Origin of the sequence: Streptomyces sp. SYP-A7185, from assembly GCF_046103685.1 — a bacterium.
In the GTDB taxonomy this organism is placed as follows: Bacteria; Actinomycetota; Actinomycetes; order Streptomycetales; family Streptomycetaceae; genus Streptomyces.
This window is the reverse complement of sequence record NZ_CP122310.1, coordinates 1,717,961-1,829,051: the sequence shown is the minus strand read 5'-3', so window position 1 is coordinate 1,829,051 and position 111,091 is coordinate 1,717,961. Positions and strand designations below refer to the sequence as shown.

Sequence of the window (111,091 nt, the reverse complement as noted above, 5' to 3'; positions counted from 1 at the left end):
GTGCGGCGAGTCCCCGGCCAGGCGCAGGACCAGGTCCAGCTTGGCGGCCAGGACGCCCCGGACGCGCTCGGCGGCGGAGGCGTCCTTCGCCGCCGCCCGCCGGGCCCGCGCGAGCGCCTCGGCGTGGAGGCGCTCGGCGAGCTTGCGGAAGGCGTCGTCCTTGTTGCGTACGTACTGATAGACCGCTGACCGGGACACGCCCATCGAGGAGGCGATGTCGTCCATCGTGGTGCGCCGTACGCCGTACCGCGTGAGGGAGTCGTAGGTGGCGTCGAGGACCTCGTCGAGCCGGTCGGTGCCCATGAGGGTCAGGCCAGCTTCCTGAGCAGCTCGTCCGCCAGCGGGGCGGAGGACGACGGGTTCTGGCCGGTGACCAGGTTGCGGTCGACGACCACCTTGGGGGCCCACGCCTCGCCCTCCTTGAAGTCGGCGCCCGCCGCGACGAGCCGGTCCTGGAGCAGCCACTTGGCCTTCTCCGCGAAGCCGGACTGGGTCTCCTCGGCATTGGTGAAGCCGGTCAGCTCGTACCCCGCGAACGCGTTGGAGCCGTCCTCCTTGGTGGCGGCGAGCAGCGCGGCCGGGCCGTGGCAGACGACGCCGAGCGGCTTGCCGGACTCCAGGGCGGCGATCAGGAGCCTGCCGGAGTCGGCGTCGACGGCGAGGTCCTCCATGGGGCCGTGGCCGCCGGGGTAGAAGACGGCGGCGTAGTCGGCGAGGCCGACCTCCGCCAGCTTGAGCGGCCGCAGGAACTCGCTGATCTCCGCGAGGGTCGTGGCGACCTTGTCGGCGCCCTCCTGGCCGCCGTTGAACTCGGGCGCCAGGCTCGCCTGGTCGACGGTCGGCACGACCCCGCCCGGCGTGGCGACGACGATCTCGTGTCCGGCGGCCTTGAACGCCTCGTACGGCGCGACGGCCTCCTCGGCCCAGAAGCCGGTCGGGTGCTGGGTGCCGTCGGCCAGCGTCCAGTGGTCGGCGCCGGTCACGACGAACAGAATCTTGGCCATGGTGTCTCTCCGAGGGTGGAAGCTCTGACGTTCTGTGCTCAGAGCGTCAGTCGGTGCTGTCCTCGAACGTAGGCGGGCGCACCCCACGAAATCCAATAGGCTGACCCATATGGGAGATAGGAATTCCGATGGGTCGACGGGAATAGCGGCGGGAACACGGCCCGGAATGGACAGCCGGGCGTCAGAGGGGACTGCGGACGGGGCGCCGGACAGGACGGCAGGCGGGGTGGCCTATGGGACGGCCGGGCCGGCCGATGGGGCTGCCCATGGGACGGCCGTGCCGGCGGGCCCGGCTCCGGCCGCCGCCGTCGGCGGCGGCCCGCTCGACCTCAACCTGCTGCGTACGTTCCTCGCCGTGTACCGCTCGGGCTCCTTCACCGCCGCGGCCCGTCTCCTCGGCCTCTCGCAGCCCACCGTCACCACGCAGATCAAGGCCCTGGAGCGGCAGGTCGACCGCGAGCTGTTCGAGCGGCTGCCCCGGGGCGTGGCCCCCGCGCCGTACGCGGACGCGCTCGCCGCCCGTGTCGTCGACCCCCTCGACGCCCTCGCCGCGGTCACCGGGCACGGCGGGCCCCTCGACGGCGCCCCCGCGGAGCCCGTCCATCTGGCGGGCCCGGCGGAGATGCTCTGCCACTGCGCGCTGCCCGCGCTCGCGCCGCTGGTCGAGCAGGGGGTCAGGCTGCGCGTGACGACCGGTCTGACCGACGGCCTCCTGGACGGACTGCGGGCGGGGCGGCACGACCTGGTGATCGCCACGGCCCGCCCCCGCGGGCGCTCCCTGAGTTCCGTGCCGCTGGCCGACGAGGAGTTCGTCCTGGTGGCGGCCCCCTCATGGGCCGAGCGCATCGGCGGCGCGACGCGTATCGCCGCGGACGGGCCCGGGGTGCTGCTCGGCGTCCCCCTCGTGACGTACGCCGAGGACCTGCCGATCGCCCGCCGCTACTGGCGGCACGTCTTCGGCAAGCGGCTGGCCTGCGAGGCCTCCGTGACGGTCCCGGACCTGCGGGGCGTGCTCTCCGCGGTCGTCGCGGGCGCCGGTTTCTCCGTGCTGCCGCGCTATCTCTGCCGCGACACCCTGGCCGCCGGTGCGCTGACCCTCCTGCACGATCCGGTCGACGCCCCGATCAACACCGGCTTCCTGGTGCAGCGCCCGGGCTCCACGGACAACCCGCACGTGGCCCTCGTACGCGACCACCTGGTCAGCTCGGCCCGCGCCTGGTGACCGACGGGTCTGCCGGAGGGGAGGGGGCGAGGGCCGGTCAGGGGAGCGGGGTCAGTTCCCGGAGCCGACGATGGCGGTGACGCGGATCTCCACGCGCATGGCGGCGAGTCCGAGGACCGTGACACCGGTCTCGGTCCAGATCGGCGCGCGGCCGTCCAGGCGGCGGCGGAACTGCTCGGCCATGACCAGGTTGTGGTCGTCGCCGATGGCGTCGTCCCCCGGTGCGACCTTGTGGTACGAGTTGACGTGGATGACGTCCTTCCAGGTCGCGCCGACCGTGGCGAGCGCGCGCTCCACGTTGTCGAAGGCCTGGACGATCTCGTCCTCCAGCGAGTCGGGGATGACCAGATCGTCGTCCACGCCCGCCTGACCGGAGATCTCGACCCGGTCGTCCACGCGGACCGCCCCGCTGTAGCCGAGGGCCGCGTGCAGCTTCTCGCCGTAGCCCGGAACGATGCCGAAAGTGACGGTGCTCATGATGATTCCCTCTTCCGGTTCTGAGGGGCGCGTTTCCCCTGCCATGACTTCACGCGTAAAGTGACAGTAACAGGCGATGACTTCAAGCGCAAAGTGATGGCGTGCTTCGCCGGAACGGCAGGAGGCTTCATGAGCGGCACGGGAGGACCAGTGGGTGGCACGGATGGACGCGAGGACGGCATGAGCGGACACGAGGGCGACGAGGAGCTGCGGTGGCTCGACGAGCAGGAGAAGGCGGCGTGGACGGGGCTGATCTCCCTCGTCCTGCTGCTGCCCGCGAAGCTTGAGGCGCCGCTGCGGCAGGAGCACGGCCTCACCCTGTTCGAGTACCTCGTGCTCAGCCATCTCTCCGAGGCCCCGCGGCGCACGCTGCGGATGGGGGAGCTCGCCTTCCTCGCCAGCGGGTCGCTCTCCCGTCTGTCCAACGTCGTCAAACGCTGTGAGCAGCGCGGCTGGGTCGTACGGATGCCCGACCCGGCCGACGGCCGCTACACCCTCGCCGAACTCACCGACGAGGGTTTCGGTGTCGTGCACCTGGCGGCGCCCACGCATCTGCGCTCCGTGCGCCGCATCGTGCTGGACTCGCTCGGCGCCGCCGACCAGAAGGCGCTCGCCCGCGTGGCGGAGAAGCTCCACATCGTCCCCGACGACTTCGGGTGACGCTCAGGCGCCCGCGGCCTCCTGCGTGATCTGGTCCCACTGGGCGCCCATGGCCGCCGCGAGCGCCTGAGCGGCCGACAGGGGGCGGACCATCACCATGAACTCGTCGATCAGGCCCTCCTCGTCCACGTGCAGGAAGTCGCAGCCGGTGATCTGCCGGTCGCCGACCCTGGCCTCGAAGACGAGCGCGGAATCGCGGCCCCCGGCGTCGTTGATCTCGCGCACGTACCGCAGGTCCTCCAAGACCCGCGTGACGCCGCGCAGGATCGCGGCGGTCGTCGCCTTGCCCGGGTAGGGGCGGAACACGACCGGGCTGGAGAAGACGACGTCCTCGGCCAGGAGTGCCTCCATGGCGGCGTGATCGTTGGCCTCGACGGCCTTGCGGAAAGCCTGCATGCCCGAACCTCACATCATCGATACTCAATTTGTTGAGTAGGTGCGGAGGAGACTAATCACATCGGTGTACGGTGTCCAGATGTCTCTCAAGTACGCGGTGCTGGCGGCGCTCCTGGAGGGCGAGTCGTCCGGCTACGACCTGGCCAAGATCTTCGACGTGTCCGTGTCGAACTTCTGGTCCGCGACGCCCCAGCAGCTCTACCGCGAGCTGGAGCGCCTGGCCGCCGACGGGCTGATCGACGCCCGCGTGGTGCAGCAGGAGCGCAGGCCGAACAAGCGGATGTTCACGCTCACCGACGCGGGCCTGCGCGATCTGCACGCCTTCGCCGCCGAGCCGCCCCGCCCCATCGCCATCCGGGACGAGCTCATGGTCAAGGTGCAGGCCATGGACGGCGCCGACCCGGCCGCCACCCGCGCGCTCGTCGAGGAGCGCATGGCGTGGTCGCGCGGCAAACTCGCCCGGTACGAACGCCTGCGCCTGCACCTCCTCGGCGGCCGCGAGGAAGAGGCGTATCTGCGCGACGCCGAGCGCGTCGGCCCCTACCTCACGCTGATGGCGGGCAGATCCCTGGAAGAGTCGAACCTGCGGTGGGGCGAGCGGATCCTTGAGATCCTCGACCGGCGCAGCAACTACGCGGATCAGAGCGGGACGTGAGGAGACAGCGGTGGACGGAACACGGGACGTACCTGATGCGCCTGGCGCGTCCGGCGCATCCGGCGCGTCTGGCGTGCTCGACACGCCCGATGAGTCCGACGAGTCCGCCGTGCCCGACGTGGCCGAGGTGCTCGACGCCCGGTCGCACGAGCCGCCGCGCGCCGTGCTCACCGACTTCGGCGGGGTGCTGACCACCAGCGTGCTCGACTCGTTCCGCGCCTGGTCCACGGGGGTCGGCGACGATCCGCTGCTGCTGGAGCGGCTGTTCCGCGAGGACACCGAATCGTCCGCGCTCCTGGTGGAGCACGAGTGCGGGCGCCTGGGCGAGGCCGACTTCGAGCGGGGCATCGCCGCGCGGCTGCGCGAGAAGGGCGTGAGCGTGGCACCCGCGGGCCTCGTCGCCGCGATCGGGGCGGGCATGCGACCGGACGAGGCGATGCTCGCGGCCCTGGGCGAACTGCGTGCCCGGGGCGTCCCGGTGGCCATCGTGTCCAACGCGCTCGGCGACGACTGCTACCAGGGATACGACCTGGACGCGCTCGCGGACACCGTCGTCATCTCCAGTGAGATCGGCTCCCGCAAGCCGGGCCGCCGCATCTACCGGACGGCCTGCGACCGCCTCGGCGTCGAACCCTCCGACTGCGTCATGATCGACGACCTGGAGCACAATCTGCGCGGCGCGGAACGGCTCGGCATCCGGGGTCTGCACCACATCCGCAGCGAGGAGACGGTCCGCGCCCTCGGGCAGCTGTTCGGCGTCGACTCGCTCGCCGGACCCGGTGCGCCGGGCCCGGCGTGAGCCGCGCTGCTCTCACACCCGGCCGCGGTTCTCCCTCACCCGGCCGCGCTTCTCCCTAACCGGCCGCGTACACGTCCTCCACGTAGCGCCCCTCCTTGGTCAGCCCGGCCAGCCACCGCTCGGAGTCCGCCTCCGTGGCCCCCGGCGTGCGGTCCCGGTGCACAGTGCGCAGGGCCTCGCGCACGCCCGGTGCCATGCGTGAGCCGTCGCCGCACACGTACACCCGGGCCCCGGCGGCCAGCAGCTGCCACACCTCGTCCGCCTCCGCCGCGATGCGGTGCTGGACGAAGGCCGCTCCGTCGACGGGAGCGGCGCTGAAGGCGGGCCGCAGCGAGATCGCTCCGGCCGACTCCGCGGCGCGCAGCTCCCCGGCGTGCAGGAAGTCGGCGTCCGGGGCGTCGCAGCCGAAGTAGCAGAGGGCCGACGGGAGTTGGGCCCCCGCGGCCACCAGCGCCGCACGGTCCGCGATCGCACCGCGGAACGGAGCGAGACCGGTCCCCGCGGCGACCATGATGACGGGCGCGGTGTCGGCGTGGTCGATGCGGAAGACCTCGCGGCAGGGCTGCACCCGGGCCAGGACCGTGTCGCCCGGCCGCACCCCGTTCAGATGGCCGGAGCCGGTGCCGCGGTAGCGCCGCCCGCTGCCCGAGCGGGCCGGGGCTTCGAGCAGGGACACCATCAGGTCGGCGTGACGGGGGTCCACGCCCGGCGAGGAGGACACCGAGTAGTGCCGGGGCCGCAACGGCGTCAGGACGTCGAGCAGCCGCGCCCACTCCAGGGCGCCGCGCAGGGCGGGGCAGTCCTCGACCAGTTCGAGGAGCGTGCGCCCGTCGGCCGCGCGGGCCTCGGCGTCGGAGGCGAGGGCCGCCAGCGCCCTGTGCTCCGGCGGACAGGGATTGGCGGCGGCGAGCACGGCCAGCTGCTCGGCGGTGGGCCGCTCCTGCAACTCGACGTGCCGGGACAGGAGCAGGCGCACCGTCAGCGGCCGGTCCACGGCGAGGCCGTCACGGCGCGGGCGGCTCGCGCGGATGTCGAGCACGGCCTCCAGGTCCACGCCGAACGCGGCGGCGGCCCGCTCGACCAGCGCCGGGTCGTTGACCGGCAGCACGGCGAAATGGTCGCCGGTGCGATAGGTCACCCCGGCGGGCAGCGCGAGCCGCACGAAGCGCTTCGTGCGGGGGTGGCCGGGAGCGGTGAGGTCACGGGCCTCGCTGACCTCCATCGGTACGAGACCGTGCCGCGCGGCGAGCGCGTCCAGCGGTCCGCCCGTCACCTCACGGACCTCGTAGCCGTCCATGGCGAGGGCGGGGCCCGGGGCCTCCAGCGCGTCGGGATCGCCGTACCGCTCCAGAAGAGCCGTCCGCAGCCGTGCCGTGAACTCCCTTACGGCGCCGCCGAGATCACCCGAGGCGTCGGCCGCCGCGCGCGCCAGGAGCCGGGTGCCGCCCAGCTCCGCGAGCCGCTCGTCGAAGCGCGTCGGGACGTGCTGGTAGGTGGCGGCCCAGTTGCGGTCGCCCACCCCGAGGACCGCGTACGTGAGGTGCTCGGCGCTGCCTTCCGGGGCGCCCTCCAGCCATGCGGCGAAAGCCGCGGCGTCGTCGGTGGGCCGGCCGTTGTAGGAGGCGGCGGTGACGACGACCGGACGGTCGGCGGGCAGCGCGCCGGCGTACTGGTCCAGCGGTGCGACCTCCGTGGCGCAGCCCACTGCGGCGGCCTCGTCGGCGAGTCGGGCGGCGACGTCACGGCAGGTGCCGTAGTTGCTGCCGTGCAGGAAGAGCGCCCGGGTGCCCGGCAGGACGCGCGCGGGCAGGGCGGTGGCGTCGGGCTCCGCGGCCTTCGGTCCCGCCGTCGCGCCCGGCAGCCCGCCGTGCACGCGGTCCGCGGCGGTGCGCGGGCTCAGCGTGAGCGTGAAGCCGTCGGGCTTGAGGGTCAGGGTCTCCTTGACGTGGAGCCGGTAGCCGGCGTGGTCGTGCAGCCGGTAGCGGTGGACGAGCATCCCGAGCAGCATGGTCGCCTCGTGCAGCGCGAACTGCCGCCCGATGCAGGCCCGTTCACCGGTGCCGAACGGCTTGAACGCGTGCGGGGAGCGCGCGGCCTCCGCCTCGGGGGTGAACCGCGCCGGGTCGAAGAGCTCGGGGTTGTCGCCCCACACGGGCTGCCGGTGCAGCATCGGTGCGATGACGGTGACGCCCTGGCCCGCGCGCAGCGGGATGCGGCCGCCGAGCAGCGTGTCCTCGCGGGCGTGCCGGCCGAACGCGGCGGCCGTCGGCCACAGCCGCAGCGCCTCGTTGAGGACCTGCCGGGTGTACGTGAGCCGCCCCACCTCGTCGAACGTCGGCTCGGGGTCGGCCGTGTCGCCCCACAGGGCGTCGACCTCCCGCCGTACGAGGTCGAGGACGGCCGGGTGCTTGGCCAGGTAGTACAGCGCGAACGACATCGCGCCGGACGTCGTCTCGTGCCCCGCGATCAGGAAGGTGATGACCTGGTTGCGGATGTTGGCGGTGTCCAGCTTCGTGCCGTCGGCCGGGTGCGAGGCGCTGAGCATCAGGCCGAGCAGGTCATCGGCGGGCCCGGCGCCGGGCGCGGAGCCCGACCGCGCGTCGATGACCTCGTCGACCACCCGCGCCAGATGGTCGGCGTCCGCCCGGAAGGCCGCGTCCGCCGCCGTGTGGTCGCTGCCCGGCGTGCGGCTCAGCCGCGTCATGCTCCACTCCAGGCAGCGGACCATGGAGCCGATGAAGGGATGCGGCTCGGCCCGCTCGAACGAACCGAAGTCGTAGCCGAACCCGGCGAGCCCGATCGTGTCCAGGGTCATCCGGGTCATGTCGCCCGGCACGTCCACGGGGTGCCCCTCGCGCGCGCCCCGGTCCCACGACGCGATGAGCCGGTGCGCGACGCGCAGCATCACCGGGTGGTACGTCCGCATCGAGCCCATCGCGAAGGCGGGCATCAGGATGTCGTGCGCGCGGGCCCAGTTGGGCTCGTCGTCGTACGCGGTGAACAGGCCGTCGGCGGTGAACTCGCGCACGTTCTGGAGCGCCGGGCCGACGTGCTTGGCGAACCGGGTCTCGTCGGCCAGCTCGGTCACGAGGTCGAGATCGCTCACGAACAGCGCCTCACGGCCGTGCAGCCGCCGCCGCACCACGGGCCCGTGGCGGCGGAGCAGCTCCATGACCCCCTGCACGGGAGCGGGGCCAGGACCGGTGGCGGAGACGTCGATCAGCGGTACGCCGTCGACCTCGGGACCGGCGTCCTGGGGGAGGGGTGCGGTGGTGGTGGGGGGCATGGCGTGACAACTGCCTTTCGCCGTACGGAAGTCACTGCTCACCACTGTGGGCGCCGCTCCCCGCGGCTCCGGGCCCTGTCCCTACATGATTGTGTAGGGGCGCATGCCTCCCCGCTCTTGACTGCGCCCGCCCCGGCTGCCCCGCCCCGCGCCGGACCGCCTCGAAGGAGTCGCCCCGTGAGTTTCTCGGACCCCCCGGACCCTTCCGACTCCGTGGGCCACGTGCTCTGGCGCAACCGCGCCATGAACCTGTTCGCCCGCATCCCGATGCCGATCGCGGTGTGCGACGCGAACGGGGCGATCATCCTGGCCAACCCGGCGATGACGGCCGAATGGGGCGAGACGTCCGGCACCCTGCGCGGCCGCAACGTCCTGGAGCTCTTCCGCCCCGCCGAGCCGACCCAGGTCCTGCGGATCGCCGAGGCGGTACGGCTCGGGCGCCGCTCGCGCTATCCGGTCGCGGTGCGCTGGGCGGCGGCCGACGGGACACGGCGCCACGGCGAGCTGACGGCGGAACCGGTGAGCGACACCTCCGACGAGGTGCCCGGCCTGCTGGTGCTGCTGCGTGTCCTGGGCGAGGAACAGATCCCCGCCGCGCCGCCCGCCGAAGCAGCCACTCCGGCCGAGGCCCGCATCCTGGCGCTGCTCGCGGGTGGCGCCACCACGGCGCAGGCGGCCCGCGACACGGGCCTCACCACGGACGGCGTCACCTACCATCTGCGGCGCCTGACCGAGCGCTGGGGCGCGGCGAACCGGACGGAACTGGTGGCGCGGGCGTATGCGCTGGGGGTTCTCTCCCCGGGGGTGTGGCCGCCGGTCGCGTGACCGGGCCTGCCCGCCGGGGGAGCGGCCCCTCGGGGAGGGGCCGTGCTCAGCTCGGGCTTTCGCTCGACTCTGCCTTGGCGCGGCGGTACTCGGCGTTGATGCGCTGGGCCTCCTCGAGCTGGTCCTCGAGGATGACGATGCGGCAGGCCGCTTCGACGGGCGTCCCCTGGTCCACCAGTTCGCGGGCGCGGGCGGCGATCCGCAGCTGGTAGCGGGAGTACCGCCGGTGTCCGCCTTCCGAGCGGAGCGGCGTGATGAGCCGGGCCTCACCGATGGCCCGCAGGAAACCGGGAGTCGTGCCGAGCATCTCGGCGGCCCGCCCCATGGTGTAGGCGGGGTAGTCGTCGTCGTCCAGACGACCACTGAGCGGGGTATCTGCTGTCATGTCACCTCGATATGCGAACGCGCGTCGAGGGGCCCTGATGCCGTACGGCACCAAGGCCCCGAAGGAAATTCAACACCATCTGTCGGCCTCAGTGCTGCGCCGACCTCTTGTTTCCGCTGTCCTGCCACTCTTCGGGAGGGCGGGAACGCGGGGATCGCTGATGCCTGACCGGGGACCACCTTCCGTTCCGGGGTCGTGCGTACCCGGGCCGAATCGATCTCGGGCCGGGCGATCCTGATGGCGTCTGCTCCTCCGTTCTCCCTCTGATCTACAGCTACGGGAGAAACCCTACTCATGCGATCGCGCAATGTCTACCGTGGCGAGGATAGATTTTGTGCGCTGCCGTACCGCGCACGCATGCGGGCAGCACGAAGAGGGCCCCACCGGTGTGTGCCGGTGGGGCCCTCTTCGTGCTGCGGGTGTCGCGAGGTGCGTCTCCCGTTACACGGGAGCGGGGGCGCCGAGCAGGGCCGACGCCGTTTCGAGCGGGGAGAGGGCGCGCGGGGCGGGCTCCTCCGAGGGGGTCCGGCAGGTGAAGCCGAGCATCCGCATGGCACGGGTGACCTCGGCGCCGCTGAAGTCGCGGCGGTCCTGCCGGGTGATGACCGCGCCCACCTGCTTGATGGGGTAGTGACGGCGGCCGATGATGACCGAGTCACCCGTGACGGGCTCGGGCTTGATGCCCTTCATCGACTCGAGCACCCCAGCCTTGGTGAGGTCGAACGGGAAACGGGCGATGACGCAGCGCATGATGCCTCACAGGTGAGGAGAGGGGCGGCAGACAGGGGTGGGGCGCTCAACGCGTGAGGGCGATGACGTCCCGTAGGCGGACCTGGTCCGTGTAGGCGGGGTCCTCACGGACCTCGATGAGCCGGGCCCGGGTGATCAGGCCCGTGCACTGGTCGTCCTCGTCGCACAGGAACAGATGGCCGGCGCCCGCGCCGGACATGACCGAGAGCGCAAGCTCGACGGTCATGTCGTCGCGGACCTGCGGTCCGCTCACGTCCAGGCCGCCCGCGCACTCGGCGGACCCGGCGCGGTCGGGCGCGGAGACGGCGGCGGAAGCCGCCGGGCGTGGCTGGGTCTGAACCGGTGTCAAAGGTGCCTCCTGCAGGGATGGATGAGCCTGGCGGTCGCGAAGGCCCTGGTACTAGGCAGCCGAACTGGAAGGCGACGGACCCTGCGCGGCGCGGCGCGGGCCGCGGTCCGTGCGGCGGTCCTGGGCGCTGCGGCTGCGGCGGCCACGGGACGAGGCGGCACTGCCGCGCCGGGGGCGCTCCGCGGCCGGCATGGTGATGGTGACCGGGATGCCCGAAGGAGCCTGGGCGCCGGTGATGCGGCTCAGCTCCTCGTCGCCGGAGCGCACCTGGGCGGTCTGCGGGGTGATGCCCGCGGCGGCCATCAGACGGCTCATGTCGCGGCGCTGATTGGGCGTCACCAGGGTGACGACGCTGCCGGACTCACCGGCGCGGGCCGTGCGGCCGCCGCGGTGGAGGTAGTCCTTGTGGTCGGTGGGCGGGTCGACGTTCACGACCAGGTCGAGGTTGTCGACGTGGATGCCGCGAGCGGCGACGTTGGTCGCCACGAGCACCGTCACATGACCCGTCTTGAACTGGGACAGGGTCCGCGTGCGCTGCGGCTGGGACTTCCCGCCGTGCAGGGCCGCGGCGCGGACGCCGCTGTTCAGGAGGTGCTCGGTCAGCCGGTCGACGGCGTGCTTGGTGTCCAGGAACATGATCACGCGGCCGTCGCGGGCCGCGATCTCGGTGGTGGCCTGGTGCTTGTCCGCGCCGTGCACGTGCAGCACGTGGTGCTCCATCGTGGTGACCGCGCCCGCCGAGGGGTCGACGGAGTGGACCACCGGGTCGGAGAGGTAGCGGCGGACCAGCAGGTCGACGTTGCGGTCGAGGGTGGCCGAGAACAGCATCCGCTGGCCCTCGGGGTGCACCTGGTCGAGCAGCGCCGTGACCTGGGGCATGAAGCCCATGTCGGCCATCTGGTCGGCCTCGTCCAAGACGGTGATGCCGACCTGGTTGAGCCGGCAGTCGCCGCGGTCGATGAGGTCCTTGAGGCGGCCGGGCGTGGCGACGACGACCTCGGCGCCGGCGCGCAGCGCACCGGCCTGCTTGCCGATCGACATGCCGCCGACCACGGTGGCGAGCTTCAGGCGCAGGGCGCGGGCGTACGGCGTGAGCGCGTCGGTGACCTGCTGGGCCAGTTCGCGGGTGGGGACGAGGACCAGGGCGAGCGGCTGGCGCGGCTCGGCGCGCTGGCCCTCCGTACGGGCGAGCAGGGCCAGGCCGAAGGCCAGGGTCTTGCCGGAGCCGGTGCGGCCACGGCCCAGGACGTCACGGCCCGCGAGCGAGTTGGGCAGCGTCGCGCCCTGGATCGGGAAGGGCACGCTCATGCCTTCGCGGCCGAGCGCGGCGAGCAGCGGCGCCGGCATGGCGAGATCGGCGAAGGCCTCGACGGCCGGGAGCGCGGGGGTGATCGTCACCGGCAGGGCGAACTCGCCCTGGGGCGCGGAGGGCCGGCGGCCGTGGCCACCGGAGCGGCCGGGAGCGCCGGAGCGGCCGGACGAGGAGCCGTAGCGGCTGCCGCCACCGCTCCTGCCGGAACCGGAGCCGTAACCGGAGCCCGAACCGGAGCCGTAGCCACCGGAGCGGGAGCGGGAAGAGCGGTCGTTCGTGCGTGCGCGGTTCATGCGGAACCTTCCTCGATGCGGCACGTACCAAGGAAATTCCGCAGCAAAAGCGCAGCGCGGCAAATCGCGAGAACGGGCCGGATGAAATGCGTGAAGCGAATCCGGCCGGCGGCAGCGTTCTGCGGGGGCGGATGCGCGGGAACGAGTGACGTTCCGGACAGGGGCACGATGGGCGCGATGCCGACGGAGAGAACCGAAGGGATGATCGCGCGGGAAACGTGGCCCTGGGTGGTGCGGGAATGCACGAGCTGGGGCCCGCACCCAAGGTGCGGGCCCCAGCTACGAAGTACGCGTGAGCGTCAGGCGGGAACGATGTTCTCGGCCGTCGGGCCCTTCTGGCCCTGGGCGATGTCGAAGTTCACCTTCTGGCCTTCCTGGAGCTCACGGAAGCCCTGGGCGGCGATGTTCGAGTAGTGGGCGAAGACGTCGGGGCCGCCGCCGTCCTGCTCGATGAAGCCGAAGCCCTTTTCCGAGTTGAACCACTTCACGGTGCCAATAGCCATGTCATATCTCCTTCGGGTGCAGTGCCCGGAGCCGCATTGTGCTGACTCCGTGTCGCCGCGATGATTGCCCCGCCGGAAATGACCGGAAATACAAAAGTGCTCTCACCGTCCGAAAAGGCGGTGAGGGCACTTGAAGTTTTTTGGGAACCACAACTGCAACTGAGATCGACAGTAGCACGGTGTGGGCGGCTCCGGGCGGTGAAAAATGCCGCTCCGGGCGTCGCGCAAGAAACCCTCAGAGGGCCTGGAACTGATATCTCTCACGGCCGTCACACATATTGCTTCGCTCAAGAGGCAGCGTTTCTGCGGCAGGGGTCCTGGCCCGGGCGCGGGGCGGGGATCACCCCCTGTTCTGCGGGGCGATATGGCCGTGGACCTGGAACCTGCCGACCGCTTCCTCACCGGCCGAGCGCAGGCTCACCGCCACGGGCCCGGCGAACGTGTAGCCCTGCTCCGCGGCGTGTCGGTGCACCTGGGCGGCGAGGTAGCGGCTCAGTTCGGTCCCGGTGGTGACCAGCCGTCGATGGCTTTCCGGCGGCAGGTCGATGACGAACGAATTGGGCACGAGAACGCGCTCACGCCCGAGGATCAGCGCACTGTCGTCGCACTGCCGGCGCAATATGGCGACCACTTCTCCCCGCTTTTGCCGGGCCGGCAGCACAAGGCTCCACAGGGTGGTCGTCCAGCGCTCCATGGTGTGTTCGATCAGGCTGATGACTCGCATGGCGCTTCCGCTGCCCAGGGCGCGCGGGCACACACTCCCCCGAAGGAGTGGCCGATGGGGCAGAGCGGTTTACCGCGCCGCGAGGGTGGGCGGCTGCCCCGCGCCGACGACCAGGGCATAGGAGCCCAGACCGACGAGCCGGCTGCCGGGCAGCTGCTCGCGCCCGACGTACAGATCACCGACGGTTCCGGTCTCCGGGTCGAAGGTGATGTCGGAGAGGGTGCCGATGTCCTCGCCGTACTCGGTCAGGACCCGCAGGCCGAGCAGGCGTTTGAGCGCGCGGGAGTGCGCCTCGCCGTGGCCCGCCTCCGTCGCGGCGGCCGTGGTGTCGATGATCACGGCGTCCGGTCCCATGCCGCGCACCCGCGTCCAGGGCACGCTGTCGCCGCTCTTGGAACCCTTCAGATACAGCTCGGTGATCCGGCGTGTCCGCGCGTCGATGCCGAGCCCGGCCACCTCCCCGGCCGGGCGCGCGTCCTCTGCGCTGATGACCGGATGGCCCAGGACCCGGCTGAGCAGCATCATCGGTCGTCCCCTTTCGTGAAGTCCGTCTCGCCCGCGGCCCGGGTCCGGTTCCAGGCGGCGGCCAGCGCGTCGAGGTCGTCCACCGCCTGCCCGGCGAGCGCGGCCGGGATCACCAGCGTGTCGCCGGTCATCGCCAGTTGCCCGTGGGCGGGCAGGAACGCCTTGCGTTCGTGGCGGCCCATCGCCTCCGTGGTCGTGATCCGGAAGCCGACCACGCGGCCACTGGTGCCGCCCTCGACCACCGCGTCCAGGACGGTGCCCAATTCGAGCCCCGCATCGCTCAGGACGCGCGCGCCGTGCACCTGCCCGGTGCTGGCCTCGCCCCGGTCCACCACGGCGTCCCTGGCCTGGAGGACCTCGGTGGAGGGGATCATCACCGCGTCCGGGCCCAGCGCGTGGACGCCGGACCAGGGCAGGCTCTGCTTGAGCGGGCCGGACAGCAGGCCGCGCCCCGCCAGCGTGAATCCGGTGATCCGCCCGCCCGCCGCGTCGAAGACGGTGTCCTTGACCTGGGCCACCGCCTCCCCGCCCAGCGTGACCACGGGCCGCTTGGTCAGTTCGGCGGCGAGCATCAGAGTGATCATCGGGTCCTCCCGCGCCCGGCGCGGCGACCCCGCCGGACCACGATCGCGCCGCCGCCACGGCGTTTCGCCTGGGTGCCGAGGACCGCACCGGCCAGCAGGAGCAGTGCCGACACCACCACGATCAGCCACATCCACCAGACCACAGACGTCCACCTCCCGTGTCATCCCGCGGTTGCTACGAGTGCCCCCGGCCGGGCTTTTTATACGGAGAGTCAAGTCACGGGAATGTAACGGGAGATGGGGGGTAAGAGCCCGTGCACAGCGCGCTCTCACCCGGAGAGTGCCGTTCGTTCCGGGAGTGACGACGGTGGCCTCGACGACCAGCAGCACAGCACCCACGATGCCGTGCGCCGAACGACCCGCCGTCGGCACCGACATCGTCACGGCCGAGAGCGCGGCCACCGAGGAGACCCTGGCGGAGTCCGGCGCGCACGCCGGAAGCCGGCGCACGGCCGACCTCCGGGCCCTGTCCAAGTCGCTCTTCGCCCGCCTCGACGCCGTGGAGGAGGGCACGCCCGAGCACGCCTACATCCGCAACTCCCTGGTCGAGCTGAACCTCAACCTCGTGCAGTACGCGGCGCACCGCATGCGCCCGCGCGACGAGTCGTTCGAGGACGTCGTGCAGGTGGGCACGATCGGCCTGATCAAGGCGATCAACCGCTTCGACCTCCACCGGGGCGTGGAGTTCACGACCTTCGCGCTCCCGACGATCATGGGCGAGATCAAGCGCTTCTTCCGGGACACCACCTGGGCCGTGCGCGTCCCGCGCCGGCTCCAGGAGCTCCGCCTCGACCTGGTCAAGGCCACCACCGACCTGGAGCAGACGAACGGTCACGCCCCGACCACGGCCGAACTCGCCGAGTACCTGGACCTGGACGAGGCCGACGTCAACGAAGGCCTCACCGCGGCCAACGGCTACACCACGGCCTCCCTGGACTTCCCGGCCGACGGCGTCGACTCCGACGACACGCTGGCCGACCACGTCGGCTACCGCGACCCGGAGCTGGACAAGGTCGAGGACCTGCACTCCCTCAAGCCGCTCATCGCCGAGCTGCCGGAACGCGAACGCAGGATCCTCGCGATGCGCTTCGCCGCCGACATGACGCAGAGTGAGATCGGTGCGGAGCTGGGGGTCTCCCAGATGCACGTCTCGCGCATCCTCAACCGGACCCTCAAGCGGCTGCGGGCCAAGCTCGTCGACAAGAGGTAACCGGTCCCGGGGCGGTGGATCGCGCCGCGCGCGGGCACGGAGCTGTGCCGGGAGAGGCCACTGGGCCGCGCTCGGTACGATGCCTCCTGGGGGTGAGATGTCCACGGAGACCCATCGCCTGACCATCACCGAGCTCGCGAGTTGCTCCGACTCCGCGGTGCTGCGGGTCAGCGGCGAGCTCGACCAGTCGTGCGAGGAGTTCTTCCTGCGTACCCTCGGCGCCTCCGTCGAGGCCGGTCACCGGCATCTCGTCCTGGACGTGACGGCGCTGCTGTTCTGCGACTCGCGCGGGCTCAACTGCCTGCTGGCCGTGCGCTGGCTGCTCGCCCGCCGCGAGGGAAAGCTGCTGCTCGCGGGGGCGGGGCGCCGGCTGTCGGAGATGCTCACCCTGACCGGCAGCACGGATCTGCTCCCCCTGCACCGCACCGTCGGCCAGGCCCTGCAGACCCTCCCGGACGACCAGCGCCCCCTGTGGCCGCCGACGCAGGCCTAGCCGCCCCCGTTCGGGCCCCGGCCACCCGGCGTGGGCGCGGTCACCTGGCGCGGGCACGACCACCGTCCCGCCCGCGCCGCCCCTCCCGGCCCCGCTACTCCGTCCGCAGTGCCGTGGCCGTACGGGTCCTGGCCGCCCAGCCCGCGGGCAGCAGCGCCCCCAGGAGCGCGATGGCGACCCCGGCGAAGCCCACCAGGACCAGCAGCGGAGTCTCGTACACGTCAAGGACCGACGGCGGCAGTTCCGTGCCCACGGCGTGCCCCATCACCGGCAGGACGAAGCCGTGCAGCGCGAGCCCCGCGGGCACGCCCACCAGGCCGCCGATCACGCCGATCCCCGCCACCGAGGCCAGGACGAGCCCCACGGTCTGCCGCGGCGTCATGCCGATCGCCTTGCAGATGCCCAGGTCGTGGACGCGCTCGCGGGTGTCGAGCACGACGGAGTTCAGCACGCCGAGGCCCGCCACGGACACCAGCATCAGGGTGAGCAGGGCCGCCATCGCGTTCAGGACGAGGATCATGCCCTCCTGCTCGGACGGATCGTTCGCCATGGCGTGGCCGCCCAGCGGTTCGAGCGCCGCGGCGAGCTGCTCGGCGTAGGCGGCGGGGGAGACGCCCGCCGCCACGTCGACGTGGAACGTCTGGGGCTCGGCAGAGGGGAAGGCGCCGATGTCCGTGTGCAGGTGCAGGCCGTCGTCGGAGGTGTCGAAGGCCTCACCGACGATCCGCAGGGTCCGCGTCTCCTTTCCGAGGGTCACCCGCACGGTGTCACCGATCCCGGTGCCGGTCGTCTCCAGGAAGCGCGTGGGCACCACGAGCTGCCCCGCGCCGTCGATCCAGTGTCCGTCGATCATCTCGTAGGCGCCCGAACCCGTGTCGCCCTCGTAGAGGCTGGCCCGGACCGGTCCGGAGATCCCGCCGACGGTGACCTCGGTCTCCGTCAGGCCGTAGGACGAGGCGGTGCCCGCCTGTGCCGCGATCGCCGCGCGCACCTTCGCCGGATCGGCCGCCTTCTCCTCCGCCGCGCCGGGAGGCGGCGCCCCCGGACCGGCGTTCCGTCCGCCGCCCGCGATGACGGTCACCGCGGCGCGCTCCTCGGGATCCGCCGCGGCGCCCACCGCGTCCAGCGACGCGGTGAGCCCCACCGCGAACGTCGCGGTCACCGTCCCGAAGGCCACCGCGAGCACCATCGCGGCCGCCCGGACCGGATGCGCGAAAGGACTCGCGAGACCGTAGGTCACCGCCCGGGGCAGCGGCAGCCGCCCCGCGGCCCGGTGCGCCCACCGCCCGCGTCCCGTGCGCGGCGCCCGGCCCACCGCGATGGCCTCGACCGTGCTCAGCCGCCCGGCCCGCAGCGCGGGAATCAGCGCGGCGACGCCGACGACGCACAGCGCGGCGGCCGGCACGACGAGGTCCACCCACCAGGCCACCGACAGCGAAGCCGTGCCGTACGCCTGCTCGGTGCCGTCCAGGAGCGGCATGGCCAGCAGGTTCCCGAGCACGACCCCCAGGGCGATGCCGACGCCCGCCGGGATCAGCGCCTGGGCCACATAGGCGCGCACCACCTCGCGCGGCGTGAAGCCGATCGCCTTGAGGATGCCGATCCTGCGCAGGCTGGTGCCGACCGCGCCGCTGACCACGCTGCCGACGATGATCACGGACATGGCGATGCCGAGCACCCCGAACGCGATCAGGAACGGGATGGTCGGCGCCGCGCCCTGGTCGGCGGCGCGCTTGGTGTCCAGATAGGACCGGCTGCCGAGCAGCGCGCCGGACGGCACGGCCGCGGCGAGCTGCTCGCGGCCCGCGGTGATCTGCTCCTTCGTCTCCGCCGACGCCAGGCGGTAGAGCATCTGGTCCGTGGCCGGGGCGTCCTTCGACGCCAGCGCCCTGACCTGGGCGGGCGTCGCCCAGGCGGCGGCCGATTTGCCGGCCGACACGGCGAGGCCGACGACCTCCAGGGGCGCGGCGTCCGCGGCGTCCGACGTCTTCAGGGTGGAGCCGAGGTCGAAGGCCGGTCCGGCGAAGGTCGCGTCCAGCACGATCTCGCCCGGCTTCGTCGCCCAGCGGCCGGACTTGAGATCCAGGTCGTCCACGGCGGCGTCGGGACCGGACCGTCCGGCCAGGGTGGCGGTCGGCAGGTGGCCGCCGTCCACCGTCACCGGGCGGATCGTCGTGAGCGGGTAGGGGCCCGCGCTCGCCGTGACACCGTCCAGTCCTCCGGTGGCCTTGACCTGCGCCGTGCTCGCCTTGGCCGGGTCGAACTCGGCGGTGAGGTGCGCCCCGTCCTGCCGGGCGAAGGCGTGGTCGAAGGGGGCGTCCGCGGCGACCATCAGGGACCCGGCGACGACGGCCGAGGCCACGGCCATCATCGTGGCCACGGCGATCACCAGGGTCTGGACCCGCCGCCTGCCCACCCCGGAGCGCACGACGCGGCCCAGCGCGCCGGAGCCGAGGCGGTTCACCGGAGCACCCGCGCGGGCGTGTCGAGGGCCACGTGACCGTCGACCAGGTGGATCGTGCGGCTCGCGCAGGCCTCCGCGAGCGCCAGGTCGTGCGTGACGAGCACGATCGTCTGCCCGCCCCGGTGCAGGTCCACCAGCAACTCCCTTACGTCGTGGCCCGATGCGGTGTCGAGCGCGCCGGTCGGCTCGTCGGCCAGGAGCAGCGCGGGCCGGTTGACCAGCGCCCGGGCGACCGCGACCCGCTGGCGTTCGCCGCCCGACAGCCGGCCCGGGTAGGCGTCGGCGTGCTTCTGGATGCCGAGGATCTCCAGGAGTTCGGCGGTGCGGGCCGCCGCCTTCTTCCGTGCCGTCCCCGTCAGTTGGGCGGGCAACTGGATGTTGTCGGCGACGGTGAGGTCGTCGAGCAGGTTGAAGAACTGGAAGACCATGCCGATCTGTTCGCGGCGGAAGCGGGCGAGCGCGTGCTCGCTCAGCCGGTCGATCCGGCGGCCGGCCACCGTCACCTCGCCCTCCGTCGGCTTGTCCAGACCGGCGACGAGGTTCAGGAGGGTGGACTTGCCGCTGCCGGACGGCCCCGTCACCGCGAGGGCCTCGCCCCGGGCGACGCTGAGGTCCAGCGGTCCGAGCGCGGGGGCGCCCCCGCTGTCGTAGCGCTTGGCCACGCCCGCCAGTTCGATCACATGGGTCATGAGAGGTTCCGTCCTTGGGGTCCGGGGTCGAGCGGTGCCGACCCGCCGAACCTAGGAGCGCGGGCCACCGGGGCGCGTCGGCCCCGGCACCGACATCCGGCCCTCCCCGCGAAGGACTGCGCCACGGGGTCATCACAGCGGAGTACTCCTGGGGGAGGGCGCCCCTTGCCGCTCAGGCCGATGCGGGGCGCGGCGGCCAAGCCGCACAATGTGCCGGTGGACAAGGCACCGGACAAGCCACTGGGCGAGGGAGAACGGCGCGGAGCGCGTCAGCTGCTGCGCGATGCCTTCCGGCCGGAGGCGAAACCGGCTCCGCCTTCGCGCCGGGCCGTGCGCCTGGACGTGGCCCTGGCGGTCCTGCTGACGGTCATCGCCCTGATCGTGGCGGCGCGTTACCCCGACAGCGGGCCGGACGTGTACGGGCCGGAACCTCCGGCCAGGCCCGAACCGCCGCCCCCGGGTCCGGGGATCGTGGAGCCCGAGCCCTACGCGGCGCCCTGGCCGCTGGTCGTCCTCTCGGCGCTGCCGCTCGCGGCACGGCGGTGGTATCCGCTGTCCGCCTTCACGGCCGTGCTGTGCGTGGCGCTCGCCATCGGGGAGGACCGGGCCACCTGGATCAACGTGCTGGCCTGCGTCATCGGTGCCTACAGCGCCGTCGTGCACAGCCGCCACCGGATGCGGGCGATCGTCGTCCTGCTGCTCGCCGCCGTCCTCGCGGGCGTCGCGTTCCGGGACACGGCGCCCGTCCTGCCGGGCTGGTCGAGCCCGGCGGTCGTGCTGCTCGGCGCGGGGGTCCTCGCCGCCCTGGTCCGCTTCTGGCGGCGGCAGCTGACGGTGAGCCGGGACCGGTACGCCGAGCTGGAGGAGGCGCAGGGCGAGGCCATGCGCCGGGCGGTGGACGAGGAGAGATCCCGCATCGCCGCCGAACTGCACGACGTGGTGACCCACAATGTGAGCGTGATGGTGATCCAGGCGGGGGCGGCCCGCAAGGTGATGGACGCGGCGCCGGAGCAGTCGAAGCAGGCGCTCTTGGCGGTCGAGGCCGGGGGACGGGCCGCGATGGCCGAACTGCGGCACGTGATGGGCCTGTTGGCGGCCCCGGACACCGGCAGGGCCGACACGCCCGCGGACGGTCTGGAGCCGCAGCCGGGTCTCGCTCAGCTCGACGCCCTGATCGAGCGCGTGCGCGCCGCGGGCACTCCGGTCGACGTCACGGTCGACCTGCCGCCCGACCCGCTGTCACCGGGCGTGGACCTCGCGGCGTACCGCGTCGTCCAGGAGGCGCTGACGAACACGATCAAGCACGCGCCCGGCGCCGACGCCCGCGTGCGCATCGGTCACACGGACGCCCACCACGAGACGGGCCGGCCGGAGACGGCCCGCCTGGAGATAGAGGTCACCGACACGGGCGCGGCCCGGGCCGTGCCGCCGGCGGACGGCAACGGCCGCGGCCTGATCGGACTGCGCGAGCGCCTCGCGGTCTACGGCGGCGAACTCACCGCGGGGACCACCCTCGCGGGCGGATACCGCATCACGGCCCTCATCCCCTGGCGCACGGCATGAGCGGGCCCCCGCTGCGCATCGTGATCGCCGACGACCAGGCCCTCGTGCGCACCGGTTTCGGGATGATCCTGGCCGCCGACGGCATCGAGGTGACGGCCGCGGCCGCCGACGGAGCCGAGGCGGTGGCCGCCGTGCGGCGCACCCGGCCCGACGTCGTCCTCATGGACATCCGGATGCCGCAGATGGACGGGATCGAGGCCACCCGGCGGATCCTGGGCGGTGAGGGCCCGCAGGAGACGCGGGTCATCATCCTCACCACGTATGACCTGGACCACTACGTGTACGCGGCGCTCACCGCCGGTGCGAGCGGCTTCCTGCTCAAGGACGTCACCCCGGAGCATCTGGTGGCCGCCGTACGCCTGGTGCAGTCCGGCGACGCCCTGCTCGCGCCCACGATCACCCGTCGCCTCATCGAACGCTTCGCCGCCCGCGAGGAGAGCGAGCCCGCCGCTCTGCACCGCGATCTGTCCGACCTGACGCCCCGCGAACTGGAAGTGCTCCGGCTGCTCGCGACGGGCCTCAGCAACGCCGAGCTCGCCGACCGCCTCTTCCTGAGCCCGACCACGGTCAAGACCCACGTCGGCCGCATTCTGTCGAAACTGGACCTGCGCGACCGCGTCCAGGCCGTCGTGCTCGCCTACGAGACCGGGCTGATCGCACCGGGAGGCCGGAGCACGGGCCCCTGAGCGGCCCCGGCCGGTGGCGTCAGTGCTGCCGCCCGCGGAACTTGCCGAGCATCCGCTTGGCCTGGGCCCGCTTCCTGGGGTCGGCCGAGGCCTGGCGGACCTGCTGGATCGTGCGTTGGCCCTGAGGGCTGCGGGCGAATTGCTTGATGCGGTTGAGGACTCCGGCCATGTCGACTCCTGAGTAGGGGGAACTGCCCACCTGTGGCGGGGTGCTTGAGCGCGTACCCCCGCCGGCGGCACTTACGCCGAAGGGCGCGGGCACCTCGGATTCCGCCGCGCCGCCCCGAATGATCCGTTGGCCCTCTCGTGGTACCGAATGGAGCGCTGAGACTGTGCCATTGGTCCAGTGGAACGGGTGCGTGTTGAGCCAGTAGGGCTCTGGATGGTGTGATGGGGTCGTCGATGGCGCTGCGGATCCCCGCGGCGCCTTTTTCATGCGCAGTCGGACTGGTCGGGGAAGGGGCGGGAAAGCCGTGCTGAAGAGGGTGTTCGTGGCGCCGGATCCGGGACGGGCGCGCTTGCGGTTCGCCGCGCGGGCCGTCATCGGCATCGCGCTCGCGGTGGCCGTGTGCGGTCTGGCCGGGCACTCGCTCGTCGCGGCGATCACCGGCGGGCTCGCGGCGCTGCTCGCCCTCTTCACCGTGGCCGACGCGACGGTGAAGAAGCAGGCCGTCACCACGGCCCTGCTGCCCGCCGTCGGCTTTCCCGTGCTCGCTCTCGCCGCGGTGCTGCACGACGTGCCCGTGGCGCGGGACGCCGCGTTCCTGGCCGTGATGGGCGCAGGCGTGTACGCGCGGCGGTGGGGTCCGCGCGGGCACTCGCTCGGGGTGTTCGCGTTCATGACCTTCTTCGCGACCCAGTTCCTGCACACGGTGCCGGCGCAGCTGCCCGAGCTGTTCGCCGCCATCCTGCTCTCGCTGTGCGCCTCGTCGGCCGTACGGTTCGGGGCGTGGTGCTACGAGCGCCGCCTGCCGCCCGCGGTCGTGCCCGCCCCGCCGGGGGGCCGGGGCTTCGCCAGGACGACCACCCGGCAGGCCGTCCAGGCCATGCTCGGCGGCGCCTTCGCCCTCGCGGCGGGCCAGGTGCTCTCCCACGAGCGCTGGTACTGGGCCGTGGGCGCCACCTGGTGGGTGTTCGTGAACACCGCCTCCAGCGGGGAGACGCTGGTGCGCAGCTTCCGGCGGGTGCTCGGCACGGTCATCGGCATCGGCGCGGGATTCGTCCTCGCGGTCCCGCTGCACGGCGCGCCGGTGCCGTCGGCGATCGTCGTCGCGGTCAGCGTCTTCGGGATCTTCTACACCGCCGCGGTCTCCTACACCTGGATGATGCTCGCGGTCACCGTGATGGCCGGCGTCCTCTACGGACTGCTCGGCGTCCTGAACCCGGGGCTGCTCGCCCTGCGGGTCGCCGAGACCGGCGTGGGCGCGCTCGGCGCCGTACTCGCCGTGCTCCTCGTCCTGCCCGTCACCACCCACGCCACGACGAACGCCTGGATCGAGCGCGCCCTGCGCTGCGTCCACGCCTGCACGGAGGAGGCCGCCGCCCGGCTCGCCGGCTCCCGCGGCGCCGACCCCGCGCCGCGCGTCGCCGAGCTGGAGCAGCTCCTGGGGAAGGTGCGCTTCTCGCTCGCGCCCCTGGTGCACCCGCTCAGCCCGCTGCGGGCCCGCAAGCGGCGCGCCCGCCAGGTGCTCGCGCTGCTCGACGCCTGCGCCCGCGAGGTGCGCGGACTCGCCTCCATCGCCGCGGACCCCGAGGCCTCGCACGACGACCGGCTCGCCGCGGCCTGCTGGCGCGTCGAAGCGGCGGTCGAGGCGCTCACCGCGCCCGAGGCCGCACCCCGCCCGGCCACCGACACCGCCGCCCTGCCGCACCCCGCCGCGGCCGAGCCCGTCTTCGCCCATCTGCATGATCTGGAGAAGGCCCTCGTCGAGCTCGCCGAGCCGCTGCGCAGCCCGACCCGTACGCCTCTGATCGGGGCCTGAGCACCACCGATCACCCCTCTGTGCACATCCACCCCCCTGGTCGATCAGGGCCGCACCGGTCACACAAATCGCCGTCTCGGAACGAAGAGACATGAGTGGCGCGCTGCGTGGTAGATGAACTTCCGCTCCTCGGGCGGCGGGCCGTCCGCCTCCGTCCGGAGAGCGAAGTCGGACCGTGAAGCGCACGACCGAGAGGGATGATCACCATGCAGGAGGAGTCACCGTCCATCGTGCACGACGTGTCGGTCGCGGCGGCCGTCGGACGGCGCGCGCTGCCCAACCGCCTCTGTACCGCGTTCACTCAGTCGATGGGCGCGCAGCGGGCGGCCCTCTCCTGGCTGCCCCGGCTCGAACACTGGCAGCTGCTGCACGCCACCGACGAACCGGCGCTCCAGGCCGAGGCCGCGCAGTTCACCCGCGCCGACGGCCCTTCGGTCAGCGCGGCCCTGGGGATGCAGCCCGTGTTCGTGCCGGACCTGCGCGACTACCCGTGCCGCACCGGGCCGCCCCTGTCCGAGGAACTGCCGGGCACCCGGCGGGTGCTCGCGCTCCCGCTGCACGACCGCCACACGCCGGTCGGTGTGCTGTGTCTCTACTACACGGAACGCACCGACGTGACGTCCCGGCACATCGTCCACGCGCAACGCGCCGCGTCCCTCGCTCTGGAGGCCCTGCTGCGCTGGCGACCCGTACACGACGCCGGAACCGGTTGCCGGCGCCCTGTGTGGACCACCAGCACACGCGCGGCGCGCTGGGAGCGCATCCACCAGGCGGCCGACTACGTCGCCGCCCGTGAGGACTGCGCCGTCGCCGACGGCCTTGCCTGGCTCCAGGAGGTGAGCGCGCGGGACCGGCTCTCGCTCCTCGACGTCGCCGACACCGTCCTCCAGCCGCCCCGCGCCCACCACGACGACGAGCTCGAAGGAGGGAGCGGCCATGAACGGGCCCGTGGAACCGCTGCTTGACCGCGTGCAGGAGCGCGGTGGCTACGCGGAACGGCAGCAGGCCGCCGGAGCCGTGCACAACGTCCTGGAGGTCCTGGGCGAGCACCTGGTGGGGGACGACCGCACCGATCTCGCCCGTCTGCTGCCCCGGCAGTGCGGCCCGCTGCTCACCGAAGGCCCGCGGGCCGGCGAACCCCTGACGCCGGAGGCGTTCGTCGCGGCCGTGGGCGCCCGCGCCGACGGCGACGAGGCACGGGCCCGCCGTGCCGTCACCGCGGTGCTCGCCACCGTCGCCGAGATCGCCGACGACGCCCTGCTGCGCCGCATCCTCACCCAGCTTCCCCCTGGCCACGCCGGTCTGTTCGGCCGCACGGACCCCACGTGATCCGCGTCGCCCAGGTGACCCACTCGAAGTGGACGCGGATCCCCCGCTCGCGCGGGGGAAGACGCAGACACACAACCCCCTGAACGGAGGCGCGTGATGGCACGGTCAGTCCCCCAGGGCAAGGCCACGAAGACCGCCACGACCACAAAGCCGGCGAAGACCCCCAAGGTCCCGAGGGCCACGAAGACCGCGGACGCCACGGAGTCGACGAAGCGCATGAGGCCCACGAAGACCACGAAGCCCGCGAAGACCGCCAAGAACACGAAGAACACGAAGGCGGCGAGGCCCGCCGGGCCCGCGAAGAAGGAGGGGAGCCGGACCGCCTCCGGCCGCGGCGCCGCCCCCGGTGCGCCCCCGCTCTCCGGCTGGACGCGCGCGATGGCCATGCTGGCGGCCTTCGTGGGCACGGTGGTCTTCGCCGTGCTGCTGGCCCGCCTGACGCTGGAACCCTCCGCCGCGTCGGTGTCCTTGACGCACAGCAATCTGCGCCCGGGCGACTCGATCCGCGACTACCTCTCCCAGCCCGCGTTCCGCGACACGGTGAAGCAGCTCGGCGGCAACATCGTGCTCGGCATGCCGTTCGGCATGCTGCTTCCGGTGCTCGTGCCCCGGGCCCGGGGGCTGATACGCGTCACGTTCGCGACCGCGCTGGTGATGTTCCTGGTCGAGCTGGCCCAGGGCTTCCTGGTCACCGGGCGGGCCTTCGACGTCGACGACGTCCTGCTCAACACCACGGGTGCCGTACTCGGATACCTGCTGATCGGCCGGAGGCTCGGCCGCGCGGTGCATCCTCGCCGCCGGCACTGGTGGCACCGCTTCACCAAGCGGACCACCGCAGCCGAATGACCCCGACGGTGACCGGTCACGTGGTGACCGGTCACCGGTCGCTCACGCGGTGAGGCGCCCGATCTCCTGCGGGTCGAGGCCGGTGAGCCGGGCGATGCGCGGCGCGGGAACACCCGCGGCCAGCGCCCGGTGCACCAGGGCCTCCCAGTCCTGGGTGGTCTCCCGGAACTCCAGCAGTTCGCCCTCCATGTCCGTGACGGACTGGGGGGCGCACTCCTGCTGGACCCGCAGCGCCTCGTCCTCGCTCAACGGAATGAGGAGGCGCTCGGCATCCTCGGGGATGAACGCCTCCGCTTCGACGGGCAGGATCCGGACCAGTTCGGACGAGGCCGAGGCGTCGTGCGCCTGCAACCAGCCGCGCACGGCGGGGGTTTCGGCGCACTCCAGCGCGCCGACGGCGGCCAGCGCCGTGCCCAGGCGGGGGTGGCGTTCGGGGAGGAGGAACAGGTAAGCGTCGTCGGCCATCGCGGGGGGAGTCGCCTTCTCGATCGGCATCAGCGGTGCACCGATGCTAGCGCCCCGCGAGCGGCACGCGTCCCGCCGCTCGCGGCCGTCCCCCCGCGGGGACGTCAGCGTGTGGTGAGCATGCCCTCGCGCAGGCGGGCCAGGGTGCGGGAGAGCAGCCGCGAGACGTGCATCTGGGAGACGCCGAGGCGTTCGCCGATCTCCGACTGGGTGAGTTCGTCGACGAACCGCAGCCGCAGGATCTGCCGGTCGCGCTCGCCGAGCTGGGCGAGCAGCGGGGCGAGGGCGTGGAAGTCCTCCACGAGCTCCATCGCCGGGTCCTCCGCGCCGATGAAGTCGGCCAGGGCCGCCTCGCTGTCGTCGCGGTCGCCGTGGATGGTCGCGTCGAGGGAGGTGGAGTTGTAGCCGTTGGCGGCCGTGCGGGCCTCGATGACCTCGTCCTCGGTGAGCCCCATCAGCTCGGCCAGTTCGCTCACCTTGGGGGAGCGGCCGAGCCGGGTGCTGAGTTCGTCGGTGGCCTTGGCGAGTTCGACGCGGGCCTCCTGAAGGCGGCGCGGAACGTGCACGGCCCAGGAGGTGTCGCGGAAGAAGCGCTTGATCTCACCCACGATGTACGGCACGGCGAACGTGGCGAACTGGACCTCGCGGGAGAGCTCGAAGCGGTCGATGGCCTTGATCAGGCCGATCGTGCCGACCTGGACGATGTCCTCCATGTCGTCGCCGCGGTTGCGGAACCGGGCGGCGGCGTACCGGACCAGGGACATGTTCATCTCGACGAGGGTGTTGCGCGCGTACTGGTACTCGTGCGTGCCCTCTTCGAGGGTGGCGAGCCTGGTGAAGAACAGCTTCGACAGCTCGCGGGCGTCCTTCGGCCCGACGTCCTGAGGAGAGACGATCTCCGGCAGTTCCGCGATGGTGGTGTCCGTGGATGTACCGGTCGCCGCTGTCATGGTTTTCCCTCCCAGTCCGCCGGCCCTCCGTCGTCCCCCGACCGGCCGGTGAGGCGCACGTACCCGCAAGTCGTCGCTTCATGCGTGCCGTCACGCAACAAGATCCGTTTTCTGCCGGGGCGTTATAGGCCCCGCATTGCGGGCAAGTGTGCAACTCGGACAGCGGCCATCCCATATTCGGACAGAGGCCACCCCATACGAGGAGGGCTCATGAAGACGCAAGGGGCGCGACTGGACACCGGCCCGACGGTGCGGGACACCGGGCCCTCGGACGCAGCGGTGTTCGACAAGCGGCCGGAAGCGGTCGCCCACGCGCGGGACTTCGCCCGTGCCTTCGTGGACAGGCTCCACCCGGCCGTCGACCCCCAGGACGTGATGAGCGTCGAACTGACGGTCTCCGAACTCGTCACCAACGTCGTGCGGCACGCGCGCGGGACCTCGTGCTCCCTGCGCCTGCGGGCGTTGTCGGACGGCATCGCGGTGGCGGTCGGTGACGCCGACCCGCGACCGCCGCAGGAGCGGGCGCCCGATCTGGCGGGCGGCACCGGCGGATTCGGCTGGCCCATGGTCCGGCACATGGCCCGGACGGTCACCGTGACCAGGGGCCCGAACGGCAAGACGATCCGGGCCGTACTGCCCCGGTAGCCAAGCTCCCCGCGGCGCTTCCCGGCCGCGCCCCCGACGAGGCGTACGGCATGAGAGCGCGCGGGCGGGGCAGGAGGCATCAATGGACGACCTGTCTCAGCTACTCCAACAGACCATGCGCCGCCGTCATCTGACGCCGCAGGCGATCGCGGACAAGACCGGCATCCGCACCCCACGTATCCGCGCCTTCGCGGAGGACGGCGCCGAGGGGCCCGTACGCCCCACCGACGAGGAACTGGCGGAACTGGCCGGAGCCCTCGCACTGCCCGCCATCAAGGACGCCGCGCTGCCGGCGGCGGCGACCTCGACCTCTCCTTGACCCCCGGGGCGCGCGGCGAGCGCCACGCCCTGGTCCACGACGCCCCCGCGTGCACAGCGTTGGTCTAGACCGACTGCTAGCGTCTGCGGCACGAGTGCCCCTTGGTCACGGTGCTCGGTCGGGAGTCGAGAGGGGAACGCAGTGGTCGGCAGGCACGGCGACAGTCAACGGGCGTACATCGGGTCCTTCACCGCGGCGGGCGGGACCGGGATCCTCACCGCGGCCGTGGACGCGGACAGCGGTGCGCTGACCGTGCTGGGGGCGACGGACGCCCTCGCCGATCCCTCGTACCTCGCGCTGTCGGCGGCGGGCGACACGCTCTACGCGGTCAGCGAGACGTCCGACGGGGCCGTCGCCGCGTACCGCGTGGACGGCGACAAGCCCGAGGCGGCCGGGCCGCCGGTCGCGGTCGGCGGGGACGCGCCCACGCATCTGGTCCTGCACGCCGGGCACGTCCTGACCGCCAACTACGGCTCCGGCAGCGTCAGCGCCGTGCCGGTGCGCTCCGACGGCAGCCTCGCGTCCGCCCCTTCGGGTGTCCTGGCGCACAGCGGCTCCGGGCCCCACCCGCAGCGCCAGCAGCGGCCGCACGCCCATCAGGTGCTGCCCGATCCGAGCGGCCGCTGGGTGGTCAGCGTGGACCTCGGCACTGATTCCGTACGCGTGTGCGAACTCTCGGCGGGCGGCGAGCCGATCCTGCGCCGCGAGATCGCGCTGCGGCCCGGTTCGGGCCCGCGCCACCTGGTGTTCCACCCGCGCGGCGATCGCGCGTACGTCCTGAACGAGCTGGCGCCCACGGTCACCATCTGCGCCTGGGACGCCGCCGAGGGGGCGCTCAAGCCGCTCGGCGAGGCGGCCGTCCTGCCGGGCCCCGCGGACGGCGACGGCGAGGCCCACCCCTCCGCGATCGTCGTCGCCCCCGACGGGCGCTTCCTGTGGACCGCGACCCGCGGGCAGGACGTCATCTCGGTGCTCGCCCTCGACGCGGCCGGGGACCGGCCCCGGCTCACCGCCACGGTGCCGTGCGGCGGCCACTGGCCGCGTGACCTGGCCATCGGCCCCTCGGGGCGGTTCCTGTACGCGGCCAACGAGCGCTCCGGCGACGTCACCTGGTTCGCCGTGGACCCGGAGACGGGCATTCCGCGGCGCGCGGGCTCCATCGAGGCCCCCGCCGCCTCCTGCGTGATCTTCAACTGAGACCGAAGGCCCGCCGCGTCGTGCCGCTGGGCCCGCCCCCTGCATCAGGGGGCGGGCCCAGCGGCACGACGGCATCAGATCTGCCGGCGCGGCGCGGTCAGTGGACCGGCGCGCCCGACGGCTGCTGCGGGGCGATCCCGAGCGCCGAGGTGTACTTGGAGAGGGCGAGCTTGCCGATCGCCGGGTAGGCGCCGAGCGACTCGGCGACCGAGCAGCCGGCCTCCTTGGCGGCGGCGTCGAGAAGAGCCGAGTCGATCTCGGGGCCGATCAGGTACGGGGCGAGCGCCAGCTGCGTGGAGCCGGAGCCGCGCAGCTCGTCGGCCATGTTCGCGATGGCACCCTCCTGGTCGAGGGCCGCGGCCATCACCGGCACCGCGAGACGGGCCGCGAGCAGCATGCCGGTGATCCCGGCGGCCTGCACGGCCTCCTCGCCGCCGACCGTGGCCAGGACGATGCCGTCCGCCGCGGTGGCCACCGTGAAGAGGCGGGCGCGGTCGGCGCGGGCCAGACCGGCCTCCGAGAGGCGCACGTGCAGCCCCTCGGCGAGCAGCGGGTGCGGGCCGAGGACGTCGGTCAGCTCAGCGGGGGCGCGACTGTCCATCACGGCCTGGCGCACGCGCCGCATCAGCGCGTTGTCGGGGCCCGCGAGGAGGGGGACCACGACGGCGACGGGGCCGTCGGGCTCGGCGACGTCCGCACCGGCCTCGCGCGCCTGCTCGAAGCGCGCGGTGCGCTCCTGGGCGGCGCGGGCGAGCACGGAGTGCAGCGAGGGGAACTCCGGGAACGAGGTGACCGTGGCGTCCTCGGTCCCGTCGAGGTACCCGATACGGGCGTCGAGGCCGGGCAGCTCGGAGCGGGCGATGCTCACGACCTCCTCGGCGAGGCTGCGCGTGGCGCTGCTGGGTACGCCCGGTACGGCGAGAACGAGCGCGGGCGCGTTCTCGGGAGCCGCCACGGGCTCCGGGCGGCGGTGCCGCCCGGGCTGGCGGGGTCGCGGCATTCGTACGGGCAGGCCTGATGCGGGCCCTGTGGAGGAGCTCATGGCGCCGCATGCTACTGGTTTCGAGGGCTTCGCTGTTCGGGGAGGGTACAGGTGGGCGGTATAAGTCCGCTTTTGTCTTATGAGTTACGTAGCGGACGACTGTCACCTTACGGAGTGGTCATCCGGGGTGGTCAACTGTCGTATTCGGTGTGCAGCGTGAGCATGCGCGGGTCGAGCGGCAGACGCAGCCGGCCCGCGGCGAGGTCGGCGGCGATGCGCAGGGCGCCGTCCAGCGGATCACCGGCGGCCGGCACGGCTCGCACATGTCCCAGGACGTCCCGCAGCTCCGCGCGCACCGGGCCGAGCAGTGCCTCGCCCATCTTGAACAGGCCTCCGGTCAGGGCGACTTCGGGCTGCTCGCCGCGGCCCACCGCGTGGGGCGCCGGGCAGACGGCGGCCGCGGCGTCCGCGATGTGCCGGGCCGCGTCCCGCAGGATCGCCTCCGCCACCGGGTCGTCGGGGGCGCAGCGCGCCACGTCGGGCGCGAACGAGGCGAGCATCGCGGGCCGGTCCGTACGGGGATAGAGCCGCCCCGGCAGGCCCGGCGCGGGACCGAAGAGCTCCTCGGCACGGGCGAGCAGCGCCTTCGAGCCGCCCCGCCTGCCGTCGAAGGCCCGCATCGCCGCGTCGAGGCCCGCGCGGCCGACCCAGGCGCCGCCGCCGCAGTCGCCCAGGAGATGGCCCCAGCCGTCGGCGCGGTGCCAGGCGGTCAGGTCCGTGCCGATCGCGATCATGCCGGTGCCCGCGGCGACGACCGCCCCGGGGCGGTCGCCGAGCGCGCCCGCGTACGCGGTGACGGCGTCGGCGGCGAGCGCGAGGCGCCGCACGCCCAGCGCCTGGTACAGCGCGGCCGGGAGCTCCGCGCGCAGGTCGTCGCCGAGGGTGGCGAGCCCCGTCGCGCCGATGGCGACGGCGTCCACCCGCTCGACGCCCGCCTGAGCCAGCAGCGCGCGGGCCATGGGCAGCAGTTGCTCGGTGAAGTGGCCCGCGTCGATGCCGCGCGGACCCGTCCGCACCGGCTCCTTCGAGCTCACCGGGGCGGGGTGACCCGACCCGCCCGACCCGTCCGACCCGCCGGGCCCGTCCGGCCCGCTCAGGGCGGCCCGCAGCCCCGAGCCGCCCGAGTCGATCCCGAGGACCCACGCCGAGGAGTCCGTCACGGAAGCCGCCAGTCCACCGGCTGCCCGCCCTGCTGGACCAGCAGGTCGTTGGCCCGGCTGAAGGGACGCGAGCCGAAGAAGCCGCGGTCCGCCGACATCGGCGACGGGTGCGCCGACTCGACCGACGGCAGCGGCCCGAGCAGCGGCCGCAGATTGCGGGCATCACGCCCCCACAGGATGGAGACGAGCGGCCGGCCGCGGGCCGCGAGCGCCCTGATGGCCTGCTCGGTGACCTCCTCCCAGCCCTTGCCCCGGTGCGCGGCGGGACGCCCCGGCGCCGTGGTGAGCGCCTTGTTGAGCAGCAGGACGCCCTGCTGCGTCCAGGGCGTCAGGTCGCCGTTCGACGGCTGCGGAAGGCCCAGGTCGGAACCCAGCTCGCGGTAGATGTTGATGAGGCTGCCGGGCAGCGGGCGCACCTCGGGCGCGACCGAGAACGACAGCCCCACCGCGTGTCCGGGGGTGGGGTAGGGGTCCTGACCGACGATCAGCACCCGCACCTCGTCGAAGGGCTGCTGGAACGCGCGCAGGACGTTCGGCCCGGACGGGAGGTAGGTGCGTCCCGCGGCGATCTCCGAGCGCAGGAAGCCACCCATCTCGGTGATCTTCCCGGCGACGGGTTCGAGGGCCTTGGCCCAGCCGGCTTCGACGATGTCATGCAAGGGTCGTGGTGCCACGGCGTCACCCTACTGCCGTAACGGGGGCGCCGATCAACCGATGGCCGCCGCCCTGACGCACAGTACGTCCGGCAGGTGGGAGGCCAACTCCCGCCAGCTGTCGCCGTCGTCCGCCGAGGCGTACACCTCGCCGTTGCGGTTGCCGAAGTAGATCCCCGCGGGGTCCTGGCCGTCGCTGCACATCGCGTCGCGCAGCACCGTGCCGTAGTGGTCGCCGGCCGGGAGGCCCGCGCTGAGCGGCTCCCAGCTCTTGCCCGCGTCGCTCGTGCGGTAGACCCGACATCGGCGGTCGGCGGGGACACGGTCCATGTCGGCGTTGATCGGGAAGACATAGGCGGTGTCCGCGCGGTGCGGATGGGCGACGGCGGCGAAGCCGAAGTCGGAGGGCAGGCCCTCGCCGATGTCCGTCCAGTGCGCGCCCGCGTCGTCGCTGCGGAACACGCCCCAGTGGTTCTGGAGATACAGGCGGTCCGGATCGGCCGCGTCCCGCGCGACCTTGTGCACGCACTGGCCGAACTCCGGGTTCGGGTCCGGCAGGAAGACCGCGGAGACGCCGTTGTTCGACGGCTCCCAGCTCTTGCCGCCGTCCCGGGTGCGGAAGACCCCGGCGGTGGAGACGGCGACCGTCACCGCGTCCGGGTCGCGCGGATCGGTCAGGATCGTGTGCAGGCCCTCGCCGCCCCCGCCCGGCACCCACCGGTCGCGCGTGGGGTGCTCCCACAGGGGGCGCACCAGCTCGAAGGACTCGCCCCGGTCGTACGACTTGTACAGGGCGGCTGGTTCGGTGCCCGCGTACACCACGTCCGGTTCGGCGGCGGCGGGGTGCAGCTGCCAGACCCGCTCCAGGGACGCCTCGGTGTCCCTGGGGAACTTCACGGCCGCCCTGGGCGGTTCCGTCCACGTCGTGCCGAGGTCGTCGGAGTGGAAGACGGACGGGCCGAAATGGGAGCTGTCGCCGCCCACCAGAAGGCGAGGAGTGCTGCCGCGGGTGTCGATGGCCACCGAGTAGACGGCCTGCGCGTTGAAGTACGGACTGTCGTCGAACCGCCAGGTGTCCGAACCGGCGCGTTTGCGGCCGATGAAGAGGCCCTTGCGCGTGCCTACGGTCAGAATGATCTCGGCCATCGTGGCCACCTCCAGGACGTCGTTGTCTCAGATAGGGCTCAGTGTGCACCCCGGCACTGACAGTCACCCCTGGACACGACGTCCTCCCAGGTCAGGGCGGAAGCGGCGGCCGTACCGACCGCCCGCGGCCCTCACTCCGGGCGGTCGGCCCCCGACAGCTCGGCGGCCACCTGCGCGATCGTTTCCGGCCCCACCCGGCAGCACCCGCCGATCAGCCGCGCCCCCGCGTCCCGCCAGCCCGTGGCCCGGCCCGCGGTGAAGTGCGCCGGACCGCGCCACGCCCGGGTGCCGGCGTCCCAGGTCTCGCCGCTGTTGGGGTAGGCCACCACCGGTTTGCCGGTGATGCGTGCGGCCAGGCGCACCGCCGCGTCCGCGTCCTGGGGGTCGCAGCAGTTGACGCCCACCGCGAGGATCTCCTCGGCGTCGGCGGCGAGCGCGAAGGCCTCCGTCAGGGGCTGGCCCGCCCGGGTGTAGCCGCCGGAGACGGTGTACGAGAGCCAGGCGGGCACCCCCAGGCCGCGCACCGCCCGCAGCAGGGCGCGGGCCTCGTCCGTGTCCGGGACCGTCTCCAGGGCGAGCACGTCCGGCTCCGCGGCGGCCAGGACCTCCAGGCGCGGGCGGTGGAAGCGTTCGAGTTCGGCCACCGTCAGGCCGTACCGGCCCCGGTACTCGGAGCCGTCGGCGAGCATCGCCCCGTACGGTCCCGCGGACGCGGCCACCCACACCTCGCGGCCCGCCCCGGTACCCGCGTCGCGGGCCAGCTCCACGCTCAGGCGCAGCAGTTCGGCGGTGCTCACCGCGTCGACGCCGTGCCGCGCGAAGCCCTCGAACGTCGCCTGGTAGCTCGCCGTGGTGGCGATGTCCGCGCCCGCGGCGAAGTACGCCCGGTGGGCGGCGGTCACGGCCTGCGGAGCGTCGGCCAGCAGCCTCGCCGACCACAGGGCGTCGCTCAGGTCGTGCCCGGCGGCCTCCAGCTGGTTGGAGAGGCCGCCGTCGAGCACGAGCGGGCGCCGGGTGAGTGCTTCCGCGAGTTTCACACTGCCGACGCTAGCCGAGGCGCGGACAGGGGGAAGTGGCACGCGACCTGGTGTCCCGGCCCGTTCGGCGCGCTCACCGGCGGTTCCGTCGTGGCGCAGACGTCCTGGGCCGCCGGGCAGCGGGTGCGGAAGCGGCAGCCCGACGGGGGCTTGGCCGCGGACGGTGTCTCGCCCTCCAAAGGAGTGCGGTCCCGGCCCTGTGCGGCCCCGGGATCCGGCAGGTTGACCGTGTCCAGGAGCCCGCGCGTGTAGGGGTGCAGCGGATGCGCGTACACCTGTTCGGCGGGGCCGCTCTCGACCAGCTTGCCCAGGTACATCACGCCGACCGTGTCCGCGAGGTGGCGCACCACCGCCAGGTCGTGCGAGATGAACAGGTAGGTCAGGCCGCGCTCCCGCTGAAGCTCCCGCATCAGGTTCAGGATCTGGGCCTGGACGGACACGTCGAGCGCGGAGACCGGCTCGTCCGCGACCACCAGGTCGGGCGAGAGCGTCAAGGCCCGTGCCAGCCCCAGGCGTTGGCGCTGGCCGCCGGAGAACTCGTGCGGGTAGCGGTGCACGGCGCCGCGCGGCAGACCCACCGCGTCCAGGAGCCCGTCGATCAGCTTCTCCTGGTCGGCGCGGCTGCCGACGCCCTGGATGACGAGCGGCTCCCGCAGGATCTCGCCGACCCGCATCCGGGGGTCCATGGCGGCCGTGGAGTCCTGGAACATCAGCTGCACGCGCCGCCGGTGCGCCCGCCGCTCGGCCCGCGACATCCGCGCCGGGTCGTGTCCCGCGAAGCGCACCTGACCGGCCGTCGGCTCCTCCAGGCCCGCGACGATCCGCCCGAGGGTCGTCTTGCCGCAGCCGGACTCGCCGACCATGCCGAACGTCTCGCCCTTGCGGACCTCCAGGGACACTCCGCCGACCGCGCTCACCGTGCCCCGGCTGCGCGAGAAGGCGCCGCCCTTGAGCGGGAACTCCTTGACGAGGCAGTCGAGTTCGAGGAGTACGTCACCGGGCGCGCGCGGCGCGGGCACGGCAGGCGGCACGACGACCTCCTCGTTTGACGCGTCGTCCGGAACGGGATGGAAGCAGGCGAACCGGTGCGCGCCGCCCCGCAGTTCGTCGTCCGTCAGCTCCGGCTCGCGCGTACGGCACTCGTCCGTCGCGAAGGTGCAGCGCGGCGCGAACCGGCATCCGGCCGGGCGCGCCGCCAGGTTCGGCGGCAGGCCCGGGATCGTGTGGAGCGCGGTGCCGCTGTCCACGGCCCGCTCGGGGAGCGAGGCGAACAGGGCCTCGGTGTAGCGGTGCCGGGGCCGCGCGAACAGGTCGCGTACGTCCGCCTGCTCGGCGATCTTGCCCGCGTACATCACCGCGACCCGGTCCACCCGGTTGGCGATGACGCCCAGGTCGTGCGTGACCAGGATCATCGCCATGCCCAGCCGTTCGCGCAGGCCGTCGATCAGCTCCAGGATCTGGTGCTGCGTCGTCACGTCGAGGGCGGTCGTCGGCTCGTCGGCGATGAGCAGCTTCGGCTCGCAGACCAGCGCCATGGCGATCGCCACGCGCTGGCGCATGCCGCCCGACAGCTGGTGCGGGTAGGCCTTCATGCGTTCGGCGGGCTGCGGCATGCCGACCAGGCGCAGCATCTCCTCGGCCCGCGCCCGCGCCTCTTTCCGGGTCAGCTCGGGGCGGTGCAGGACGAGCGGTTCGGCGACCTGGGCGCCGATCGTCATCGTCGGGTTCAGCGAGGTCAGCGGGTCCTGGAACACCATGCCGATGGTGTTGCCGCGGACGTCCTGGAGGACCGGCGCCGGGGCCGCCGCCAGGTCCTGGCCGTCGAACAGGACGCGTCCGCCGGTGATCTCGCCGCCGGGCGGCAGCAGTCCGAGGACGCTGAGCGCGGTCATCGTCTTGCCGCAGCCGGACTCGCCCACGATGCCCAGGGCCTCACCCGGGGCGAGTTCGAGACAGACGCCGTCGAGGGCGTGGACGGTGCGCTCGCGTGAGGTGATGTCGACGCGCAGATCGTCGATCTTCAGCAGTGGCCCGGTGCCGGGCAGGGGCTCGGTCATCTCGTCGCTTCTCCCTTGCTTACTTCCGCAGCCGTACTTCGAACGCGTCCCGCAGCCCGTCACCGATGAAGTTGAACGCGGCGACGACCAGGACGATCGCGATGCCCGGCGGGAAGATCAGCCACCAGTAGCCGTTCTGGGTGTAGGTGATGCCGGCCGAGAGCATCGAGCCCCAGTCGGCCGAGGGCGGCGGGATGCTCAGGCCCAGGAAGGCCAGGTAGCTGACGTAGAGGATGGCGTCGGCGATCTGGAAGGTGCAGTTGACGATGACCGTGCCGATCGCGTTCGGCACGATGTGCCGGAAGACGGCCCGCGCGCCGCCGCCGCCCATCATCCGCATCGCCTGCACGTACTCGCGGTCGCGCAGCGAGAGCGCCTCGCCGCGCACCAGGCGGGCGGGGGAGAGCCAGGCGACCGAGGCGATGATGACGATGAGGACGCCCTTGCTGGGCGTGATGATCGCGGCGACCACGACGAGCAGGAACATCGCCGGGATGGCGAGCGCGGCGTCCGTGACGCGCATCATGGCCGCGTCCACCCAGCCGCCGAAGTACCCCGCGACCGCGCCGTACACGGTCCCGAAGAGCGTCGCGAGCAGGCCCGCCGCCAGACCGATCTCCAGCGAGGTCTGCCCGGCGACCATGAGCCGTCCGACCATGTCGTAGCCGAGGTCGGTGGTGCCCAGGAGGTGTCCGGAGCTGCCCGGGGCGAGATTGGCCCGGGACAGGTCGGTGTGCGTCTGCTCGGTGGGGTGGAGCAGCGGCCCGAGATAGCTGAAGGCCAGGAGCAGGACCAGGACGACCACGCCGGTCAGGGCGAGCTTGTTGCCGGTGAAGACCCGCAGGGTGCGGCGGGCGAGCGAGGGTGTGGCCTGGGCCGCCGCCTCGTTCCCCGGCGCGGCCTCGGGGATGGCGTCTGCGGTCGCGGTACTCATGCCACGCTCCGTATCCGGGGGTCGAGGACGGCGTACAGGATGTCGGTCAGCAGCGAGCCGACGACGGTGGCGATGCCGACGACGAGCGTCACGCCGAGGAGCACCGGGAAGTCGGAGCCCTGGGCCGCGTTCCAGAACAGCAGCCCCATGCCGGGGTAGTTGAACATCGACTCGACGACGAGCGCGCCGCTGAAGAGCGTCGGCAGATACAGGCCGAGCAGTGTGGCGAGGGGGATCAGCGCGTTGCGCAGGACATGGCGGACCATGATCCGGCGGCTGGACTGCCCCTTGGCCATCGCGGTGCGGACGTACTCCTCGGTGAGGTTGTCCAGGACCGCCGAGCGCATGTAGCGGCTGAACATCGCCACGATGCCGAACGCCATGGTGACGACCGGAAGCACCAGCCCCGTGAAATCGCCGAGGAGTTCACCGACGCTCTCGCCCTGCGGTGCCTCCGCCGGGAGGATCGGCATCACCTGCGCGAACAGGATGATCATGATGAGGCCGAGGAAGAACACCGGCGTCGCGTAGAGGAGGAAGGCGAGGCCCGTCAGGGCGTAGTCCGAGGCCTTGCCGCGCCGCACGGCTTGCAGCAGGCCCAGGGGGACGGCGATGACCACGGCGAGCGCGGTGGACAGGACCGTCAGGAGCAGGGTCTTGGGCAGGCGCTGCTCGAGCAGGTCGAAGACGGGCGAGTTCAGCTTGAACGACTCGCCGAGGTCGCCGGTGAACAGCCGCTTGAGGTACATCACGTACTGGGCGGGCAGGGAGCGGTCGTAGCCCTGCTGGTGGTTGAAGGTCTCGATCTGCTGCGGGGTGCCCTTCGGGCCCAGGATGGCGCGTGCGGGGCCGCCGGGCAGCATGTGCAGCAGCGTGAACACGATGACCGAGACCAGGAACAGCACGACGAGCGCCTGAAGGAAGCGCTTGACCAGAAAGCCGGTCACTTCTCGGCTCCCTTCTTCTTGACGTAGTACCAGTCCTGCGGCGCGAAGGTGACCGTCGGGTTCTGGCTGACGCCCCGCAAGTCGTTGCGGATCACGGAGACTTGGTAGGCGGGGTTGGGCATCCACATCACCGGCAGCTGCTCGGCCAGGTACGCGCCGTACTCGTGGACGGCCTTCATGTCCGGGGAGTACTGCACGGCGCGGATGATCCGGTCGGCCTTCTTGTCGCTGTAGTTGCCGAAGTTGGCGGACGCTCCGGTGGAGAAGAGCTGCTCGCCGCTGGGGTTGAGCGGGTAGTACCAGCTGCCGGCCGTGCCGAAGAAGGACATGTCCCAGTCGCAGCCGGGGTCCTTGGCCGTGCAGGGGACGGAATTGCCCAGCACCGAGTTGAGCGGCTGCTGGCGCACGGTGAGGTCGATGCCGCCCTTGGAGAGCGAGGACTTCAGCTCCTGCATCATGTTCGTGGTCTCGGTGGAGCCGGACTGGGAGAGCAGGGTGAGTTCCAGCGGGGCGTTCTTCGCGATGCCCTTGCCGCACTCGTCCGGGCCCGTCCCGGGGCGTGCGCAGCGGGCGGTGCCGTCCTGGATCCGCCAGCCGTGCCCGGTGAGCAGCCGCCGGGCCTCGCGCACGTCGAAGGGGTAGCGGTTCTTCTCCATGGCCTTGGACAGGTACTGGCTCTTCGGCGTCACCGGCACCGGGCCGAGCGTGGGTGTGGCGCTGCCCTGCCAGATGACGTCGCTCATCGCCTTCTGGTCGACGAGGTGCTGCATGGCCCGGCGGATGTAGAGCTGGTCCATCATCGGGCCCGCGTGCGTGGAGTTGAAGTTGTAGACGATGTACGTCGCCGCCCAGCCCTCCCACGGATCGACGCGATAGCCCTTCTCCTGGAACTTCTCCTTCTGCGCCATCACCGACGGCGGGATGTAGCCGTAGTCGACGCCCCCTGAACGCAGCACGTTGTACTCGGAGTCGGCCGTGGTGAAGGGCTTGAAGACGACCTTGTCGAGGTGCGGGCGCTGGGAGGCCGGGCCGGTGTACTTCTCGTTGGGGACGATGGTGACCTGGCCGCTGTCGCGCCAGCCCGCCAGCTTCCAGGGCCCGTTGACCGTCTTCCACAGCGGGTCCGAACCGTATGACCCCAGGCTCTTGGCGTGCCGGGTGAGCCGTGCGAAGACGGCCTTGGCGCCGCTCCTGGTGCGGTCCCAGTCGCCGATCTGGCCGCCGTCGGTCTTGGCGTCCCAGGCGTGCCGGGGGAGGGCGCGCATCAGGGTGAGCTGGTTGGCGGTGAACCAGTCGGGGTTGTAGGCGCGGCTCAGGTGCAGGCGCACGGTGTGGTCGTCGACGGTCTCCAGTCGCTTGACGTTGTCGGGCATCGTGCCGACGGAGTAGTTGCCCCAGCTCTTCTTGTTGGCCTTGACGAGGTTGAACCAGAACTCGATGTCGCGCGTGGTGACCGGCTTCCCGTCGGACCACCGCACGCCCTCGCGCAGCCGCACGGTCACCGTCTTGTTGCCGTCGCCGAACGTCGGCTTCAGACCGAGCGTGCTCGGACCGTGCGTGGTGAGCTCTCCCTTGTACTGCACGGCGTCGTAGACGGGCATGTAGAGCAGGGACTGGATGCCGTAGTTGTACGAGGCGCCGTAGCCGGGGGCGCCGATCGGGAAGATCCAGTTGGGTGTCGCGGCGGGCGGCAGGGCCATCGTGGCGGTGCCGCCCTCGACCGGGGTGCCGCCGGTGGGGCCCATGTCGACGCGGCCGCCCTCCTGCGTGCAGCCGGTGACCGCGGTGAGGGCGAGCGCGGCGACGGCCGCCGCCCCAGCGACGAGCGCGCGGTGCCGGACGCGGTGACGAGATCGCCTTGAGCGCATGGCGAAGGGCCTCCAAGGATGCGAGAGCCGGACCGTGCGGAGATCGACGGGCGGCGCCTGAACGCTAGATCTGGCGACAAAATCAAGTCAAGGGCTTCGTTCGGCAAGAAGTCTCAAAATCGGGAGGCTCTGGCCAACTTGGTTCGAGAGGATTTAGTGTTCGTGCCGATGTCGAAAGAACTGATCGAAGCAACTGGGGGCGGCATGGCCGGAACACCGCACGGCGAACCGGGGTCGGCGCAGCACATCCTGCACCTGGTCTCCTCGGGCGCCGCCTCCTCCCGGGCCGATCTCGTACGGGAGCTGGGCCTCGCGCCGTCCACCGTGTCGCTGCGGGTGCAGGAACTCGTCGCCGCCGGTGTGCTCACCGAGTCCGGCGAGGGCGCCTCACGCGGCGGCCGGCGCCCCCGGCTCCTGCGCGTCCACGCGCAGGGCGGCGTCGCCCTCGCGGCCGACCTGGGCAGCCACCACGCGCGCATCGGCGTCGTCGACCTCGGCGGGACCGTCCTGGACGCCGTCGACCTGCCGCACGACATCGCCGCGGGACCCGAGTCCGCCGTCGACTGGCTCTGCGGCCAGGTCGCCGAACTGGGCGCCCGGCAGCGCGCGGCGGGCCGTACCGTACGCGCCCTGGGCGTCGCCTTCCCCGGCCCCGTGCAGCCCGAGCAGGGCCGCGTCCTGAGCCCCTCCCGCATGCCCGGCTGGCACCGCTACCCACTGCGCGACGTCCTGGCCGAGCGCCTCGGCATCCCGGTCACCGTCGACAACGACGCCACGATGATGGCCGTCGGCGAGCACCGCACCGCACGCCCCGGCCTCGACCACCTGGTCGTCGTCAAGGCGGGCCGCGGCATCGGCAGCGGCATCATCGTCGCGGGCCGGCCGCACGACGGCGCGGGCGGCTCCGCGGGCGACATCAGCCACGTCCGCGTCGAGGCGGCGGGCGACCGGCCGTGCAGCTGCGGCAACATCGGCTGCCTGGAGACCGTGGCCAGCGGCGCCGCCCTCATCCGCGAACTCGCCGCCCAGGGCGTCGAGGTGGCGGACACCACCGAGCTCCTGCGGCTCGTCGCCGACGGCGATCCGCAGGCCACCACCCTCGTCCGCACCGCGGGACGGCACATCGGCACGGTCCTGTCCGTCGTCGTGAACTTCTTCAACCCCCAGGCCGTCGCCCTCGGCGGCGTCCTCGCCACCGCCGAGCCGCTCGTCGCCGCCGTCCGCGGTGTCCTCTACGAGCGCTGTCTGCCCCTGGCCACCGCGGACCTGGAGATCACCACCACCGTGACCGGCCGCGACGCGGGCCTCCTCGGCGCCGGGCTCACCGCCCTGCGGCAGAACCTCCCCGTCTCCCCGGCCCCACAGGACCCCACGTCCCAGGAAGAGAGCGTCCAGGCATGACCACCCCCGCGACGGACCAGCGCCGCCTGCGCATCGGCATCGGCGGCATCGGCATCGAGTCGTCCACCTTCTGCCCGCACCGCTCCAGCACGGACGACTTCCGCCAGACCCGCGGCCAGGACCTCCTGGACCGCTACACCTGGACCCGGCCGGACTCCGACCTGGCGGCCACGGTCGAATGGGTGCCGCTGCTGCACGCGACCTCGCTGCCCGGCGGTCCGGTGGAGGCCGATGCGTACCTGACCCTCAAGGACGAACTGGTCACGCGCATACGGGAAGCGGGCCCCCTGGACGGCCTCGTCTACGACATCCACGGCGCGATGAGCGTCATCGGTCTGACCGACGCCGAGGCCGACCTCACGGAAGCCGTCCGCGCCGCCCTCGACGCGGTCGCCGCCCCCGACGGCGGCCGTCCGATGATCTCCGCCGCCATGGACCTGCACGGCAACGTCTCACGCCGGTTCGCCGCACCGCTCGACCTGCTCACCGCCCACCGCCTGGCCCCGCACGAGGACGCCTGGGAGACCCGCGAGCGCGCCGCGCGCAACCTCGTGCGCTGCCTGCGCGAGGGAAGCAGGCCGCACCGCGCCTGGGTGCAGGTGCCCGTCCTGCTGCCCGGCGAGAAGACCAGCACCCGCCTGGAGCCCGCCAAGTCGCTGTACGCCTCGCTCGCCGAGATCGAGCAGCTGCCCGGCATCCTCGACGCCGCGATGTGGGTGGGTTACGCCTGGGCGGACGAGCCGCGCTGCAAGGCCGCGATCGTCGTCACCGGCGACGACGCCGAACGGGCCGCCGCCGAGGCCGAGAAGCTGGCCCGCCGCTACTGGGACGCCCGGCGCGACTTCGTCTTCGTCGGGCCCACGGGCAGCGCCGAGGAGTGCATCGACAAGGCGGTCGCCTCGGCCGAGCGGCCCTTCCTGATCAGCGACTCCGGCGACAACCCCACGGCGGGCGGCGCGGGCGACCTCGCGTACATGCTGGCCAAGCTCCTGGAGAACGACGCGGTCCGCTCGGGGAAGGTCACCGCGGTCCACCCCGGCATCACCGACCCGGTCGCCGTCGCCCGCTGCTTCGCGGCCGGCGTGGGCGCCGAGGTCACCCTGAGCGTCGGCGGCAAGGTCGACACGCACCACGGCGGCCCGTACGAACTCACCGGCACCGTCGTGGCGTTGCAGCGCGCGACCGACCAGAAGGACCGGGCGGAGGGCGGCGCCTACGACCGCGGGGTCGACATGGCGGCGGTGCGGACCGGAGGCCTGACCGTGATCCTGGTCGAACGCCGCAAGCCCTTCCACACCCTCGCGGACTTCATGGGCCCGGCCGACGGCGGCCTCGGCATCGACCCGCGCACCTTCGACCTGGTCGTCGTCAAGATCGGCTACCTGGAGCCCGAACTGCACGACATGGCCGCCGACTGGCTCCTCGCCCTCACCCCGGGCGGCGTCGACCAGGACCTCCTGCGGCTCGGCCACCACCGGGTGGAGCGCCCGCTGTACCCGTTCGACGAGGACGCGTACGAAGGCGCACACGAAGGCCCGCACGAGGACACGCACGAGGACACGCACGAGGGCGCCCCAGGCGACGGGCCGGGCCCCGACCTGACCGCTGCCCTGCTGGCGCCGCTCGCCAGGTGAGCAGGGGCTTCACCTGCGGTGACGCTTCTGCGAGGGTGATCTCCGCGCCCCCCACGGGCGCCCACCGCGCCCCACCCGCGAACCCGCAGAGGAGCCGCCCTCATGAAGCGTGCCGCCACCCTGTCCGCCCTGGTCTGCCTGCTCGCCGTCACCGCCGCCGCCCCCGCGTCGCCCGACGCGGGGCGCGGCACGGACCGCCACCGCACCGGCAGCCTCCTGGACTCCGTGCCCGAGTCGGGCGTCCTGAAGGTGTGCACCACCGGTGACTACCGCCCGTTCACGCACCTCGACCCCGCCGACGGGACCTACAGCGGCGTCGACATCAACATGGCCCAGGACCTGGCCAAGAGCCTCGACGCCAAGCCCTCGTACGTGGCGACCACCTGGGCCGACCTGACCAAGGACGTGGCGGCGGGCCGCTGCGACATCGCGGTCGGCGGCGTCTCCGTCACCCTGCCGCGTGCCCGCCAGGTCTACTTCAGCGAGCCGACCCGCGAGGACGGCAAGACGCCGATCGTGCGCTGCGCCGACAAGGAGAAGTTCGGCGACGGCGCGCTCACGGACATCGACAAGACCGGCACCACCGTCATCGTCAACCCCGGTGGCACGAACGAGCAGTTCGCCCGCGACAACATCAAGCAGGCCACCATCAAGCTGTACCCCGAGAACACCACGATCTTCCGGGAGATCGTCGAGGGCCGCGCGGACGTGATGATGACCGACGCCAGCGAGACCCGCTACCAGGCCAAGATCCACCCCGAGCTCTGCTCCCTGCACCCCGACAAGCCCTTCACGTTCTCGGAGAAGGCGTACGCACTGCCGCGCGGGGACGAGCCGTTCAAGGAATACGTCGACCAGTTCACGCACCTGGCGACGCACGACGGGACCTACGCGCGGTACGAGGCGGAGTGGATGGGGACCCCCTCGGGTTCCTAGTCAGGGGTGGTGGTCAGGGCTTTCCCTGAGCCGGTCCCCGATGCCCGGGACAAAGGACCGCCCTACCGTCCTGGCATGGCTTCCTTCCGTGAGCGGTGCATCCACAGCCGGCAGGGTGGTCGGCTCGCCTCGACCACCACCGCCGACATCGACGAGCTCGTCGCAGGGCTCAAGGACCGGCCGCGCGTGGTGCTCCACTTCCATGGCGGACTCATCGACGACACGCTGGGGTTCGCCACCGCCAAGCGGCTCACGCCCGTGTACGAGGCGGCGGGCGCGGACCCCGTCTTCTTCGTGTGGAGCAGCGGGCTCCTGGAGACGCTGCGGGGCAACCTGCCGCAGATCCTGAACGAGAGCGTCTTTCGGACGCTGCTCAACAGGGTCACCCGGTACGCCACGGGCCTGGTCTTCCAGCAGCCGGGGCGGCGCGCTCTCGGGGCGGTGTCCACCCCCACCCCGAGGGCCGTCCAGGCGGAACTCGCCCAGGTCCGCGCGGGCCAGGAGCCCTACGCCCGGCTGAGCGCGCCGCCGGAGGTGGCACCGATGACCGAGGCCGAGCAGACACGGATCGCCGCCGAACTCTCGGCGGACACCGAACTGGCCGAGCGCACCCGGGAGATCGTCAACTCGGTGCTGCCGCCGGAGACCACGACCACAGAGCCGGCCGCCGCGGCGCGAGACGTCATCGGGGGGCGTGCCGCGGCGGCCACACTGATGTCGCCCGACGTCGTCGCCGACCTCGCCGAGCGGGCGGGCACGGGGGAACGTGCCCTGGTGAGCACCGCGCTGATGGTGCGCAAGACCGTACGGGTGGTGGCGGCCGTCGTCGGCCGCTACCGCCAGCGCACCGACCACGGCCTCTACCCCACGGTCGTCGAGGAGATCCTGCGCGAGTTCTACCTCGCCAACGTGGGCGCCGCGATCTGGGGCGCGATGAAGCGGCAGACCTCCGACACCTTCGCCGCGGCCGACGACGAGATCCGCGCCGGGCGGTACTTCCTCGACCGGTTCGCCGAGCTGCTCGCGTCCGGCACCAGGCCGCAGGTCACCGTGGTCGGCCACAGCGCGGGCGCCGTGTTCATCGGCAACCTCCTCGACGACCTGGTGCGCAGGCGCGCCGCGGACGACGACCCCCTGCCCGCCGACTTCCGGCTGCGGGACGTGGTGTTCCTCGCCCCGGCCTGCACGGTCGGGCACATCGCCCCCGTGATCCGCCGCCAGGCCGAACTCTTCGACCGGTTCCGGATGTTCACCATGACCGACCAGGCGGAGCGGGACGACCACCTGGTGCCGTTCCTGTATCCCAGGTCGCTGCTGTACTTCATCTCCGCGGTCCTGGAGCGCGACGCGGAACAGCGGTCCGTCGTCACGCCGATCGCGGGCATGCAGCACTGGTTCCTCGACGCCGCCGCCACCGGCCCCGACTCCGACGACCTGCGCGGCTTCCTGCGCGGGGATGCCACGCGCACGGTGTGGTCGCCCGTCGACGGCGGCCCCGGCCTGAGCGCGGGCGCCCGCAGCCACATCGCGTTCGACGACGACCGCGAGGTCCTGCGGAGCCTGGCGGCGATGCTCGCGGACTGAGGGGCGGGCCCGAGGGCGCAGGGCCCGACGGCGCGAGGACGGAACAAGGGGGAGAGCCCGATGAACGACCTGCACCACGCCGTGGTCGTCGGCATCAACCGCTACCCGGCCATCGGCGACTTGCAGGGGCCGCGGTCGGACGCGTGCCGGTTCCGCGACTGGCTCGTGGACCCCGCGGGAGGCGCCGTGCCGGCGGCCAACGTGCGGCTCGTGGCCGCCTCCAAGGAGGACGAACGCGTCGCGGACGTCATGCGCGCCGTACCGACCAGGGAGAACGTCAACCAGGCGCTCTACGACGCACTGCGCGCCGTGCGGTCCGCGATCGCGGACCGGCCCGAGGAGGAGCGCTTGGAGGCCTGGCGGCGCAGCAGGCTCTACGTCTTCCTCGCGGGGCACGGGATCGCCCCCTTCGGCGGCGACGCCGCGCTCCTGATGGCCAACGCCGCCATCGACCTGCTGGGCAACCACATCGCCGTACGGCAGTACCTGAACTGGTACGAGTCCGCGTCGCCGTTCCACGAGGTCGTCTTCTTCGCCGACTGCTGCCGCACCCGCTTCGGCGGCGTGGCCGCGTTCGGGCCGCCCTTCACCGACACCACCGAGGCGCCCGAGGAGGTCGACTGCCTCGTCGGGTTCGCCACTTCGCTGGGCGATCCGGCCTACGAGCAGCAGAGCCCCGACCCGGACCTGGCCCGCGGCCACTTCACGACCGCCCTCCTGGAGGGGCTGCGCGGGGCGAGCGCGACGCCGGAGGGCACGGTCACCTCCGACAGCCTCGCCGACTACGTCGTACGCCATGTCGTGGACCGCACCCAGGGGCTGATCCCCCAGGAGGCGCGGTTCATCCGGGGCACCAGCACGCCGATGGTCTTCGCGCGGGGTCTGGAGGCGGGCACGTTCCCCGTGACGCTGCGCTTCCCCGACGGGTTCCGCGGCTGGGTCCAGCTGCGCGGACGCGACTTCGACGCGCCGCGCAGGCTGTACGTCGACGCGGGGGAGAGCGTCGAGAAACTCGCGTGCGGGTTCTACCGCGTCACTCCGGAGAGCGTGAGCGGGGCGGACTTCAGGGACGGCGGATTCTTCGAGGTAGTGACGGGCGGTGGGAATGGTGTCCAGCTCTGAGTCCCCGCAAGGGCGCGGGCGCGCACGGGAGGAGGAGGCGACAGGAGGCGGGCACGCGCGGGAGGAGGAGGAAGCGCGACGGGTGCCGTTCGTCGTCATGCCGGACACCCCGTCGGTCCTCGTCACCGTCACCGACTCCGCGTTCCGTGAAGTGGTGCACGCGATGGGCACGGTCGACACCACGCTGCCGCCGGGCATCTACCGCGTCGAGCAGCGGTTCGGCGGTCAGGTCGAGAGCCGGTTCGTCGAGGTCGGCACGGAGCCGTTCGTCGAACGCCTCGCGCTGCCCGCCCTGCCCACGGCCACCCCGGTGGCGGGCACGCCCACGACCCGGGAGGACCACCGCGCGGCGGCGATGCGCTGGAGCACCGAGGCGACGCACGGCGAGGGCACGCCGACCTTGATGGTCCTGATCCGCAATCTGCGCCGGGGCTGGCAGCTCGACCCGTTCGCGCTCGAGGTCGCGGGCGGGGACGGCGTCCCCGTGGACGGCGGGGCCAAGGGCTGGGAGCCCGCAGGCGGCCAGGAGTGGTCGGCCTGGAGCGGTGAACTGCCGCCCGGCGGCTACCGGTTGAGGCTGCGCAGGCAGCCCGCCGACGGGCTGCCCCTGGCCCAGGCCCTGTACGTGCTCGACGGCTGGACGACCCTGGTGTTCGTGAGCAACGGCCCGCAGGGCCCGCAGCCGCAGTTCGCCTCGGTGCAGATGGTGCGCCACGGCGCCGGCTGGCAGCCCGGGGACCGCACCCTGGACCTGACCATGGAAGCGGCGCTCTCCGGGCTGCGGCAGGGCATCGACCTGGTGTCGACGCGGCAACTGCTGCGCCTGCTCGACGCGAAGAAGGTCAACCCCTTCCTCGGCGTCGTCGGGGCCCATGCCCTGCTGCTGCACAAGGACCCCGACATGGAGCGGGTCGGCAGCATCGTGGAGCGCCTCGTGCGGTGCGCTCCCGGCCACCCGGACATCGCCGCCCTGCGCGCCCTGTTCGGCGGGCCGGTGCCGCCCGTCGCCTCGCCGCCCATGCTGGCCGCCTCGTGTCGGCTGCTCGTACGGGCGGACTCGGCGCGGCCGGGGACCCTCCGGGAGGGTTCGGTGGCCGAGAGCGTGGCGGAGCATCTCGTGGGGCGCGGCGTGTGGACGACCTGGCTGGAGCAGGAGCCCCGGCCGGGCGCGGCGCCGCGCGGCGGTCTCGGCCGGGCGGCGCCGGGGGACGCCGCGCGAGCGGGGCGGGCCAAGGCGGCGGACCCCGTCGACCGGGTCCAGCGCTATGTGCGGGAGATCGCGCACGTCGAGGACAAGAGCGTCGACGACGTACTGAGGAGCATGGAGCCCAAGGACCTGTGCCGCAGGACCGGCATGCCGCACAAGGCGGTCGACAAGGCCATCGAGGAGCTCAGGCACCCGCACGAGCCCAGGCACCCGCATGACGGGGCGCCGGGGAGTCCCGACGCGGGACGATCGGCGCCGTCGGGCCCGGACGCGGAACCGCAGCGCGGATGAGGCCCGCACCCGCACCCGCTGCCGCCCGCGTGGGCCGGGCCGCGGACACAGCAGGCCCCGAGACCGGGGGCCCGGCGCAGAGGGCCCAGTCGTGCCGCGACGGCCGGGAGGCGGTGCCCCCGGCCGTCGCGGTTCCCGACGTCCCAGCTCCCGCTGCCGCGCTCGGCACCCCCGTGACCGTGCGTGGCGGAACGTCGGTGACCTGCCGGCCGCGTCCCCCAACACGGCCGGCAGGGGTGGGTGGGGCGACCTGCGGCCCGTGCGCCCCCGAGCGCGCACGGACAGCCAGGCCTGCGGTGACGTGGTGGCACTGCGTCACCCGTTCTCGTGGAACCCCTGTCGCGGTCCCGTCCACCATGGCTGCCTCGCCTCCCCGGCCGGCCGTTCAGGTCAGCGCGTGGCGCACCATCGTGCGGAACTGCTCGGAGGGTTCGATGCCGAGCTCCGTGCGGAGCAGTCCGCGGAACGCCTTGAAGTGGCGCACCGCCTCCGCGAGGTTGTTCTCGGCGAGGTGCACCGTCACGACCGCGCGGTGCGCGCTCTCGCGCAGCGGGTCGATCCGGATGCTCTCCAGGGCGGCCTCCAGGGCCGGGGCGTACTGCTCGCGTACGACGAGCCGGGCCGAGAGGGCCTCAAGGGCGTGCAGCCGCAGCTGGTGCAGCCGCTCGCGCTCGAACACCACCCAGTCCTGGTGCCAGCCGGGCAGCAGCTCGCCCATGCCCATCAGCGCGGAGCACGCGGCCCCGGTCCCCTCGGCCGGAGCCGCGAGGATGCGGCGCGCCGTGGCGGTGAAGTCCTGGACGTCCATCCGCACGTGCCGGCCGAGGGCGAGCACCCCGGGCCGGGGATCGCAGACGGCGGAACTCGCCGCGTTCAGGCGCCAGATGGCGGTACGGAGGCAGGCCCGCGCGCGCTCCTCGGTGACGTCGGGCCACAGCGTTCCCGCGAGCGCCGAACGCGTCGTGGGGCCGCGGAGCCCCAGGAGGGCGAGCAGCTGCTGCCCGCTGGCGGACACGTCGACCTGGTCCCCGCCGTCCCCTTCGCCGCGGCCGAGATGGAATCCCCCCAGCAGCCGCAGACGCAGGGCCGGTGGCGCGTCGCCGCGTACCGCCGGACGTTCCGTGACAGCCATCTGTGCACCCCCAGTTGTGCATTGCATCCCCTGACCAGCCAAAAAGCTACGCCGGACAGGGGCAGGGGTGCCTCAGGGAACCGCCCAGGGATAACCCCGGTGTGCCGGGGCGCCGGCCAGGGGCGGGCTAGGAGGACGTGCGGCGTTCCTGGGGTGCGAAGTGCTGCACCAGGCCGATGCGCGAGGTGATGCCGAGCTTCGTGTAGGTGTGGCCCAAGTGGTACTCGATGGTCTTGACGCTCAGGGCGAGTGCCGTGGCGATCTGCCGGTTGGTGAAGCCCTGCGAGGCCAGGCGCGCCACGGCAAGCTCCTGCGGGGTGAGTCCCTCGGCGGCGGATTCGGAGTCCACCGTGTCGTGCGCGGGCCGCGGCGGCGCCGCCCGCCCGCAGGCGTCCAACTCCCGCTCGCAGCGCGCGAGATAGGGCCCGGCGTCCAGTTCGCTCATGGTCGTGTACGCCGCCTGGAGCTGGGCCACGGCGACCGAGCGGCGGCCGATCCTGCGCAGGAACGCCCCGTGGTCCAGCTGGACGCGGGCGCGGCCGAACGGGGAGGGCAGCTGCGCCGCCTGGTCGTGCGCGCGCAGGAACGACGCCTGGGCGCGGTCCGTCTCCCGGCGGGCCGCGTGCAGGTTGCCCCGCACCCGGGCCGCGGCGGACAGCGCCCCGTGCTGCCCGCGCGCCTGCGCCCGCTCCTCGTAGGGCAGCAGGACCGCCTCCGCCTCGTCGAACTCGCCGAGCTGGATCAGCGCGTCGACCAGGATCTCGCGCCAGGACACCACGCCCGGTTCGTTCACCCCGTCGTGCGTGGCGAAGTCGAGGAGCGGCCGCAACGCCTCGACCACCCGTTCCGGCTCCGCGCGGGACTCGGCGAAGGCCCCGTGCGCCGACGCCGCGTACGCGTAGGCCAGGGCGCTCTCCTCGCAGCCCGGGGCGTCCAGGGCGAGCCGCAGGTGCACCGAAGCGCGGTCCCAGGCGCCGCGTGCCGAGAGGATCCAGCTGGCGATGGCGTGCAGGACGGGCTTCAGCCACGACTGCTCGGTGTCGTCGGCGATCGACGCGGAGGCCTCGGCGTGGATCAGTGCCTCGTCCCAGTCGCCGAGCCGGTGCAGGGTCTGGGCCAGCGCGGAGGCCGAGAGCAGCCGCAACGGCACCGTGCCCCTGCGGCAGTTGGCCACCGCGCCGAGCAGATCGGCGCGTGCGCCCGGCAGGTCGTCCGACCACAGGCGCAGCTGGCCGCGCGCCAGGAGCAGATCGATGTTGGCGGGTGGCACGAGCAGCGGGTCGGGCAGGTCCCCGGCGAGTTCGATGCCCTTCTTGGCGAACCCGCTGAGGCCCAGCGCGAGGAGGTGGTTGAAGCGCAGCATCCGGCTCGGGCCCTGGACGGTGGAGAGCCGCTGGGCGCGCTCCGCCCACTGCGCGGCGTCGGACGAACGCCCCCGCATCACCGCGGCGTAGCTCAGCTGCTCGGCGGCCCGCGCGGCCAGCGAGGGGTCGCTCTCGTGGTCGCACTGGTTCCAGGCGTCGAGGAGCAGCGTCTGCGCCTGCTCCATCCGGCCCTGGACGCGCGCCACATAGCCGCGGACATAGCCCCGGAGGGCCTGGTCCGCGCCGGCCGGGATGCCCGCCGCGAGTTCGGCGGACTCGTGCACCCGGCCGTCGAGCAGCAGCGCCTCGACCGCTTCGACGGCGAGCCGGTCGCGCTCCAGGTCGGTCGTCGCCACGCGTGAGGCGTGCCGCAGGTGGGTGCCGGCCACCGCCCACTGCCCGGTGGCCGCCTCGCGCCGTGCGCAGGCGGCGAGGGCGGCGGCGAGATGCTCGTCCGGGCCCGTGGCGGCGAGCACGCGGTGGCGCAGGCTCGCGTAGTCGTCCTCGACCAGGGCGGCGGCCCGGGTGTGCAGATCGGCCCGGTGCGCGGGCCCGATGTCCTGGTAGACCGCGGCGTGGACGAGGGGGTGCGGGAAGGTGATCTCGGGCGCGGCGCCCGGGTGAGTCTCCTTCAACAGGCCTGCTTTGACGGCCCGTTCGAGTGCGGGCAGCGGCGCGGTGACACGGGCGAGCGAGGCGGCGGTGCTCAGCGGGCTGGACAGCCCGAGCACGCTGACCGCCTGCACGAGGCGCTGCGCCTGGGGACCGCACTCCGCGAGGTTGGCGAGCACCAGCATGGCGTACGAGCGGGGGGCGGGCAGCGGTGTGGTGACGTCCCGCAGGACGTGCGCGGGCACCTGGTCCAGGAGGGCGCGGGCGTGCAGCGGATTGCCGTGCGTGTGGTCCCGCAGCCGTACGGACGCGGAGTGCGGCAGCCGGTCACTGCCCATCTGCGCGCTGAGGGAGCCCAGTTCCTCCGGGGTGAGTCCGTGCAGCGGGATGCGCCGGGTGCGGACGTCGGCGAGCAGCCTGCGGATGCCTTCCGGCAGCTGGGGGGCCTGGGGGTCCCGCGTGGTCACGATCGCGAGGACCTTGTCGAAGCGCAGCCGCCGCAGCGCGAACGTCAGGGCGTTCAGGGACGCGGAGTCGGCCCAGTGGGCGTCGTCGAGCACCAGGATGACGGGGCCCTTGTCCTGCAACTCGCTCAGCAGGTCGAGCAGTCCGAAGCCCGCCGCGAGCGGCGCCAGGGTGCCGGGCGCCGAGCGGGGTGTCCGCACCAGGGAGCCCAGGCAGTCCGGCAGCGGGATCGGGCTCTGCCCGACGAACTGGGCGAGCACCCCGCAGGGCAGCGCGCTCTCGTTCTCCTCGCCGCTGGCCTGGAGCACACAGGCGTCGCCCGCCGTGTCCAGGAACCTGCGGACCAGCGCCGACTTGCCGATGCCGCCCGGCCCGTCGATCAGGACGAGGCGCGGCGTCCCGTCGCGTACGCGGCGGAACTCCTCCTGGAGCGCCGCGAGTTCACCCGTACGACCGGAGAACGCCTCATGGGGCGCCGGTGCGTGGGCATGGCCGTTCAGAATGTCGCCGGACGTCATCACCGCCCCCACATGTCGGCACCCGGTACGGGCGCCAGGACTGTGACGGTGACCCGTGCCGGGCGCATGGCCCTGAACGTCCACAATGATGCCGAAACCGTTCTCGGTACAAGCGGATTCCGCACTCCCGAGGAGCCGGTTCACACGCGGTGGCCTCAGGCGTCACGAGAGTCGTCCCCCGCCGCGGGGGCGCGTTCCCCCGGCTCCGTGGACGCGACGTCCGGCGGGGGTTCGAGCAGCGAGAGCAGTTCGAGCCAGCCGTGAAACGGCGTGCAGTGGCCCGAGTCCCCCTCCTCGCAGCCCGCGTCCACCACATTGCCGTGCACGCCCCCGGGGGAGCGGAACACTTCGATGACGTAGCGCACAACGCCCTCCCGAGGGCCGGTACAGGCCCCGAACCGTGACACATCGCGACGGAGTCACCGTACGAACCCCGGTCCGCGCCCCGCTTCGGGGAGTCACCTAGGGATGACCCCAGTCCCCGACCCTTGGCCAAGGGTGTGCCGCCCCGAACGGCCGTGCTCAGACCATCCGGTGGTACTGCTGGGGCGTGGCGACGTCTCCGCCGAGTTCGTTCGCGGCGTGCCGGGCCCAGGAGGGGTTGCGCAGCAGCTCGCGGCCCAGGAGCACGGCGTCGGCCTCGTCGTTGGCGAGGATCTTCTCGGCCTGCTCCGGATCGGTGATCATGCCGACGGCCGCCACGGGGAGCGAGGTCTCCGCCTTCACCCGCGCGGCGAACGGGACCTGGTAGCCGGGCCCGGCCTTGATGCGCGCCCGCGGGGCGTTGCCGCCGCTGGAGACGTCCAGGAGGTCCACGCCGTGGGCATGCAGTACCTCGGCGAGCCGGACCGTGTCGTCAGCCGTCCAGCCCTCGCGCTCGTCCTCGGGGTTCTCGGTCAGCCAGTCGGTGGCGGAGATCCGGAAGAACAGGGGCAGTTCCTCGGGCCACACGGCGCGCACGGCGTCGACGACTTCAAGGGCGAGCCGCGTGCGGTTCTCGAAGGAGCCGCCGTACTCGTCCGTGCGGTGGTTGGAGAACGGCGAGAGGAACTCGCCGATGAGATAGCCGTGGGCACCGTGGATCTCGACCACCTGGAAGCCGGCGTCCAGCGCGCGCCGGGCCGCGTCGGCGAACTGGCCGACGACGTCGCGGATCTCCTCCGTGGTGAGTTCGTGCGGCAGGTGGTGGCCCTCGTCGAAGGGGAGCGCGCTGGGCGCGACCGGCTGCCAGCCGTTCTCGTCCTGGCCCACGGGTCCGCCGCCCTTCCAGGGGCGGTCGGTGGAGGCCTTGCGGCCCGCGTGGGCGATCTGGATGCCCGGGGTGGTGCCCTGCGTCTTCAGGAAGCCCGTGATGCGGCGCAGCGCCTCGACCTGGGTGTCGTTCCATATCCCGAGGTCCGCGGGGCTGATGCGGCCCTCGGGGCTCACGGCCGTCGCCTCGACGAGGATCAGGCCCGTGCCGCCGGTGGCGCGTGCCCCGTAGTGGGCGAAGTGCCAGTCGCCCGCCACGCCCGCGTTCGGCCCGGACACCTCGGCCGAGTACTGGCACATCGGCGCCATCCACACACGGTTGGGGACGGTCAGCGATCGCAGGGTGTAGGGCTCGAACAGCGCGCTCACGGCGGACTCCATTCGTCACGGACGTCGGTACGGCTCGTACGATAGACCTCGTAGTACGGCAGATGTCAAACTACGACGACTCTCGTACTATGGAGCCTTAGAGACGACCTGAAGACACCAAGCCCCGGCGTGCAGACGCCCACGCGAAGATCCAGACGTGAAGCCCCGAAGAAGTGGAGCCGTCATGACGACCGCCGCACCGATCAGCAGCCGTGCGCTCGACCATCCGGCATGTGCGGACATCCGTCTCGAAGGCGTGCTCCACGCGCTCTCGGATCCGATGCGCCTGCGGGTCGTGCGGCAGTTGGCCGAGTGCGAGCCCGGACTCGACGGCCTCTCCTGTTCGCAGATCGACCTGCCCGTCACGAAGTCCACGAGCACCCACCACTTCAGGGTGCTGCGCGAGAGCGGCGTCATCCAGCAGATCTACCGGGGCACGGCCAAGCTGAACGGCCTGCGCCGCACCGACCTGGACACCCTCTTCCCGGGCCTCCTGGACAGCGTCCTGGCGGCGGCGAAAACCCAGTCGGAACGCACGGGCGCCTAGGAAGTCGCCTCCGAGTGCTGCGTCCTGAGTGCTGAGTCCTGAGTCCTGAGTGCTGAAAGTTAAGCAGTGCTGAGGGGTCGGTGTTCAGCGCTCGGTGCCACGCGCCGCCGCCAGCAGTCCCGGCCAGTCCGGGATCTTCACGGGCCCGCGCCCCAGCGACCCGCCGAGCTCCGCCTCCGCGCGCTCGATCGCCTGCCAGCCCCGCCACTCGACGGGACGCAGCCCGGCGTCGCGCAGTGCGGGCAGCGGATCCTCGGGCACCCCTTTGCGTACGAGGGCGGGAGCGTCCTCCAGGAGGGAGAGCACCGTCTCCTTGGCGCACGGGCGGTTGGTGCCGATGACGCCCGTCGGCCCCCGCTTGATCCACCCCGCCACGTACTCGCCCGGCGACGCGGTGCCCTCCCGCAGCACCCGTCCCGCCCCGTGCGGCACCGTGCCCGTCCCGGGGTCGAACGGCAGCCCGTCGATCGGCACCCCGCGATAGCCGACCGAGCGCAGGACCAACTGCCCCGCGATGTCCTCGTACCGCCCGGAACCCGTCACCCCGCCGAGGCCGTCCGGCAGCGTCCGCTCGAACCGGACCCCGCCCACGCGCCCGGCCGCCTCCGTCACCGCCACCGGCCGCAGGAAGAAGCGCAGCCGGATGGCGCGCGGCAGATGGCGCGTCGGCCGTTCGGCCCAGCCGCGCATCACCTCGACGTTGCGCCGCCCCGCCGCGGGCAGCCCGGAGGGGTCGGCGTACCCGGGATCGAGCGCCAACTCCTCCGGATCCACGAGCACTTCGGTGTCCGGCAGCGAACCGAGCTCACGCAGCTCCTTGGTGGTGAAGCGCGCCTGGGACGGGCCGCGCCGCCCCACCATGTGGACCTCCCGCACCCGGCTGCCGGCCAGGACGCCGAGGGCCGCCTGCGGCATGTCGGTGGGCCGCAGCTCCGCCACCCCGCGGGCCAGCATCCGGGCGACGTCCACCGCGACGTTCCCGACGCCGATGACCACGGCGGACTCCACGCCGCCGATGAATCCGTCGGCCGTGGCGTCCGGGTGCGCGCTGTACCAGGACACGAACTCCGTGGCCGAATGGCTGCCCGGCAGATCCTCGCCCGGTACGCCCAGCTTGCGGTCGGCCGCCGCGCCCACGCAGTAGACCACCGCGTGGTAGAGGTCGAGCAGCCGCGCGGCGGGGAAGCCGCCGGGGCCGATCTCGATGCCGCCGAGGAAGCGGACGCGGTCGTGTTCGAGGACCGTGCGCAGGGTGCTCTGGAGGGACTTGATCTTCTCGTGGTCCGGCGCGACACCGTAACGGACCAGGCCGTACGGGCAGGGCAGCCGGTCGATGACGTCGACGCGCACCCCCGGCACCTGATCCTGCTGGACGAGTGACTGCGCGGTGTAGACCCCGCTCGGGCCCGATCCGACGACGGCGACCTGCAGCACGGCGGTGCTCCTTCCGCGAGGCGGGCTCGGGGGATGGCTTCAGCATGGCACCCCGGTGCGGGAAGGGGGAGACGCCGTCAGGGGCGCGTTGATCCGGGCGCCCCGCTCCAGGGCCGGGCGCCGCGCGGGCCCTGCGTGCCGTTCGTGACCTAATGCGATCGCACGGCTACCTTTTGATTGTGCTTGAGAGCCCCTTTCTTGGCGTTTCTGATCACTATCGACCGAATGCTGCTGGCTCGCCCGCTTTCCCCGCTTCTCCTGCTTCCCCCGCCTCTCCTTCTTCTCCCGCCTCTCCCTCCTTCCACGTACGGCTGACCTTCGGCGACGGAGCCGCCATCGACGCGCGGGCCGTGGTGTCGGAAGGGCGGATCACACTGGAGGGCCTGCACGCACGGCCGCCGCATCCGGACGGCGCCTTCTCCGCCCCGGACTTCCCTGCCCTGGGCTTCCCCGACCCGGACTTCCCGGGAGCCGCCGAGCCGATCCGCCACGAGGAGCCCTCCGCGACCGCACGCTCGCAGCTGCTGTCTCCTCCGCAAGACCCGCTCCCCGCCCGACGCGCCCGTCCCGCGTGGCCGCGCGGGCGTGAGGGGCGGCTGATGGTGGCCGAGGAGTACCGCGCGGCGCAGGCCGAGGGGCGCGACCCCGTCCTCGCGGTGATGCAGGCCACCGGCCGCAGCCGCCGCAGGTCCCTCAAGCTCATCGCGTCCGCCCGGGACGCGGGCGCGCTGCCCGCACGCCACAACCGCCGCTAGCCGACGCCACGACCCCTGGCCGCCGCGTCGCTCACCACGCCCAGGCCGGCGTCCACGTCTCGGCTTCGCCGTGGCCGGGGCGCGCGGCGGCGAGGTGGTCGCGCAGGGCGGCGAGCGCGGGGTGCCGGTTGTCCCGGTGCCAGATCAGCGAGTGCGGGTAGACCGGCGTGGGGCCGTGCACCGGGATGCGGCGCAGATCGTCCTCGGCGGGCCAGATGAGGCGGGTCCACTCGCCGACGAAGGTCGCAAGGGCCGAGGGTCCGGCGAGCGTGTCGAGCAGCGGCTCGGTGCCGAAATCGGGTCCCGTGGCCTCGATGGTGAGCCCGAACGCGGCGGCGAGCGCCTCGTAGTAGGCCGCCCACTCGGTGCCGGCGACGAGGCCCGGCATCCAGATCCGCTGCCCCACGAGCTGCGCCGGGGTCACCGCGGCGGCGTCCGCGAGGGCGTGGCCGGGCCCGGTCAGGAGCTGTACGCGCTCGTCGAACACCCGCACCGCCTCGATCCCCTCGGGCAGCTGCCGCTCGGGCAGCGTGAGGGCGCGGAAGGACGCGTCGACCGTGCCCGCCCGGACGGCGGTGAGGGCCGCGTCGGCGTCGAAGAGCGTCACGACGTCCAGCTCGGTGCCCGGATGCGCCCGCCGGAAGCCGCTCAGGAGCCCCGCGGGCGCCAGCCGCCGCCCGATCACGTCGACCCGCAGCGCCCGGCGGCCGGGCCGCACCGACGCCGCCGCCCGCTCCTCGGCCCGCAGCAGCGCGCGGGCGTGGGGCAGCAGTGCCTGCCCGTCGACCGTGAGCCGGGCCCCGCGCGCGCCCCGCGTGAACAGCCGCACCCCGAGCTCCTTCTCCAGCGCGGCGACGCGCTTGGAGACGGCCTGCTGGGTCACCGCGAGCGCGGCGGCGGCCGCCTGGAACTGTCCGGCGTCCGCGACGGCGACGAAGGTGCGCACGGCATGAAGATCCACGCCCGCCATCCTAGGAGCACAACCGATGGTTGTGGCCGTCCACGCGATGCGGTTGTTTGACCCGCGGACCCGCCGCCGGATTGGATGCCGCAGGTCAGGTCAGGTCAGGTCAGGTGAGGTCAGGTCGGGTCGAGGCCGGCCAGGTCAGGCCGGTCAGGGCGGGTCCGTTCGAGCGCGAGGCGATGGGTGACACGGGGCATGGAGGTGGCGGCCAGGCGGTCCCTCGGGCGGCGGTTCGGATGGCTGTGGGCGGCCTACGCGGTCAGCACCTTCGGCACGCGCCTCGCGTTCGACGCGTTCCCCCTGATCGCGATCCTGGCCCTGGACGCCGGACCGACGGAGGTGTCGGTCCTCGCGGCGGCGGGCTTCGCGGTGGGCGCGGTGGTGGCGGTGCCGCTCGGGCCGTGGGTGGAGTTCCGCCGCAAACGACCGGTGATGATCGCGATGGACCTGGTGCGGTGCGTGGCGCTGCTCAGCGTCCCCGCCGCGTACGCGCTCGGCCTGCTCGGCTTCGGCCAGCTCCTGCTCGTGGCGGTCGTCGTCGGGGCGGCCGACATCGCCTTCGGCGCGGCGAGCGGGGCGTACCTCAAGGCACTCGTACGGAAGGAGGACCTGCTCGTCGCGAACGGCCGCCTGGAGTCGACGAGTTGGACCGCCCTGATGCTCGGGCCGCCGCTGGGCGGAGCCGCGCTCGGTCTGTTCGGGCCGGTGATGACGGTGGTGGCCGACGCGGTGAGCTATCTGCTCTCGGCCCTGGGGGTCCGCGCGATCGGCGGCACGGAGCCGCACCCCGTGCGCACCGGACAGCCGGCCCGCTTCCGGGCCGGTGATCTGCTCGACGGGTGGCGGTACATCCTGGCGGGCCCGGTGCTGCGCCCGCTGTTCTTCAACACTTTGCTGAACAACGGCCTGATCATGGCGACGTCGCCGCTCCTGATCGTCCTGATGGTCGGCGAACTCGGCTTCGCGCCCTGGCAGTACGGTCTGGCCTTCGCCCTGCCCTGCGTCGGCGGCCTGATCGGCTCCCGGCTTTCCGGGCCGCTCGTCGAGCGGTTCGGGCGGCACCGGGTCCTGCTCACCGCCGGGACGCTGCGGGCGTGCTGGCTGCTCGGCCTCGCCTTCGTCGGCCCCGGGCTCGCCGGGCTCGTGCTCGTCGTGGTCGTCGAGTTCGGTCTGATCGCCTGCTCGGGCGTGTTCAACCCGGTGTTCGCCACCTACCGGCTCGACCACACCCCGGCGGACCGCGTGGCCCGCACTCTGTCCGCGTGGTCGGTCACCAGCAAGCTCTCCATCGCGGCCATGACCGCTCTGTGGGGCCTGCTGGCCGCCGTCACGGGGCCGCGCGCCGCGATCGGGATCGCCGGGGTGCTCATCCTGGCCACCCCGCTGCTGCTGCCGCGCCGCGACCGCGCGCCGCACGACGAGCGGGACGCCGCCGCGCGGAGCGGCGGCTGAGGCTCCCCGCGTTCCGCCTCACATCTTGCGCATCCGCGTGATCTCCACCGTCTGCTGGGCGATCACGTCGTTGGCCATCTCCTCGACCTGGATGTTGTTGCCGTCGGAGAGCACGTCGGTCGCCATCGTGACCGCGCCGTTGTGGTGCGTGATCATCAGCTTCAGGAAGAGCTCGTCGAACGTCTTGCCCTTCGCCGCGCGCAACTGCTTCAGCTGCCCCTCGGTGGCCATGCCCGGCATCGTCCCGTGGTCGTGGCCCCGCTGCTTCTTCGCGCCGCCGTGGTTCTTCAACCAGCCCTTCATGGCGCCGATCTCGGGGCGCTGCGCGGCGGCGATGCGGTCGGCCAGCCGCTTGACCTGGGTGGACTCGGCGCGCTTGGGCGCCAGTTCGGTCATCGTCAGGGCCTGGCCGTGGTGCGTGATCATCATCTGGGTGTAGGTGAAGTCCGCCGAGTTGGGCGAGTCGTCGTCGGCCCTCTTCTTGGCCGCGTCCTCGGCGGACATGGTGGCGGCCGTCTCGCCCGGTTTGCCCGGAGCGATCACCGAAGGGCCGGGCGCGGCCTTCTTCGCCGGTTCCGAACCGGAGTCGGAACCGCCGGAATCGCAGGCGCCGAGCGCCAGAACGGCGGCCGTGACGAATACGGCGACGGCGGGCGTACGACGGTGGTGCACGGCTGCCTCCTGTGGCGCGCGGGGGAGTTGGGGACCGTCCTAGCACGCTTGCGTGCCCTGGTGATCAAAAACTTTCATTACAGATGCGTTGCCATCTGTTGATCTGTGCATGAGGAGCACGATACTGCGGGGTGTCCGTGGTCCGTTCAACTACGAACGGCGACAAGGGAGGACGCAGTGACCCTGTTGAACAATTCCCGAACACGGCGCAGACGCTTCGGTGTCGGCGCGGCCGCGCTCGGTCTGATCGCCGCGCTGTTCAGCGCGGCGCCCGCCGGAGCGACGCCCGACCCGGGCGACTCGCCCGCCGCGCCCAAGAGTGTGTCGAAGAGTGACGCCGCCGATGCCAGGGCGGCCGTCAAGAACGGCGAGATACCCGCGCCCGACGAGATCGTGCACTCGGGCAACATCAAGCACCTCGCCAATATCCCCAAGGACGCGCTGCCGGGGTTCAACACCGACCTCGCCTTCCAGGGGAAGTACGCCTTCGCGGGCAACTACGACGGCTTCCGCATCTACGACATCAGCAACCCGAAGAAGCCGCGGACCGTGTCCCAGGTCCTGTGCCCCGGCTCGCAGAACGACATCTCCGTCTCGGGCAACCTGCTCTTCCTCTCCACCGACTCCTCGCGCAGCGACAACTCCTGCAGCAGCACCACGCAGCCCGCGACCGAGAAGTCCTCGTGGGAGGGCATGAAGGTCTTCGACATCAGCGACAAGTCGAACCCGCGGTACGTCTCCGCCGTCGAGACCGCCTGCGGCTCGCACACGCACACGCTGGTGCCGGAGAAGAAGAACGTCTACGTGTACGTCTCCTCGTACTCCCCGAGCGCCACGTTCCCGGACTGCCAGCCGCCGCACGACGGCATCTCCGTCATCAAGGTGCCGCGCAAGGCCCCGCAGAAGGCGGCGGTCGTCGACTTCCCCGTGCTCTTCCCGGGCGAGGGCCCCGACGGCGGCGGCAACCCGGGCGGTCCCACCAACCCGGGCGTCTCCAAGACCACCGGCTGCCACGACATCACCGTCCTTCCCTCCAAGGACCTCGCGGCCGGCGCCTGCATGGGCGACGGCATCCTCTTCTCCATCAAGGACCCCGAGAAGCCCAAGGTCATCGACCAGGTCCAGGACAACAAGAACTTCGCGTTCTGGCACTCGGCGACCTTCAACCAGAAGGCGAACAAGGTCGTCTTCACCGATGAGCTCGGCGGCGGTGGCGGCGCCACCTGCGACGAGGCCACCGGCCCGGAGCGCGGCGCCAACGGCATCTACGACGTCACCGGCAAGGGCGACCACCGCAAGCTCGTCTTCAAGAGCTACTACAAGATCCCGCGCCACCAGGCCGCGACCGAGAACTGCGTGGCCCACAACGGCTCGCTCATCCCGGTCAAGGGCAAGGACCTGATGGTCCAGGCGTGGTACCAGGGCGGCGTCTCCGTCTGGGACTTCACCAACTCCTCGAAGCCCAAGGAGATCGGCTACTTCGAGCGAGGCCCCCTGTCCACCGACGCCATCCAGGTGGGCGGCTCGTGGTCGGCGTACTACTACAACGGTTACGTCTACTCGAACGACATCGCCAAGGGCTTCGACGTCCTGAAGATCGACGACAAGCGGACGGATCCCGCCGAGCGGGTCCGCGTCCGTGAGCTCAACGTCCAGACCCAGCCGGATTACTTCGACTGAGCGGACCCCCGTGTGACCCCCCGAGCGGGGCGCGTCTCCTGCGCGCCCTGCTCGTCGGCCCGCGCATGGGTCCCGCCGGGCGGCTCGTCGTCCGGCGGGACCCCGAGCTCCCACGCGAGGCCGTACCGCTGGAACAGCTCGGCCCGCAAGGCGCCCTGCGGCATCGGCGCCCCCGGCAGCAGTACCGCGAAGACCGCGCCCATCAGCAGGGCCCGCAGCAGCGGATAGTCGGTGTCCACGTCGGCCGACCCATGGCGTACGACGGTGTCGCGGAGCAGTTCCGCGAGATGCTGCTGCTCCGGGCAGCGCACGAAGCCGTCCGCCTGGAGGATCCCGGCCATGTGCGTGCGCATCAGGAGCGGCTGGTCCCTGGCCAGGCCCAGGATCGCGTCGATGGCACGGGCCAGGCGCTCCTGCCCGTCCGTGGTGCACGGCTCGCGTTCCAGTGCTTCCTCGAGCGTGCGGTGCATCAGGCGGTGCACGGCGGACTGCAGGAGCTGGCGCTTGCCCGGGAAGTAGTACGACACCAGGCCGCGGGCCGAGCCCGCGCGGTCGGCGATGTCGCCGAGGGTCGTCGCCTCGTAGCCCCGCTCGCTGACGAGGTCGACCGTCGCCTGGAGGAGCCGTTCCCGAGAACGCCTTCGCAACTCTTCATTGACCGATGCGCTACGCGGGGACATCCTGTAACTCCTGCGTTGACTGGCTGAGAGCCAGTATACTCAGCGTGGCTCGGGCCAAGACCCTTGGCGGTCGTCTGACGGTCCGGTGTGACCTGGGGCAGGCAACACCGCGGGGGAGTGTTGCCTGCTCACAGGTGCCGATCGGCCGAACCCTCCTTACAGTGGGCCGGGGGGCCGAGGAGGCGTACCGACATGGATCAAGAGCAGATTCTGTCCCGGATCTCGTCGATGGTCGACGACGAGCGGACCCTGCGGGACTCCCTGGCATCGGGAGCGATCGACGAGGCGACGGAGCGCGCGCGGCTCGCGGCGCTCGAACGCGAACTGGACCAGTGCTGGGACCTGCTGCGCCAGCGGCGCGCGAAGGCGGAGTTCGGCGAGAATCCGGACGACGCGCGGGTGCGTCCCGCCGCGGAGGTCGAGGGCTACCGCTCATGAGCGGCCCCGCGTTCCGTCCGCCGTCCGGCTGCCCCGCAAGCCGTCCGCCGTCCGCGTCCTGACCCCATGGGCGCCGAGCGGGGCAAGCCGTACACGGGCCGGGACATCACCGTCACCTTCGACGGGCGGCGGTGCCTGCACGCCGCGGAGTGCGTGCGCGGGCTGCCGCAGGTCTTCGACACCGGGCGCCGCCCCTGGATCTCCCCCGACGCCTCGTCCGCGGACGAGATCGCCGAGGTGGTGCGCCGCTGCCCGTCCGGGGCGTTGCAGTACGAGAGGGCCGAGGGCGGGTCGGAGGAGGCGACCGCCCCCACCACCGTCGGACGGACGGCCGGCGGCACCCTGGTGATCCGCGGCGACCTGCGGATCACGGCGGCGGACGGCGCGGCGGTGCGGGAGACGCGCGTGATGCTGTGCGGCTGCGGCGCGAGCGGGAACCAGCCGTACTGCGACCACGCGGGCCCCTGCGCGACGCCCGGCGACGCCTGACATCCGGCCTCAGCCCCCGTCGACGAGACCGAGGACCGGGCGCAGGCCGTCCGGCCGCCGGTCCACGGGCAGATGGTCCACGAAGTGCACGGCGCAGCCGAGCGCGCCGGCGCCGCTGTCCGCGTGCCGGTCGTCGCCGACCATCAGCGTGTCCGCCGGGTCGACGCCGAGCGCCTCGCAGGCACGAGCGAACAGACGCGGGTCCGGCTTCTGGATCTCGTGCTCGTACGACAGGGTGTACGCGTCGACGTACGGGTCCAGGCCGTGGGCGCGGAAGACGGGGCGCAGATCCCAGCCGATGTTGCTGACCACCGCGACGCGGACGCCCCGCTCCCGCAGTCCGGTGAGCACCTCGGCGGCGTCGGCGTAGGGCAGCCAGGCCTCGGGCCGCATGTGGCGCTCGTACAGGGCGTCGTGCAGGAGCGGATCGGGCAGCGCGACCTCGCGCGACATCCCCGTGAACGCGGCCCGGTGCTGTGCGGCGCTGCGGTCGCGCTGGGCCCAGACCTCGGCGAGGTGCCCGGGGACGGCGTCGGGCCGCGCACCGCCCGGCAGCGCACCGGCCCGCTCAAGTCCGGCCGCCAGCCGCTCGAACTCGTCCGCGGGCAGCGGAAGCCCGGCCTCCGCGAGCACCGCCCGCAGCCAGGACCCGGTCGACTCGACGCGGAACAGGGTCCCGGAGAAGTCGAAGAGCGCACCCTTGATCGTCATGCCGGAATCCTCCGGGACCGCCGGAGCACGGGTCAAGAGGGCTCGGCCGCGGGCGGGCCAGGTGGCCGGGGATGCGCGGGTGGGTGGCCGACGGGCGTAGGTCGAGGGGCTCGCTGCCTGCGTGCCGGGAGCGGCTCGCGAGGGCTCAGAGGGTCTCCGTCGACCGGGCACCCGGGCGGTAGGCGTACGTGGCGACGGCCACGGCGACCGTCAGGGCGCCGAGGAGCCAGCCGCCCAGGACGTCCGACGGCCAGTGGACGCCGTTCCAGATGCGGGTCACGCCGACGCCGACGACCGAGACCGCGGCGATCGTCACGCCCGTGCGCCACACCGCGGGACCGACGTCGTACACCCGCAGCAGCCACAGGAGCAGTCCGCAGACCACGGTCGCCGTCAGCGCGTGGCCCGAGGGGAACGCCGCGAAGTGTGCGGAGTCCACCGGGTCCGGCCACGTCGGGCGCGGCTTGTCGACCGCGGCCTTGAGGCCCTGCTGAAGCAGCGTGCCCACCAGGCAGGTGACCGCCAGCCACAGGGCCAGCCAGCGCGCCCCGCGGGCCAGGAGCCAGACCACGGCCACGGCGATCAGCGCGCGCATCGTCCAGGGATCCCACACCCAGTCCGTCAGGATGCGGCTGGCCTGGGTCAGACCGTCGTGCGCGACGGCCCAGCGGTGCGTGGTGCGCGCGATGTCGCCGTCGACGGTGCCCAGGGGCCCCCACTCCAGCTCGACCAGGACGATCAGCAGGAGCGAGGGGACGCACAGGAACGCGGCGACGAGCGGGGCGCGGGGTCTGCGCGGACGGGGCGTACCGGGCGGCGAGTCGATGGGTGCGGCGGAGTGCATGAACAGATCCTCGCCGACAAGCGGTGTCGAAAACATTCCGGGGCGCGCCGGGGCGGGGCGAGAGCCGGATGCCACGGCCCGCGGAGCGGGACGCTACCCCAGCGCGCGCAGCCCCGGCACGAACGTCACCAGGAGCGGCACCACCGGCACCAGCGCCGCCGCGGCCGTCAGACGCAGCCGCCGCCCCGCGGTGAGCCGGGGCCGCGCGGCCAGCAACCGGTGCACCCGCTGCGGCACGTGGGCCTGCGGGGTGGGGCAGGGGCCGAACACGCCCCGGTCTTCGTTGAGCTCGACCAGGGCGAGGGCGATCGTCAGCCGGCCGAAGCGCCGCGACGCCACGTCGTCCGCGGCCAGCTCGACCAGGCGGTGCATCTCGTCCCGGAACGCGGCGAACACCGGCACCTGCGGGAACCCCGTGGCCAGCGCGCCCGAGCAGTGCAGGAGCCAGTCGTGCCGTGCCTGCGCGTGCCCCTGCTCATGGGCGAGCACCGCATCCAGCTGACGGCCCTTCAAGCGGCGCAACGCGGCCGTGGTGATGACCAGTTGGGGAGCGGACCCCGGCAGCCACCAGGCGTCGGGGCGCTCGCCCTCCAGGACGACGAGACGGTCCGCGCCGGGCTCCTCGCCGGGCAACAGCGGCGCCCGCAGGCGCAGTTCGGCACGCCCCTTGCGGCGCCTGGCCCGGGCCCGGACGATCTCCCGGGTCAGCATCGCGGCGGTCCACACGCCGCCCAGGGCGAGCACCACGGCGGTCGCGGGCGCCCAGGAACCACCGGCTCCGAGGCCGTACGCCTCGACCACACCGTGCGGCGCGGGGGCGAAGACATGACCGCGCACGGCCTGCCACGCGGCGGCGGCGCTCACGGTCATCGACAGGACGCAGCACATGAGCACACCCGCCACGACGCACTGCCACGCCCACAGCGCGACCACCGGTTCGCGCTCCGGCCAGTCGGCGCGTGCCAGGAGGCGCGGGGCGACGACGGCGGTGAGGGCGCCCAGCAGCAACAGTGCGACGGGGAGCAACATGCGTCCAGACTATGAGTGCGGCGCTGTCGGAGGGTATGGCCTATCGCCTCAAGTGACGCACGACACGGCTGAGCGCGGGATATCGCCCCTTACGGCCCGTGGTCCGGGGCCCGTGGCCGCCATCCGGAGCCCCGGCGGCCACCTCGCCCCGTTCCGTCACCGGCCCTACAGCGTCAGCAGCATCGCGATCATGGCGATCCCCATGGAGAGACGGCACACCATCGCCAGCTCCGTGCGGTCGGCCCAGCCCATGACCGCCACGCCGCGGCCACCGCCCCCGTCCGCCGCCGCGACCGTCGACACGGGCAGCAGGCGGGCGCCCGACACCAGCACGTACCCGGCGAAGTACAGCAGGAGGAAACCGGTGAGGAGCGGAGCGCCCCCGCCCCCGCCGCCGTGGCCCGCGTGCGCGGCGGGCGTCGCGGCCATGGCCACCGCCATGTAGACCATGGCGCAGGCGCCGACCAGGTGATGCAGGTGGTGCCGGTCGCTGCGGGCCGCCCAGAGCGCGCGGAGCGCCGCCGCGCCGAACACGGCCGCGTACGCGAGCCAGGCCCACCGCGGCGGGGCGAGGACGGCCGCGGGCAGGGCCATCAGGGCCATCCCGAACCCCATGAGGGCCTCCGAGCCGGCCGTGCGGCGCTGCGCCTCGACCCTGCTGCGCATCCGCAGCAGGCAGTAGGACCCGGTCGCCGCGCACAGCGCGACGAGCAGCCAGCCGGCCTGCGCCGGTCCGTGCACCGCGCACCTCCCCGATCGACGGCGTCGTCGGGTCGATGCCCTCGCACGGGGCGTCGTACGCGAGCGCATGGGTGTACGCGGGGAGCGCGGAGGGAGCGGACGGCGGTCCGGAGGGGGCGGGTGGCGGCGGGAGCGTAAATCGTTTTCGAGTAAAACACTTGCTAACCTTCTTGGTATGAGCAGCGCACCCCCACCCCCGACCGGCACGTCCGCCCCGACCGGTTCCTCCGCCCCGGCCGACTCGTCCGCCCCGACCGGTCCCGCCGCCCGTCCCCGTGTCCGCCGACTTCCGCTCGCCGGTGTGCTGCGCCCGGGCAAGCCGTCCGACATCTGGTTCAAGCCCGCGTCGAGCGTGGTCGTCGCCACCGCGATACCGAACCTGACGCTCCTCGCGCTCGGCCGCCTCGATCTCGTCATGTACACGATGGCCGGATCCTTCTGCGCCCTCTACACCCACAACCTGCCGTACGCCGCGCGGGCCCGCGCCCTCGCGGGAGTGGTCGCCGGCATGCTGGCGAGCGTCGGCATCGCGATGGTCGCCGCCTCGCTCACCACGTCGGCGGTCGTGCTCGTCACCGTCGGGGCGCTGCTCGCCGCCGCGCAGAAGACGCTCTGCGACGCCACCCGCATCGGCCCGCCCGGCCACCTCATCTTCACGTTCATCAGCTCCGCCACGCTGTTCGCGCCGCAGGCCATCGGGCAGGTCCCCGGCCACCTCGCCCTGACGCTCGGCGCGGGCGCGGTGGCCTGGCTGGTCGGCATGGCGCCCGCCCTGGTGCGCCCGCACGGCCCCGAGCGCCGGGCCACCGCACGGGCCCTGCGCGCGGCGGCCGCGTACGCCGAAGCCACGGGCCCCGGCCGTGAGCGGGCCCGCCCCGCCGCGGCAGCCGCCGTCCACGCCGCCTGGCAGTCCCTGCTCGCCTCCGGTGCCCGCACGGCGGCCCGCCGCGCCCTGGAGCGCCTGGTCATCCGCGCCGAGGAGACCCTGGCGGCGCCTTCGGCAGCGGACCCCGCCCAGCTGCGCTCCTGGGCGGCCGGGCTGCGCGGCACGGGCGCCGTGCCGCGCCCCGGCGACGCGGGGCCCGACGCGGACGACGAACTCATGGGAGCGGAAGCGGAAGCCGCGTCGGCCGCAGCGTCGGCGCGCCACTCCCTGTGGCGGCGTCTGGGCCCCGGCTCGCCGCTGCTGCCCATCGCGCTGCGCACGGCCATCGGCTGCGCGCTCGCCGGGTACGCGTCACTGGCCCTCGGCGTCGGCCGCCCCTACTGGGCGCTCGTCACGGCGGCGTCGCTCTACCAGGCGAACGTCACGCTCACCTGGAGCAGGGGAGTGCAGCGCGTGGTCGGCAACCTCGTCGGAGTGCTCGCCTTCGCCGCGATCGCCCCGCTGGCCCACCTCAACCACGCCGCGCTGATCCTCTGCTGTCTGGCGCTGGCCTTCGGGGCCGAGGCGCTCATCGGCCGCAACTACTGGCTCGGCAGTGTCTGCGTCACGCCGATGGCGCTTCTGGTCACCGAGTTCGCGCGGTTCCAGCAGCCCGGAGAGCTGATCCTCGACCGGGTGGTGGACACGCTGGTCGGCGCGCTGCTCGGCGTCGTCGCGGCCATCGCCGTCACCAACCGGCGGGCCGCCGACCACATCGAGCTGGCCATCGACGCCGCGGACCGGGCCCGCGCCCGCGCCGAGCAGGCTCTGGCCGCCCCGCTCCCCACCCCGGGCACCCTGCGCCCGGTGCGACGCGGCCTGACCGCGGCCCTGGTCGACCTGCGCGCCGCCCATGACGCGGCGGCGGGCGAATGGTGGCAGCGCGCCCTGCCGGAACAGCGGGTGATGGCCGCCGAGCAGGCAGGACACCGTACGCTCGCGGCGACGGTACGCGGCATGGAGCACGGCGAGCGCGTACGGGTGTGACGAGCCGGGCCGAGCGGAAGGGCGAGGACAGGGGCGCATGAGCAACGGGAGCGAACGGGACACGGCGGCGAAAGCCGTGACCCGTGCCGGAGACGGTGACGCGGGCGGTGCCGAGGAGGCGGCGGGCGGCGGGACGTCCGCGCCCCGCGACACCGTCGCCGCCGTCGTGCGGCAGTGGCAGGCGGTGCGGCCCGACATCGACACCGGCCCGATGGAGGTCATCGGCCGCATCAACCGCTGTGCGGCCCTCCTGCAACAGGCCGAGGACGCCCCGCTGCGCCGTGTCGGCCTGACCCGCCCCGAGTTCGACCTCCTGGGCGCGCTGCGCCGCACCGGCCATGAGCTGACCCCCGGCGAACTGGCCCGCGAGACCTTCTCCTCGGGCGCCGCCGTCACCAAGCGTCTCAAGCAGCTCCAGGAGCGTGCCCTGGTCGACCGGCGCGCCGACACCCGCGACCGCCGCGTCTCGCACGTCGGCCTGACCGACGCGGGCCGTGATCTGGTCGACTCGCTCCTGCCCGACCAGCTCGCCTACGAGACCGTGGTCCTCGCGGGTCTCGACGAGGCCGGGCAGGCGCAACTCAGCTCACTGCTGGGGGACTTGCTGGGGCAGCTGGAGGGGCGGCTCGGGCTCTCGCCCGGCTTCCGGGGGTGAGGGGCGCGGGACAGGGGGACGGGCTGTCCCGGACCCGTGGGCGTCAATGGTCTTCGACGTCAGTGGTCCTCGACATCAGTGCTCCTCGACCGACGCCGCCAGCAACTCCCGTGTCCCGGACTCCACATGGTCGGCGTAGTACGCGTGCAGAGCCGTGCGGCCCAGGCGGGCGGCGAGGGGGCCGTCGCCCGCCGCGATCGCCGCGAGGACCTCGCGGTGATGGGCTATGGAGCGCTCCATCCAGGCCGTGGTGTCCGTGACGCCCGCGATCTTCTTCTCGATGACCTCCACCACCGCCTCGTGCACCGCGCGTGCGCACAGGCCCAGGAGCGCATTGCCGCTCGCCTCGGCGATCGCGCGGTGGAAGAGCGCGTCCGCTTCGCTGAACGCGTGCAGGGACGCCGGGCCGCCCCGGCTGAGGGCTTCCATGCGGGTGATCTGCTCGCGCATCCGGGCGAGATCGTCCTCGCCGTGCAGCCGGGCCGCCAGGTGGTTGCTCTCGGCGTCCAACACCATGCGGAACTGGACCAGTTCGCCGAGCGTCGCCACGTTGGAGCGGGTCAACCGGCCCAGGGCCTGACTGAGGTTGTCGGGCGAGACGCCGAGGACCTCCGCGCCCAGCGGGTCGCCGGGGCGCGAGCGGATCAGGCCCGCCGACTGAAGGACGCGCAGCGCCTCGCGGACCGTGGAGCGCCCCACGCCAAAGCGGTTGACCAGTTCGCGCTCGGCCGGCAGCCGGGATCCTGGCGGCAGATCACCGCTGAGGATGCGCTCCTCGATCTGCTCGGCCACCCGCTGGTAGGCGCGGACCGGGGTGACCGGCCGGAACAGGTCGGCGTCGTCGGCGGCCATCGGCCCGCCCCCTCCACGGTACGTAGCTGACACGCGATCAGACGCGCGATGACGGCGCGGGAAAACCAAGATCTGGTGGTTGACCCGGCCGTGAACGTGGAGGCAGAGTACGGGAACTCAACTGGTCTGACCAGTCGACTGGCCTCATGGCCGGCCGACTTGGAGGTTCCATGCACACCAGCTCACGCGGCACCGGTGCACGGCCCACCGGCACACCCGACTTCGACGCGGCGGTGGACCCCGCCGCCGTCGTCGCCTTCACCAGGGATCTGGTCCGGCTGCGTACCGTGAATGCGGCCGGAGCCACCGAGGTCGAACGGCCCGCGGCCGAACTCGTCGCCCGCCTCTTCACCGAGTTCGGCTGGCCGTTCGAGGTGACGGAGGTGGCGCCGGGACGGCCCAACACCGTCGCCGTCGTCGAGGGCGGAGGAGGCGACGGGCCGACCCTGATGTTCGAAGGGCACATCGACGTCGTCACGGAGGGGGATCCCGCGGACTGGAGCGTCGATCCCTACGGCGCGGAGATCCGGGACGGCAGACTCTGGGGGCGCGGCTCCGCCGACATGAAGTCCGGCGTCGCGGCGATGATCCACGCGGTGCGGGCCCTCCAGCTCACCGGTCCCTTCCCCGGCCGGGTCGTCCTCGGCGTGCTGTGCGACGAGGAAGGGCTGATGCTCGGCGCGAAGGCGTTCGCCGCGACCCCGCTCGCGCGCGAGGTGGACGGGGTCATCGTCTGCGAACCCGAGGGGTACGAGGTGTGCACCTCCGCCCGCGGCGGCATCCGGCTGCGCCTCGACCTCGACGGGGTGATGGCCCACGGCGCCATGCCGCAGGAGGCCAAGAGCCCCGTCGTCGCCGGGGCGCGCGTCGTCGAGGCCCTCGCCCGCGTGCAGGACTGGGCCCAGGAGCGGTACGGCACCCACCCGCACGCCGGGAGCGTCACGGTCACGCCGACCGTCCTGCTCGGCGGCGACCCGGACCAGCTCAACGTCATCCCCGCCCACGGATTCGTCGGCATCGACCTGCGCACGATCCCCGGCACCGACCACGCCGAACTCATCGAGCGGGTCCGGCGGTGCGCGGCCGAGGCGGCCGGGACCGTGGGGGTGGGCGTCGGGCTCACCGTGGTCGACGACCGGCCGTCCGTCGAGATCCCCGAGGACCACCCCGTGGTCACCGCCCTCGTCGAGGGGCACCGCCACGTGCACGGCACCGCACCGCCGTTCGGGGCCGTGCCGGGCACCACCGACGGGACCATCCTCACCCGCGACGCCGGTCTGCCGACCGTCGTCTACGGCCCCGGCGGGAAGTGGATCGCCCACCAGAAGGACGAGTTCGTCGAGGTCCACGAGATCGTCGAGTACACGCGCGTGTACGCCGCCGCGGCGCACGCCTTCCTGACCGGAGCCACCGGAGGTGCGCGATGACCTGCCCCGAAGGGCTGCCCGTCGGCGAGGGCTGGGTGCCCGCGCCCGCCGCGGGGCCCGTCCTCTTCCCGTACGACGGGACCGAGATCGGCGTGGCGCCGATCGGTGACGCGGACCTCGCGCGGCGCGCGGTCGACCACGCGGCGGCCGTCCGGGTGCGGGTCGGCCGACTGACCGCCGGGGTGCGGCGGCAGGTGCTCGCCGGGGTCGCCGCGACGCTGGCCGACGCGGTTCCCGAGCTGGTGGACCTGCTCGTCCTGGAGACCGGCAAGCCGCGGGTCGACTGCGAGGTCGAGATGCGGCGGGCCGTCGCCACCTGGCGGTCCGCCGCCGACGAGGTGGCCCATCTGCACGGCGAGACCGTGCCGCTGGACCTCGAACCGTCGGGGGAGGGGCTCTTCGGATTCTGGACGCGCAGGCCCGTCGGCGTGGTGGTCGGCATCGCGGGCTTCAACTACCCGGTGCTGCTCGCCTCCCACAAGATCGCACCGGCGCTCGCCGCGGGCTGCCCCGTGATCGTCAAGCCCGCCCCGGCGACCCCGCTCGCCACCCTGCGCCTGGTCCATCTCGTACGGGAGCAGCTCGTGGCGGCGGGCGCGCCCGCCGGAGCGGTGCAGCTCGTCACGGGAGACGCCGAGGTCGGCCGTGCGCTCACCACGCACCCGGAGGTCGCGGCGGTGTCCTTCACCGGGTCGGCCGAGGTCGGGCACCGCATCGCGCGGGACGCGGCCCCCCGCAAGGTGGTCCTCGAACTCGGCTCCAACGCGGCGCTCGTCGTGGCCGCGGACGCCGATCTCGACGCGGCGGCCGACGCGGTGGTGCGCGGCGGGCTCTACGCGTCGGGTCAGGCCTGCATCTCCGTACAGCGGGTCGTCGTGGTGGCCGACGTGGCGGCGGAGTTCGAGAAGCGCCTCACGGAGCGATGGCCCGATGTGGTGGTCGGCGACCCTCGGGAGCCCGCGACCCGCGTCGCGGCGCTCATCGACGGGGCGGCGACGGACCGGGTGCTCGACTGGGTCGGACGGGCGCGGGCCGCGGGGGCCCGGCTGGTGGCCGGGGGCGGGCGGGACGCGAGCGGCCGGTGCGTGGTGCCGACCCTCCTCGCGGAGGTGCCCGACGGGGAACCCGCCTGGGACGAGGAGATCTTCGGCCCGGTCGTCTGCCTGCGCACGGCGCCCGATCTGGACGCCGCGTACGAGCTGGTCAACGCGAGCCGCTACGGCCTGCACGCGGCGGTCTTCACCCGGGACCTGCGGTCCGCTTTTGACGCCGTGGACCGGCTGGAGGCCGGTGGCGTCGTGGTGAACGACGTCCCCGGCTACCGCAGCGACATCGCCCCCTACGGCGGCGTCAAGGACTCGGGCATCGGCCGCGAGGGCCCCAGGTTCGCGATCGAGGAACTGACGGTGACCCGCATGGCCGTGATCCGGCCCTGACGGCCGCCGGGCCCCACCGGACAGTGATCACTCCCCACCGCCCCCGGCACGAGAGGCACCACCATGGACTACGGCAATCTGTTCCGGCTCGACGGGCGTCGTGTCGCCGTCGTGGGCGGAGCGAGCGGCATCGGCCGTGAGGCCGCCCGCGCGCTGGTCGCCCAGGGCGCGCACGTCGTCGTCGCCGACCGCGACCTGGAGGGGGCGGCGCGGACGGCGGCGCTCGCGGTGGAGGAGAGCGAGGCGGGGGCGGCGCCTGCCGGCACGGCGGTGGCCCACTCCCTCGACGTCCTCGACCCCGACGCCGTGCGTGCCGCCGTCGCCGCCTGGGAGCCGCTCGACGGACTCGTCGTCACCGTCGGGGCCAACGTGCGCAAGCGCCTCGCCGACTACGGGCTCGACGAGTTCGACCGCGTCATCGCGCTGAACCTCCGTTCCTACCTCACGCTCGTCCAGGCCGTCGCCCCCGGCATGGCCGAGCGCGGCCGGGGAAGCGTGGTCGGGTTCGCCTCGATGCGGGCCTTCCAGGTGGAGCCGGGGCAGGGGCCCTACGCCGCGTCCAAGGCGGGACTCGTCCAGTTGCTGCGGACCGCGGCCGCGGAGTGGGGGCCTCAGGGCGTGCGGTTCAACGCCGTCGCGCCCGGAGTCGTCCGTACCCCGCTCACCGACCAGATCGCCGCCGACCCCGCGTGGTTCGACGCCTACGCCCAGGCCTCCGCCCTCAAGCGCTGGGCCCGCGCCGACGAACTCGCCGGTGCCGTCGCCTATCTCGTGTCGGACGCGTCCACCTTCGTCACCGGGACCGTGCTCAGCGTCGACGGCGGCTGGACCGCGGTCGACGGCCGGTACGACCCGTCCGTGTGACCCGGGCAACGCCCCCTTCCGTCAGCCCAAATGACCCTCCGTTCCCCCACCCCGGCGCGCCCCTGATGCCGCCCCTCAAGGAGCCCCCCATGCCCCCGACAGCTGACGACGGCGCGCGAGACGACCCCCTCGACGGCCTCCCCACCCTCCGTGGCGTGGCCCGCTCCTCCCTCTGGCTGCTCCTCGTCCCCGTCCTGCTCTACGGCCTCGCCCCGTTCGTCGCCAACCGCATCGAGCCACGCGTCCTCGGCATCCCCTTCCTCCTGGCCTGGGTCATCGCCGCCACGGTGATCAGCCCCCTGGTCATCTGGCTCGCCGCCCGGCTCGACCCGGCCTACCGCGCCAACGCCGTCGAACCGCTCCCGGCCGACGACCTCGCGGGCACCGACACCGAAGGAGGCCGCCGATGAACGGCTCGGCAGCCGTCGCCACCACCGTCTTCGGGCTCGCGATGATCGCGACCATCGGGATCGGCCTCTGGAGCGCCCGCGGCCGGTCCAAGGGCCTGGCCGAGTGGTCCGTCTCCAGCCGCGGCCTCGGCGTCCTGTTCATCTGGCTGCTCATGGCCGGCGAGACGTACACGAGCTTCTCGTTCCTCGGCACCGCGGGGTGGTCCTACTCCTTCGGCGCGCCCATCCTCTACCTGGTCGCCTATCTGACCGTGGGCTTCGCCGTCGCGTACGTCGTGGGCCCCGCCCTGTGGACGTACGCGACCCGGCACGGGCTCATCTCCATCGCGGACATCGCCGAATTCCGCTTCCGGTCGCGGCCGGTGGGGATCCTCGTGGCCGTCGTCGCGACGGTCTTCATCGTTCCCTACATCCAGGTGCAGATCCAGGGCATGGGTGTCGTCGTGAACGCGATGACGTACGGGGGCGTCGACCTCAAGGTCGCCGCCGTCATCTCCTTCGTCGTGGCGGAGGTGTTCATCCTCGTGTCGGGGCTGCGCGGCTCGGCGTGGGTGAGCGCGCTCAAGGACCTGCTGGTGATCGTCGCCGTGGTGTTCCTCGCCGTGTACATCCCGATGCACTACCTCGGCGGCTTCGGCGACTTCATGCAGCGCATGGTCACCGAGAAACCCGAGTGGCTGACCTTCCCCGGACACGAGTCCGGCGGGCGCAACGCCCTGTGGTTCCTGAGCACGGTGGTGCTCAACGCCGTGACGATCACCATCTTCCCGACCACCGTCGCCGGGTACCTCAGCGCGAAGAGCCCGAACGCGCTGCGCCGCAACGCCCTGCTCCTGCCGTGGTACCAACTGCTCCTGTTCGTCCCCATGGTGGTCGGCGCGACGGCCCTGTTCGTGATGCCGACCCTGGGCAACCCGGACCTGGCCCTCTTCAGCCTCGTCACCGATTCGCTGCCCGCACCCGTCGTCGCGGTCATCGGTGTCGCGGGCGCCCTCTCGGCGATCGTGCCGATGAGCGTCTTCATGCTCTCCATCGGCACGCTGTGGGGCCGCACGGTCCTGGGCGGCGGCAACGGCGCCGATCCGCGGGCCCGCCGCCGCGCGCCGGGGACCTCCGGCGACGCGCACGACATGCGCGCCAAACGGCTCTCGCAACTCGTCTGCGTCATCGCCGGGCTGATCGCCCTCGCGGGCAGCCTCTTCTACCCGAACACCCTCGTGGAACTCTCCGTCCTGTCGTACGAAGGTCTGGCGCAGCTGGTGCCGGTCGTGCTCCTGGCGCTGTTCTGGCGGCGGTTGACCGCGCGGGCCGCGGTCGCCGGGATGCTCACCGGGCTCGCGGTGATGACCGTGCTGTGGGCCACGGACCACGATCCGTACCACGGCGTGAACGGTGGCATCATCGCCCTCGGGGCCAACCTCGTCGTGCTTCTCGCGGTCGTCCGGATCGCCCCGGGCCCCGGGCCGGCCGCACCGTCCGCCGCCGATCCGGCCCCGCCGGGCGAGAGCGCGGCACGGACCGCCGTGAAGGAGACCGGATGACGGACGTCTTCGAGGTGCCGGGCCTGCGGGAGTCCGTGGAGATCAAGATCGACCGCTGGGGCGTCCCCCATCTCTACGCCGCCTCCCAGGACGACCTCTTCCTGGCCCAGGGCTTCAACGCCGCCCGCGACCGCCTCTTCCAGCTCGACCTGTGGCGGCGGCGCGGGCTCGGACTGCTCGCCGAGGTGCTGGGGGAGCGGTACGCCGAACACGACCGCGCGGCCCGCCTCTTCCTCTACCGCGGCGACATGGCCGAGGAGTGGCGCGCGTACGGCGACGACACCGAGCGGGTGACGACGGCCTTCGTCGACGGCATCAACGCCTACGTCTCGCTGTGCCGCGCGGACGCGTCGCACCTGCCGCCGGAGTTCGGCCTCCTGGCGTACGAGCCCGCGTACTGGCACCCCTCCGACGTGGCCCGCGTCCGCAGCCACGGGCTCCAGTACAACCTGCGCGACGAGGTCGCCCGCGCGCTCACCCTGCGCGACCACGGCCCGCAGGCCGAGGATCTGCGCCGCCGGCGTGAGCCCGCCCCGCACCGGCTGCGCGTCCCCGAAGGCCTCGACCTGTCCGTGATCCCCGCCGACGTCCTGCGCGTGTACGAGCTGGCCACCACGCCCCCGTGGGCGGCGGGCGCCGCGCCCCGGCAGGGCCTCGACGGCTCCAACAACTGGGTGATCGCGCCGTCCCGCACGGCCACCGGCCGCCCCCTCCTGGCCAACGACCCGCACCGCGGGATCGCCCTGCCCGCGCTGCGCTACCTCGCCCACCTCTCGGCACCGGGCATCGACGCGATCGGAGCGGGCGAACCGGCCCTGCCCGGCATCTCCATCGGCCACAACGGCCACGTCGCCTTCGGCCTGACGATCTTCCCGATCGACCAGGAGGACCTGTACGTCTACCGCACGAACCCGGCCGACCCCCACGCGTACTGGTACGACGGCGGCTGGGAGCGGATGACGCACGTGACGGAGAGGATCCCCGTGCGGGACGGGGAACCGGTCACGGCCGACCTGTGGTTCACCCGGCACGGCCCGGTCATCCGCGAACTGCCCGACCAGAACACCGCGTTCGCGGTCCGCGCGGCCTGGCTCGGCCCCGGCATGGCCCCCTACCTGGGCAGCATGGACTACATGCGGGCGACGAGCCCCGACGCGTTCGTGGCGGCGATGCGCCGCTGGGGCGCGCCCGGCGAGAACCAGGTCTACGCGTCCCCCGACGGCACGATCGGCTGGCGGCCCGCGGGCCGCGTCCCCGTCCGCCCCAACTGGGACGGCACGCTCCCGGTGCCGGGCGACGGCCGCTACGAATGGGACGGCTTCCTGGACGTGGAGGAACTCCCCTCGGTCCGCGACCCCGCCGAGGGCTGGTTCGCCACCGCCAACCAGCTGAACCTGCCGCCCACGTATCCGAACGCCGAGAAGACGGTGACGTACGACTGGTACGCGCCGACCCGCCACGACCGCATCACGGAGGAGCTCGCCTCGCACACGGCCTGGACGGTCGAGGACTGCGTGCGTCTCCAGACGGACTACGTGAGCCTGCCGGCACGCAGGCTGCGGGAACTGCTGGCGGAGCTGGAGCCGGCGGAGGCCGCGGACGCCGACGGCACCGCCCTCGCGCTCCTGCGGGGCTGGGACGCCCGGCTCACCGCCGGCTCACCCGCCGCCGCCCTCTTCGAGGTCTGGTACCGGCGGCATCTGCGCCCTGCCCTCCTGGCGCGGGCCCTCGGCGGCGTCCTGGGCGCGGAGCAGGGCGAGCGGGCCCTGAAGCGGGTCCTCCCCGGGGAGGAGGCGGCCGCGGACGCGCGCATCGATCTGGAGCTGCTCGCGGGGGACCCGGACCCCGGGCTCCTGCTGGGCACGCTCCGCGCGGCCATGGACGAACTCACCGGGCTTCTGGGCGCCGACGCGGCCTCCTGGACCTGGGGCGCACTGCACCACGCTCATCCGCACCACCCCCTCGCCGCCCTGCTCGACGGGCCCGCCCCGAAGTGGGCCTCCGTGGGGCCCGTCCCGCGCGGCGGCAGCGGGGACACCGTGGGGGCCGCGGCGTACGGGCCGGGGTTCCGGCAGAGCGCGGGGGCCACCTTCCGGCTCGTCGTGGACGTCGGTTCCTGGGACGACTCCGTGGCGATGAACTCCCCGGGGCAGTCCGGGGTGCCGGGCAGCCCGCACTACGACGACCTGTTCGCGAGCTGGGCGGCGGACGGCTCCTTCCCGCTGCTCTACTCCCGGGAGGCGGTGGAGCGCCACACGCGGCACACGATCACCCTGCGCCCGCCCGCCGCACGGACTCAGGCGGCCGACCCGAAGGGCAGGTAGTCCACCTCGTACCCGAAGCAGCGGGGCCCGGCGAGCGCGAGGCCGCCCGGAGTGGTCCAGCGCGGATCGCAGCGGGCGGCGAAGGCGCTGACGCGCAGGCCGTAGCGCAGACCCTCCGTGGTCACCGGGTCCCCGGTCTCGCTGTCCAGGACGCAGATCAGGTCGGGCGTGGTCGCCACGGTCACCCCGTCGCGCGTGGCCAGCAAGTGCTCGTTCTGGAAGCCGAGTTCGAGCACCCGGCCGCCGTCGTCCCGCAGCCCTTCGAGGCGGGCGTGGCCGCGCGCGAAGCCGCCCTCCGTACGGCGGACCACGTCGACCACCTTGCCCGTCAGGAGAGGGATGCCGTCCAGGAGGGTGCGCGCCGCCGCCACCGGGTCCCCGTGCGTGGCGCGCGCCTCCCGCACCACCGCCCCGAGCCGTCCGGCGAGCGTCAGGGTCGCGGGCACGAGCCCGTCGGCGAGCTGATCGCCGCGCAGCACGGTGTCCGCGCAGCTGATCTGGCAGCCGAGCTCCACGCACACCGCGCGGGCGATCCGCTCGGCCGCGTGGTTGTCGACGGCCTCGACGACGACGGTGTTGCCCTTGTCGTCGGCCAGCGCCATCGGCGAGTTGCTGATCCCGACGAGACCCGGCAGCACCATCTGTGCCTCGGGGAACGCCCGCCCCATCGCGTCGCCGTCCACGAGCGGGAGCCCGGCCCGTGCGGCGCACACGATGGGCAGCATCGAGTTGACCCCGCCGACCTCCAGCGGCGTCAGATGCGTGGCCCCGCGGCCCAGGTGTCTCTCCAGGGCCCGTAACGCGGCCAGATACTCCCGCCCGTTGGGCACCCGCTCCAGGAGGACCGTGGGCGCGCCCATGCCGGAGATGGGCACGACGGTCGCGTCGGCGGCGACCTCGTCGATCCGGACGAGCCGCACCGGCCCGTGCGCGCGGATCGCCTCCCGGGCGAGCAGCTTGCCGATGTAGGGGTCGCCGCCGCCCCCCGTGCCGAGGATGCCGGCGCCCCGTGCGATGTCGTCGAGGTTGTCCAGGGTGATCTCACGCATGGGCGGTCGCCCCGGCGTCGGGCGCGGTGGCCGCGTCGAGACGCCCCAGGTCCAGATCGCCCACGGCCTTGACGCGGATGCGGGTGGCGCCGCCGGGCAGATAGGCGAGCGGCACCTCCTCGACGTCGACGACGCGTACGCTGCCGGGCCGCGCCCCGGCGTCCAGTGCCCGCCCGACGGCCTCCTCGCGCGCCTGGGCGAGCACCGCGTCCCGGTGTCCTTCGGGGACGCGGAAGACCCGGTCGACCTCGCCGCCGACCTGCGCGATCGCCGCCCCCACCGCGTTGGCCACGCCGAAGTGGCCGGGCCGGCGCACGTCGGCGCAGCCGTGCAGCGCCGCGGGCACCAGGACGGAGCCGCCGCCCACGACGACCACCGGCAGCGCCGCCGCCGAGGTCCGCATCCGGTCCACGCCTTCGGCGAGCCGCTCGGCGACGCGGTCCAGGGCGTGCTCGGTGAACTCCCGTCCCAGATGGGCGACCCGGGAGGGGTCCCCGATGTCGGCGCGGCCCGCGGCCACGGCGAGGTCCGTCGCCGTCAGCCGGGTGCCGCCGAAGACGAGCGCTTCCTCCGTGAGCCGGTAGCCCACCGACCGGGGCCCCGTCTCACCGTCGCGCGACACCAGGGACCCGCCGCCGATGCCGAGCGAAAGGACGTCGGGGATACGGAAGTTGGTGCGGATCCCCGCGGCCTCGCTCTCGCCCCCGGCCTCGCGCGGGAACCCGCCGGTCAGGACGCCGATGTCAGCGGTCGTGCCGCCCACGTCGACGACCGCGCAGTCGCCGAGCCCGGACAGGAGCGCCGCGCCCCGCATCGAGTTGGTCGGCCCCGACGCGAAGGTCGCGACGGGGCAGGAGCGCGCGAAGTCGACGTCCATGAGCGTTCCGTCGTTCTGCGACAGGAAGAACGGTGCCGTGATCGACATCTCGGCCAGCGCCTTGCCGAACGACTCGACGACGACCGTGGCCAGATCCCGCAGTGCCGCGTTGATGATCGTGGCGTTCTCCCGCGCGAGCAGCCCGACCCGGCCGAGGTCGTGCGAGAGCGAGAAGTGCACCCCCTCGCCCAGCTCCTCGCGCAGGATTTCGGCGGCGCGCCACTCGTCGGTCTCGGCGACCGGCGAGAACACCGACGACACGGCGACCGAGGTGAGCCCGCGCGCGGCGATGTCGGCGGCCGTGCGCCGTAACTCGTCCGGGTCGAGCGGTGAGAGCGGCCGCCCGTCGAACTCCCGCCCGCCGTGGCAGAGATAGCCGTGCCCGCCGAGGGCCGTGCGCTGCCGCTCGGGCCAGTCCGCCATGGGCGGCAGGGCGGCCGTGGCGGGCAGTCCCAGACGTACGGCCGCGACGGGAGTGAGCCGTGCGCCCTCGACGAGCGCGTTCAGGAAGTGGGTGGTGCCGATCATCACCGAGGTGAGTGATTCGACGGGCGGCGCGAGGCCCCGGATCGCCGCGATGACACCGGAGGTGACGTCGGGTGTGGTCGGTGACTTGACGGCCGCGAGAACGCGGTCGTCGTGCCCGAGAAGGGCGGCGTCGGTGTTGGTCCCACCGACGTCGATGCCGATACGCATGGTGGTGGAGTCCTTCGTGTGGCGACAGTCGGGTGCTGCGTAGTACGGACCTGACGCGCGCCGTGATCAACCGGGCGGCGAGACGACGGATTCCGGGGCGTCCCGACCGCCGTCCGACGGCGGCATCGAACATCAGACGACGGCCGTGGCGTTCCGGAGCCGCGAACATCGGCCTTTTCGTCGCCAGGCAAGGGCCATGGCCTGCTGGAGCTACGCCTACCCCACCACTGGTAGCCGCAGCACGCCCGCCGGGACAGGTGGCTTCCCGGCGTGCGTCCGGCGTCCGGTCGTGCACCCGCGCAGAAGCCGGCGCTCGCGGGAAGCGAGCACCGGCTCGTGCACACCCTGTCCGCCCCCTACGGGAACAGCGGCTTCTCCGGGGCCATCGAGCGCGCCGCCACATGAGACGTCATCCGCTCGTGGATCTCCTCCGGCGAGAGATAGACGTCCGTCATCTCGAAGTCCTTGAGCGTGGCGGGGCGTTGGGACTGGAATCCGGTGCGTACGTAGTCGTCGCCCGCGAGCGCGTTGAGCCCCCAGTTCGCGGCCGTGCGGAAGCGGGCCGTGACCGTGCGCAGGGCCCCCAAGTGGTAGCCGCGCGCGACGATCTGCGCGGGCAGGCCGGTCAGCTGCACGCCCAGCGGCTTCGACACGGCCTGGATGCCGCCGAGGTCCACGACCAGGCCCATGTCCTTGTGCCGGTAGGGCGTCAGGGGCGTGCCCCGCAGCGCCGCGGTGACGTTCTTCGCGGCGGCCCAGCCCTGGCGCATCGCGTGCTGCGCGGTCGGCGGGCAGATCGCGTCGCCGCCCTTGGCGATGTCCGGGACGGCCGCCGCGTCGCCGAGGGCGAACACCCCGTCCATGCCCGGCACCGTCAGCTCCGGGTCGACGACCAGGCGGCCCCGGTTGGTCTCGGCGCCCAGCGTCGCGATGAGCGGGCTCGGCGCGACACCGGCGGTCCAGATCAGCGTCCGGCAGGGCAGCGTGCGCCCGTCGGTGAGGGTGACGGTGTCCTCGGTCGCCTTCTCCACCGTCACGCCGAGCGACACCTCGACGCCGCGCCGGCGCATGATGGCCAGGGCCTTCTCGCCCAGCCTGTCACCCAGTTCGGGCATCAGCTTCGGGGCCACGTCGACCAGGTGCCACTTGATCTCCGAGGGGTCGAGCCCGGGGTAGCGCTCGGCCGCGGCATTCGTCAGACGGTGCAGATATGCCGCCGTCTCGGTGCCCGCGTACCCGCCGCCGACCACCACGAACTGCAAGCGGGCCTCGCGCTCGGCCCGGTCCGTGCTCGCCGACGCCAGGTCCAGCTGCGAGATCACGTGGTCGCGGATCCAGGCGGCCTCGGCCAGCGTCTTCACGCCGACCGCGTACTGGTCGACACCGGGGATGTCGAACTGCCGGGTCACGCTGCCCGGGGTGAGGACGAGGTAGTCGTAGCGCTCCACGACCTCCTCGCCGTTGATCTTCCGTACGATCACGGCCTTCGCGTTCGGGTCCACGCCGATGGCCCCGCCCGGGACGATCGCCGTACGGCGCAGCATGCGGCGCAGCGGCACCGCGACCGACTGCGGGGTCAGCACGCCCGACGCGACATGGGGAAGCAGGGGCAGATAGAGCTGATGGTCCTGCGGGCTGATGAGCCGCAGTTCGGCGTCCTGCGCCTTGAGCGTTCGCTCCAGCTTGTGCGCGCACTCCATACCGGCGAAGCCACCGCCGATGATCAGAATCCGGGGACGTTGCATAAGAGATCGCTCCAGGGTTGGGCGAGGGGTCCGGTCAATCCTCCGACGAGGGGCCGCCCGCCGCACCTCGGGTGCGCCGGGCGAGGAGTCCGAGTACCCCGGAGCGTCGGACGAATGCTCCCGAACCGTCGAATCAGCCGCCTGCCCCGGGGAGCCGGGGGTAGTCCCGTGGTTTTCGGCCCCTCTTCCCCGGCGGGCGCGGGAGGGTGTCCCTCCCTCAGATCCCGGGTCGGTACCGGATGGGATGGTCCTCCGGCACCTCGACGACGACGATCTTGACGCCGTCCGGATCCGTGATCCACATCTCGACGAGGCCCCAGGGCTCCTTCACCGGCTCCCGCGCCACCTCCACCCCGCGCGCCACCAGCTCGGCGTGCGCCTGGCGCACGTCCGCCACCTGGAGCCACAGCTGGAGGCCCGGCGCGGGCGGGGTCTGCGAGCGGCCGGACACCTCCAGGTGGCCGCCGCCCAGGAAGTAGACCGTGCCGCGCTCGGGGCCCGTACCGAACTCGCGGTGGACGGCGAGGCCCAGCGCCTCGCCGTAGAAGGCCCGCGAGCGCTCGGGGTCGGTGGGCCGGAGAAGGATCCTGCTGCTCAGTACATGCACCATGCAGCCGCACCTTAGTGGGGGGATACGCTCGGCGGTGCCTCGCCCACGCCGCGCCCGACAGCGGTGGGCCAGAGAGATCGGAGAACCCGCCCCATGGACACCGCCCCGCGCCCCGGCACGAGCGACCTCACCTTCCGCGCCGCCACCGAAGCGGACGTCGACGCGCTCGTCTCGCTGATCGAGTCGGCGTACCGAGGGGACTCCAGCCGGGCCGGCTGGACCACGGAGGCGGACATCCTGGAGGGCCGGCGAACCGACCCCCAGGGGGTCCTCGACGTCATCAAGGCGCCCGGGAGCAAGCTGCTCACGGTCGAGCGGGAGGGCGAGATCGTCGCCTGCTGCCAGCTCGAACACCGCGGGGAGCACGCCTACTTCGGGATGTTCGCGGTGAGCCCTTCGCTTCAGGGCGCGGGCCTCGGCAAGGTGATCATGGCGGAGGCCGAGCGGACCGCGCGGGAGACGTGGGGCGTGACGGAGATGCACATGACCGTGATCTCCGTACGCGAGGACCTCATCGCCTGGTACGAGCGGCGCGGCTACCGCCGTACGGGAAAGATGACCCCGTTCCCGTACGGCGACGAGCGGTTCGGCATTCCGCAGCGGGACGACCTGCGGTTCGAGCTGCTGGTCAAGCCCATCGGCTGAGCGCGCGAAGGTGCGGGCGGCCACCGGGGCGGACCCGTGGCCGCACGCGCGGAGGTCTCACGCGGTGAAGCGGCCCGTCCGTTTGATCTCCGGATAGTCCGTGGTGGCGCCGTCCAGCTGGAGCGCCCGAACGAGCCGCAGATCGTCCTGCGTGTTCACGACCCAGCCGATGATCCGCAGGTCGGCCTTCCTGGCCCGCTCGACGATCTCCAGCGTCAGACGCCGGATGTTCAGGACGAGGGTGGTGGCACCGACCGCCGTGGCGCGCTCCACGACGTCGGTGCCGAAGCGGCTCGCGACGAGCGCGGTGCGGACGCCCGGGACGAGGCGGGCGATCTCGGCGATCGCCTCGTCGTGGAAGGAGATCACCTCGACGCGGCCCACCAGGTCGCGCCGGTGCATCACCTCGGCGAGCGCGCGGGCGGCGGCCACGTCCTTGATCTCGGCCTGGAGCGGCGCCTTCACCGCGTCCAGGACCTCTTCGAAGACGGGGACGCGCTCACCGCGCCCCGCGTCCAGCTCACGCAGCTCGGCCAGGGTCTTCTCGGCGATCGGTCCCTTGCCGTCGGTCGTACGGGCCACGTCGGCGTCGTGCATGACGACGAGGGCGCCGTCCTTGCTCAGATGCAGATCGAGCTCGATGAGATCGAGGCCCGCGGCTTGCGCGGCGATGAAGGACCGGAGGGTGTTCTCGGGTTCGACACCCATGACCCCGCGATGACCGATGGTGAGGAAGTTCAAGGTTCACTCGCTTCCGTCGACGGCGGCTCGGTGGCCGCGGGGCGACAGAGGAGGAAGGTCCCGCGGCAATGTCGCAGCCTAACGGCCCGCCCCGGCGAAGGAGCCGCCCGTACGCGGGTGCCCCGATGCGCCGGAGCCGTCCGTTCTGCTTCCCACGATCCCGAGCAGGAGCCCGGTGATGACGGCGGCGACAAGGACGGCACGGGTGGTCACAGGGGCACTGCTCCATACGGCGGGGTCGGCTGACTCCGCCCGTCCTACCGCCTGCGGCCCCCGGGCCGCGAGCCACGTCACCCGTGGGTGGGCGTGTCCGCGGGGCGTTGACCGGGGGCGGACGGCGCGTCCGTGGCGGCGGATCCGGCCGCGGGGCCGGTGGGATCGGCGGGCCTCGGCGAGGGGGTGCGCGGCGCCATCTCCGCGAGGTCGGCGAGCATCGCCTCCGCCAGTTCGATCTCCGCCTCCAGACGCCGCCCGCTCCAGCGCAGCGCGATCTGCGGATGGGTCCAGGCCGCCTCCCCGTCCGCGCGGGCCAGCGCGTCGCGCACCTCCTTCAGCTCGCCCCGTGTGTGCGCGATGTGCTCGGTCACCAGGGCCCGCAGATGCTCCGGCGCCGCCAGGTGTCCGAGCCAGACCCGCAGGAGCAGCGGGTGCTTCAGGACGGCGGGCCCCGCGTCCCCGGCGCCCCCGGCCCATCCGATCAGCGCGGCACGGCCCTCGGCGGTGATGGAGTACGACCGCTTCGCGCGGGGCTCCTCGGGTCCCGAGCGCCGCGACGTGGCGTAGCCGAGCGCTTCGAGGCGGCGCAGCTCGGCGTAGATCTGGCTGATGGCGGGGGACCAGTAGAAGTGCCGCAGCGAGGCGTCGGCCCACTTCTTCAGCTCGTACCCCGTGCGCTCGCCCGGGAAGGAGAGCAGGCCGAGCACGGCCCACGCGGTCGGCGGCAGTTCCGCGGGCCGCCGGGAGGAGGTGGGGTGCCGCGGTGAGGTGGGGCGGGGTGCAGCCATATGACTGATTGAAGTGAACGTCACAGCGCGAGCGCAAGACGTGTGCGGTGCGGAGGGACGGCTGGGGTATAGGAGGTGCATGAGTGATCTTCCGACGCCGCACCTCCGCCGACTGCTCGGGGCCACCGACCGCCTGGCCTTCCACCGCGTGGCGGCCCGCTCCTGGCCTGCGGCGCAGCCCGTCCTGCCCCGGCTGAGCAGGAGCGCCGACCACGGCCTGCTGTGGTTCGGCATCGCGGCGGGGATGTGGGCGTTCGGCGGCGCGCGCGGGCGGCGGGCCGCGGTCCGGGGAGTGGCCTCCCTGGCCCTGGCGTCGGCCACGGTGAACACGCTCGGCAAGAGCGCGGTGCGCCGTGAGCGCCCGGTGCTCGACACGGTGCCGGTGATAAGGCATCTGTCCCGGCAGCCGATCACCAGCTCCTTCCCCTCGGGCCACTCGGCGTCGGCGGCGGCCTTCGCCACGGGCGTGGCCCTGGAGTCGCGCGGGCTGGGCGCGGCCGTGGCCCCGGTCGCCGCCTCCGTGGCCTTCTCCCGCGTGTACACGGGGGTGCACTACCCCAGCGACGTCCTGGTCGGCGCCGCCCTCGGTGTGGGCGCCGCCTACGCGGTGCGCGGCATGGTGCCCTCCCGGTCGCAGCTGCCGCCGCCCGCCCGGCCCCGCACGGACGCGCCCGCGCTGCCCGACGGCGAGGGCCTCGTCGTCGTGGCGAACCCCTCGTCCGGCGCCCAGCCGCAGCTCATGGACCCCCTCCGGCAGTTGAAGACCGCCCTGCCCCGTGCGGAGGTGATCCTGTACGAGCCGGAGGCCGGACCGCTGCCCAAGGTCCTCGACGAGGCGGCCCGCGACGCCGCCCGGCGCGGCGGGGTCTTCGGTGTGTGCGGCGGGGACGGCACGGTGAACGCCGCGGTGAGCGCGGCCCTGCGCTTCGACGTGCCGCTGATGGTGCTGCCCGGCGGCACGTTCAACCACTTCGCCGCGGACCTCGGCGTCGACACGGTCGCCGACGCCTGCGTCGCCCTGGCCCAGGGCAGTGCCGTACGGGCCGACGTGGGCCGGATCAAGCCCCTGGCCGGGGTCGGGCCCGGCGGCAGGACGTCCTCCGAGCCGGTGTACTTCCTGAACACGTTCAGCCTCGGCGCCTACCCCGAACTCGTCCGCATCAGGGAGGAGTGGTCGCCCAAGGTCGGCGGTCCGCCCGCCGCGCTGCTCGGCGTGGCCCAGATCGTGCACACGGGACGGCCGCTGAGCGCGGTGGTGAACGGCAAGGCCCGCTCGATGTGGCTGCTCTTCGCGGGCAACGGCGCCTACCGCAGCTCGGGCATCGCCCCGGTGCGCCGGCACGACCTGGCCGACGGCCTGCTGGACGTGCGCATCGCGCACGCCGGACGCTTCGCGCGCAGCCGTCTGCTGGCCGCCGCGGTGGTCGGCCAGCTCACCAAGACCCGCCTGTACGCGTCCGCCAAGGCCCAGCGCCTGGTCATCTCCGACCTGCCCGAGGGCACACAGATGGCGTACGACGGCGAACTGGCCCCCGCGCCCGCCGCACTGCTCCTCGACAAGCTCCCCGAGGCGCTCACCGTGTACCGGCCGACCCTGGACTGAGCCCGGGGCCGGCCGCCGGGCGGTGGCCGGTGGCGTTACGCCAAGCGGAGCACTCGGCGTGCGCACGGGGCCCGTCGCCGGTGTGCTGGCCTTCATGGGCTACGACATAGACGGCCCGCGTGAAGCGGGCACCACACGACGCGACGTACTGAGCGTCGCCGCGGTCCTTGTGGCCGGCGGCGCCGCCTTCACGGTGGCGGGCCCCGCGCCGCACGCCGCCGCGCAATCCGACGGCGGCTGCGGCCTCGGCTACGACGAGGAGTTCGAAGCAGCCCTCGCGGAAGCGGACGAGGCCACCCCCGAGAACCGCGCACTGGCCCCGGAGGGACCCCGCGGCAAGTTCGCCCTGCCGCTGCGCCGGGGCTTTCGCGTGTCCGCCCGCTACGGCGTACGCGGCAACTGGCTCGCCGGGCACCACACCGGCATCGACCTCGCCGTCCCCTCGGGAACGCCGGTGCACGCGGTCGGCGCGGGCACCGTGGTCCTGGCGCGCTGGTCGGGCGCGTACGGCAAGGCGGTCACGGTGCGGCTGCGGGACGGGCACTACGCCGTGTACGCGCACCTCTCCCGCATCTCCGTGCGCCAAGGGGCCCGCATCGGCACCGGCGACCGGCTCGGCAGCAGCGGGGCCACGGGCCGGGCCACCGGGCCCCACCTCCACCTGGAGATCCGGGCCCGGCGCGGCTACGGATCGGACGTCAACCCGGTGCGCTACCTCGCGCAGCGCGGGGCCCGGCTGCTGTGAGGCGCGTGTGGCGTGCCGCGTGCCGCGCGGGCGCCATGGCGGACCGCCCGGCGACCACGCGCCGGTGACGCGGTACTTACCGTCGAGTAAGGTCTGCCTCCCGTCCCCACCGAAGGAGGCAGCATGCCGCTGACGCCCCGTTCCCCGATGCTCCTGGCCGGCTTGCTCGCCGGGGCCGGGGTGGCGCATCTCGCCGCGCCGAAGCCGTTCGACGCCCTTGTGCCGCGCGTCCTGCCCGGGTCGCCGCGCACCTGGACGTACGCCAGCGCCGCGGTCGAGCTGGCCCTCGCGGCCGGGGTGGCGCTGCCCCGCACCCGGCGCACCGCCGCCCTGGCCACGGCGGCCTTCTTCGTGGGCGTCTTCCCCGCCAACGTGCAGATGGCGGTGGACTGGCGGCGCCGCCCCGCCCCGCTCAGGGCCGCGGCGATCGGCCGCCTGCCGCTCCAGATACCGCTGGTGATGTGGGCGAGGAACGTGGCGAAGGCGGCGCCGGGCACGGCTGCCGGGGCGGAGCCGGGAGCGGCGTCGGGCAACAAGGCCTGACGCCGCCACCCCGCCCGGCCTCAGCCCACGCTGCTCCGGGCCGCCACCGCGGTGGAGGTCGTCGTGGTGTGGGCCAGGCGCGCGGTCCGGGTGGGGACGTCGACCGTGTAGGTGTCCACGGTCATGGCCCGCTGGGAGACCTTCAGGACCATGAACCCCACGTCGGAGAAGTTCTGCCAGGCCGCGGGGTGGTCGAAGTGGGCCTTGCCGTCACCGGACTTCGCGGCGGCCCCGCAGACGATCTGGCGGGTGCCCGCGGTGCGGGCCGTGGGCTCCAGGATCTGGAGGGTGTGGTCGTGCCCGGACAGGATCAGGTCGGCCCGCCCGCACACCACCTGCTCGTACAGCTCCTTGAGGTGGATCCCGCGCGTGTAGTGGCCGATGAGGAAGCCGTCGTACGAACCGGCGCTGCCGTGCTTCCCGTTGTTCAGGTAGGGGTGGTGGCCGAGCACGATCTTCCAGCGGGCCTTGGACGCGGCGAGCGCGGTGTCCAGCCACGCGCGCTGGGCGCGCATGTACGGGCCGTCCCAGCGGTAGTGGGGCGCGGTCTGGGCGACCGTCGACGCGACGGGGTTGGTGTCGAGGGCGAAGAACTCCACCACGGGGTCGCCGTTCCCGGGACCCGCGGCGGACGGCAGGGCGACGGTGTAGTAGCGGCTCGGCATGTACCAGCGCGGTGAGGTGGCCGCGTAGGAGACCTCGCGGTCGCCGCGCGAGGGGTCACCGCCGCTGCCCGGGATCAGACCGGAGCAGTCGTGGTTGCCGAGGACCATGAGCCAGGGGACGTCGATGCCGGTGTTGGGCGTCTCGAACTTGTCCCGGAACTCGGAGTCGTGGTCGGACTCGGGCCCGTTCTCGTAGATGTTGTCGCCGAGCCCGACGGCGAGCGACACCCCCTCGTCCCGGCACACCCGCCGGGCGGCCTCGGTCACGGCGAGCTGCTCCTCGCCGCCGGTGCCGGAGTCCCCGGTCAGCAGGACGGCGAACTCGCCCTCGCGGTTCGGCGCCTGGGGGAAGGGGAACTTGGCGACGCCCTGCGCCGCCGCGGCCCGCTGTGCGCCGAACGGCAGCGCGGCCAGCGCGGCTCCCGCGGCGACGCCGCCCAGCAGCGTGCGGCGGTCCAGCGTGAGGGCCTGCGGGCCCCACTTCCCGGCGAGGTCCCGGGCGAGCGGCGCGTCGGCCTGCAGCCACTGCTTCTCGGTCAAGTCCGCCCGCGGCGGTATCAGTTCGTCATCGCACATCAGAGCGTTCTCCCATACCGGCGCGGACAGGGGAAGACGATCAGACGAATTACCGGTGTCGGCCGGGCGGCCGGCCTCGTCGTAGGGTCACCCCCGTGGAGCTCAGACACCTGTCCGGATTCGTCGCCGTCGCCGAGGAACTGCACTTCGGGCGTGCCGCCGACCGCCTGCACATCGCCCAGTCGCCCCTGAGCCAGCAGATCAAGCTCCTGGAGCGGGACCTCGGGGCCAAGCTGTTCGACCGCACCACCCGCACCGTGCGCCTCACCCCCGCGGGCCAGGCGCTCCTGGAGCCGGCCCGGCGGCTGCTCGCCGACGCCTCGGCGGTCCGGCGCACCGTACGGGCCGCGCACCTGGGCGAGGCCGGCCGGGTCAGCGTCGGCTTCGCCGGGGCCAGCAGCTACTCCGTGCTGCCGCTGCTCACCCGTGCCGTCAACTCCCGGCTGCCCGGGATCGAGCTCGTCCTCGAAGGCCAGACCTACACGGGCGAGGCGCTGCGCCGGGTCGCCGACGGTTCGCTCGACATCGGCTTCGTGGCGCTGCCCGTGCGGCGCGGCATCACGGCCCGCGTGGTGCGCATGGAGCGGCTCGTGCTCGCCCTGCCCGACAGCCATCCGCTGGCGTCACGGCCCGAGGTCCCGGTGAGCGAACTGGCGGACGAGCCCCTCGTGACGTTCCCGCTGTCGCGCGAGTCCGCGGTGCGCGAGGCCATGGTGCAGGCCTGTCACGAGGCCGGTTTCGCGCCCCGGATCGCGCAGGAGGCGCCGGACTCGTACAACATGCTGGCCCTGGTGGGAGCGGGTGTCGGCCTCGCGGTGGTGGTGGAGTCGGCCCGTGACATCCACCTGCCGCACGTGGTGTTCCGGCCGCTGGCCGGCGACGACGTGCCGGTGCTGCCCATCGCCCTCGGCTGGCGCACGGGCAACCGGTCGGCGGCGCTGCACGCGGTCCTGCGCGTGGCCGACGAGGTCCTGCCGGTGCCCGCCGACGCCCCGGATTCCGCCGGATGACGTCTCAATACGGGCTGTCATTGGTCTTGGACACCTCCTAATGGCGGAGGGCAGAGTGATCCACGTCTCGCGACGGTGCGAGGACCGGCGGCCGGCCGCTCGGCCGCCTTCCCCACCTCGTCGCCCTCCGTCGCGGGATCTGCCGCCACGAGAGGACGCTCGTCATGCAGCAAGACGCCCCGCTCCCCGGGGACCCGCTCTCCGCTGACCCGCTCCCCGGGGGCCCGCTCTCCGGGGACCCCCGATCCGGTGCCGATCCCGCCCTGGCCCGCGAGGCGCGCCGCGCGGGCGTCACCGCGTTCGTCGGCACCACCATCGAGTGGTTCGACTTCTACATCTACGGGTCCGCGTCGGCCCTGGTCCTCGGCAAGATCTTCTTCGCCGACGCCTCGCCCGCGGTGGGCACCCTCGCGGCCTTCGCCACCTTCTGGGTCGGCTTCCTCGCCCGCCCCCTCGGCGGCCTGATATTCGGGCACTTCGGCGACAAGTACGGCCGCAAGAAGGCCCTCGTCACCACCCTGACGATGATGGGCGGAGCCACGTTCTGCGTGGGACTGCTGCCGGGATACGCGCAGATCGGCGCCGCCGCGCCAATCCTCCTCGTCCTGCTGCGGATGATCCAGGGCGTGGCGATGGGCGGCGAATGGGGCGGCGCGGTCCTCATCGCCACCGAGTACGCCCCGCCCGGACGCAAGCTGCTGTACGGCTCCTTCGCCCAGCAGGGCTCCCCGGTCGGCAACCTCCTGGCCACCCTGGCCTTCCTCGGGATGGCCCAACTCCCCGACGCGGCCTTCGAGTCCTGGGGCTGGCGCGTGCCGTTCCTGTTCTCGGCCGTGCTCGTGGCCGTCGGGCTCTTCATCCGGCTCCGGCTCGCGGAGACCCCCGAGATGCAGGCCGCGCTGGCCCGCAAGAAGACCATCAAGCTGCCCGTCAAGGAAGTGCTCACGCGCTCCCCGATGCTGGTGTTCCTCGGCGTGCTCGCCGGCACGGCGGGCGTCGCGATCACCTACGTCAAGACGACGTTCGCGCTGTCCTGGGCCACCGCCGACCTGGACTTCGACCGCACGACGTTCCTCACGGTCATCTCGCTCGCGCTCGTCGTGCAGGTGATCGTGCAGCCCTTCGGCGCCGTCCTCGCCACCAAGTGGCCCGTGCGCAAAGCCGTGTTGTGGATGCTCCTCCCGGAGTTCGTGCTGCTGCCGCTCATGTTCGTCCTCGTCGGCACCGGCGACTTCTGGCTCGCCGTCCTCGGCATGGGGCTCGCCACCTTCCCGCACGCCATGTACTACGCGGCGCTCGCCGGGATCCTCGCCCGCGTCTTCCCCGTCGAGGTCCGCTACACCGGCATGTCCCTCTCGTACCAGCTGTGCACGACCCTGTTCGCCGGGACCGCGCCGATCGTCTCGCAGTACCTGCTCACCACCTTCGGCTCGATCTGGCCGGTCGTCGCCCTCGGCCTCCTCTACACCGTGCTCACCCTCGTCGGCGTCCTGCCCCTGCTGGCCCGCACGGGGGAGGAGCCCGCCCCCGATGCCGCCACCTCCCGTGCCGCACAACCCGCCTGATCCGTACCGCACACCCCGCCTGATCCGGAGTCACCCGTGCCCACCGTGCCGCCCATGAACTTCGCCGACCGCGATCCCGCCCTGCGTCCCCTGCTCGACCGCCTCCTGTCCGCCGACGACCGCGCCCGCGTCGAGCCCCTCCTGCGGGAACTCGGCGACCTGGCCGCGGGCGACCTGGACCGGCAGGCCGCCCTCGCCGACGCCCATCCGCCGCGCCTGGTCCCGTACGCCCCCGACGGCACGCGGATCGACGCCATCGAGTACCACCCGGCCCACGACCGCGCCGCCGCGATCGCCTACGAACGCTTCGGGCTCGCCGCGATGTCCCACCGGCCCGGCGTCCACGGCTGGCCCGCCAAGGTCCCGCACACCGTCAAGTACGCCCTCTCCTACCTCTACGTGCAGTCCGAGTTCGGCATGGCCTGCCCGCTGTCGATGACCGACTCGGCCGCCCGCATCCTGCGCCTGTTCGACCCCGACCGGTACGCCGCCGAGATCGCCGCGCTCACCTCCACGGACCCCGGACTCCGGGCCACGGGTGCGATGTTCATGACGGAGCAGCAGGGCGGCACGGACGTCGGCCTGACGCGGACCCTCGCCACCGACCGGGGCACGCACTGGACGCTCACCGGCAAGAAGTGGTTCGCGTCCAACCCCGCCGCCGACGTGATCCTCACCCTCGCGCGCGTGCCCGGTCAGGGGGAGGGCACCCGGGGCCTCGGCATGTTCCTCGTGCCCCGGCTGCGGCCCGACGGGACCCGCAACGCCGTCCGCATCGACCGCCTCAAGGACAAGCTCGGCTCCCGCTCCATCGCCAGCGGCGAGGTCACCCTGGACGAGGCGTACGCGACCCCGGTCGGCCGACTCACCCACGGCTTCCGGCAGATGGCCGAGATGCTGAACGTCTCGCGCCTGTCCAACGCCATGCGGGCCACCGCCCTGATGCGCCGCGCGGTCCGCGAGTCCGTCGACCACACGCGCACCCGGCACGTCTTCGGCAAGCCCCTCTTCGACCAGCCCCTGATGCGCGCCACGCTCCTGCCGCTGATCCTCGACACGGAAGCCGCGCTCGGCCTGGTCCTGGAGGCCGCCGCCCGCCTCACGGCCGCCGACGACGGCGACGGGCACGCCCGGGCCCTGGTCCGCGTCCTGACGCCGCTCGCCAAGCACACCCTGTGCAAGCGCGCCCGCTCCGTCACCGGCGAGGCCATGGAGATCCGCGGCGGCAACGGCTACATCGAGGACTGGGTCAGCCCCCGGCTCGTGCGCGACGCCCACCTCGGATCCATCTGGGAGGGCTCCTCCAACGTCATCGCGCTCGACGTGCTGCGCTGCATGCGCCGCGACGGATCCCACCGGACCCTCGCCGACACCTACGGCGACCGCGCCCCGGTGCGGCACCGCTGGGAACTCCTCCGCGAGCAGGGCGAGGCCCTGCTCGAACTCCCGCCGCAAGAGCAGGAGATGAGGATCGGACGGTACGCCGACCGCCTCACGCACGCCGTCATGGCGACGCTCCTGCACGACCAGGCCGACCACGAGACCGGTACCACGGGCGACGGCCGCGCGCTCCTGGTCGCCCATACCTACACCGCACTCCTCGACGACCCGGACGCGCTGCCCCGCGCCGCGCTGGACCACCTGGCCGAACTGGCCGACGGTGGTCAGGTCCCGCTCACCACGGCCAAGGAGTCCGCCGCACATGCCTGACGCGCCCCGCCCCGCATCCCCCCTGGCCGGCATGAAGGTCGTCGACCTCTCCAAGATCCTCGCCGGCCCGTACGTCACGATGTCCCTCGCCGACCTGGGCGCGGACGTCATCAAGGTCGAGCACCCCGAAGGCGGCGACCCGACCCGCGCCTGGGGACCGCCCTTCAACGGCCCCGACGCCACCTACTACCTGGCGGCCAACCGCAACAAGCGCTCGGTGACCCTGGACCTGAAGTCCCCCGAGGGCCAGGAGGCCGTGCACCGCATGCTCGCGGACGCGGACGTCATGGTGGAGAACTTCCGCCCCGGCAGCTCCCTGGCCACCGTCTTCGACTACCGCGCCCTCAGCGAGCGCTACCCCCGCCTGGTCCTGCTGCACATCTCGGCGTTCGGCGACACGGGACCGCTGCGCGACGAGCCCGGCTACGACATGGTGGCCCAGGCGAGCGCCGGCCTGATGTCCCTCACGGGCGAACCGGACGGCCCGCCCGTCAAGGCCGGTTACGCGATGGGTGACCTCGGCGCCGCCCTCTTCGGCCTGATCGGCGTCACCTCGGCCCTCGTCGAACGCGAGCGCACGGGGCGCGGCCAGTACGTCACGACCTCCCTGTACGAGTCGCAGCTCGCCCTGCACATCAACTGGGCCACCGGCTACTTCGCCACCGGGGAACGCCCCACCCGCCTGGGCTCCGGCCACCCCAGCCTCGTCCCGTACCAGGCCTACGCGGCAGCGGACGGACACTTCGTGATCGCGGTCGGCAGCGACGGCCTGTTCCGCCGCCTGAGCGAGACCCTGGGCCACCCGGAGTGGGCCGACGACCCGCGCTTCGCCACCAACCGCGCCCGCGTCACCCACCGCACGGCCCTCAACGCGAAGCTGGAAGCGGTCCTCGTCGACGAGACGGTGGCCCACTGGTGCGCGCTGCTCAAGCCGCGCGGCGTGCCCGTCGCCCCCATCCGCACCCTCGACGAGGTCTACGCCTGCCCGCAGACCGAGGCGCTCGGCATGGTCCAGAAGGTCGACCACCCCGAGGTGGGCCCCCTCCAGCAGGTCGCCTTCCCCGTCAGCTTCCGCGGCGAGCGCCCCGCCGTACGCACCGCACCGCCCACCCTCGGCCTGCACAGCAGGGACGTCCTCGCCGAACTCGGTTACGCCGAGGCGGACGCCGACCGTCTGCTCGGCCACCCCCGGCGTCAGCCGGACGACCACCCGCAAGGAGCCTGACCATGCCGTTCCCCGCCCTCGACGCCGTCGACCCGCTGAACCTGGAGGCCCTGCTCACCGACGAGGAGCGCGCCGTGCGCGACACGGTCCGCCGGTACCTCGACGCCAAGGTGGAGCCGCACATCGCCGGCTGGTTCGAGTCCGGCGAGCTTCCCGATCTGCCCGCACTGGCCCGGGAGTTCGGCGATCTCGGCCTGCTCGGCATGCATCTGGAGGGCTACGGATGCGCCGGGATGTCCGCCCGCGCGTACGGGATCGCCTGCCGTGAGCTGGAGGCGACCGACTCCGGCCTGCGCTCCTTCGTGTCCGTCCAGGGCTCGCTCGCGATGTTCGCGATCCACCGCTTCGGTTCCGAGGAGCAGAAGCGGGAGTGGCTGCCGCGCATGGCGGAGGGCTCCGCCATCGGCTGCTTCGGCCTGACCGAGCCCGACCACGGCTCCGACCCGGCGTCCATGACCACCCGGGCCCGCCGCGACGGCACGGACTGGATCCTCGACGGCCGCAAGATGTGGATCACGAACGGGTCGGTGGCGGCCGTCGCCGTCGTCTGGGCCCGCACGGAGGACGGCGTACGCGGCTTCGTCGTCCCCACCGACACCCCCGGCTTCTCGGCCCCGGTCATCAAGCACAAGATGTCGCTGCGCGCCTCCGTCACCAGCGAACTCGTCCTGGACGGCGTCCGGTTGCCCGCCTCCGCGCAGCTCCCCGGCGCGAGCGGGGTCGGCGCCCCGCTCACCTGCCTGAACGAGGCGCGCTACGGCATCGTCTGGGGCGTCACGGGCGCGGCGCGCTCGGCCTGGTGCGCGGCGCGCGACTACGCCCTGGAGCGCGAGCAGTTCGGCAAGCCCATCGCGGGCTTCCAGCTGACGCAGCAGAAGCTGGTGGACATGGCCCTGGAACTCCACAAGGCGACGCTGACCGCCCTGCACCTGTCCGCCCTGAAGGACTCACCGGCCGGGGTGCACCCGGCGCAGATCAGCTTCGGCAAGCTGAACAACGTGCGCGAGGCGATCGAGATCTGCCGCACCGCGCGCACGATCCTCGGCGCGAACGGCATCTCGCTGGAGTATCCGGTCATCCGGCACGCCAACAACCTGGAGTCCGTGCTCACCTACGAGGGCACCAGCGAGATGCACACGCTCGCCCTCGGTCAGGCGCTCACGGGCCACGCGGCCTTCCGCTGACGGCTGACGGCTGACCGCCGGGCGCCGGATGCCGGGCGTACGGGCGCCCGGTTCTCAGGCGCCGAGCTTGTGCAGCGCGGCGCCCACCAGCGTCCGTACGCCCGGCAGCAGCACCGAGAGGTCCGGGGCGAACAGGGGACTGTGGTTGCCCGGCACCCCGGTGATCTTGTCGCCGAGCCCTTGCCCCGGGGCGTCGTTCCAGGTGGCCTGCGGTGTCGAGGCCACGAACCAGAAGTCGTAGGGCACCCCGGTGGGCACGAGGAGCGAGAAGTCCTCGCTGCCCATCGCGGGCCCGAAGTCGACCACGCTCTGCGCGCCCAGGAGTTCGCCGTGCAGGGCCGCGATCTCCGCGTCCAGCGCGGCGTCGTTGACCGTGGCCGGGAAGCTCGCGCCGGTGTTCACCTCGGGCGGCGCCGGGCACCCGGCGGCCTCGCACTCTCCCTCGACGATGCGGCGCACGGCGGCCAGGACCCGCTCGCGCACGGTCGCGTCCTGCGTGCGCAGGTTCAGCCCGAGCCGTGCTTCCGAGGGGATGATGTTGGGCCGCTGGCCCGCGTTGAACTGCCCCGTGGTCAGCACCACCGCTTCGGATGCGGCCACCTCGCGGGACACGATCGATTGCAGCCGGGTGACGATGTACGCGCCCGTCACCACCGGGTCGACGGTCGCCTCGGGCCGCGAGCCGTGGCCGCCGAGCCCGTTCACCACGATGTGCAGGTCGTCCGCGGCCGACATGATCAGCCCCGGTGTGTGCGAGACGAAGCCCGCGGGACCGGGGGCGACGTGCTGGCCGAAGACGGCGTCCGGGCGGGGGAAGCGCGTGTGCAGCCCGTCGGAGACCATCGCCGCGGCTCCGCCGCCGCCTTCCTCGGCGGGCTGCCCGATCACCACGAGGGTGCCCGACCAGGTCTCGCGGGCCGCGGCGAGCGCCTCGGCGGCGAAGGCCAGCCACGTGACGTGCATGTCGTGGCCGCAGGCGTGCATCACACCGTCGACGGTGGAGGCATAGGAGAGCCCCGTGGCCTCCGTGACCGGCAGCGCGTCCATGTCGCCGCGCAGCCACACCACGGGCCCGTCGCCGTTCGTCAGGACGCCCACGACGCCGGTGCCGCCGACCGCGGTGGTCACCGCGTACCCGGCGCCCGCCAGCCGCTCGGCGAGGATCCCTGCCGTGCGGTGCTCCTGGAAGGAGAGCTCGGGATGGCGGTGGAGGTCCTGGTACAGCGCCTCGATGTCGTGCGTCTTCAGCCCCGAGGTGAGATCCAGGGCCAGGCTGGCGGCGGTCGGCATGCGGCTCCTTGCGGTCCGGGCAGACGAGGCATACGAGGGACGCGTTCACCCTCCCGGCCACCCTCGCACAGCGCGCGCCGCCCGGCGGCGGTCGGCCCGCGACCCGGCGGTGGCGGCCTCGGCAGGTGGGTGCGGCGACAAGGTGTGAAAATCGGTGGATACCGCCCAGGAGGAGTGTGATCGGCGTGGCCCGGAACCGCCGTCTGATCCTGGCCTCGCCCACCGAGGTCTGGGGCCTGCTGTCCGACGGCCGCCGGTACGGGGAGTGGGTGACGGGAACCCAGGAGGTCACCTCCGTGGACCCGCGCTGGCCCGCGGTGGGCGCCCGCCTGGCGGTCCGGGTCGGCGTGGGCCCGCTGGTGCTCGACGACACCTGCGTCGTGCGCATCAGCGAGCCGGAGAGCCGCCTCCAGCTGGAGGCGAAGGCGGGCCCCTTCGGGGCGGCCCGCATCGCCATGAACCTCACCCCCTGGGGCGAGCACACCCTCCTCACCCTCGACTGGCACCCGCTGCGCGGCCCGGGCACCCGGATGCACGGCCTCCCGGTCGACTACGTCGTCGCGGTCCGCAACGGCATGATGCTGACGAAGCTGGCCCGGATCGCGGTGAAGGAGCACGGCCGCAGCGTCTGAGCCGCCCGCCGGTCGGTGGCGCCCTTGACCCCGTGCCACTTCTTGCGGGGGCGGGTCAGTGGGGCCGTGGTTGTTCCAGGCCGCGCAGGAGCAGGTCGATCATGCGGCGCGGGTCGTAGCGCTCGGGGTCGCTGTCGTGCCCGATGCAGAGGTTGCCGATGCCCCGCATCAGCTCGTAGGCGCGGGTGCCGGGCTTGGTCTCGGCGGCCTCGACGGCCGCGTCCAGCAGTTGCGCGCACACGGGCACCAGGCGGTCGAGGAAGTAGGTGTGCAGCGCCTCGAAGCCGCTGCTGTCCGACTGCATCGCCTGGGCGAGTCCGTGCTTGGTGACCAGGAAGTCGACGAAGAGATCGACCCACCGGTGGAGCGCCACCAGCGGGGAGCCGGCGTCGGCGAGCAGCGTCGGGCCCGCCTCGGCGCACGCCTCGACCTGGTGGCGGTAGACCGCGACGACGAGGTCCGAGCGGCTGGGGAAGTGCCGGTAGATGGTCCCCACCCCGACGCCGGCCCGGGCCGCGATCTCGCGGATCGGCGCGTCGACGCCGGAGACGACGAACACCTCGGCGGCGGCGGAGAGCAGCGTCTGCTCGTTGCGCTGCGCGTCGGCCCGCTTGCTGCGGGCGGGCGCCCCTCCTGAGTTGCTTGCGGCGGGCATCCCGCGCTCCTTCCGGCGTCGTTGACAAAGCGGAACGCTGTTCCGTATCGTAATCGGAACAACGTTCCGCTTCACCTTATCCGAAGCCGGCCGTTTCTGACCGCCCTGCCTCCCCGGCCGCCGCTCGCGGCGGACCGGCGGCGGAGGCCATCGAAAGGGAAACGCGCATCATGAGTGCATCGACCTCCTCGACCTCCTCGAACGCCACGGCTACCGCGGCCGCCGCGACCGGCACGGCCGACGTCCTCGGCCCGCCCAGCCCCGTCCTCTCGGTCGGGCCCGTGGTCCTGCCGGCCCCCGGCCGCCCCGTGGACCTACAGGTGCGGGTCTCCGCGCCCGTGACCGGCAGCGACCTGCCGATCGTCCTCCTCTCGCACGGCCAGGGCTTCTCGAACCACCTCTCCTCACTCAACGGCTACGCCCCGCTCGCCGACTTCTGGGCGGCGCACGGCTTCGTCGTCATCCAGCCCACCCACCTGAGCTCGCGGACGCTGACCCTGGACCCCGGCACTCCGGGCGCACCCCTGTTCTGGCGCTCGCGGGCCGAGGACATGAAGCGCGTCCTCGACGGGCTCGACGTGATCGAGGAGGCCGTCCCGCAGCTCCAAGGGCGCCTGGACCGCGGCAAGGTGGCGGTGGCAGGACACTCCATGGGCGGGCACACCGCGAGCCTGCTGCTCGGCGCCCGGCTCACCGACCCGGACGACGGGACCGAGGTGGACCTGGCCGACCCGCGGATCACGGCGGGCATCCTGCTCGCCGCGCCCGGCCGGGGCGGCGACGCCCTCACCGAGGAGGTGGCCAAGAACTGGCCCTTCTTCGCGACCGCGGACTTCTCCGCGATGACGACGCCGACGCTCGTCGTCGCGGGCGACCGGGACGAGTCCGCCCATCTGACCGTCGCGGGCGCGGACTGGCACACCGATCCGTACGTCCTCTCCCCGGGCCCCAAGTCCCTGCTCACCCTGTTCGGCGCCGAGCACGGGCTCGGCGGGATCTCCGGATACGACGTCGCGGAGACCACGGACGAGAACCCCGCGCGGGTGTCCGCGGTCCAGCGGCTCACCAGTGCCTACCTCCGCGGCCAGTTCCGCCCGGAGGACACCTCCTGGAAGGCGGAGTGCGACGCGCTGGCGGCCGCCCCCGAGCCGCTCGGGCGCGTCACGTCCAGGTAGCGGCCCGCAGGACGGTGCAGGCCTACGTCAACTGGCCTTTCCTGCCGAAAAGTTGATGTATTCCTGGGGTGCGCCAAGTACGCTCCGTGCGACATTGACCACTCGCCGCACAGCGGCCACGCACGGCACGGGGGTACGCCGGATGGGCCGGGAACTGGGCTTCGAGGGGCTCATCGACGACGCGGGCTTCTTCCCCAGACTGCTGGGCCGCAACGCCCGGGGGCGCGACGAGAAACTCCTGTACGAGCCCGACCTGCCCGTCGTGCTGCTCACCGGCGGCCCCGGCATGGGCAAGCAGCGGCTCCTTGAGCTGCTGCGGGACCGGCTCGGACGCAAGGTGCCCGTCGCGCACGTGGACTGCGCGGACAAGCGGTACACGGAAGAGGCCGCCCGGCGCCCCTCCTGCCGTTCGGCGGCGACGGAGACGATGTACGACGTCGCGCTGCGGATGAGCGAGTGGGAGGGGCCGGGAGGCGCGCTGCCCACGCCCCGGTTCTTCGCCGGGATGGCCGCGGTGGCGGCGGGCGCCCGGCTGCGGCGCCGCGAGCTGGAAGAGGAACTGGAGCGCTACCGAGCCCTGTTGCAGCCCAAGAAGGGCCTCGGCCGGTTCTTCCGCAACGTCGTGACCGGCTACCTGTCCGCGCTCGCCGGAGTGGTCGCCCCCGCGGCGGCACCCCTGGTGGGCGCCGCGCTGACGGAGTTCCTGGAGAAACTGGCGCGCACCGGCGCCGAACCGGTGCGCGCCACCTACGGCGACTACCCCGGCGCCGCGGGCAGCGCGGGCACCGGCCTGCGGCTGCTCGCCCACGACTTCCAACAGGGCGGCGAGGAGCGGAAGTTCGCCGAAGGCTTCCTCTTCCGTGCCCTGCGCGAGGATCTGGACGCCGCCTACACCGGCATCGGCGCCGCGCTCACCCGCGTGGGCCGCCCCGCCGTACTGCTGCAACACGCCAACTGGCCGGTGGGCCGCGGGCTGCTGGCCGCGGCGCTCGGCGACCGGGCCGACGGCCACCGCGAGCGGACCGTGCTCGTGGCCAGCGAACGCATGGCGCAGCCCCTTTTCCTGGCCGACGAGCCGCGCACCGAAGAGCTCGCCGCCTACCGGCCGGACCAGGAAGAGCCGCCCGGCTGGCAGCGCCTCCCGGCACGCGGCCGGCTGGGGCAGGGCGTCCTGCTCCTGCGGATGCCGCTGCTCACCACGGAACACCTCCACAAGGAGCTGCAACAGCACACCGGCGGCGCCCCGGAGGCGGCACGCCTGCGCCGGGCGCAGAGCGCGGTGCACCGGCTCTCGGGCCATCGCCCCCGTGTGGTGCAGCGCCTGGTCGAGGCCGCCGGAGAGCTGCCGGAGCTGGACAACGACCGGGAGCTCCTCGACCAGCCCGCGGGGCTCGACGGAGAGCCCCGCGCCGTACGGGACGTGCTGCTGACCGAGCTGGTCCTGCGCCAGCTGCCCGAGCGGCTGCCCGTCGAGCACACCGACCGGTGGCTGGACCTGCTCACCCAGCTGTCGGTCGCGCACACCGGCGACTGCGCCCGCGCCCTGCTGCGCGGCCCCGACCTGGCGCAGCTGGCCGGCGGGCTCAGCGCGGACGAGGTCGGGCGCCACCTCCTGGAGAGCGGCTGGCCCCCCTGCGAACGGCACTTCATCGGCGACTTCGGCCTCCGGCAGCTGCTCATGAGCAGACTCCACGGACCGCCCGGCGCCGGCACCGAATGGCGCCGCAACCACAGCCTCCTGTACACGCACTACCGCAGCCGGGCCGAGTCGCCCGACCGCGCCTTCGGCACCACCGCGGCACACGGCCTCAACCACGACCTGGTCGCCAACGGCCCCGAACGCGCCGTGCACCACCTCGCCGTCACCTTTCCCGTGGACGGCGTGGGCGCCGAGGAGTGGTGCGACCAGCTGCTCGCGCTCGCCCAGGCCCCCTCGCCCGGCGGCCACGACGAACGGCACGCCCGGATGACGGTGGCCCGCGTCGACGGCACCAAACTGCAACGCCAGCTGGACGAGCTGCTGCACGCCGTCTGGCTCTGCGAGGAGCGCACCAGGCCACCGGACATCGCGGCGGCGGACCGGATGGCGCAGCTGCTGCGCGAACTGGCCCGCGACTACGCGGGAGCCGCGCCGGTGCTCGCCGCACGGGCCGGCACATGGGACCGCAGGGCCCGCAACCGCCAGCCGCTCCAGTCCTGTTCCTGCACCGCCCACATCGGAGAGGGGAGCTGAGCCGATGTTCCGGACCACCGCCGACTGGCTGCACGAGCACCTGTGGAACACGCTCCTGAAGAAGATCGTCACCTGTGTCGTGGCGGTCGCTCTCGCCCTGGGTGCCTACGGCGTCGTCTCGAAGCTGACCGAGGAGGCCGACGACTGCGCCCAGGGCGTCACCGAGTCCGGCGGCGAGTGCATCGGCGTCAACGGCTCCGGCTACGACTTCGGGGAGCCGGAGATCGCACCGGTCGCGGCCCGGATCGCCGAGGAGAACCGCCGCATCGACGGCCAACCGCACGTCACCGTGGCGATGATGCTCCCGCTCCAGCCCGAGTCGAAGGCCGAGCGGCGGCAGCTGCGCAGCGAACTCCAGGGGGCCTTCCTGGCCCAGTACCGCGTCAACCGCGAGCCGGGGAAGCCGGTGGTGCGGCTGGTGCTCGCCAACCCCGGCAAGGACTACCTGCGGCAGGACGAGGTGGTGCCCGACCTGGTGCGGATGGCGCGCTCCGGCAGCGACAACCTGCGGGCGGTGACCGGCTTCAACCTCTCCCTGGACGCCACCAGGGACGCGGTGCGCAGCCTCACCCGGCAGCAGGTGCCCGTCCTGGTGGCCCGCGCCTCGGCGAGTTCCCTCGCCAACGAGGAGAGCAAGGACGGGACGTACGACTTCCGGGGGCTCGCCCGCATCATCCCCACCAACGAGGAGCAGGCGCGGGCGCTCGCCGCCTTCAACGGCAGCCGCAAGGACCGCCAGACCGTCCTGGTGCGCGACACGCGCCCCGACCCCTACGTCCGCTCGCTGGCGCGCGCCTTCCAGAAGCTCCCCGAGGACGGCCCGGCGGGCCCCGACGACATGACGTTCTCGTCGCCCGGGGTCGCCGATCCCGGCGACGTCGACAACCAGTTCCGCCCGACGGTCAACACGATCTGCAACTCGGGCGCGGACACCATCTACTTCGCGGGCCGCTCCACGCACCTGCGGCTCTTCCTCAAGCGCCTGGCCCAAGAGGCGTGTGAGGAGCGGAAGTTCACCGTGGTCTCCGGTTCGGACGCGGCCTCGCTGAACAACCGTATGACCGACGCGGACTGGGCAGAGCTCCGCGACGGCTCGGGCAAACCGAAGATGACCGTGCAGTACGCCGCGCCGGCCCACCCCGACGCGTGGTCCACCGAGATAGAACGCTGGCAGGACGAGGAGGAGGAGCGGACCGGCAAGCGGCCGACCGCGGCGAAGGCACCCGGCTCGCTGCGTGATCCGCTGGCCGAGCTGGAACGCCTCAAGCACACCATCGGCGCGCTGAAGTCGGGGGGCCACGACATCGGCGACGTCCAGCTGGGCGACTCACGCACCATGATGGTGCACGACGGGGTGCGGGCCGCGGTCGAGGCGATCCGCGGCGCCAAACCCACCGGAGAGGCGGTCCCCTCCGCCGAGCAGGTGGGCAACCGCTGGGCCACGATGCAGTCCAAGAACCGCGTGAACGGCACGAGCGGCCGGATCTGCCTCACCAAGGCGGGCAACCCCTACGACAAGCCCCTGGCCGTCGTCGCCCTGAAACCCGGCACGAAGGCGGGCCCGGGCGCCCTGGAGTACGTGGACCTGGCCTGGCCCACCGGAAAGCCGCAGCCGGAGGACTGCGTCGTACGCGGCGGCTAGGCGACGGACGGGAAGGCCAGGGGCGTACGAGGGGAGTGGGGGCCGGTGGTGACCCGGCCCCCTCGGCGTGGCGGCCCTCAGTGGACGACGTCGAAGACGTTCTTCTGGAGGCCGTTGGCGTAGGCCTCGTGCTCGACCAGGCGCAGCTTCTGGGCGTCCTTGTCCGTGTCGCTGAACAGGCGCTTGCCCGCGCCGAGCAGCAGGGGGAAGACGAGCAGGTGGTAGCGGTCGATCAGCCCCGCGTCGGAGAGGTCGCGGTTCAGGGTGGCGCTGCCGTGCACGATGATCGGGCCGCCCTCGGTCTTCTTCAGCTCGGCGACCTCGTCCAGCGAGCGCAGGATGGTCGTCGGGCCCCAGTCCGCCACCAGGTCGCCCTCGGCCAGGCTCGTGGAGACGACGTACTTCGGCATGTCCTTGTACTCGGCGAACTCCTCCATGCCCGGCCACACGGGGCTGAACGCCTCGTAGCTCGTCCGGCCCAGGAGCACCGCCGCGGCCTCCTGCTGCTCCCGGCCCTTGATCTCGAACGCTTCCGGGAGGAACTCGACGTCCTTGAAGGTCCAGCCGGAGTTCCGGTAACCGGGCTCGCCGCCCGGGGCCTCCACGACACCGTCGAGCGAGATGAACGCGGTGCTGATCAACGTACGCATCTGAAAGTCTCCTCAAGGAAAGGCGGTCGTCGCCGTTTCATTTTCGCGGTTCCGGGGGTGAAGACCGCGGTCCTCGCGAAAACTCATCGGCCGTGCGCACGGTTGGTGCTGCCGGGGCCCCGGCAGCGGGTTCGCGGAAGGTCGGAAAGGCGTTGTCCGCTTCGGGCCGCTCGCTCTACCCTGGCGCCCAGGCCCGTCCCAAGCCCCCGGACCGGCCCGACTCAGGCTGCCGGGTCCGTTTTCCCCGCAGCGGACGCACGGACACCGGCTCGTCCCGCCGGCCGTCGTGTCCGGGGGCCACTCCCGCGGCCTCCGCGCGCAGGCCGGTGCGGACACCCGCTCCCGGGGCACCAGGGGGAGCCTGCCCCCGGGAGCGCCGCGGCCGCCGCCGCTGAATCCGGCGGCGGCCGCCGGCTCCGACAGCCCCGCCCACAGCCCGAAGCACCCGCCGATTACCCGTCCTCCGGGCCCCGACACCCCCCGCACACAGCCTCTTCCGACAGGGGTTCCGACAGGGGTTCCTTCAGGGGCCGGGGTGAAAGGGTGACCGCCGCTGCGGCTGTCGAGGTGAGCAGCGGATACGGTGCTCTGGTGACTGATGGGGTGGGGACGGTGCCTGGGACCGCGCTGCTGATTGCGGCGGCGCCGGTCGGCAAGGCCCGCATGGTGGACGCGGCTTCCGTGCTGCCCGTGCTCGCGGCGGTGTCTCCGGCGGTGCTCGCCGGGACCGCGACCGCGAGTGTCGTGGAGCTCGCGGACCCGCTGGATCCGCAGACGGTGCTCACGCGGCTGCGCGCGGCCGCGATGGCGCCGGGGCCGTTGACGGTGTACCTGGTCGGGCAGCTGCATCTCGACCGCCGTCAGCGGTTGCAGCACGTGGGTCTTGCGAGGACCACGGCGGCGACGGTGCGCTACACCGGATTTCCGTGGCACTGGATAGCCCAGGAGCTGCGGCTGCGTCCGCCGGGCAGCACGACCGTCATCGCCGATCTGCACGCGGACACGGACAGTTGGCAGCAGCTCGCGCAGCGGCCCCTGGACGTGGGCGCGGGCGTGGCGCTGTACGGGCGGATCGCGCCGCCGCCCGGCCGACGTGCCGTCGCGACGCCCTCGTACATGAAGGCGCTCGCGACGGTCCTGCGCAGCGGGCACCGGCCGCCGCTGCCCGACCTGCACCAGCACGTCGTGGCGCAGACGGCGGACGAGGGCGGCGGCACCGCCATCATGCTGCTGTCCGTCGGCCCGGCCGTTGGTGCCGTCCCCGGCGGCGGACCCGCGGGCCTGCGCCACGGGGCGCCGGCGGCAGCAGCCGCGCAGTCGGTGCCGATCCCCGCCCAACAGCAGGCCCCCACCCTCGACATGCCGCCCTCGTCGGCGCCGCCCACGGCCGGCGCGGACCCGCACGCCGCGATCACCAAAGCGGTGGAGGCGGGCCGGCACGGCGAGGCCGCGGCGATGGCGGCGGCCTGGGAGCAGGAGGCGCTGCGTACGTACGGGCCCTCCTCGCCCGAAGTGGTGCACTGGATGGAGGTCCGCGGGCACTTGGCGATCTTCGCCAAGGACCCCGGACGCAGCTGCGAGATCTGGCTCGCCGTGGTCTCCGCCAGACTCACGGCGGGCCAGGCCCCCGACGCCTCGGACGTCGAGGCCGCCGCGGACCTCGCCCACCACCAGTGGGAGCAGATCCGCGACCCGGCCACGGTCCGCGAACTCGGCCCGGCCCTGGTCGCGTTGCGGCGCCGCGTGCCGGGCCGCCAGCGCGGCACGGCGAACCTCGTCCAGCAGCGGCTCGTGCAGTTCCACATGCAGATGGGCTGAGCACGGGCCACGGGCCACGACCACGGATACGGGTCTGGTCCGGGGCCCGGGGGGCTCACCGCACGAGAGGTCGAGCCCCCTCCCGGAGCCCTACGGGCCGCCGGCCCCGTCCTGCGCTCACGCCGACGGCCGCGTACCCGTGACCGCGTCGCTGCCGTCGTGGCGGGCCGGTGCGCCGAACCACGTCGGAAGGTGGCCGACCAGGTCCTCCTGGTCCTCGCCGACCCACGCCACATGCCCGTCGGGCCGCAGCAGCACGGCGGGCACGTCCAGTTCCTCGCAGTCGTCGACGACGTGGTCGACCCGGTCGCCCCATCCGGCGACCGAGAGCCGCCCGGTCCGGTCGAGCAGCAGACCGCGGCCCTCGTGCATCAGCTCGTAGAGCCGCCCCTTCGTCAGCTCCAGGTCCCGTATCCGCCGGCCGAGCAGTTCATGGCCCTCGCCGAAGTCGTAGCGCACGTCGACCGCGGTGATCATCCCGGTCACGTACCGGTTCACCTCCTCGAAGTCCATCAGCTTGGCGAACAGTTCCCGCAGCGCGGTCGCACCGGGGTCGGTCCCGAGCAGCGTGATCTGCGCGCGCGTGTTGTCGAGCACCCGGGCGCCCACCGGATGCCGTTCGGCGTGGTAGGTGTCCAGGAGGCCCTCCGGTGCCCGGCCGTCGACCGCCGCGGCCAGCTTCCAGCCGAGGTTGAACGCGTCCTGCACACCGAGGTTGAGTCCCTGTCCGCCGGTCGGCGGGTGGATGTGCGCCGCGTCGCCCGCGAGGAACACCCGGCCGACCCGGTAGCGCTCGGCCTGCCGCGTCGCGTCGCCGAACCGGGAGAGCCAGCGCGGCGAGTGCACCCCGAAGTCGGTGCCGGCATGGGACCGCAGCTGCCGCTTGAAGTCGTCGAGGGTCGGCTCGGTCGCCCTGTCTTCCACCATGCCGTCGGCGGGCACCACCACGCGGTACACGCCGTTCTCACCGGGCGTGATGCCGAACCGCAGCTGCGTCTTGCGGACTTCGGCCACGGCGGCGTCGACCGTCGCCTGGTCCGCGGTCAGTTCCACCTCGCCGAGGAGCGTCTCGACCGTGGCGGCCACTCCGGGGAAGCCGACGCCGAGCAGCTTGCGCACGGCACTGCGGCCGCCGTCGCACCCGACGACATAGCGCGAGCGCAGGTGCGTCCCGTCCGCCAGCTCGACGGTCACCCCGTCCTCGTCCTGGCGCAGGCCGACGACTTCGCTGCCGCGCCGGATGTCGGTGCCGAGTTCGACCGCGCGCTCGTGAAGCAGCCGCTCGGTGACCGGCTGCGGGGTGGCCACCCCGTACGGATGGGCCGTGTCCAGTTTCTCCGGCCACGGCTTCATGATGCCGCCGAACAAGCCACCGACCTGGAACTTCTCGTTGACCGCGAGGAACCGGTCCAGGAGACCCCGCTGGGCCATCACCTCGACGCTGCGCGCGTGCAGGCCCTGCCCCCGGGACTGCGCCGTGGGCTGCTCCGCCTTCTCCAGGACGACGGTCCGCACGCCGTGCAGCCGCAGCTCGCTCGCCAGCATCAAGCCGGTCGGTCCGCCGCCAACCACGATCACGTCAGTCATTGTTCTCATTTCGCTGGGGGTTCCGGTTTCGCTGGGATTCCGGCTCAAGGCGATGATTTTGCGCCACGACCCGGCCCTTGCCGCAAGGCCCCCCATGAGCTATAGGTTGAGAGTGGCAAGGAGTGCGGATACTCCTTGCATGGGCACTCTCGGCATGAGCACTCTCGACACCCTGTCGCAGGACGAGCAATTCGCCGTCAGGACGGTACGGGACTTCGTCGACAGGCAAGTGAAGCCCGTCGTCCGGGAGTTGGAGCACGCTGACACCTACCCCGAAGCCCTGATCGAGCGGATGAAGAGCCTCGGCGTGTTCGGTCTCGCCGTCCCCGAGGAATTCGGCGGCACACCGGTCTCCATGCCCTGCTACGTCCTGATCACCGAGGAACTCGCCCGCGGCTGGATGAGCCTGGCCGGTGCGATGGGCGGCCACACGGTGGTGGCGAAACTGCTGCTCCACTTCGGCACGGAGGACCAGAAGCGCCGCTACCTGCCGAAGATGGCCACCGGCGAGATCCGGGCGACGATGGCGCTCACCGAGCCGGGCGGCGGCTCCGACCTCCAGGCGATGCGCACCACCGCCCGCAAGGACACCGGCTCGGGCGGATACGTCGTCAACGGCACCAAGACGTGGATCACCAACTCCCGGCGTTCCCAGCTCATCGCCCTGCTGTGCAAGACCGACCCGGCCGCGACCCCCGCCCACCGAGGCATCTCCGTCCTGCTCGCCGAGCACGGCCCCGGCCTGACGGTCTCGCGCGACCTGCCCAAGCTCGGATACAAGGGCGTGGAGAGCTGCGAACTGTCCTTCGACAACTACCGCGCGTCGCCCGACGCCGTGCTGGGCGGAGCCGAGGGCAAGGGCTTCGCGCAGATGATGAAGGGCCTGGAGACCGGACGGCTCCAGGTCGCGGCGCGCGCCCTGGGGGTCGGCCGCGCCGCGTTCGAGAACTCCCTCGCCTACGCCCGGCAGCGCGAGGCCTTCGGTGAGCCGATCTGGAAGCACCAGTCGATCGGCAACTACCTCGCCGACATGGCCACCTCGCTGACCGCCGCCCGCCAACTCACCCTGTACGCGGCCCGGTCGGCGGACGCGGGCCACCGCGTGGACATGGAAGCCGGAATGGCGAAGCTCTTCGCCTCCGAGACCGCCATGGAGATCACCCTCAACGCCGTGCGCATCCACGGCGGTTACGGCTACTCCACCGAGTTCGACGTCGAGCGCTACTTCCGCGACGCCCCACTGATGATCGTGGGCGAGGGCACCAACGAGATCCAGCGCAACGTCATCGCACGCCAGTTGGTCGAGCGGGGAGGCCTCGACGCGTGACGGTCACGGCCGGGATCACCCCGTGATCACCGGTGGCTCGCCGGGGCCACGGCTTCCCAGGCGAAGCCGTCGGGGTCGGTGAACCCTCCCGCGTCGCCGCCGATCACGAGGCGGTGCGAGCCGGTGCCGTCGGGGGAGACCCCGGCGTCCTTGGCGAGCGCACGACGCCGGTACAGGGCCAGCTTGAGGAGCCCTGTCCCGCCCTCGAACTCGACGTACACGCGGCCGAAGCTCTTCGCCACCGTCAGGCCCTGGTCGACGTAGAACCGCTTGCTCGCGGCCACGTCCGCCACGCCCAGCAGGAGCACCATGGAGTCGATCCGCCGGGTGGCGGGTCCGGTGTCCTTCTTCGCCGAGGTCGCGACCTTCCAGATCGTGCCGTCCGGGGCCCGAACGACCCCTCCGTAGCCCCAGAGGGACTTCGTGACGGGCTTCAGGGACGTGGCGCCGGCGTCGAGTGCGGCGTCGACGAGGGCGTTCACGTCGGCCGGCTGGGCCACCGTGAGCGACAGCGTGAAGCCGCGGAAGCCGGTGGCGGGCTCCTCCGAGGCCCGTAGCCGCGGCTGCGAGTCCAGGCCGAAGGCCGTGGTGTAGAAGTGGCGGGCGGCCGTGGGGTCGGCCACGTCGAGAGTGACGGATGCGATGTTTGCCATGCCCACCACGCTAGGCAGGGCGCGGCTCCCGGGGCTTCTTCATTCCTGACCGGTCTCGGGAGAGTGAGGGGGTGGGGGAGTGGTGTGACCGTTCCGTTTGGTGTGATCGTTTCGCGTCACCCGTTCGTGCGGCCGGAGGCGGAACTCCCCGGAGCGGGGAGGCGTTGCCAGGAGGACGCGTGGAAACCGCGCGGATCGGCTAACAGGCACCGAGGTGGCACGGATGGCGATGTGGGACCGGATCAAGGACCAGGCCAAGGGGCTGCAGCAGCAGTCGCAGGGCGCGCGCGGCTCCGGCGGTCACGGAAGGCCGGGTCAGGGATCGGGGTCGGGGTCCGGCGGGGGTTCGAAGGCGCAGCTCGTGGGGGTGCTCAAGTCCCAGCTCGCCTCTCTCAAGACGGAGCTCAAGAGCGGTGCGTACCGCGACGCGAGCATGGCCATGTGCGCACTGGTCGCCGCCGCCGACGGCTCGGTCGACCCGGCCGAGCGGCAGCACGTCGAGTCGCTCATCCTCCAGAACGACGTCCTGAAGAACTTCCCGCCCGAGCAGCTCCAGACGCGCTTCAACAAGCACGTCGACCAGCTGACGTTCAACTTCCAGCAGGGCAAGACCGAGGCCATGCAGGAGATCGCCAAGGCAGCCAAGAAGCCGATGGAGGCCAAGGCGGTCGTGCAGACCGGTTTCGTCGTCGCGGGCGCGGACGGGTACATCGCCCCGGCCGAGGAGCAGGTCCTGCGGGAGGCCTGCGCGGCGCTCGGGCTCTCCCCGCAGGAGTTCGGCCTCTGAGCACTGTCCGAGCACTCTCTGACAGCCTCTGAGCCGTCGCCGGGCGAGCCCTCGCCGGGCCAGTCGTTGTTCTGAGCCACAGGGCGTACGTCAGTGCGCCGGGCCGGGGCCCGCGCCGCGTGGCGCGGACCCCGGCCCCTCGGCTCCCGGCCAGTCGTCCTCGTCCGGCCACTGCCAGCTCATGCCGTAGATGCCTTGCCTGCACTGCGCCGCGTACAGGTGGGCCGTGCCGGAGGAGTCCACCGTCAGGGGGCGCACCTTGCGCTGCTGGGCGG

Annotated in this window: 107 protein-coding genes (2 of these 107 cut by a window edge); 52 read left to right on the top strand and 55 right to left on the bottom strand. The window is 73.0% G+C overall.

All coding sequences use genetic code 11. The annotated features are described in order from the left end of the window. Window positions 1-303, bottom strand: partial view of a TetR/AcrR family transcriptional regulator gene (locus QBL25_RS07820; protein WP_409056285.1) — the 5' portion only. It extends 270 nt beyond the left edge of the window; the window shows 303 of its 573 coding nt (coding positions 1-303); the start codon lies at window positions 301-303; its stop codon lies beyond the left edge, outside the window. A 5-nt stretch (window positions 304-308) separates the two neighbouring features. Continuing rightward, window positions 309-1,004 (bottom strand): type 1 glutamine amidotransferase domain-containing protein, encoded by a 696-nt coding sequence (locus QBL25_RS07815; RefSeq protein ID WP_409056284.1) that lies wholly within the window; start codon window positions 1,002-1,004, stop codon window positions 309-311. Between the two features lie 277 nt (window positions 1,005-1,281). Here QBL25_RS07815 and QBL25_RS07810 point away from each other — a divergent pair, with 277 nt between their 5' ends. Next, window positions 1,282-2,226 (top strand): LysR family transcriptional regulator, encoded by a 945-nt coding sequence (locus tag QBL25_RS07810; protein ID WP_409056283.1) that lies wholly within the window; start codon window positions 1,282-1,284, stop codon window positions 2,224-2,226. Between the two features lie 51 nt (window positions 2,227-2,277). Here QBL25_RS07810 and QBL25_RS07805 read toward each other — a convergent pair whose 3' ends face one another. Next, complete coding sequence (locus QBL25_RS07805) at window positions 2,278-2,703, bottom strand: Rid family hydrolase (RefSeq protein WP_409056282.1); 426 nt, start codon at window positions 2,701-2,703, stop codon at window positions 2,278-2,280. Between the two features lie 129 nt (window positions 2,704-2,832). Between QBL25_RS07805 and QBL25_RS07800 the strand changes: the two genes are divergently transcribed. Next, on the top strand, window positions 2,833-3,363 hold the full coding sequence (locus tag QBL25_RS07800) for a MarR family winged helix-turn-helix transcriptional regulator (RefSeq protein ID WP_409056281.1): 531 nt from the start codon (window positions 2,833-2,835) through the stop codon (window positions 3,361-3,363). Window positions 3,364-3,366: 3 nt separating this feature from the next. Here the strand turns inward: QBL25_RS07800 and QBL25_RS07795 are convergent, their stop codons facing one another. Beyond that, window positions 3,367-3,759: a nuclear transport factor 2 family protein gene (locus QBL25_RS07795; protein WP_409056280.1), complete on the bottom strand. Its 393-nt coding sequence runs from the start codon at window positions 3,757-3,759 to the stop codon at window positions 3,367-3,369. Window positions 3,760-3,838: 79 nt separating this feature from the next. Here QBL25_RS07795 and QBL25_RS07790 point away from each other — a divergent pair, with 79 nt between their 5' ends. Then, window positions 3,839-4,414 carry a PadR family transcriptional regulator gene (locus QBL25_RS07790; RefSeq protein ID WP_409056279.1) on the top strand — a complete coding sequence of 192 codons (576 nt, stop codon included), beginning with the start codon at window positions 3,839-3,841 and terminating at the stop codon, window positions 4,412-4,414. 10 nt (window positions 4,415-4,424) lie between these two features. Continuing rightward, the gene (locus QBL25_RS07785) at window positions 4,425-5,213 is read left to right on the top strand and encodes an HAD family hydrolase (protein WP_409056278.1); all 789 of its coding nucleotides are present in this window, start codon (window positions 4,425-4,427) and stop codon (window positions 5,211-5,213) included. A gap of 55 nt (window positions 5,214-5,268) precedes the next feature. Here QBL25_RS07785 and QBL25_RS07780 read toward each other — a convergent pair whose 3' ends face one another. Further along, complete coding sequence (locus QBL25_RS07780) at window positions 5,269-8,499, bottom strand: cytochrome P450 (RefSeq protein WP_409056277.1); 3,231 nt, start codon at window positions 8,497-8,499, stop codon at window positions 5,269-5,271. A gap of 243 nt (window positions 8,500-8,742) precedes the next feature. On the opposite strand from QBL25_RS07780, the gene QBL25_RS07775 reads away from it, so the two are divergent. Further along, window positions 8,743-9,324 (top strand): PAS domain-containing protein, encoded by a 582-nt coding sequence (locus QBL25_RS07775; protein ID WP_409062576.1) that lies wholly within the window; start codon window positions 8,743-8,745, stop codon window positions 9,322-9,324. A 46-nt stretch (window positions 9,325-9,370) separates the two neighbouring features. Here QBL25_RS07775 and QBL25_RS07770 read toward each other — a convergent pair whose 3' ends face one another. The 9 genes from QBL25_RS07770 to QBL25_RS07730 all read right to left on the bottom strand — a co-directional run bounded on the left by QBL25_RS07770 (window position 9,371) and on the right by QBL25_RS07730 (window position 14,892). Next, the gene (locus QBL25_RS07770) at window positions 9,371-9,709 is read right to left on the bottom strand and encodes a MerR family transcriptional regulator (protein ID WP_409056276.1); all 339 of its coding nucleotides are present in this window, start codon (window positions 9,707-9,709) and stop codon (window positions 9,371-9,373) included. Window positions 9,710-10,150: 441 nt separating this feature from the next. Then, a complete protein-coding gene (locus tag QBL25_RS07765; protein WP_409056275.1) occupies window positions 10,151-10,459 on the bottom strand; it encodes an SCO5918 family protein in 309 nt (102 codons plus the stop codon). A 46-nt stretch (window positions 10,460-10,505) separates the two neighbouring features. Then, window positions 10,506-10,808, bottom strand: a complete 303-nt coding sequence (locus QBL25_RS07760) for a CBS domain-containing protein (protein ID WP_409056274.1) — start codon at window positions 10,806-10,808, stop codon at window positions 10,506-10,508. 51 nt (window positions 10,809-10,859) lie between these two features. Further along, complete coding sequence (locus QBL25_RS07755; protein ID WP_409056273.1) at window positions 10,860-12,413, bottom strand: DEAD/DEAH box helicase; 1,554 nt, start codon at window positions 12,411-12,413, stop codon at window positions 10,860-10,862. Window positions 12,414-12,712: 299 nt separating this feature from the next. Continuing rightward, window positions 12,713-12,916, bottom strand: a complete 204-nt coding sequence (locus QBL25_RS07750; RefSeq protein WP_361840963.1) for a cold-shock protein — start codon at window positions 12,914-12,916, stop codon at window positions 12,713-12,715. 340 nt (window positions 12,917-13,256) lie between these two features. Beyond that, on the bottom strand, window positions 13,257-13,640 hold the full coding sequence (locus QBL25_RS07745; protein WP_409056272.1) for an FhaA domain-containing protein: 384 nt from the start codon (window positions 13,638-13,640) through the stop codon (window positions 13,257-13,259). A gap of 69 nt (window positions 13,641-13,709) precedes the next feature. After that, window positions 13,710-14,165, bottom strand: a complete 456-nt coding sequence (locus QBL25_RS07740) for a PRC-barrel domain-containing protein (RefSeq protein WP_409056271.1) — start codon at window positions 14,163-14,165, stop codon at window positions 13,710-13,712. Continuing rightward, complete coding sequence (locus QBL25_RS07735) at window positions 14,162-14,749, bottom strand: PRC-barrel domain-containing protein (protein WP_409056270.1); 588 nt, start codon at window positions 14,747-14,749, stop codon at window positions 14,162-14,164. Before QBL25_RS07735 ends, QBL25_RS07740 begins: the two co-directional genes overlap by 4 nt. Then, on the bottom strand, window positions 14,746-14,892 hold the full coding sequence (locus QBL25_RS07730; protein ID WP_409056269.1) for a hypothetical protein: 147 nt from the start codon (window positions 14,890-14,892) through the stop codon (window positions 14,746-14,748). Before QBL25_RS07730 ends, QBL25_RS07735 begins: the two co-directional genes overlap by 4 nt. A gap of 155 nt (window positions 14,893-15,047) precedes the next feature. Between QBL25_RS07730 and QBL25_RS07725 the strand changes: the two genes are divergently transcribed. After that, window positions 15,048-15,959, top strand: a complete 912-nt coding sequence (locus tag QBL25_RS07725; RefSeq protein WP_409056268.1) for an RNA polymerase sigma factor SigF — start codon at window positions 15,048-15,050, stop codon at window positions 15,957-15,959. A gap of 97 nt (window positions 15,960-16,056) precedes the next feature. Continuing rightward, window positions 16,057-16,452 (top strand): STAS domain-containing protein, encoded by a 396-nt coding sequence (locus QBL25_RS07720; protein WP_409056267.1) that lies wholly within the window; start codon window positions 16,057-16,059, stop codon window positions 16,450-16,452. 94 nt (window positions 16,453-16,546) lie between these two features. Here the strand turns inward: QBL25_RS07720 and QBL25_RS07715 are convergent, their stop codons facing one another. Further along, the gene (locus tag QBL25_RS07715) at window positions 16,547-18,916 is read right to left on the bottom strand and encodes an ABC transporter permease (protein ID WP_409056266.1); all 2,370 of its coding nucleotides are present in this window, start codon (window positions 18,914-18,916) and stop codon (window positions 16,547-16,549) included. Next, entirely contained in the window at window positions 18,913-19,605 is a 693-nt protein-coding gene (locus QBL25_RS07710) for an ABC transporter ATP-binding protein (protein ID WP_409056265.1), read from the bottom strand. The genes QBL25_RS07715 and QBL25_RS07710 overlap by 4 nt, the downstream gene beginning before the upstream one ends. Before the next feature lie 216 nt (window positions 19,606-19,821). Between QBL25_RS07710 and QBL25_RS07705 the strand changes: the two genes are divergently transcribed. Further along, window positions 19,822-21,168: a sensor histidine kinase gene (locus QBL25_RS07705; RefSeq protein ID WP_409056264.1), complete on the top strand. Its 1,347-nt coding sequence runs from the start codon at window positions 19,822-19,824 to the stop codon at window positions 21,166-21,168. Then, on the top strand, window positions 21,165-21,854 hold the full coding sequence (locus QBL25_RS07700; protein WP_409056263.1) for a response regulator: 690 nt from the start codon (window positions 21,165-21,167) through the stop codon (window positions 21,852-21,854). The genes QBL25_RS07705 and QBL25_RS07700 overlap by 4 nt, the downstream gene beginning before the upstream one ends. Window positions 21,855-21,873: 19 nt before the next feature. Here the strand turns inward: QBL25_RS07700 and QBL25_RS07695 are convergent, their stop codons facing one another. Beyond that, a complete protein-coding gene (locus QBL25_RS07695; protein ID WP_409056262.1) occupies window positions 21,874-22,023 on the bottom strand; it encodes a hypothetical protein in 150 nt (49 codons plus the stop codon). A gap of 304 nt (window positions 22,024-22,327) precedes the next feature. Between QBL25_RS07695 and QBL25_RS07690 the strand changes: the two genes are divergently transcribed. From QBL25_RS07690 to QBL25_RS07675, 4 genes are all read left to right on the top strand, one after another. Continuing rightward, the gene (locus QBL25_RS07690; RefSeq protein WP_409056261.1) at window positions 22,328-23,836 is read left to right on the top strand and encodes an FUSC family protein; all 1,509 of its coding nucleotides are present in this window, start codon (window positions 22,328-22,330) and stop codon (window positions 23,834-23,836) included. 206 nt (window positions 23,837-24,042) lie between these two features. Next, complete coding sequence (locus tag QBL25_RS07685) at window positions 24,043-24,801, top strand: GAF domain-containing protein (RefSeq protein WP_409056260.1); 759 nt, start codon at window positions 24,043-24,045, stop codon at window positions 24,799-24,801. After that, entirely contained in the window at window positions 24,773-25,165 is a 393-nt protein-coding gene (locus tag QBL25_RS07680; protein ID WP_409056259.1) for a DUF2267 domain-containing protein, read from the top strand. Before QBL25_RS07685 ends, QBL25_RS07680 begins: the two co-directional genes overlap by 29 nt. A 96-nt stretch (window positions 25,166-25,261) precedes the next feature. After that, entirely contained in the window at window positions 25,262-26,011 is a 750-nt protein-coding gene (locus QBL25_RS07675) for a VanZ family protein (protein ID WP_409056258.1), read from the top strand. 42 nt (window positions 26,012-26,053) lie between these two features. On the opposite strand, the gene QBL25_RS07670 is transcribed toward QBL25_RS07675, so the two are convergent. Together QBL25_RS07670 and QBL25_RS07665 are read right to left on the bottom strand one after the other, a co-directional pair. Continuing rightward, window positions 26,054-26,506 (bottom strand): DUF6003 family protein, encoded by a 453-nt coding sequence (locus tag QBL25_RS07670; RefSeq protein ID WP_409056257.1) that lies wholly within the window; start codon window positions 26,504-26,506, stop codon window positions 26,054-26,056. A 74-nt stretch (window positions 26,507-26,580) separates the two neighbouring features. Continuing rightward, entirely contained in the window at window positions 26,581-27,426 is an 846-nt protein-coding gene (locus tag QBL25_RS07665) for an RNA polymerase sigma factor SigF (RefSeq protein WP_409056256.1), read from the bottom strand. A gap of 210 nt (window positions 27,427-27,636) precedes the next feature. Between QBL25_RS07665 and QBL25_RS07660 the strand changes: the two genes are divergently transcribed. The 3 genes from QBL25_RS07660 to QBL25_RS07650 all read left to right on the top strand — a co-directional run bounded on the left by QBL25_RS07660 (window position 27,637) and on the right by QBL25_RS07650 (window position 29,587). Continuing rightward, window positions 27,637-28,071 (top strand): ATP-binding protein, encoded by a 435-nt coding sequence (locus tag QBL25_RS07660; protein ID WP_409056255.1) that lies wholly within the window; start codon window positions 27,637-27,639, stop codon window positions 28,069-28,071. 82 nt (window positions 28,072-28,153) lie between these two features. Continuing rightward, window positions 28,154-28,390: an XRE family transcriptional regulator gene (locus QBL25_RS07655; protein WP_409056254.1), complete on the top strand. Its 237-nt coding sequence runs from the start codon at window positions 28,154-28,156 to the stop codon at window positions 28,388-28,390. Between the two features lie 141 nt (window positions 28,391-28,531). Further along, complete coding sequence (locus QBL25_RS07650; protein ID WP_409056253.1) at window positions 28,532-29,587, top strand: lactonase family protein; 1,056 nt, start codon at window positions 28,532-28,534, stop codon at window positions 29,585-29,587. A gap of 97 nt (window positions 29,588-29,684) precedes the next feature. Here QBL25_RS07650 and QBL25_RS07645 read toward each other — a convergent pair whose 3' ends face one another. The 9 genes from QBL25_RS07645 to QBL25_RS07605 all read right to left on the bottom strand — a co-directional run bounded on the left by QBL25_RS07645 (window position 29,685) and on the right by QBL25_RS07605 (window position 40,431). Next, a complete protein-coding gene (locus QBL25_RS07645; protein WP_409056252.1) occupies window positions 29,685-30,629 on the bottom strand; it encodes a sirohydrochlorin chelatase in 945 nt (314 codons plus the stop codon). A 131-nt stretch (window positions 30,630-30,760) separates the two neighbouring features. Continuing rightward, window positions 30,761-31,789, bottom strand: coding sequence for an N-acetylglucosamine kinase (locus QBL25_RS07640; RefSeq protein ID WP_409056251.1), 1,029 nt, complete (start codon window positions 31,787-31,789; stop codon window positions 30,761-30,763). Continuing rightward, window positions 31,786-32,463 carry a uracil-DNA glycosylase gene (locus QBL25_RS07635; protein ID WP_409056250.1) on the bottom strand — a complete coding sequence of 226 codons (678 nt, stop codon included), beginning with the start codon at window positions 32,461-32,463 and terminating at the stop codon, window positions 31,786-31,788. The genes QBL25_RS07640 and QBL25_RS07635 overlap by 4 nt, the downstream gene beginning before the upstream one ends. Window positions 32,464-32,496: 33 nt before the next feature. Next, window positions 32,497-33,588, bottom strand: coding sequence for a WD40/YVTN/BNR-like repeat-containing protein (locus tag QBL25_RS07630; protein ID WP_409056249.1), 1,092 nt, complete (start codon window positions 33,586-33,588; stop codon window positions 32,497-32,499). A gap of 131 nt (window positions 33,589-33,719) precedes the next feature. Then, window positions 33,720-34,625 (bottom strand): homocysteine S-methyltransferase, encoded by a 906-nt coding sequence (gene mmuM / locus QBL25_RS07625; RefSeq protein ID WP_409056248.1) that lies wholly within the window; start codon window positions 34,623-34,625, stop codon window positions 33,720-33,722. Beyond that, the gene (locus tag QBL25_RS07620) at window positions 34,622-36,682 is read right to left on the bottom strand and encodes a dipeptide ABC transporter ATP-binding protein (RefSeq protein WP_409056247.1); all 2,061 of its coding nucleotides are present in this window, start codon (window positions 36,680-36,682) and stop codon (window positions 34,622-34,624) included. The genes mmuM and QBL25_RS07620 overlap by 4 nt, the downstream gene beginning before the upstream one ends. A 19-nt stretch (window positions 36,683-36,701) precedes the next feature. After that, the gene (locus QBL25_RS07615) at window positions 36,702-37,616 is read right to left on the bottom strand and encodes an ABC transporter permease (RefSeq protein ID WP_409056246.1); all 915 of its coding nucleotides are present in this window, start codon (window positions 37,614-37,616) and stop codon (window positions 36,702-36,704) included. Continuing rightward, window positions 37,613-38,563: an ABC transporter permease gene (locus tag QBL25_RS07610; protein WP_409056245.1), complete on the bottom strand. Its 951-nt coding sequence runs from the start codon at window positions 38,561-38,563 to the stop codon at window positions 37,613-37,615. Before QBL25_RS07610 ends, QBL25_RS07615 begins: the two co-directional genes overlap by 4 nt. Beyond that, entirely contained in the window at window positions 38,560-40,431 is a 1,872-nt protein-coding gene (locus tag QBL25_RS07605) for a peptide ABC transporter substrate-binding protein (RefSeq protein WP_409056244.1), read from the bottom strand. Before QBL25_RS07605 ends, QBL25_RS07610 begins: the two co-directional genes overlap by 4 nt. 168 nt (window positions 40,432-40,599) lie before the next feature. Between QBL25_RS07605 and QBL25_RS07600 the strand changes: the two genes are divergently transcribed. From QBL25_RS07600 to QBL25_RS07575, 6 genes are all read left to right on the top strand, one after another. After that, window positions 40,600-41,832: an ROK family protein gene (locus tag QBL25_RS07600; protein WP_409056243.1), complete on the top strand. Its 1,233-nt coding sequence runs from the start codon at window positions 40,600-40,602 to the stop codon at window positions 41,830-41,832. Continuing rightward, entirely contained in the window at window positions 41,829-43,466 is a 1,638-nt protein-coding gene (locus tag QBL25_RS07595) for a M81 family metallopeptidase (protein WP_409056242.1), read from the top strand. Before QBL25_RS07600 ends, QBL25_RS07595 begins: the two co-directional genes overlap by 4 nt. A 102-nt stretch (window positions 43,467-43,568) precedes the next feature. Beyond that, window positions 43,569-44,402: a transporter substrate-binding domain-containing protein gene (locus tag QBL25_RS07590; protein WP_409056241.1), complete on the top strand. Its 834-nt coding sequence runs from the start codon at window positions 43,569-43,571 to the stop codon at window positions 44,400-44,402. 75 nt (window positions 44,403-44,477) lie between these two features. After that, the gene (locus QBL25_RS07585; protein ID WP_409056240.1) at window positions 44,478-45,986 is read left to right on the top strand and encodes a hypothetical protein; all 1,509 of its coding nucleotides are present in this window, start codon (window positions 44,478-44,480) and stop codon (window positions 45,984-45,986) included. A gap of 60 nt (window positions 45,987-46,046) precedes the next feature. Beyond that, window positions 46,047-47,108: a caspase domain-containing protein gene (locus QBL25_RS07580; RefSeq protein WP_409056239.1), complete on the top strand. Its 1,062-nt coding sequence runs from the start codon at window positions 46,047-46,049 to the stop codon at window positions 47,106-47,108. 82 nt (window positions 47,109-47,190) lie between these two features. Further along, window positions 47,191-48,606, top strand: a complete 1,416-nt coding sequence (locus tag QBL25_RS07575) for a hypothetical protein (RefSeq protein WP_409056238.1) — start codon at window positions 47,191-47,193, stop codon at window positions 48,604-48,606. 385 nt (window positions 48,607-48,991) lie between these two features. Here QBL25_RS07575 and QBL25_RS07570 read toward each other — a convergent pair whose 3' ends face one another. The 4 genes from QBL25_RS07570 to QBL25_RS07555 form a co-directional block, all read right to left on the bottom strand. Then, on the bottom strand, window positions 48,992-49,738 hold the full coding sequence (locus QBL25_RS07570; RefSeq protein WP_409056237.1) for a BTAD domain-containing putative transcriptional regulator: 747 nt from the start codon (window positions 49,736-49,738) through the stop codon (window positions 48,992-48,994). 127 nt (window positions 49,739-49,865) lie between these two features. After that, on the bottom strand, window positions 49,866-52,697 hold the full coding sequence (locus QBL25_RS07565; RefSeq protein ID WP_409056236.1) for an AAA family ATPase: 2,832 nt from the start codon (window positions 52,695-52,697) through the stop codon (window positions 49,866-49,868). A gap of 155 nt (window positions 52,698-52,852) precedes the next feature. Next, complete coding sequence (locus QBL25_RS07560) at window positions 52,853-53,062, bottom strand: hypothetical protein (RefSeq protein ID WP_409056235.1); 210 nt, start codon at window positions 53,060-53,062, stop codon at window positions 52,853-52,855. Window positions 53,063-53,219: 157 nt separating this feature from the next. Continuing rightward, window positions 53,220-54,317, bottom strand: a complete 1,098-nt coding sequence (locus tag QBL25_RS07555) for an NADH:flavin oxidoreductase/NADH oxidase (protein ID WP_409056234.1) — start codon at window positions 54,315-54,317, stop codon at window positions 53,220-53,222. A gap of 184 nt (window positions 54,318-54,501) precedes the next feature. On the opposite strand from QBL25_RS07555, the gene QBL25_RS07550 reads away from it, so the two are divergent. Further along, window positions 54,502-54,864, top strand: a complete 363-nt coding sequence (locus tag QBL25_RS07550) for an ArsR/SmtB family transcription factor (RefSeq protein ID WP_409056233.1) — start codon at window positions 54,502-54,504, stop codon at window positions 54,862-54,864. A gap of 84 nt (window positions 54,865-54,948) precedes the next feature. Here the strand turns inward: QBL25_RS07550 and QBL25_RS07545 are convergent, their stop codons facing one another. Further along, window positions 54,949-56,298 carry an FAD-dependent oxidoreductase gene (locus tag QBL25_RS07545; RefSeq protein WP_409056232.1) on the bottom strand — a complete coding sequence of 450 codons (1,350 nt, stop codon included), beginning with the start codon at window positions 56,296-56,298 and terminating at the stop codon, window positions 54,949-54,951. A 152-nt stretch (window positions 56,299-56,450) separates the two neighbouring features. On the opposite strand from QBL25_RS07545, the gene QBL25_RS07540 reads away from it, so the two are divergent. Beyond that, a complete protein-coding gene (locus QBL25_RS07540; RefSeq protein WP_409056231.1) occupies window positions 56,451-57,053 on the top strand; it encodes a DUF6214 family protein in 603 nt (200 codons plus the stop codon). 31 nt (window positions 57,054-57,084) lie between these two features. Here QBL25_RS07540 and QBL25_RS07535 read toward each other — a convergent pair whose 3' ends face one another. Further along, on the bottom strand, window positions 57,085-58,014 hold the full coding sequence (locus QBL25_RS07535) for a LysR family transcriptional regulator (protein ID WP_409056230.1): 930 nt from the start codon (window positions 58,012-58,014) through the stop codon (window positions 57,085-57,087). Window positions 58,015-58,218: 204 nt separating this feature from the next. Between QBL25_RS07535 and QBL25_RS07530 the strand changes: the two genes are divergently transcribed. Further along, window positions 58,219-59,469 (top strand): MFS transporter, encoded by a 1,251-nt coding sequence (locus QBL25_RS07530; RefSeq protein ID WP_409062575.1) that lies wholly within the window; start codon window positions 58,219-58,221, stop codon window positions 59,467-59,469. An 18-nt stretch (window positions 59,470-59,487) separates the two neighbouring features. Here QBL25_RS07530 and QBL25_RS07525 read toward each other — a convergent pair whose 3' ends face one another. Further along, the gene (locus QBL25_RS07525; RefSeq protein ID WP_409056229.1) at window positions 59,488-60,141 is read right to left on the bottom strand and encodes a DUF305 domain-containing protein; all 654 of its coding nucleotides are present in this window, start codon (window positions 60,139-60,141) and stop codon (window positions 59,488-59,490) included. Window positions 60,142-60,318: 177 nt separating this feature from the next. Here QBL25_RS07525 and QBL25_RS07520 point away from each other — a divergent pair, with 177 nt between their 5' ends. After that, window positions 60,319-61,821, top strand: a complete 1,503-nt coding sequence (locus tag QBL25_RS07520; protein WP_409056228.1) for an LVIVD repeat-containing protein — start codon at window positions 60,319-60,321, stop codon at window positions 61,819-61,821. Here the strand turns inward: QBL25_RS07520 and QBL25_RS07515 are convergent. Beyond that, window positions 61,809-62,501 carry a TetR/AcrR family transcriptional regulator gene (locus QBL25_RS07515; protein WP_409056227.1) on the bottom strand — a complete coding sequence of 231 codons (693 nt, stop codon included), beginning with the start codon at window positions 62,499-62,501 and terminating at the stop codon, window positions 61,809-61,811. The genes QBL25_RS07520 and QBL25_RS07515 overlap by 13 nt on opposite strands. A gap of 192 nt (window positions 62,502-62,693) precedes the next feature. Between QBL25_RS07515 and QBL25_RS07510 the strand changes: the two genes are divergently transcribed. Both QBL25_RS07510 and QBL25_RS07505 read left to right on the top strand, forming a co-directional pair. Then, on the top strand, window positions 62,694-62,939 hold the full coding sequence (locus tag QBL25_RS07510; RefSeq protein ID WP_409056226.1) for a DUF2630 family protein: 246 nt from the start codon (window positions 62,694-62,696) through the stop codon (window positions 62,937-62,939). Window positions 62,940-63,005: 66 nt separating this feature from the next. Further along, window positions 63,006-63,428, top strand: a complete 423-nt coding sequence (locus QBL25_RS07505) for a (4Fe-4S)-binding protein (protein WP_409056225.1) — start codon at window positions 63,006-63,008, stop codon at window positions 63,426-63,428. A 9-nt stretch (window positions 63,429-63,437) separates the two neighbouring features. Here QBL25_RS07505 and QBL25_RS07500 read toward each other — a convergent pair whose 3' ends face one another. From QBL25_RS07500 to QBL25_RS07485, 4 genes are all read right to left on the bottom strand, one after another. Continuing rightward, window positions 63,438-64,139, bottom strand: coding sequence for an HAD family hydrolase (locus QBL25_RS07500; RefSeq protein ID WP_409056224.1), 702 nt, complete (start codon window positions 64,137-64,139; stop codon window positions 63,438-63,440). Between the two features lie 145 nt (window positions 64,140-64,284). After that, window positions 64,285-64,983 (bottom strand): phosphatase PAP2 family protein, encoded by a 699-nt coding sequence (locus QBL25_RS07495; RefSeq protein ID WP_409056223.1) that lies wholly within the window; start codon window positions 64,981-64,983, stop codon window positions 64,285-64,287. Between the two features lie 93 nt (window positions 64,984-65,076). Beyond that, complete coding sequence (locus QBL25_RS07490) at window positions 65,077-66,012, bottom strand: M56 family metallopeptidase (protein ID WP_409056222.1); 936 nt, start codon at window positions 66,010-66,012, stop codon at window positions 65,077-65,079. A 165-nt stretch (window positions 66,013-66,177) separates the two neighbouring features. Next, window positions 66,178-66,753 (bottom strand): DUF5134 domain-containing protein, encoded by a 576-nt coding sequence (locus QBL25_RS07485; protein ID WP_409056221.1) that lies wholly within the window; start codon window positions 66,751-66,753, stop codon window positions 66,178-66,180. Between the two features lie 175 nt (window positions 66,754-66,928). Between QBL25_RS07485 and QBL25_RS07480 the strand changes: the two genes are divergently transcribed. Both QBL25_RS07480 and QBL25_RS07475 read left to right on the top strand, forming a co-directional pair. Next, window positions 66,929-68,665, top strand: coding sequence for an FUSC family protein (locus QBL25_RS07480; RefSeq protein WP_409056220.1), 1,737 nt, complete (start codon window positions 66,929-66,931; stop codon window positions 68,663-68,665). A gap of 37 nt (window positions 68,666-68,702) precedes the next feature. Next, window positions 68,703-69,320, top strand: a complete 618-nt coding sequence (locus QBL25_RS07475; protein ID WP_409056219.1) for a MarR family winged helix-turn-helix transcriptional regulator — start codon at window positions 68,703-68,705, stop codon at window positions 69,318-69,320. Between the two features lie 75 nt (window positions 69,321-69,395). Here QBL25_RS07475 and QBL25_RS07470 read toward each other — a convergent pair whose 3' ends face one another. Next, window positions 69,396-70,172: a FadR/GntR family transcriptional regulator gene (locus QBL25_RS07470; RefSeq protein WP_409056218.1), complete on the bottom strand. Its 777-nt coding sequence runs from the start codon at window positions 70,170-70,172 to the stop codon at window positions 69,396-69,398. A 170-nt stretch (window positions 70,173-70,342) separates the two neighbouring features. Between QBL25_RS07470 and QBL25_RS07465 the strand changes: the two genes are divergently transcribed. The 6 genes from QBL25_RS07465 (at window position 70,343) to QBL25_RS07440 (ending at window position 78,174) form a co-directional block, all read left to right on the top strand. After that, on the top strand, window positions 70,343-71,599 hold the full coding sequence (locus QBL25_RS07465; RefSeq protein WP_409056217.1) for a M20 family metallopeptidase: 1,257 nt from the start codon (window positions 70,343-70,345) through the stop codon (window positions 71,597-71,599). Further along, entirely contained in the window at window positions 71,596-73,035 is a 1,440-nt protein-coding gene (locus QBL25_RS07460) for an aldehyde dehydrogenase family protein (protein WP_409056216.1), read from the top strand. Before QBL25_RS07465 ends, QBL25_RS07460 begins: the two co-directional genes overlap by 4 nt. A 63-nt stretch (window positions 73,036-73,098) precedes the next feature. Further along, on the top strand, window positions 73,099-73,899 hold the full coding sequence (locus QBL25_RS07455; RefSeq protein ID WP_409056215.1) for an SDR family NAD(P)-dependent oxidoreductase: 801 nt from the start codon (window positions 73,099-73,101) through the stop codon (window positions 73,897-73,899). Between the two features lie 89 nt (window positions 73,900-73,988). Continuing rightward, complete coding sequence (locus QBL25_RS07450) at window positions 73,989-74,309, top strand: DUF3311 domain-containing protein (protein WP_409056214.1); 321 nt, start codon at window positions 73,989-73,991, stop codon at window positions 74,307-74,309. Then, window positions 74,306-75,850, top strand: a complete 1,545-nt coding sequence (locus tag QBL25_RS07445) for a sodium:solute symporter (protein WP_409056213.1) — start codon at window positions 74,306-74,308, stop codon at window positions 75,848-75,850. Before QBL25_RS07450 ends, QBL25_RS07445 begins: the two co-directional genes overlap by 4 nt. Further along, the gene (locus tag QBL25_RS07440) at window positions 75,847-78,174 is read left to right on the top strand and encodes a penicillin acylase family protein (RefSeq protein ID WP_409056212.1); all 2,328 of its coding nucleotides are present in this window, start codon (window positions 75,847-75,849) and stop codon (window positions 78,172-78,174) included. The genes QBL25_RS07445 and QBL25_RS07440 overlap by 4 nt, the downstream gene beginning before the upstream one ends. Here QBL25_RS07440 and QBL25_RS07435 read toward each other — a convergent pair. The 4 genes from QBL25_RS07435 to QBL25_RS07420 form a co-directional block, all read right to left on the bottom strand. Beyond that, complete coding sequence (locus tag QBL25_RS07435) at window positions 78,147-79,223, bottom strand: DUF917 domain-containing protein (RefSeq protein WP_409056211.1); 1,077 nt, start codon at window positions 79,221-79,223, stop codon at window positions 78,147-78,149. The two genes, QBL25_RS07440 and QBL25_RS07435, sit on opposite strands and share 28 nt — an antisense overlap. Continuing rightward, entirely contained in the window at window positions 79,216-80,796 is a 1,581-nt protein-coding gene (locus tag QBL25_RS07430; protein ID WP_409056210.1) for a hydantoinase/oxoprolinase N-terminal domain-containing protein, read from the bottom strand. Before QBL25_RS07430 ends, QBL25_RS07435 begins: the two co-directional genes overlap by 8 nt. A 356-nt stretch (window positions 80,797-81,152) precedes the next feature. Beyond that, entirely contained in the window at window positions 81,153-82,541 is a 1,389-nt protein-coding gene (locus QBL25_RS07425; protein ID WP_409056209.1) for an NAD(P)/FAD-dependent oxidoreductase, read from the bottom strand. 217 nt (window positions 82,542-82,758) lie between these two features. Next, complete coding sequence (locus tag QBL25_RS07420) at window positions 82,759-83,151, bottom strand: VOC family protein (protein ID WP_409056208.1); 393 nt, start codon at window positions 83,149-83,151, stop codon at window positions 82,759-82,761. Window positions 83,152-83,244: 93 nt separating this feature from the next. Here QBL25_RS07420 and QBL25_RS07415 point away from each other — a divergent pair, with 93 nt between their 5' ends. Next, window positions 83,245-83,796 (top strand): GNAT family N-acetyltransferase, encoded by a 552-nt coding sequence (locus QBL25_RS07415; RefSeq protein WP_409056207.1) that lies wholly within the window; start codon window positions 83,245-83,247, stop codon window positions 83,794-83,796. 57 nt (window positions 83,797-83,853) lie between these two features. On the opposite strand, the gene QBL25_RS07410 is transcribed toward QBL25_RS07415, so the two are convergent. From QBL25_RS07410 to QBL25_RS07400, 3 genes are all read right to left on the bottom strand, one after another. Beyond that, a complete protein-coding gene (locus tag QBL25_RS07410; protein WP_409056206.1) occupies window positions 83,854-84,537 on the bottom strand; it encodes a glycerophosphodiester phosphodiesterase in 684 nt (227 codons plus the stop codon). 78 nt (window positions 84,538-84,615) lie between these two features. Continuing rightward, window positions 84,616-84,750, bottom strand: coding sequence for a hypothetical protein (locus QBL25_RS07405; RefSeq protein ID WP_409056205.1), 135 nt, complete (start codon window positions 84,748-84,750; stop codon window positions 84,616-84,618). A 77-nt stretch (window positions 84,751-84,827) separates the two neighbouring features. After that, window positions 84,828-85,541, bottom strand: coding sequence for a PadR family transcriptional regulator (locus QBL25_RS07400; RefSeq protein ID WP_409056204.1), 714 nt, complete (start codon window positions 85,539-85,541; stop codon window positions 84,828-84,830). 79 nt (window positions 85,542-85,620) lie between these two features. Between QBL25_RS07400 and QBL25_RS07395 the strand changes: the two genes are divergently transcribed. The 3 genes from QBL25_RS07395 (at window position 85,621) to QBL25_RS07385 (ending at window position 88,432) form a co-directional block, all read left to right on the top strand. Further along, a complete protein-coding gene (locus QBL25_RS07395) occupies window positions 85,621-87,144 on the top strand; it encodes a bifunctional phosphatase PAP2/diacylglycerol kinase family protein (RefSeq protein WP_409056203.1) in 1,524 nt (507 codons plus the stop codon). Window positions 87,145-87,202: 58 nt separating this feature from the next. Continuing rightward, window positions 87,203-87,889 carry a M23 family metallopeptidase gene (locus tag QBL25_RS07390; RefSeq protein WP_409056202.1) on the top strand — a complete coding sequence of 229 codons (687 nt, stop codon included), beginning with the start codon at window positions 87,203-87,205 and terminating at the stop codon, window positions 87,887-87,889. Between the two features lie 123 nt (window positions 87,890-88,012). Further along, window positions 88,013-88,432: a hypothetical protein gene (locus tag QBL25_RS07385; protein ID WP_409056201.1), complete on the top strand. Its 420-nt coding sequence runs from the start codon at window positions 88,013-88,015 to the stop codon at window positions 88,430-88,432. A gap of 20 nt (window positions 88,433-88,452) precedes the next feature. On the opposite strand, the gene QBL25_RS07380 is transcribed toward QBL25_RS07385, so the two are convergent. After that, the gene (locus QBL25_RS07380) at window positions 88,453-89,673 is read right to left on the bottom strand and encodes a metallophosphoesterase (protein WP_409056200.1); all 1,221 of its coding nucleotides are present in this window, start codon (window positions 89,671-89,673) and stop codon (window positions 88,453-88,455) included. Between the two features lie 95 nt (window positions 89,674-89,768). Between QBL25_RS07380 and QBL25_RS07375 the strand changes: the two genes are divergently transcribed. From QBL25_RS07375 to QBL25_RS07355, 5 genes are all read left to right on the top strand, one after another. After that, entirely contained in the window at window positions 89,769-90,683 is a 915-nt protein-coding gene (locus QBL25_RS07375; protein WP_409056199.1) for a LysR family transcriptional regulator, read from the top strand. Window positions 90,684-90,847: 164 nt separating this feature from the next. After that, window positions 90,848-92,248, top strand: a complete 1,401-nt coding sequence (locus tag QBL25_RS07370) for an MFS transporter (RefSeq protein WP_409056198.1) — start codon at window positions 90,848-90,850, stop codon at window positions 92,246-92,248. 54 nt (window positions 92,249-92,302) lie between these two features. Further along, a complete protein-coding gene (locus tag QBL25_RS07365; protein ID WP_409056197.1) occupies window positions 92,303-93,958 on the top strand; it encodes an acyl-CoA dehydrogenase family protein in 1,656 nt (551 codons plus the stop codon). Beyond that, the gene (locus QBL25_RS07360) at window positions 93,951-95,183 is read left to right on the top strand and encodes a CaiB/BaiF CoA transferase family protein (RefSeq protein ID WP_409056196.1); all 1,233 of its coding nucleotides are present in this window, start codon (window positions 93,951-93,953) and stop codon (window positions 95,181-95,183) included. The genes QBL25_RS07365 and QBL25_RS07360 overlap by 8 nt, the downstream gene beginning before the upstream one ends. Window positions 95,184-95,185: 2 nt before the next feature. Beyond that, on the top strand, window positions 95,186-96,367 hold the full coding sequence (locus QBL25_RS07355) for an acyl-CoA dehydrogenase family protein (RefSeq protein ID WP_409056195.1): 1,182 nt from the start codon (window positions 95,186-95,188) through the stop codon (window positions 96,365-96,367). 54 nt (window positions 96,368-96,421) lie between these two features. Here QBL25_RS07355 and QBL25_RS07350 read toward each other — a convergent pair whose 3' ends face one another. Further along, window positions 96,422-97,657, bottom strand: a complete 1,236-nt coding sequence (locus QBL25_RS07350) for an amidohydrolase (protein ID WP_409056194.1) — start codon at window positions 97,655-97,657, stop codon at window positions 96,422-96,424. A gap of 185 nt (window positions 97,658-97,842) precedes the next feature. Here QBL25_RS07350 and QBL25_RS07345 point away from each other — a divergent pair, with 185 nt between their 5' ends. Continuing rightward, the gene (locus QBL25_RS07345) at window positions 97,843-98,289 is read left to right on the top strand and encodes an SRPBCC family protein (RefSeq protein ID WP_409056193.1); all 447 of its coding nucleotides are present in this window, start codon (window positions 97,843-97,845) and stop codon (window positions 98,287-98,289) included. A 55-nt stretch (window positions 98,290-98,344) separates the two neighbouring features. Here the strand turns inward: QBL25_RS07345 and QBL25_RS07340 are convergent, their stop codons facing one another. Continuing rightward, complete coding sequence (locus QBL25_RS07340; protein ID WP_409056192.1) at window positions 98,345-98,944, bottom strand: TetR/AcrR family transcriptional regulator; 600 nt, start codon at window positions 98,942-98,944, stop codon at window positions 98,345-98,347. Window positions 98,945-99,114: 170 nt separating this feature from the next. Between QBL25_RS07340 and QBL25_RS07335 the strand changes: the two genes are divergently transcribed. The 3 genes from QBL25_RS07335 to QBL25_RS07325 all read left to right on the top strand — a co-directional run bounded on the left by QBL25_RS07335 (window position 99,115) and on the right by QBL25_RS07325 (window position 103,994). Next, a complete protein-coding gene (locus QBL25_RS07335; protein ID WP_409056191.1) occupies window positions 99,115-100,119 on the top strand; it encodes an alpha/beta hydrolase family protein in 1,005 nt (334 codons plus the stop codon). 94 nt (window positions 100,120-100,213) lie between these two features. Next, window positions 100,214-102,352 (top strand): hypothetical protein, encoded by a 2,139-nt coding sequence (locus QBL25_RS07330; protein ID WP_409056190.1) that lies wholly within the window; start codon window positions 100,214-100,216, stop codon window positions 102,350-102,352. 4 nt (window positions 102,353-102,356) lie between these two features. Then, window positions 102,357-103,994, top strand: coding sequence for an amino acid ABC transporter substrate-binding protein (locus tag QBL25_RS07325; RefSeq protein ID WP_409056189.1), 1,638 nt, complete (start codon window positions 102,357-102,359; stop codon window positions 103,992-103,994). 77 nt (window positions 103,995-104,071) lie between these two features. Here the strand turns inward: QBL25_RS07325 and QBL25_RS07320 are convergent, their stop codons facing one another. Then, complete coding sequence (locus tag QBL25_RS07320; protein WP_409056188.1) at window positions 104,072-104,644, bottom strand: dihydrofolate reductase family protein; 573 nt, start codon at window positions 104,642-104,644, stop codon at window positions 104,072-104,074. Window positions 104,645-105,235: 591 nt separating this feature from the next. On the opposite strand from QBL25_RS07320, the gene QBL25_RS07315 reads away from it, so the two are divergent. Beyond that, entirely contained in the window at window positions 105,236-106,462 is a 1,227-nt protein-coding gene (locus QBL25_RS07315) for a hypothetical protein (RefSeq protein WP_409056187.1), read from the top strand. Between the two features lie 117 nt (window positions 106,463-106,579). Here the strand turns inward: QBL25_RS07315 and rox are convergent, their stop codons facing one another. Continuing rightward, window positions 106,580-108,049, bottom strand: coding sequence for a rifampin monooxygenase (rox, locus tag QBL25_RS07310; protein ID WP_409056186.1), 1,470 nt, complete (start codon window positions 108,047-108,049; stop codon window positions 106,580-106,582). Window positions 108,050-108,203: 154 nt separating this feature from the next. On the opposite strand from rox, the gene QBL25_RS07305 reads away from it, so the two are divergent. After that, window positions 108,204-109,376 carry an acyl-CoA dehydrogenase family protein gene (locus tag QBL25_RS07305; protein ID WP_409062574.1) on the top strand — a complete coding sequence of 391 codons (1,173 nt, stop codon included), beginning with the start codon at window positions 108,204-108,206 and terminating at the stop codon, window positions 109,374-109,376. Window positions 109,377-109,402: 26 nt separating this feature from the next. Here the strand turns inward: QBL25_RS07305 and QBL25_RS07300 are convergent, their stop codons facing one another. Then, window positions 109,403-110,029 carry a VOC family protein gene (locus tag QBL25_RS07300; RefSeq protein ID WP_409056185.1) on the bottom strand — a complete coding sequence of 209 codons (627 nt, stop codon included), beginning with the start codon at window positions 110,027-110,029 and terminating at the stop codon, window positions 109,403-109,405. 223 nt (window positions 110,030-110,252) lie between these two features. Between QBL25_RS07300 and QBL25_RS07295 the strand changes: the two genes are divergently transcribed. Then, window positions 110,253-110,816 (top strand): tellurite resistance TerB family protein, encoded by a 564-nt coding sequence (locus QBL25_RS07295; RefSeq protein ID WP_409056184.1) that lies wholly within the window; start codon window positions 110,253-110,255, stop codon window positions 110,814-110,816. Between the two features lie 90 nt (window positions 110,817-110,906). Here QBL25_RS07295 and QBL25_RS07290 read toward each other — a convergent pair whose 3' ends face one another. Beyond that, on the bottom strand, window positions 110,907-111,091 hold the final stretch of the coding sequence (locus tag QBL25_RS07290; protein WP_409056183.1) for an XRE family transcriptional regulator. Its footprint extends 760 nt past the window's final position; only the last 185 of its 945 coding nucleotides appear in the window; the start codon falls outside the window, past its right edge; it ends in the stop codon at window positions 110,907-110,909.

Bases quoted from the DNA above. Each gene is read 5' to 3' on its own strand.
- QBL25_RS07670 (WP_409056257.1), bottom strand. From the start codon at position 26,506: ATGCCGATCGAGAAGGCGACTCCCCCCGCGATGGCCGACGACGCTTAC.
- QBL25_RS07550 (WP_409056233.1), top strand. From the start codon at position 54,502: ATGACGACCGCCGCACCGATCAGCAGCCGTGCGCTCGACCATCCGGCA.
- QBL25_RS07780 (WP_409056277.1), bottom strand. From the start codon at position 8,499: ATGCCCCCCACCACCACCGCACCCCTCCCCCAGGACGCCGGTCCCGAG.
- QBL25_RS07305 (WP_409062574.1), top strand. From the start codon at position 108,204: ATGAGCACTCTCGACACCCTGTCGCAGGACGAGCAATTCGCCGTCAGG.
- QBL25_RS07695 (WP_409056262.1), bottom strand. From the start codon at position 22,023: ATGGCCGGAGTCCTCAACCGCATCAAGCAATTCGCCCGCAGCCCTCAG.
- QBL25_RS07775 (WP_409062576.1), top strand. From the start codon at position 8,743: ATGAACCTGTTCGCCCGCATCCCGATGCCGATCGCGGTGTGCGACGCG.
- QBL25_RS07475 (WP_409056219.1), top strand. From the start codon at position 68,703: ATGAGCAACGGGAGCGAACGGGACACGGCGGCGAAAGCCGTGACCCGT.
- QBL25_RS07745 (WP_409056272.1), bottom strand. From the start codon at position 13,640: ATGCGAGTCATCAGCCTGATCGAACACACCATGGAGCGCTGGACGACC.
- QBL25_RS07460 (WP_409056216.1), top strand. From the start codon at position 71,596: ATGACCTGCCCCGAAGGGCTGCCCGTCGGCGAGGGCTGGGTGCCCGCG.
- QBL25_RS07340 (WP_409056192.1), bottom strand. From the start codon at position 98,944: ATGCCCGCCGCAAGCAACTCAGGAGGGGCGCCCGCCCGCAGCAAGCGG.
- QBL25_RS07365 (WP_409056197.1), top strand. From the start codon at position 92,303: ATGAACTTCGCCGACCGCGATCCCGCCCTGCGTCCCCTGCTCGACCGC.
- QBL25_RS07795 (WP_409056280.1), bottom strand. From the start codon at position 3,759: ATGCAGGCTTTCCGCAAGGCCGTCGAGGCCAACGATCACGCCGCCATG.
- QBL25_RS07590 (WP_409056241.1), top strand. From the start codon at position 43,569: ATGAAGCGTGCCGCCACCCTGTCCGCCCTGGTCTGCCTGCTCGCCGTC.
- QBL25_RS07570 (WP_409056237.1), bottom strand. From the start codon at position 49,738: ATGGCTGTCACGGAACGTCCGGCGGTACGCGGCGACGCGCCACCGGCC.
- QBL25_RS07595 (WP_409056242.1), top strand. From the start codon at position 41,829: ATGACCACCCCCGCGACGGACCAGCGCCGCCTGCGCATCGGCATCGGC.
- QBL25_RS07750 (WP_361840963.1), bottom strand. From the start codon at position 12,916: ATGGCTATTGGCACCGTGAAGTGGTTCAACTCGGAAAAGGGCTTCGGC.
- QBL25_RS07385 (WP_409056201.1), top strand. From the start codon at position 88,013: ATGCCGCTGACGCCCCGTTCCCCGATGCTCCTGGCCGGCTTGCTCGCC.
- QBL25_RS07415 (WP_409056207.1), top strand. From the start codon at position 83,245: ATGGACACCGCCCCGCGCCCCGGCACGAGCGACCTCACCTTCCGCGCC.
- QBL25_RS07565 (WP_409056236.1), bottom strand. From the start codon at position 52,697: ATGACGTCCGGCGACATTCTGAACGGCCATGCCCACGCACCGGCGCCC.
- QBL25_RS07455 (WP_409056215.1), top strand. From the start codon at position 73,099: ATGGACTACGGCAATCTGTTCCGGCTCGACGGGCGTCGTGTCGCCGTC.
- QBL25_RS07395 (WP_409056203.1), top strand. From the start codon at position 85,621: ATGAGTGATCTTCCGACGCCGCACCTCCGCCGACTGCTCGGGGCCACC.
- QBL25_RS07335 (WP_409056191.1), top strand. From the start codon at position 99,115: ATGAGTGCATCGACCTCCTCGACCTCCTCGAACGCCACGGCTACCGCG.
- QBL25_RS07630 (WP_409056249.1), bottom strand. From the start codon at position 33,588: ATGGCCGAGATCATTCTGACCGTAGGCACGCGCAAGGGCCTCTTCATC.
- QBL25_RS07350 (WP_409056194.1), bottom strand. From the start codon at position 97,657: ATGCCGACCGCCGCCAGCCTGGCCCTGGATCTCACCTCGGGGCTGAAG.
- QBL25_RS07710 (WP_409056265.1), bottom strand. From the start codon at position 19,605: ATGACCCATGTGATCGAACTGGCGGGCGTGGCCAAGCGCTACGACAGC.
- QBL25_RS07490 (WP_409056222.1), bottom strand. From the start codon at position 66,012: ATGTTGCTCCCCGTCGCACTGTTGCTGCTGGGCGCCCTCACCGCCGTC.
- QBL25_RS07420 (WP_409056208.1), bottom strand. From the start codon at position 83,151: ATGGTGCATGTACTGAGCAGCAGGATCCTTCTCCGGCCCACCGACCCC.
- QBL25_RS07720 (WP_409056267.1), top strand. From the start codon at position 16,057: ATGTCCACGGAGACCCATCGCCTGACCATCACCGAGCTCGCGAGTTGC.
- QBL25_RS07735 (WP_409056270.1), bottom strand. From the start codon at position 14,749: ATGATCACTCTGATGCTCGCCGCCGAACTGACCAAGCGGCCCGTGGTC.
- QBL25_RS07430 (WP_409056210.1), bottom strand. From the start codon at position 80,796: ATGCGTATCGGCATCGACGTCGGTGGGACCAACACCGACGCCGCCCTT.
- QBL25_RS07615 (WP_409056246.1), bottom strand. From the start codon at position 37,616: ATGAGTACCGCGACCGCAGACGCCATCCCCGAGGCCGCGCCGGGGAAC.
- QBL25_RS07805 (WP_409056282.1), bottom strand. From the start codon at position 2,703: ATGAGCACCGTCACTTTCGGCATCGTTCCGGGCTACGGCGAGAAGCTG.
- QBL25_RS07645 (WP_409056252.1), bottom strand. From the start codon at position 30,629: ATGAGCTCCTCCACAGGGCCCGCATCAGGCCTGCCCGTACGAATGCCG.
- QBL25_RS07515 (WP_409056227.1), bottom strand. From the start codon at position 62,501: ATGTCCCCGCGTAGCGCATCGGTCAATGAAGAGTTGCGAAGGCGTTCT.
- QBL25_RS07790 (WP_409056279.1), top strand. From the start codon at position 3,839: ATGTCTCTCAAGTACGCGGTGCTGGCGGCGCTCCTGGAGGGCGAGTCG.
- QBL25_RS07800 (WP_409056281.1), top strand. From the start codon at position 2,833: ATGAGCGGCACGGGAGGACCAGTGGGTGGCACGGATGGACGCGAGGAC.
- QBL25_RS07295 (WP_409056184.1), top strand. From the start codon at position 110,253: ATGGCGATGTGGGACCGGATCAAGGACCAGGCCAAGGGGCTGCAGCAG.
- QBL25_RS07540 (WP_409056231.1), top strand. From the start codon at position 56,451: ATGCGATCGCACGGCTACCTTTTGATTGTGCTTGAGAGCCCCTTTCTT.
- QBL25_RS07495 (WP_409056223.1), bottom strand. From the start codon at position 64,983: ATGCACTCCGCCGCACCCATCGACTCGCCGCCCGGTACGCCCCGTCCG.
- QBL25_RS07620 (WP_409056247.1), bottom strand. From the start codon at position 36,682: ATGACCGAGCCCCTGCCCGGCACCGGGCCACTGCTGAAGATCGACGAT.
- QBL25_RS07585 (WP_409056240.1), top strand. From the start codon at position 44,478: ATGGCTTCCTTCCGTGAGCGGTGCATCCACAGCCGGCAGGGTGGTCGG.
- QBL25_RS07665 (WP_409056256.1), bottom strand. From the start codon at position 27,426: ATGACAGCGGCGACCGGTACATCCACGGACACCACCATCGCGGAACTG.
- QBL25_RS07300 (WP_409056185.1), bottom strand. From the start codon at position 110,029: ATGGCAAACATCGCATCCGTCACTCTCGACGTGGCCGACCCCACGGCC.
- QBL25_RS07425 (WP_409056209.1), bottom strand. From the start codon at position 82,541: ATGCAACGTCCCCGGATTCTGATCATCGGCGGTGGCTTCGCCGGTATG.
- QBL25_RS07450 (WP_409056214.1), top strand. From the start codon at position 73,989: ATGCCCCCGACAGCTGACGACGGCGCGCGAGACGACCCCCTCGACGGC.
- QBL25_RS07470 (WP_409056218.1), bottom strand. From the start codon at position 70,172: ATGGCCGCCGACGACGCCGACCTGTTCCGGCCGGTCACCCCGGTCCGC.
- QBL25_RS07500 (WP_409056224.1), bottom strand. From the start codon at position 64,139: ATGACGATCAAGGGTGCGCTCTTCGACTTCTCCGGGACCCTGTTCCGC.
- QBL25_RS07320 (WP_409056188.1), bottom strand. From the start codon at position 104,644: ATGCGTACGTTGATCAGCACCGCGTTCATCTCGCTCGACGGTGTCGTG.
- QBL25_RS07600 (WP_409056243.1), top strand. From the start codon at position 40,600: ATGTCGAAAGAACTGATCGAAGCAACTGGGGGCGGCATGGCCGGAACA.
- QBL25_RS07380 (WP_409056200.1), bottom strand. From the start codon at position 89,673: ATGTGCGATGACGAACTGATACCGCCGCGGGCGGACTTGACCGAGAAG.
- QBL25_RS07510 (WP_409056226.1), top strand. From the start codon at position 62,694: ATGGATCAAGAGCAGATTCTGTCCCGGATCTCGTCGATGGTCGACGAC.
- QBL25_RS07435 (WP_409056211.1), bottom strand. From the start codon at position 79,223: ATGCGTGAGATCACCCTGGACAACCTCGACGACATCGCACGGGGCGCC.
- QBL25_RS07655 (WP_409056254.1), top strand. From the start codon at position 28,154: ATGGACGACCTGTCTCAGCTACTCCAACAGACCATGCGCCGCCGTCAT.
- QBL25_RS07370 (WP_409056198.1), top strand. From the start codon at position 90,848: ATGCAGCAAGACGCCCCGCTCCCCGGGGACCCGCTCTCCGCTGACCCG.
- QBL25_RS07755 (WP_409056273.1), bottom strand. From the start codon at position 12,413: ATGAACCGCGCACGCACGAACGACCGCTCTTCCCGCTCCCGCTCCGGT.
- QBL25_RS07480 (WP_409056220.1), top strand. From the start codon at position 66,929: ATGAGCAGCGCACCCCCACCCCCGACCGGCACGTCCGCCCCGACCGGT.
- QBL25_RS07445 (WP_409056213.1), top strand. From the start codon at position 74,306: ATGAACGGCTCGGCAGCCGTCGCCACCACCGTCTTCGGGCTCGCGATG.
- QBL25_RS07680 (WP_409056259.1), top strand. From the start codon at position 24,773: ATGAACGGGCCCGTGGAACCGCTGCTTGACCGCGTGCAGGAGCGCGGT.
- QBL25_RS07740 (WP_409056271.1), bottom strand. From the start codon at position 14,165: ATGATGCTGCTCAGCCGGGTCCTGGGCCATCCGGTCATCAGCGCAGAG.
- QBL25_RS07685 (WP_409056260.1), top strand. From the start codon at position 24,043: ATGCAGGAGGAGTCACCGTCCATCGTGCACGACGTGTCGGTCGCGGCG.
- QBL25_RS07440 (WP_409056212.1), top strand. From the start codon at position 75,847: ATGACGGACGTCTTCGAGGTGCCGGGCCTGCGGGAGTCCGTGGAGATC.
- QBL25_RS07360 (WP_409056196.1), top strand. From the start codon at position 93,951: ATGCCTGACGCGCCCCGCCCCGCATCCCCCCTGGCCGGCATGAAGGTC.
- QBL25_RS07700 (WP_409056263.1), top strand. From the start codon at position 21,165: ATGAGCGGGCCCCCGCTGCGCATCGTGATCGCCGACGACCAGGCCCTC.
- QBL25_RS07355 (WP_409056195.1), top strand. From the start codon at position 95,186: ATGCCGTTCCCCGCCCTCGACGCCGTCGACCCGCTGAACCTGGAGGCC.
- rox (WP_409056186.1), bottom strand. From the start codon at position 108,049: ATGACTGACGTGATCGTGGTTGGCGGCGGACCGACCGGCTTGATGCTG.
- QBL25_RS07465 (WP_409056217.1), top strand. From the start codon at position 70,343: ATGCACACCAGCTCACGCGGCACCGGTGCACGGCCCACCGGCACACCC.
- QBL25_RS07580 (WP_409056239.1), top strand. From the start codon at position 46,047: ATGAACGACCTGCACCACGCCGTGGTCGTCGGCATCAACCGCTACCCG.
- QBL25_RS07325 (WP_409056189.1), top strand. From the start codon at position 102,357: ATGTTCCGGACCACCGCCGACTGGCTGCACGAGCACCTGTGGAACACG.
- QBL25_RS07400 (WP_409056204.1), bottom strand. From the start codon at position 85,541: ATGGCTGCACCCCGCCCCACCTCACCGCGGCACCCCACCTCCTCCCGG.
- QBL25_RS07505 (WP_409056225.1), top strand. From the start codon at position 63,006: ATGGGCGCCGAGCGGGGCAAGCCGTACACGGGCCGGGACATCACCGTC.
- QBL25_RS07815 (WP_409056284.1), bottom strand. From the start codon at position 1,004: ATGGCCAAGATTCTGTTCGTCGTGACCGGCGCCGACCACTGGACGCTG.
- QBL25_RS07605 (WP_409056244.1), bottom strand. From the start codon at position 40,431: ATGCGCTCAAGGCGATCTCGTCACCGCGTCCGGCACCGCGCGCTCGTC.
- QBL25_RS07675 (WP_409056258.1), top strand. From the start codon at position 25,262: ATGGCACGGTCAGTCCCCCAGGGCAAGGCCACGAAGACCGCCACGACC.
- QBL25_RS07660 (WP_409056255.1), top strand. From the start codon at position 27,637: ATGAAGACGCAAGGGGCGCGACTGGACACCGGCCCGACGGTGCGGGAC.
- QBL25_RS07765 (WP_409056275.1), bottom strand. From the start codon at position 10,459: ATGCGCTGCGTCATCGCCCGTTTCCCGTTCGACCTCACCAAGGCTGGG.
- QBL25_RS07770 (WP_409056276.1), bottom strand. From the start codon at position 9,709: ATGACAGCAGATACCCCGCTCAGTGGTCGTCTGGACGACGACGACTAC.